Annotated in this window: 53 protein-coding genes and 1 tRNA gene; 23 read left to right on the forward strand and 31 right to left on the reverse strand. The window is 68.7% G+C overall.

The genetic code is table 11. The features are described from left to right. The first annotated feature begins 130 nt into the window (after nt 1-130). On the forward strand, nt 131-532 hold the full coding sequence (gene mscL / locus CXP56_RS07380; protein WP_028847551.1) for a large conductance mechanosensitive channel protein MscL: 402 nt from the start codon (nt 131-133) through the stop codon (nt 530-532). A gap of 631 nt (nt 533-1,163) precedes the next feature. Here mscL and CXP56_RS07385 read toward each other — a convergent pair. The 21 genes from CXP56_RS07385 to eccD form a co-directional block, all read right to left on the reverse strand. Then, a complete protein-coding gene (locus tag CXP56_RS07385; protein WP_038044998.1) occupies nt 1,164-1,505 on the reverse strand; it encodes a hypothetical protein in 342 nt (113 codons plus the stop codon). Nucleotides 1,506-1,626: 121 nt separating this feature from the next. Next, complete coding sequence (locus CXP56_RS07390) at nt 1,627-2,136, reverse strand: MogA/MoaB family molybdenum cofactor biosynthesis protein (protein WP_028847550.1); 510 nt, start codon at nt 2,134-2,136, stop codon at nt 1,627-1,629. Nucleotides 2,137-2,332: 196 nt separating this feature from the next. Then, nucleotides 2,333-3,445: a S1C family serine protease gene (locus tag CXP56_RS07395; RefSeq protein ID WP_051310244.1), complete on the reverse strand. Its 1,113-nt coding sequence runs from the start codon at nt 3,443-3,445 to the stop codon at nt 2,333-2,335. A 162-nt stretch (nt 3,446-3,607) separates the two neighbouring features. Beyond that, nucleotides 3,608-4,963 carry a sensor histidine kinase gene (locus CXP56_RS07400; protein ID WP_051310243.1) on the reverse strand — a complete coding sequence of 452 codons (1,356 nt, stop codon included), beginning with the start codon at nt 4,961-4,963 and terminating at the stop codon, nt 3,608-3,610. An 83-nt stretch (nt 4,964-5,046) separates the two neighbouring features. Then, a complete protein-coding gene (locus CXP56_RS07405; protein WP_028847547.1) occupies nt 5,047-5,739 on the reverse strand; it encodes a response regulator transcription factor in 693 nt (230 codons plus the stop codon). Between the two features lie 48 nt (nt 5,740-5,787). Beyond that, nucleotides 5,788-6,396 carry a trimeric intracellular cation channel family protein gene (locus tag CXP56_RS07410; protein WP_028847546.1) on the reverse strand — a complete coding sequence of 203 codons (609 nt, stop codon included), beginning with the start codon at nt 6,394-6,396 and terminating at the stop codon, nt 5,788-5,790. Beyond that, nucleotides 6,393-7,046: a response regulator gene (locus CXP56_RS07415; RefSeq protein ID WP_028847545.1), complete on the reverse strand. Its 654-nt coding sequence runs from the start codon at nt 7,044-7,046 to the stop codon at nt 6,393-6,395. The genes CXP56_RS07410 and CXP56_RS07415 overlap by 4 nt, the downstream gene beginning before the upstream one ends. Before the next feature lie 391 nt (nt 7,047-7,437). Beyond that, nucleotides 7,438-8,457: a type VII secretion system-associated protein gene (locus CXP56_RS07420; protein WP_051310143.1), complete on the reverse strand. Its 1,020-nt coding sequence runs from the start codon at nt 8,455-8,457 to the stop codon at nt 7,438-7,440. 20 nt (nt 8,458-8,477) lie between these two features. Beyond that, a complete protein-coding gene (locus tag CXP56_RS07425) occupies nt 8,478-9,878 on the reverse strand; it encodes a hypothetical protein (RefSeq protein ID WP_028847544.1) in 1,401 nt (466 codons plus the stop codon). 102 nt (nt 9,879-9,980) lie between these two features. Further along, entirely contained in the window at nt 9,981-11,375 is a 1,395-nt protein-coding gene (locus tag CXP56_RS07430; protein WP_286900539.1) for a YrhB domain-containing protein, read from the reverse strand. A gap of 234 nt (nt 11,376-11,609) precedes the next feature. Then, nucleotides 11,610-39,551: a WXG100-like domain-containing protein gene (locus CXP56_RS07435; protein WP_286900540.1), complete on the reverse strand. Its 27,942-nt coding sequence runs from the start codon at nt 39,549-39,551 to the stop codon at nt 11,610-11,612. A gap of 164 nt (nt 39,552-39,715) precedes the next feature. Next, nucleotides 39,716-41,569, reverse strand: coding sequence for a hypothetical protein (locus CXP56_RS07440; RefSeq protein ID WP_286900541.1), 1,854 nt, complete (start codon nt 41,567-41,569; stop codon nt 39,716-39,718). Continuing rightward, the gene (locus tag CXP56_RS07445; RefSeq protein WP_051310140.1) at nt 41,562-42,050 is read right to left on the reverse strand and encodes a YbaB/EbfC family nucleoid-associated protein; all 489 of its coding nucleotides are present in this window, start codon (nt 42,048-42,050) and stop codon (nt 41,562-41,564) included. The genes CXP56_RS07440 and CXP56_RS07445 overlap by 8 nt, the downstream gene beginning before the upstream one ends. Then, nucleotides 42,047-44,386 (reverse strand): WXG100 family type VII secretion target, encoded by a 2,340-nt coding sequence (locus tag CXP56_RS07450; protein WP_028847537.1) that lies wholly within the window; start codon nt 44,384-44,386, stop codon nt 42,047-42,049. Before CXP56_RS07450 ends, CXP56_RS07445 begins: the two co-directional genes overlap by 4 nt. Nucleotides 44,387-44,389: 3 nt before the next feature. Then, the gene (locus CXP56_RS07455; RefSeq protein ID WP_286900542.1) at nt 44,390-46,930 is read right to left on the reverse strand and encodes a hypothetical protein; all 2,541 of its coding nucleotides are present in this window, start codon (nt 46,928-46,930) and stop codon (nt 44,390-44,392) included. A 345-nt stretch (nt 46,931-47,275) separates the two neighbouring features. Next, nucleotides 47,276-47,848 (reverse strand): hypothetical protein, encoded by a 573-nt coding sequence (locus CXP56_RS07460; RefSeq protein WP_286900543.1) that lies wholly within the window; start codon nt 47,846-47,848, stop codon nt 47,276-47,278. A gap of 13 nt (nt 47,849-47,861) precedes the next feature. Further along, nucleotides 47,862-48,239: a hypothetical protein gene (locus CXP56_RS07465; protein ID WP_286900544.1), complete on the reverse strand. Its 378-nt coding sequence runs from the start codon at nt 48,237-48,239 to the stop codon at nt 47,862-47,864. 94 nt (nt 48,240-48,333) lie between these two features. Then, nucleotides 48,334-48,627 carry a WXG100 family type VII secretion target gene (locus tag CXP56_RS07470; RefSeq protein ID WP_286900545.1) on the reverse strand — a complete coding sequence of 98 codons (294 nt, stop codon included), beginning with the start codon at nt 48,625-48,627 and terminating at the stop codon, nt 48,334-48,336. 39 nt (nt 48,628-48,666) lie between these two features. Further along, a complete protein-coding gene (locus tag CXP56_RS07475; protein WP_286900546.1) occupies nt 48,667-48,990 on the reverse strand; it encodes a hypothetical protein in 324 nt (107 codons plus the stop codon). A 180-nt stretch (nt 48,991-49,170) separates the two neighbouring features. Beyond that, on the reverse strand, nt 49,171-50,598 hold the full coding sequence (eccB, locus tag CXP56_RS07480) for a type VII secretion protein EccB (protein WP_286900547.1): 1,428 nt from the start codon (nt 50,596-50,598) through the stop codon (nt 49,171-49,173). Beyond that, nucleotides 50,598-51,995 (reverse strand): type VII secretion integral membrane protein EccD, encoded by a 1,398-nt coding sequence (gene eccD / locus CXP56_RS07485; protein ID WP_286900548.1) that lies wholly within the window; start codon nt 51,993-51,995, stop codon nt 50,598-50,600. The genes eccB and eccD overlap by 1 nt, the downstream gene beginning before the upstream one ends. A gap of 368 nt (nt 51,996-52,363) precedes the next feature. Here eccD and eccCa point away from each other — a divergent pair, with 368 nt between their 5' ends. After that, complete coding sequence (eccCa, locus tag CXP56_RS07490; protein WP_286900549.1) at nt 52,364-56,317, forward strand: type VII secretion protein EccCa; 3,954 nt, start codon at nt 52,364-52,366, stop codon at nt 56,315-56,317. Nucleotides 56,318-57,134: 817 nt separating this feature from the next. Here eccCa and mycP read toward each other — a convergent pair. Genes mycP through CXP56_RS07510 form a run of 4 tightly spaced genes read right to left on the reverse strand, consistent with a single transcriptional unit; the run spans nt 57,135 to nt 65,818 of the window. Continuing rightward, entirely contained in the window at nt 57,135-58,610 is a 1,476-nt protein-coding gene (mycP, locus tag CXP56_RS07495; RefSeq protein ID WP_245566630.1) for a type VII secretion-associated serine protease mycosin, read from the reverse strand. Next, nucleotides 58,607-61,027: a hypothetical protein gene (locus tag CXP56_RS07500; RefSeq protein ID WP_286900550.1), complete on the reverse strand. Its 2,421-nt coding sequence runs from the start codon at nt 61,025-61,027 to the stop codon at nt 58,607-58,609. Before CXP56_RS07500 ends, mycP begins: the two co-directional genes overlap by 4 nt. Before the next feature lie 3 nt (nt 61,028-61,030). Then, nucleotides 61,031-63,445, reverse strand: a complete 2,415-nt coding sequence (locus CXP56_RS07505; protein WP_286900551.1) for a right-handed parallel beta-helix repeat-containing protein — start codon at nt 63,443-63,445, stop codon at nt 61,031-61,033. 51 nt (nt 63,446-63,496) lie between these two features. After that, a complete protein-coding gene (locus CXP56_RS07510; protein ID WP_028847487.1) occupies nt 63,497-65,818 on the reverse strand; it encodes a helix-turn-helix transcriptional regulator in 2,322 nt (773 codons plus the stop codon). A 298-nt stretch (nt 65,819-66,116) separates the two neighbouring features. On the opposite strand from CXP56_RS07510, the gene CXP56_RS07515 reads away from it, so the two are divergent. The 3 genes from CXP56_RS07515 (at nt 66,117) to CXP56_RS07525 (ending at nt 70,169) form a co-directional block, all read left to right on the forward strand. Then, nucleotides 66,117-68,768 carry an AAA family ATPase gene (locus CXP56_RS07515; RefSeq protein ID WP_286900552.1) on the forward strand — a complete coding sequence of 884 codons (2,652 nt, stop codon included), beginning with the start codon at nt 66,117-66,119 and terminating at the stop codon, nt 68,766-68,768. 110 nt (nt 68,769-68,878) lie between these two features. After that, a tRNA-Arg gene (locus tag CXP56_RS07520) sits at nt 68,879-68,951 on the forward strand. 813 nt (nt 68,952-69,764) lie between these two features. After that, on the forward strand, nt 69,765-70,169 hold the full coding sequence (locus CXP56_RS07525; protein WP_286900553.1) for an NUDIX hydrolase: 405 nt from the start codon (nt 69,765-69,767) through the stop codon (nt 70,167-70,169). Nucleotides 70,170-71,403: 1,234 nt separating this feature from the next. Here the strand turns inward: CXP56_RS07525 and CXP56_RS07530 are convergent. Further along, complete coding sequence (locus CXP56_RS07530; protein ID WP_286900555.1) at nt 71,404-72,438, reverse strand: alpha/beta hydrolase; 1,035 nt, start codon at nt 72,436-72,438, stop codon at nt 71,404-71,406. A 286-nt stretch (nt 72,439-72,724) separates the two neighbouring features. On the opposite strand from CXP56_RS07530, the gene CXP56_RS07535 reads away from it, so the two are divergent. The 5 genes from CXP56_RS07535 (at nt 72,725) to CXP56_RS07555 (ending at nt 79,830) form a co-directional block, all read left to right on the forward strand. Then, entirely contained in the window at nt 72,725-75,028 is a 2,304-nt protein-coding gene (locus tag CXP56_RS07535) for a xanthine dehydrogenase family protein molybdopterin-binding subunit (protein ID WP_286900556.1), read from the forward strand. Between the two features lie 9 nt (nt 75,029-75,037). Further along, on the forward strand, nt 75,038-75,496 hold the full coding sequence (locus CXP56_RS07540; RefSeq protein WP_286900557.1) for a (2Fe-2S)-binding protein: 459 nt from the start codon (nt 75,038-75,040) through the stop codon (nt 75,494-75,496). Between the two features lie 616 nt (nt 75,497-76,112). Continuing rightward, entirely contained in the window at nt 76,113-76,979 is an 867-nt protein-coding gene (locus CXP56_RS07545; protein WP_286900558.1) for an alpha/beta fold hydrolase, read from the forward strand. Nucleotides 76,980-76,996: 17 nt separating this feature from the next. After that, nucleotides 76,997-77,755: an SDR family oxidoreductase gene (locus CXP56_RS07550; protein WP_286900581.1), complete on the forward strand. Its 759-nt coding sequence runs from the start codon at nt 76,997-76,999 to the stop codon at nt 77,753-77,755. Between the two features lie 347 nt (nt 77,756-78,102). Continuing rightward, complete coding sequence (locus CXP56_RS07555) at nt 78,103-79,830, forward strand: AMP-binding protein (RefSeq protein ID WP_286900559.1); 1,728 nt, start codon at nt 78,103-78,105, stop codon at nt 79,828-79,830. Nucleotides 79,831-79,865: 35 nt separating this feature from the next. Here CXP56_RS07555 and CXP56_RS07560 read toward each other — a convergent pair whose 3' ends face one another. Continuing rightward, entirely contained in the window at nt 79,866-80,543 is a 678-nt protein-coding gene (locus tag CXP56_RS07560) for a TetR/AcrR family transcriptional regulator (RefSeq protein WP_286900560.1), read from the reverse strand. Between the two features lie 433 nt (nt 80,544-80,976). Between CXP56_RS07560 and CXP56_RS07565 the strand changes: the two genes are divergently transcribed. Genes CXP56_RS07565 through CXP56_RS07580 form a run of 4 tightly spaced genes read left to right on the forward strand, consistent with a single transcriptional unit; the run spans nt 80,977 to nt 84,734 of the window. Further along, nucleotides 80,977-81,750 carry an enoyl-CoA hydratase/isomerase family protein gene (locus tag CXP56_RS07565; RefSeq protein WP_286900561.1) on the forward strand — a complete coding sequence of 258 codons (774 nt, stop codon included), beginning with the start codon at nt 80,977-80,979 and terminating at the stop codon, nt 81,748-81,750. A gap of 4 nt (nt 81,751-81,754) precedes the next feature. Further along, nucleotides 81,755-83,305, forward strand: coding sequence for an acyl-CoA carboxylase subunit beta (locus CXP56_RS07570; protein WP_286900562.1), 1,551 nt, complete (start codon nt 81,755-81,757; stop codon nt 83,303-83,305). Then, nucleotides 83,302-83,904 (forward strand): TetR/AcrR family transcriptional regulator, encoded by a 603-nt coding sequence (locus tag CXP56_RS07575; RefSeq protein ID WP_286900563.1) that lies wholly within the window; start codon nt 83,302-83,304, stop codon nt 83,902-83,904. The genes CXP56_RS07570 and CXP56_RS07575 overlap by 4 nt, the downstream gene beginning before the upstream one ends. Next, entirely contained in the window at nt 83,901-84,734 is an 834-nt protein-coding gene (locus CXP56_RS07580) for an SDR family oxidoreductase (protein ID WP_286900564.1), read from the forward strand. Before CXP56_RS07575 ends, CXP56_RS07580 begins: the two co-directional genes overlap by 4 nt. A gap of 207 nt (nt 84,735-84,941) precedes the next feature. On the opposite strand, the gene CXP56_RS07585 is transcribed toward CXP56_RS07580, so the two are convergent. Beyond that, nucleotides 84,942-86,723, reverse strand: coding sequence for an acetyl/propionyl/methylcrotonyl-CoA carboxylase subunit alpha (locus tag CXP56_RS07585; protein WP_286900565.1), 1,782 nt, complete (start codon nt 86,721-86,723; stop codon nt 84,942-84,944). Between the two features lie 195 nt (nt 86,724-86,918). Here CXP56_RS07585 and CXP56_RS07590 point away from each other — a divergent pair, with 195 nt between their 5' ends. The 6 genes from CXP56_RS07590 to CXP56_RS07615 all read left to right on the forward strand — a co-directional run bounded on the left by CXP56_RS07590 (nt 86,919) and on the right by CXP56_RS07615 (nt 92,702). Continuing rightward, complete coding sequence (locus CXP56_RS07590) at nt 86,919-88,151, forward strand: cytochrome P450 (RefSeq protein ID WP_286900566.1); 1,233 nt, start codon at nt 86,919-86,921, stop codon at nt 88,149-88,151. A 5-nt stretch (nt 88,152-88,156) separates the two neighbouring features. After that, nucleotides 88,157-88,477, forward strand: a complete 321-nt coding sequence (locus tag CXP56_RS07595; protein ID WP_286900567.1) for a 2Fe-2S iron-sulfur cluster-binding protein — start codon at nt 88,157-88,159, stop codon at nt 88,475-88,477. Beyond that, complete coding sequence (locus tag CXP56_RS07600; RefSeq protein ID WP_286900568.1) at nt 88,474-89,724, forward strand: NAD(P)/FAD-dependent oxidoreductase; 1,251 nt, start codon at nt 88,474-88,476, stop codon at nt 89,722-89,724. The genes CXP56_RS07595 and CXP56_RS07600 overlap by 4 nt, the downstream gene beginning before the upstream one ends. Further along, complete coding sequence (locus CXP56_RS07605; protein WP_286900569.1) at nt 89,721-90,488, forward strand: SDR family NAD(P)-dependent oxidoreductase; 768 nt, start codon at nt 89,721-89,723, stop codon at nt 90,486-90,488. Before CXP56_RS07600 ends, CXP56_RS07605 begins: the two co-directional genes overlap by 4 nt. Nucleotide 90,489: 1 nt before the next feature. Then, nucleotides 90,490-91,632 (forward strand): acyl-CoA dehydrogenase family protein, encoded by a 1,143-nt coding sequence (locus CXP56_RS07610; protein ID WP_286900570.1) that lies wholly within the window; start codon nt 90,490-90,492, stop codon nt 91,630-91,632. 296 nt (nt 91,633-91,928) lie between these two features. Continuing rightward, nucleotides 91,929-92,702 (forward strand): SDR family NAD(P)-dependent oxidoreductase, encoded by a 774-nt coding sequence (locus tag CXP56_RS07615; protein WP_286900572.1) that lies wholly within the window; start codon nt 91,929-91,931, stop codon nt 92,700-92,702. Nucleotides 92,703-92,904: 202 nt separating this feature from the next. Here CXP56_RS07615 and CXP56_RS07620 read toward each other — a convergent pair whose 3' ends face one another. Next, nucleotides 92,905-93,708: a nuclear transport factor 2 family protein gene (locus CXP56_RS07620; RefSeq protein ID WP_286900573.1), complete on the reverse strand. Its 804-nt coding sequence runs from the start codon at nt 93,706-93,708 to the stop codon at nt 92,905-92,907. A gap of 47 nt (nt 93,709-93,755) precedes the next feature. Between CXP56_RS07620 and CXP56_RS07625 the strand changes: the two genes are divergently transcribed. Then, entirely contained in the window at nt 93,756-94,358 is a 603-nt protein-coding gene (locus CXP56_RS07625; RefSeq protein ID WP_286900574.1) for a LysR substrate-binding domain-containing protein, read from the forward strand. A gap of 33 nt (nt 94,359-94,391) precedes the next feature. On the opposite strand, the gene CXP56_RS07630 is transcribed toward CXP56_RS07625, so the two are convergent. Together CXP56_RS07630 and CXP56_RS07635 are read right to left on the reverse strand one after the other, a co-directional pair. Further along, on the reverse strand, nt 94,392-95,723 hold the full coding sequence (locus tag CXP56_RS07630) for a ferredoxin reductase family protein (protein ID WP_286900575.1): 1,332 nt from the start codon (nt 95,721-95,723) through the stop codon (nt 94,392-94,394). Between the two features lie 20 nt (nt 95,724-95,743). Then, nucleotides 95,744-96,460 carry an FkbM family methyltransferase gene (locus CXP56_RS07635; protein WP_286900577.1) on the reverse strand — a complete coding sequence of 239 codons (717 nt, stop codon included), beginning with the start codon at nt 96,458-96,460 and terminating at the stop codon, nt 95,744-95,746. A 134-nt stretch (nt 96,461-96,594) separates the two neighbouring features. On the opposite strand from CXP56_RS07635, the gene CXP56_RS07640 reads away from it, so the two are divergent. Both CXP56_RS07640 and CXP56_RS07645 read left to right on the forward strand, forming a co-directional pair. Next, nucleotides 96,595-97,704: a glycosyltransferase family 4 protein gene (locus CXP56_RS07640; protein ID WP_286900579.1), complete on the forward strand. Its 1,110-nt coding sequence runs from the start codon at nt 96,595-96,597 to the stop codon at nt 97,702-97,704. Further along, nucleotides 97,701-98,487 (forward strand): class I SAM-dependent methyltransferase (locus CXP56_RS07645; RefSeq protein ID WP_286900580.1); only part of this gene is annotated, 787 nt, incomplete at its 3' end. The genes CXP56_RS07640 and CXP56_RS07645, both read left to right, overlap by 4 nt.

Consider the following 98,487-nt stretch of genomic DNA (forward strand, 5'->3'; position numbering starts at 1 on the left):
CAGCCGTGTCGCTGAGTCGACCGGTGACCGTTACGCTTCGTTAGCCCCTGTCGCTGTGGCATCCATCACACGAACGAGTGCCAGGCGGGACGGAAGGGCCGTTCGCAGGAGCAGTCAAGGAGGGCACGTCATGCTCAAGGGGTTCAAAGAGTTCATCATGCGGGGGAACATCGTTGAACTCGCGGTCGCGGTCGTCGTGGGAACCGCGTTCGTCGACCTCGTGACGATCTTCACCAACAGCATCATCAACCCGCTGATCGCCTCCTTCGGTGGCAGCAGCAACGTGGGCCTGGCGATTCAGCTGGTCGACGGAAACCCGAAGTCCGTGCTGGACTTCGGCGCAGTGATCAACGGTGCGGTGACGTTCCTGCTGACCGCGGCGGTGGTGTACTTCCTGGTCGTGCTGCCGTTCAACAAGATCCAGGCGCGGATCAAGGCACGCCGCGGCATCCCGCAGCAGGAGGAGCCGCCGAGCGACAACGAACTGCTGATCGAGATCAGGGACTTGCTGAAAGCTCAGGCCAACCACTGACAGAGCGAGGTGACGCCGGGGCGCCGAGCCTGTTGCGAGGCCGTGGTGCGGCGCCCCGGCTGAGGGTGACGCTGGACGGGCAGGGCATACCTGGGCGCTCGACCCCGCATGGCGCTCGGCGCGCAGGCAACTCCATGAGCTTGCCAACGGCTCACCGCGCCCGGATGGGTTCACGGGTGTCCTTCGCCGCCGCGGACGGCCGCCAGCGACCATCGACGGCCGGCACGCACGTCACGACGAGACACATTCCGGAGATCGGCCGACGTTTCGTCGATCCGGCGTCCGGGTGCTGAGCGAAACCACCAACTACTGAGCGAGGCAACCAACCCGTAAGCGAAGCGACTCCATTGCTGAACAGAGCGTCCGGATGCCGAGCGAAACCGCCGGTTACTGAGCGAAGTGGCCAGCTGCTGAGGGAAGCAGCCTGCTTCTGAACGAACGCGAGTGCCGAGGCCTCCCCGTGGGACATAGCCAATCTCGGCGAACACCTGCGAGAGGCGGCGTGCCCGGGAATGAGCGGCCTCGGCGCGCCCCTGGGCCAATGCCGGTGAGGCAATGGACGCCGCAGTGTGGCCATGCCCGAAGCTCAGTGACGCGGCGGGCGATTGGCTGGTGGTGCAGGGGCGATTGGTCAGTGGTGCGGTGGGCGATTGGCCAAATACCACTCGTCCCGGTCACCCTCCCGCGGCGAGAAATCCCGCTCGTCGGAGGTGGTCTCCGGGAGGACATCGCCGAACACCTCGTGGATCCGCCGAGCGGAGACGGCCGCCCGCCGAGCGCTCTGCTTGCGGGGTGGCTCCGCCGCGCCGGTACCGGACTGATCCGACTCAGGACCGGTGGCGGACTGATCCGACGCAGGAGCGATGCCGGACTGACCCGCCCCGGAACCGCTGCCGAGGTGATCCGCGGCAGGCCGCGCGGGATCGCGCTGCTCACCACCGGTGTCGCCGTGGTCCCGGTCGAGCTCGGACATGGTGCCATCATGGCACGCCCGGCCGAGAGATCCGGCGGGGGAGCGTTGCCGCCGACCGGGAGCAGCATTACCCCCAGCGCAGCCTGCCACCAGCCGAGATCAGCATTACCTCCAGCCGGGATCAGGGCTCGGGCTCGAGGGCGCCGGACAATTCGGAGATGACGTGCGGCACGAGCGAGGCCAGCGTGGCCATGCCGTCACGCACCGCAGCCCGGGAGCCCGCCAGGTTGACCACCAGCGTGCTGCCCGAGATACCGACCAGGCCCCGGGAGATGCCGGCATCCACCGCACCCGCCGACAGCCCGGAGGAACGCAGTGCCTCGGCGATGCCCGGGATGGTCTGGTCGAGCACGCCCTGGGTCGCCTCCGGCGTCACGTCGCGCGGCGACACACCGGTGCCACCGACCGTGATCACCAGGTCCGCCCCGCCGATCACCGCGGTGTTCAAGGCATTGCGGATGGAGACCGTGTCGCCGGGGACGCTGACCGTGCCGTCGACGATGAAGCCGACCTCCTTCAACAGCTCGGTGACCAGCGGACCCGTGGTGTCCTCGACCTCGCCGTTGGCGACTCGATCGTCGACGACGACGACCAACGCTCTCCCCAACCGTTGCGCCGCACTGCGTTCCATGGCCGTTACGTTAGTCGGTGGCCGAGCCGCCACGCGCAGTGAGGTTCTCCCGACGCGATCCGTGTCGGCCTCCGCCCGCCGCCCAGCACCGCCATCCGTGGCTCCCCGCGCTCGTTACCAGGGTTCGGCGGAAGGAAGGCGATCGGTGCAGGTCGCTTGCGTCCGGTACGCACTCTGGACGTTGCGTCCGGTGTCGTCAGTTGCCCGGCACGGGCTCGGCCCCCAGCGTGACCTCGACCGTGCGGCCGCTCTGCAAGGTCAGGACGACCTTCTCCCCTGGCGCCCGGGTCCGCACCGCGGCCACCAGCTCGTCGGCGTCCTCGACCCGGCGGTCACCGATCTTCACCACCACGTCGCCCTCCTTGAGCCCAGCCTTCGCCGCCGGGGAGTCCTGCAGCACGCGGACGATCTGCGCCCCGCCGTTCGGGGCGTCGCCGACCATCGTGCCGATGTAGGTCTGCGTCGCCTTACCGGTCTCGATGATCTCGTCCGCGGTGCGGCGCGCCTGGTCGATCGGGATGGCGAAGCCGATGCCGATGTTGCCGACCCGGCCCCCGTCGCTGGAGCTCGACGGGCTGTAGATGGCCGAGTTGATGCCGATCACCCGGCCGTTCATGTCCACCAGCGGGCCGCCGGAGTTCCCCGGGTTGATGGCCGCGTCGGTCTGGATCGCGTCCATCGCGGTCGCCTGGTCACCACGGCCTCCCGCGGTCACCGGACGGTTCAGCGCGCTGATGATGCCCGCCGTCACCGTTCCGGACAGATCGTACGGGGAGCCGATGGCCACCACGGTCTGGCCGACCCGCAGATCGTCCGACCTGCCCAGCTCGACCGGCTGCAACCCCTTCACACCCTCGGCTTTGACCACCGCGATGTCGGTGGTCGGGTTGCGCCCGACCACCGACGCCTTGGCGTCCTGGCCGTCGTGGAACACCACCCGGATATGACCCCGCCCTTCGGCGGCGGCCTCGACCACGTGGTTGTTGGTCATGATGTAGCCGTCGTCGGTCAGGATGAAACCGGAGCCCTCCCCGACCGACCCGGGACCGCTGACCTCCAGCTGCACCACGCTGGGCGAGACCTTCTCGGCGACCGCCTCGATACTGCCCTTGGGCGCGCTGCCCGTCTGCCGCGCCGGCCGCTCCTGCTCCAGCGCGTTGATCGTCGGCCCGGGGTCGACACGCTCGGCCGCGAGGTACCCGCTCACCCCGCCTGCCCCGGCGCCGACCAGCAACGACAGCACCGCCACCCCGGCGATCAACCCGCCGCGCCGCTTGCGCTCTCCGGACGGCGCCTGGGGGTATCCCATCGGTGGATACGTCGGTGTCCCGGCATGGTGGGCCGCCCGCTGCATTTCCTCGATCGACCACACCCGGTTCGCTGACGTCGGCTCGTCGTTGTGCTGCATGTCTCCACCGTGCGCTGCGGTCCTGAGAAGGGGCTGAGGCCACCCTGTGGGCTCACTTCAAGACTAGCCGGGCTCGCCCGGCAGCCGGATGGTGAGCAACGCGCCGCCACGAGCCGACCGGCCGGCGTACACGGTGCCGCCGTGCCGCAACGCGGCCTGCTTGACGATGGCCAGACCCAGGCCGGAACCGGGCAGCCCGCGGGCACTCACCGAGCGGTAGAACCGGTCGAAGACGTGGGGAATGTCCTCGTCAGCGATGCCCGGTCCTTCGTCGGCGACCTCCACCACCGCGGTGCCGTCGCCGAGCGGACGCAGCCGCACCTCGACCGTACCGCCCTCCGGCGAGAACTTCACCGCGTTGTCCAGCAGGTTCAACACCGCACGCTCCAGCTCGGTGGAGTCCCCGTACAGTGTCCACGGCTGCAGCGACACGTCGAATTCCACACTTCCGGCCCGCCGGCGAGCACGTTCCAGCGCACGCTCGACGACGTCGACCATGTCGACCTGATCCGGCTCCGGGGGCGGAGCGTCACCGCGAGCCAGCAGCGACAGATCGCCGATCAACTGCGTGATCTCGTCGAGCTGCCCGGTGATGTCACGCGCGATCTCCGCGCGGTCCTGGTCGGACAGCCGCCGGGCACCGGGCTTGTCGGCCGCCAGGAGCAGCTCCAAGTTGGTCCGCATGGACGTCAACGGGGTGCGCAGTTCGTGCCCGGCGTCGGCGACCAGTTGGCGCTGCTTTTCCTGGGCGTCGGCCACCGCGGCCAGCATCCGGTTGAAGCTGAACGTCAGACGGGCCAGCTCGTCGTCACCGGAAACCGGAATCGGCCGCAGGTCGCCGGTGGCCGACACCCGCTCGGTCGCCGCCGTCAGGTTCTCCACCGGCCGCAGGCTCCCCCTGGCCACCGCGGTGCCCGCACCGGCGGCGACCACGACACCCGCACCGCCGATGACGAACAACACGACGGCCAGCCTGCGCAGGATGTTCTGGGTCGGCTCGAGCGGCTGAGCCAGCACCATCGCCTCACCCGGGCCGGACGGCAGCGCGATCACGCGCGAGTTCGATTTCGGCTCGGTCCGCAGCGAGAACGAGCTGTCACCGGTGGCCACCCGCAGCTCCGGCTCTCCCCACGGCGGAGCGTGGCCGACCGGGTTGCGCATCTGCGCCACCCCGGTCGCGGACAACGACAGCACACCGATCTCGATGTCGGTCGAGGCCAGGAAAGCCGCGGGAATCTGCTCCACGCGGTTGGTCACCGGCGGCGCCTGCACGGCGTTCTGCGCGCGTTCGATCAGCTGCTCGTCCAGCGTCTCGTACAGATTCGCCCGCATGGTGAAGTAGGCGCCGAGCGAGACCAACGCGACCGTGACCGCCACACAGCTGGCGGCCAGCAGCGACACCCGCTTGCGCAGCGACATCCGCCAGCGCGCCGGACCGGGGTCGACGTCCCCTCCGCCACCGTCGGACTCGGTCACCCAGGTGCTCCCGGGAGCAGGTCGGGTCACGGAGGGGTCTCCCGCAGCACGTACCCGACACCGCGCACGGTGTGGATCAAGCGGGGCTCGCCACCGGCCTCCGTCTTACGTCGCAGGTATCCGATGTAGACCTCGAGGGCGTTGCCGGACGTCGGGAAGTCGTAGCCCCACACCTCTTCCAGGATCCGGCTCCGCGTCAGCACGTGCTTCGGGTATGTCATCAGCAGCTCGAGCAGCGCGAACTCGGTACGCGTGAGGCTGATGCTCCGCTCCCCGCGGGTCACCTCCCTGGTCGCCGGATTCAACGTGAGGTCGGCGAACTGCAGCACGGATGCCTGCCCACCACCCGCCGGCTCGGCAGACGCACGGCGCAACAGCGCGCGCAACCGGGCAAGCAGCTCCTCCAACGCGAACGGCTTGGGCAGGTAGTCGTCGGCTCCCGCGTCCAACCCGGCCACCCGGTCCGACACCGCGTCCCGCGCGGTCAGCACCAGGATCGGCAGGTCGTCTCCCCTGCTGCGCAGCCTGCGAGCCACTTCGAGCCCGTCCACGCGCGGCATCATCACGTCGAGCACCATGGCGTCCGGCCGGTTGGCCTCGATGGCCTCGAGTGCCTGGGCACCGTCGCTGGCCAGGTCGACGGAATAGCCGTTGAACTCCAGTGATCGGCGCAGCGACTCCCGCACCGCCCGGTCGTCGTCGACGACAAGAATGCGCATGCGCACAGTCTTACTCCCCAGGCTGAGCCTCCGCTGAGAACGGCGGGGTCAGTCGGGCTTCCGTGGTACCGGTGCGTGCCATTTCCGCCACAGCGCCAGCAGCCGGACTGCGATCACCAGCGCGGCGGCGACGACCGTGACCGGCCCTTGCGGAAGCTGCAGCGCGTGCCCCACGCCGACCACCACGGCGCCGACCAAGGCAGCGAGCGCGTAGATCTCCCGCCGCAGCACCACCGGGATCTCCCGCAACAACAAGTCGCGCGCCGCACCACCGCCGATCCCGGTGGTCATCCCGATCAAACACGCCGTGTAGACGGGGGCTTGGGCATCGAGGGCGATCGCCGTGCCCGACGTCGCGAAGACACCGAGCCCGACCGCGTCGGCGACCAGCACGGGCCGCCGGAGCCGGGCGACCTGCGGATGGAAGAAGAACACCACCAGCGCGGTCACCGCACAGACGGTCAGGAACTGCCACGTCCGCAACGTCATCGGCGGATGGATCCCGAGCAGCACGTCACGCATGATCCCGCCGCCGAGTCCGGTGGTCGTGGCCAGCACGGCGACACCGAACAAGTCGAGCCGGGCGTGGACGGCCGCAAGAGCGCCGGACGCGGCGAAGGCCACCACGCCGATCAGCTCGAGCGCCAGGAGCATCAGTCGTCGAGCAGGCCGCCCCGATAGGCCAGCAGCGCCGCCTGTACCCGGTTGGCTGCGCCGATCTTGGCCAGCACCGACGACACGTAGCCCTTCACCGTGGCCTCGGAGAGGAACAACGTCGACCCGATCTCGGAATTGGACATTCCCTTGGCGATCAGGGTGACCACTTCGCGTTCCCGCTCCGACAGCGACGCCAGCAGCTCACGCGCCGGGGCCGCGGCACGCTGCTCGTCACGCTGTGCACGGATGATCCGCGCCGCCACGCCGGGGTCGAGCACCGCACCGCCGCGCGCCAGGTCACGAACCGCCTGCGCCAGCTGGGCGGGGCGGATGTCCTTGAGCAGGAACCCTTGTGCCCCGGCGCTCAACGCACGGGAGACGTAGCTGTCGATGTCGAACGTAGTCAGCATGGCCACCGCGGGCGGCTCGGCCAGCGCGAGGATGCCGTGCAACGCCTCCAGGCCGTCTTCCTCGCCTGCCATCTTGATGTCCAGCAGCGCGACGTCCGGATGGTGCCGACGAGCGACCTCCACCGCCGATCGTCCATCGGCTGCCTCGCCGACGACCTCCATGTCCTCGGCACCGGACAGCATCGTGCGCAAACTCGAGCGGACGATTTCCTCGTCGTCCGCGAACATCACCCTGATCACTGGCGTCCTCCGACCTGGCCTTCGACATGGAGAGGCTACTCACCTAGGTAGACGCACGAGACCGGCACAGGTGTACGCGCGGGCAGAAGATTCACGCTGCGGGTTGACGATCGATCGCCAGCCGCGCATGCGCCCGGTCGTCGAACCGGAACAAGCCGGCTTGGGCAACGAGCCATGCGCGGCGGCTTCAGCTACCCCGGCGACCGGCCGTGCCACCTCGGAGCACGGCGCGGACGACCTGGCGCAGCCGCTCACGTCACCGGGTTGCGATGGCCGTGCCCGGCCAGCGGCGGGGGATGTACGCAGCGTCCTGTCGTCGAGTCGCTTGCTCACCCGTGCCGCACCGTCGCTCGGCAGGCCGGGCGACACACTGCTGCTCGACGACGGTTGCTCATGCCTGCGCGGTGGCCAGCGCCGATTTGATCGCACCCCAGCTGACCCGCATGGACGCCTTCGCCCCAGGGTTGAGCAGCAGGTCGATCCCGCTGTCCGGCATCGCCTCGATCAGCTCCTCGATCGTCACGTCCCGCCAGTTCGGCACGTCGATGGTGTCCCGGACGCGGTACGACGACGCGATCAGCACCGACGGCACACCGTCCGGGGCGCGCCGGACAACCGCGACACCGCTGTCGTCCACGGCGATACCGACCAGCGTGTTGGCCAAAGCTCTGACCAACTCGTCGGGGTTGGCTTCGCCTCGCTGCAGCCTGGTCAGCGCGTCGTCGACCGGGTCGAGCGGGGAATCCGGTGAGCAGGGCTGGTAGATCGGGTTGGGCTCGAACTTGCCGTACGGCTCTCCCCGCCGCACCCGCCAGGCGCCGACGACGGCGGTCAACGGCGGCTTGGGCTGTTCCTCGGTCGGTCTCCAGGCCTTGTCGATGAGGAACATGACCCCGTCGTCGGGGCCGAACTCCTGTCCGCCCTCGCCAGCGGTGGACTGCGCGGACGCGTTTCCACCGGGGGCGGGCGAGGCTTCACCCGGCTGCTCGGATCCGGCCGAAGGGGTGGCAGGCTGCTCGGCGCCAGAACCGGCGGCATCGGTCTGCAGCTGCTTCGTCGATTCGGCCTGGTGGTCCTCGGCCGCGACCGCAGCGGCCTTCTTCGCCTTGCTCGTCTTCCTGGTGGTGGCTTTCCTGGTGGTCGCGGGCCCCGCAGCCTTCTTCGTGGCGGCCGGCTTCTTCGCTGCCGACGTCTTCGTGGCCGAGGTGGCCACTTCGGCATCGGCCGGTTTCGCGGTGGTCGCCGCCTTCTTGGTCGCCGCCGACTTCCGGGACGTCGACGCCTTCTTCGTCGGGGCATCCGCCTGGGTCTCGGACGATTGCCTGGTACGCCGAGCGGCCGCCCTGCTCGATGTCTTCTTGGTCGCCTTGCCCGACGTCTTCCGGGTCTCGTCAGCGGGTGATGTGGTCATGACGCACGCCCTGTCTCAAGTCACTCCACACGAGGGAGAGCAATGGTGTCGATCATGCGGGACAACCACGGCAGCTCGGTTCCGTCGCCGGCATCCGGCCCGGAGGCCTCCGCGGCTTCCGGCGGAACGCTCGGTCGGGCCATGACGTCGGTCTGCACCGGCTCCTCGGCCAGCGGATGGCCTGGCCGTCCGTCGGCCAGCTCGGCGCTCGACACCAGCCGCGCCGCGGACCGGGTCGCCACGTCCAGCCGCTCGGCAAGCTGCTCGGCGACGGCGCGCAGCAGATGGGCCGGGCCGTCGTCGCTTTCCTGGTAGACCAGCAGGCAACGCTCGGGATTCAGGGGCACGGTGCGCACGCCCGCCGGGTCGGCCGCGAAGTTCTCCGGGCGGATCCACAGCCCGGCCTGGATCACTTCCACCACGGTTCCCGGCCCCAGCGAATACACCCCCGGTCCGGTCTGGACGGCCCCCATCAGCGGCGCGCGCCACTTCCTGACCAGCGGCGCGGACCCGTCGGGGCGATGGGTGACGACTTGGACGAAAGGACGCCAGCCGGGGGAGCCGTCGGGCCGGAGCGTGATCACGTCCAAGGCCACCGGCGACCCCGCGGGAATGCCGGTGTAACAGGTGATCTCCGTGCCCAACGCCTCGGCGAGGGTCCGCCCGAAGAATTCGTCGCCGACCTGGTCCACCGCCCCGCAGCGCACGAACCGCGCCGCGGTCGCGATCGGCCGCGGCAACGTGCTCCAGTAGCCGACGACGTCCGTCAGCTGGATACCGGGCAGGCCAGCGGCGCCGAGCATGATCGTCGGAGACTGCGGCAGGCACGGCACCATGCCGGTCAGCATCGCGCGTGACGCGGCCAGCAAACGCTCGTCGACGTCCGGCCGCACCCAGGCCCCGGCCGGCACCGGTTCCGCCACGCAGCGCGGACCGACCAGCCTGCCCTGGGCGAGTTCCATCGTGTCCCACACGGGCCGCGGAAACCGTTTGCCGTCCCACATCGGCTGTCCGCCGGGTGGGAAGGCGACCCAGCCGCTTCGCGCGTCGGCGTGCACGAACAGCCAGCCGCGGCCGTAGTGCACCTTCCCGCACGGCGCGATGACCACCCGGCCGACTTCGTTGGCCAGCCACGGCCAGAGCTCACCGGAAGCCTCGAACGGCTCCTGCCCAGGAACGATCCGCATCGGACGGGGGCTGCGGGGCACCGCGCTGGCGAACCGCCGCCACACCTGCGTCGGCGAGCGCAGCGGGATGTCCGCCACGACCACGTCGGCCGTCGGGTCCGGGGGCAGCGACTCGGCGAGCACCCGGACACCCGTGCTGACCTGCGCATCGGCGTGGACCACCAGCGTGTGCCCGATCCGGGTGGCGGCATACCCCTTGCGGAGGCTCTTGGTGAGCGACCTCGGCAGCGACATCGGCCTCCTCTCCGTCCTGGTCATCGGCCGCTGCGCCACTGCCCGGGCTCCGCTGCCGGGGCCGGACCGTGCGGCGGAGGGCACCGCCCACCCGGGTCGCCTTCACGCGGCCGTTTCGACCTTCGGTGCGCCTTCCGTCCGGTCCTGCGCCGTGTCCGTCTCGTTCTCGGCGTCCTGTCCTGCCTCGTTCGCGTCTTCCTGCTCGTTCTCGTCGGTCGGCGCCGGAAGGTCGAATCTGATTACATGCACGGCCAGCGGCTCCGGCTCGTTCATCGGTTCGCCGGTTTCGGCATCGAGCAGCAACGCCTCCCCGTCCTCGTCGACGAACCCGATGAACACGTTGCCCACGGTTTCCCGGTCGCGGTGATCCCGCCGCCGCGCCCACACCACCACGCGCTGTCCCGCCGGTAGCTCGGCAATCTCCTCGAGCACGTCGTCCCAGCTGTGGTGGGTGCTCGCCTCGTACGGGACGTCGAGGTCCCTGGCCAGTTCTTCGAGCCAGTGCAGCTCCGCAGGGTCCGGTGGCGGCGGTTCCCGCAGGTTCTCCACACCGTGGTCCCACGCGTGCACCCAGCCCCACGGGTCGTCCAGCGGCAGGCCGAACGGCTCCTCACCGGGTTCCTTGGGGACCACCACCGCGGCGTGCAGCGTCTGGTGCCGCCAGTCGCCGCTGTCCAGGTACCGCTTCGTCGCGCAGGCGAACAACCAGCCCCGCTCCATCTCGTCGTCTTCGTGCGGATCGACCAGTTGCATCGCGTCGCCGTAGTGGACGGTGAGCCAGCTTTCCGCTTTCCGCACCGCCGACTCCAGGTCGGGCGCGGACACCAGGGTGGGCATCACCGGCTCCGCCCACAACGGTTCCTTGCCGGTGAAGCGGGCCAGCACCAGGCTGTCGACCACGTCGTCGTCGACCAGCGCGATGTCCCCGAGCTGCGGATCGAGCAGCATCGCCTCGCCGTTGTCGTAGCAGGCGTACAGCAGATGCCCAGTGAAGTCCATGCCGGCGAACCGCCTGCGCAGCCACACCACACCGCGGGTGTCCGGTCCGCCGTCCAGGACGGCGGACCGCACCTCGTCCCACGTCGCGCAGGTAGCGACTTCGGCGTCCGGGAAGTGCTGGTCGAGCAGCCGCTGCCACCAGCCGGGCGCCTCGTCCTCCGGGCGCCACCCCAGCGCAGAAGCCGGCCGGTTGCTCAGCTCCGCATGCGCGGCGACGAGGCTCCCGCGAGCGTTGAGCCCCCAGCGCCAGTTGACGACGTCGATGTCCTCGATGTCGCCGAACGGGCGAGCGTTCGGCAAGGGGAACGGCTCCGAGCCGTCCTTCGGGACCGCCAGCGTGACGGCAAGAAGCTTGTCGTCCGGCTTGGCATCGGCGTACGCACAGCTGAAGTACGTCGCCCAGGTGGACTCCACCGACGGCTGATCGCTCACCACGACAAGCCCGCCGTAGGTGCGGTCCAGCCATTCCCGGGCCCGCTTCACCGGTTCGTCGGCCATGCTCGCCCGCCTTTCTGCGATCTCGCTACGCACCTGGGTTCGCCGCGGCTGACGTCATGCACCTGGCCGGGCGGCCGCGTCGGACGATGCACCGTCGCCGCTCGTGCGCGGCTCCATCTCTCACCACGTCGAGCTGGCCCGTCGTGGTTCGTTCTCCCCGTCCGGGGCCGCCACGTGCCGGGTCCGGTGAAGCCCTTGCTCACTCGTGCGCCGTGGCACACGAAGCCGGCTGCGTCATCGGGCCCCGCCCTCGCTCGCCGGTGGCTGTTCGGCGATGGTGTCGGCGTACGAAGGTGGTGGCACGAGAAGCGCGCGGGGGATCTGGTTCCCTTCGGAGTCGACCGCGTACAGATAGAACCGGCCCGAGCCGAGATCGTGCGGGTTCGGCACCGGCTCGCCACGGGTCATGGTCAACACGTCGGCGCTGGCCGCCCATGGGTTGGTGGTGACGCGAGCGATCACCGCGAGAGCGAAACCGGTCCGCTGTTGGAAAGCCTCGTCGGCCAGGTGCTCCAGAACCTTGATCAGGGCGTAGCGATTGTTGGTGACGAAATCCAGCGTGTGATCGTCGTAGAAAGGTACCGCGTCCGGACCGTGAGAAATGCGGTTCAGAAGGTAGGTGGCCGTGTCGCCACCCGACGAACGGTCGAGCGCCCACGCGAGATCGATCGACGTCCCGATCCGCCGTAGCGATGCCGGATGGGCCGGCACCAGCGATCCGGCAAGGGTACGTCCGCCTCGTTCGGCGTACCAGTAGAGGTCGTTCGCATTGACGATCTCGGCGACGTCCGCTAGCTGCTGAACCTTGCGGGAGGTCCCGTGTGCGTCGCTGCCATCGGCGAAGAACACGTCGATGCCCCGGGAGAAGGGACGGCGCGTGAGGATCCACGCGCGGGTCTGACCGGTCACACTGAGCACGACGGCTCGGGTCGAGTGGAATTCCGGCAGGAACGACGAGCGTTCCCGACCGTTCAGCAGGAATTCGATCCGGTCCAGGTCGTACACCGGATCGAACCGGGCAGGCCACGACGACTGCTGCGCCCTCTCGGGCTCCTGCCACTGCCGTTTGACGAGCTCGAGATTGACGCGAGAGAACTCCCTCGGTGTGGTGGTCCGCTGCGCGGGGTCGAACTGCTTGTTGGCCGCATCCACCATCTCGGCGCTGATCGGGAACCGCCGCAACGGGACCGACCACGACCGCCCGTACGGCGGCGGATTCAGCAGTTCGATGGAAATGGGCTCCCCGCTGTGGTCTGCCGCGTACAGGTAGTACCCGCCCGGCCGGCTGAGATCGTGCAGCTGCGGCAATGTGCCCGAGGCGATGTCCTCCGACGTGACGGCCCACGCGTCGAGGTATCGGCGATTCCAATGGTCGATCCAATCGCGCACGACGACCGCGACAGCGGAGTCTTCCGCCAGGCCGCGTAAAACCTCGTGAACAGCGCTCGGGTCCACCGACACGAAGTCGGCTCGGAAGGCGTCGCTGTCCCGGATGGCCGAAAGATCCCCGTGCACGGCGGCCAGTGCCTCTTCGACCCTTTCCCGGTTGCTGCCGAACGCGAGCACATCGCGCAGCCCAAGCGAGAGACCGTCGCCATAGCGAGGTGGCGCATCCGGCGAATCGGGGTTGACGGTGAACAGATCAGGGCGCGGCTGCTGGGACTCGGCCCCACCCCAGCTGGTCTTGCCGCCGGTGTGCGCATACATGTAAAGCTGGTGCGGTTCCCCCATGTCGACTTCTGCCAGCGGGCGCGCGGTGCCGTCCGGGAAGTACACCTGCGGCTCCACCGTGTTGGCGTCGACCCGTGCGCCGACGAGCCACGCGCCGACGGTGTCCCCGTCGATGCTCACCACGATGGCGGTGGTCTCTTTCGCGACGCGCGGCCCTCCGCTCTCCAGGAAGCGGCTGATCGCCTCCTTGCCGTGGACCGGACCGAACTCCACCGGCCACGGCGCCCCGGTCAGCCGCCACCATGACTGGGCACGCTCCAGATTCCTGGCGCTGGCGGGGTTGGTGTCGGCCGCCCACTGCAGCATGTCGGCGGTGACCGGCCCCCGCATCACCACCTGCTGCTCATCGCCGCGCGCGCCGGCCACGGTTGCCGACGCACTGTGGTCCGCAGGCAACGTGAGGGCGTCGAGGGGTAACGGGTTCCCCCGGTCGTCGACCGCGAACGCGAAGAACGCGCCGTCCTCGGCGAGCTCTCGCAACCGCGGTCGATCCTGACCGGGTTCGATCAACCAGCTGTCGGCGAACCACCGGTTCCAATCGTCGACCCGCACCCGCGCGAGCAATGCGCCACCGAAGTCCTCCCGATCGACCAGATTCTGCAGCACAGCGTCGGCGTCGGCCCGCTCGGTGGCAAAGAGGTGTGCTTCGGTGGCCGCCAGGACCTCAGGCGTAGCGCGGTCGCCCAGCGTCCGGTGAATCCAGTGGGCCACCTCGGGGTGGGTGCCGTCATTGGCCACGGACATCACCCCCAGCGAGCGGATCGAGGGATGCCACGGTGGCAACCGATCATTCGCGCCGTGATTCATCGCCCCCACAGCGGTCACCCCGGCCACAGCTGCGTAAAGGTAGATCCCCTGTGGCTCACCGAAGTCGACCTCGCTGAGGCTCCGCTCGGTGCCGTCGGCGAAGATCACCGCCATCTCGAGGGAATCGCCGGCCGCCATGCCTTTGATCACCCACGTGCGCGTCACGCCGCCGCCGTAGACACCGACCGCGACTCCGGCAACCACCCCACCGGAGCTCTCGGTGAGCCCGGCGCGTATGGACCGTTCGATGGCCGTTCGGTCAACCGGCGAGGCGCCTTCACCCACTGGGGCGAATTCGCTGGGCCAGGGTCTGCCGCTAAGGGCCCAGACGCGCTGAGCTCGCTCAAGGCTCACCCGGCTGGCCTCGTCCGTGGTTGCGCGTTCGAGCGTCGCGTCGGTGATCGGCTCCCGCCAGCGAACCGGCGCCTGGCCGGTGGCGGTTGGTGCCGTTTCACCGTGGTCGATCTGCGCCGTGTAGTGCTCCATCGGGATGGATTCACCCGAGGAATCCAGCGCGAACACGTAGAACCACTCGGCTTCGCCACCGAGCTCGGTCGCCGTCGGCAGATCGTCGCCAGGCCGGATGGTCCAGGTGTCGACGAACGACCGGTCCCACACGTCGGTGCGCAACCCGGCGACCACAGCGACCTTGAAATCCCGTTCGTTCAGCTGGTGCAGGCTCGAGACCACGTCCGACGGAGCCACCGAAAGCAACGGCACCCGCTGTCCTTCCAGGGCGCGCACTGCGGATTCGCCGACGATCCGGGTCAACTGGCTGCGCAACGGACCACGGTTGTCCACGTCCTGATTCGTGCCGTAGTCGAGCACGTCCACCACACCGATGGAGTGATACTCCTCGCTCCACACGTCCGGCACCTGGTACGCATTCGCGTCACGTGAGCCGACAACGTCATCCCAATCGCGTACCACGTACGCGTAGAGGTCGCCGGGCCCCCCGAAATCGGGCCTGACGCCTTCAGGATGTGTCGTGATCTCCCCGAACGCGTTCTGGAACACCATCAACGCCCGCAGTTGGCCAGCCGGCTTGGCCGTCAGCACGATCGCTCCGCCGACTTTGTCCGGCTGCTGCCGCAGCACGCCGTAGACCTCCTCGATGTCACGGACCGGCGCGAACACCTGGGGTTCGGGGAACCTGACCAGCCGCCAGTCCGACATCACCCGGTTGAAGATCCGCGAGCTTTCCAGATCCCCCCATCGGATGCGCGCGTCCAGGATCTCGGACACGTCGTCCATCCACACGGGCAACCGGCGCCACGGCAGCTGAGGCGAGGTCTGCCCCACGGCCGGACCGTCTGCCGGATGCTGCGCGGGCGCAGCCTGCTCGGTGTCGTGCGCGCCGGCTGGCTCCTGGTTGCCGTGGTCGACTGCCGAGGCCCCGTCGCCCTGCTCCTCCGGCGACGGCTCGCCCGACCGCTCCCCACCAGAACCCGACCCGTCCGCCTCAGACCGATCCGCCGACGGCACCTCCACACCCGACACATCCCCACCCCGCTCCAAACCACCATCAACCACCGAGGCCCCGTCGCCCTGCTCCTCCGGCGACGGGTCGCCCGACCGCTCCCCACCAGAACCCGACCCGTCCGCCTCAGACCGATCCGCCGACGGCACCTCACCGGCCGAAGTGTTCTCGGCCGCTGAGGTGACGTCACCGGTCTGTGCGTCGACGACGTCGGCGGGCTGCGTGCCCGAGGTGTCTGCTCCGCCGCGGAGGTTGGGGGCGTCGACGGGATGCCCCGGTTGGCCGGTGGGTGGTGAAGGGTGCGTGGGTGGGGTGGCGGCATGCGGACCACCGAAGAAGTCGGGGTCGATGGGGGCATATCCGATGCGGCCGGACAACCAGTTCGCGGTGGTGTTGGCCGCGGTGTCGAGGGTGCCGATCTGCTGGTTGGCCACGTCCACGATCACCACCCGCCCCTGCGGGTCGCGGTGCGCCAGCACGAAATGCCCGACCTGGCCGGGATCGGCAGGCGCGTAGTAGGCGACCCCCATCGCCTGCTCACCCGGCTGGCGCTGCAGCTCGTCGACAATCACCCGAGCCGGGTCGTCACCCTCCACCCATCGCATCGTCTCGCCGAGCAGCTGATTGACGTCCCCCACCGCCTGGGCCACACCCTCACCACTGGCCAGATACGGCCTGCCCTCCCACAGCGCGAACGCCGCCTGCACCACCCTCTCCAGGCAGTCCTGCAGCGACTCGCCGACCCGCGACCGCAACCCAGCCAGCAGCTCGCCGTACACATCACTGAAGAACCGCTGCGCCGCCTCCCGCGAGGCAAACCGCTCCCACACCACCACCTCACCCGCACCCAGCCCACCTGCCCGCTCCGCCGACAGCACACCCGCCGGCTCCCCGTACTGCAACCCGGCGACCCCTCCCTGCAAACCGACACCGACCCCACCGCCCAAGCCCTGGGACGACGGCGCATCCGCACCGTCCCGGCCGGGCGCCTCGTCACCGGCTGCCGCGGACTCACCGAGATCCGGACGGACGCTGACGTCAGCGGTCTGCCCATCGGACGCTCGGCCGGAGACGCCCCCATGTCCGGCGCGGTCCTGCTCCACCTGCGTCGGCGTGCGAGCCAGGAATTCGACCCGCGAACTGAGGGGCAGCCGGCCGAAACCACCGGCCTCCGGGTCGATCACGTCGATGCGCCCGGAACGCTCTCGATGGAGGATCACGTAACCTTCGCCGTTCCGGACGATCACCGCACTCCGGGTGTCGGTCAAGTGCGGCCAGACGTCGGCCCACGGCCCATTGGTCATCGCCGCGAAACGGTCAGCGGCCAACGCCTCGTAGCGCTCGACCTCGCTCCTCTCCCGGAAGGCCGTGCGCCGGGCCAGCGAGTCCGCGATCCCCAACGCCCGCGCGGCACCTTCCAGCTGTGCGGCGGCATTCCCGTCGAACGCCCACCCGTAACGCAGATCGAAAGCCAACTCCGCGTGGCTGTCGCTCACGAACAAGTCCCTCGTCGTCAGCCAGCCGTCCACCGCACCCGACGCGGTCACCTGATGCGTGCTGAACCGCACGTTCTCCCCAGCAGGCAGCCGACCGAACCCAGGACCCTTCGGATCGATCACGTGAACCGGGCCACCGGCATCCTTGCGATGCAAGATCAGATAGTTCTTGCCCTGGGCGGCCACCACGGCGCGCGGTCCCGAACCACCCCGCAAGAACTCCCACACCTGGTCCCAAGTGCCCTCCCGCATGCGTTCCCGCCGCGCGTGGATCTCCGCCTTGCGGACCAGATGCGACAGCCCCTCCGGTGAGAGGGGCCGCTCCAGCAACAAGGAGTCCACGAGACCGAAGGCCCTGGCGACGTCCGGGTACAGCCTTGCGGCGACATTCGACTCTTCATCGAACGCCCACCCGTATCGCTCGTTGAACAGCTCCGCCCGGTCACCCTCCGGCACCGAATCCCACGACACCACCTCGATCCGCGGTGAGCCGCCTGCCGGCGAGGCATGCGCGTCTTCGACTCCCGAGCCGGGGACGGGGTCGGCCGCGTGGAACTGTTCGCCTCGTCGAACATCCGGGGCGGACGAGTCGGACGAGACCACCTCTGCGGGTGCCGGCCCACCGGTGTCCTCCGCCGACAACACGGCTGCGGGCTCAGCGTGCGTGGGCCCTCCAGCTCCACCCGGCAAGGACGCGCCGGGCCCACCACCGACACCTGATGCCCCGCGCTCGCCCCCGGCACTCGAACCCTCGGCCGCGGCGTACTTCGTCCAGCGCGAGAGGTCCGCTTGACGGTGCGGCCACTCGTGCTCAGGCGCAGACGCGAGTTCCCTCAGCAGCACGGCCGCCGACACATCCGTATCCGACATGATCATCGTGGTGATGTTCCTGGCCGCACGCCTGCCCGAAACGAAGTCCTCGAACGTGAACTCGACCGCACCGAACCTGAGCGCGGACGCTATTACTTTCGTGAGGCCTGCACGCCTCGGGTCGTCCTCAGGAATACGCGGAGCACCGCGCTCATCGATCGCCGCGGCAATTGCTTCTGAAGCTGGCCCCTCCACGATCCGCCGGGTCATTTCGCTGATCGCCTCGAGCTCGTCGACGGCGGCCTTCACCAGGAAGTCCCACGGAAGCACCGCAATAGGATCGGGCGCAATGTCGGGCCGGCGGGCCAGCTGGGCGGCCAACTCGACTGCTTCGTCACGTCCCTTCGACAGGTACTGATAAGCCACAAGATCGCGGAATTGCTGGAACTGCCACCAGGTGGCGACCGGGGCTGCGTATCCGATGCCCTCGAGGATACGCACAGCTTCTGCTTTCGCATCGGATACTTCCGGATGGGTCAGCTTCCCCGACCGGCCGTCCCGTCCTTGGTCGGCGTGGGAAGCGTCTTCGCCCCGGTACGCTTCGGCGTCGCTGTCGGAGTCGTATTCTCTCTTGCTCGCCCGCATTCGCCGGCCATGCCAGAAATCCGTGTGTTGCGCCTTCTCCAGCGCCTGCACCGTCTCACCGAGCGGCCGGCTACCGTCGAACAGTTCAACCAGGTCCTTCGCCGGCATCGGTCGGAAACCGTGCCCGACGAGCAACGCCGGCAGCATCAGGTGCAAGTTGAGCCGGCCGTTGGTGTCCTGGAAGGGATGAACGATGTGCGTGGCTCGCACCACCTGGGCGATCGCCCGCAACCGCTCGGAGTCCGATCGCGCGTCGTCGATCCCGCGGTTGAACTCGGCGAACAAGTCCTCGAGAATGGTTACGACCTCACGTTCGCCGTAGTTCACCTCGTACCAGATTTCTCCGGGCTGCTGCTCCCTTGCGACAACCAACGGAACCACGTTGGACGCGCCGCTTTTTTCCCACACCTCGGCGGGCAACACCAATGGCCGACCGGCAATGACTTCATCGAAGACGTCCGGCGCAATCTTCGTGCCGAAAACCGGGAATTCTCCACCAATCTCGTTCCACATCAATTGTTCGCCGGACTCACCGGTGACCAGACGGTGCGCATGCTTGTACCAGTCGACCGAGAGCTTGGTCACCCCGCCGGTGAGCAAGACCTCCTCGTAAGCGCGCTCCAACCGCGCTTGGAAACCACGCGACTTCTCGCGGTCGTACATCTCACCGGGGTTGTCGCGGTAATACCGCTCCGCATAGCGCACGTCGCGCGGCCACAGATACAGGCGATGCCACTTGTTCCGGTGTTCGGCGATCTCCTGGACGATCGCCGCAGTTCGTGACTCCCGACTGGTTGCCGAATCGCCGCCAAATTCGCTACGGAACCCGCGCTGCGGAGATGTCGCGGGCTGCGCAGCACGACTCGACGTGCCGGCAGGCGACTCTCCCCGGCTCCCGGCACCGGACCCTGCCGAGGTGCCGCCACCCCCGTGCGCAGAGTCGCGGCCGGTCGGGAGACCACCGGGTTCGTCGCCGGACGTGGTGCGGTAGCTGGTTCGATCGTGGTCGAACTGTGCCCGGTCACGGGTCAGGTAACGCACGCTCGGATCGACTGGCAAGCGGCCGAATGCGCCGGTTCCCGAGGGGTCGATCACGTTGATGTGTCCGGAACGGTCCTTGTGCAAGACCACGTATTGTTGACCGTTCTCGACGATCACCGCGCCCCGGTCGGTGCCCCGCAGGAAGTTCCAGACGTCACTCCACGGCCCATGGCTCATGCCCTGGAACCGGTGCTCGGCAGCGTCCTTGAGATAGCCGACGTCAGCCATCCCCGAGAACGACTTGCGTTGCACCAAGGAATCCGCGACCCCGAGGGCGCGCTGCTGCACATCCGAAATCCGAGTGATGGGGGTTTCGTCGAACACCCACTCGTAGCGGCTCGTGAATTCTTCCTTCGCGAATGCGGCGTCCAGGAACGAGTCCTGGGTCCTTATCAGGCCCTCCACGGCGCCCGACTCCGTCAGTTGCTGGGGCAGGAAGTGGACGGGCTCGCCTTCGGGCAGCCGGCCGAACCGGCGGCCGGTCGGATCGATCACATGGACCGGGTCACCAGCATCCTTACGATGCAAGAGCAGGAAGTCGTTCCGATCGGGAACCACCACGACACGTGGCCCGTGACCGCCCCGCAGGAAATCCCACACCTCGCCCCACGAACCTGTCCGCATGCGCTCGAACCGGGCGTCGTGTTCCACCGCTCGCAACAGATGCGCGACCGACTGCTCGGACGGGAATGGCCGGTTCAGCAGGAACGAGTCCACCAGACCCAAGATCCGTGCACGACCCAACGGCAAGTGCTTCGCCGCCGCGTTCGTCTCGGTATCGAACATCTGCTTGTAACGGGTGTCGAACACCGGCTTCCGCTCTTCCGGTGACAGCGAGTCCCACGCCACCAGCTCGACCGGCCCCTGATCACCGGTGGACCGCACCGGCTCGCCTGAGCCGGATCCAGCGGATTCCTGACCCGTCAGTGGTGTGGTCGTGTCGGTGTGCGTGACCGGCCCAGGGCGCGTCGTGCCGCCGGCCGACGCGGGCACTTCCGGCGCCGATCTCGCAACTGTCGCGTCGGCGCCGTCTCGGGCGGTGATGCCGCTACCGCCCGTTGGAGCCTCGCCGGGTGCACGCCCGGTACCCGGCTCCGTGGAGGTGGCGCCGTCGCCGTGCTCGGCGAGCTGTTCGCCCGTCATGACCCACACATCCGTGCGGTCAGGCAGGTTGCCCAACGTCCTGCCGGCCACATCGATGACGTCGATCATTCCGTTGCCGAGCCGGTGCAGGACGAGATGGGTTTCCTCCGCGCCCTCGCCATAACGGATGACGGCCAGCTCGTCGTTCCACTCGTTTCGGATGTCCTCCAATACCGAGGTCAACTGGCCCGGCCGCATGCGCGCGAACCACGCGTCGGCATTCGCCACCCGGCTCCGCACCCCGGACAGATCGACCCGGCTGCCGACCCCCGATCTCTGAGTCAGCAGCTCCGCCAGCGCGGCAACCTGAGTACGGCCGTCCCGGCTCCCAGCCACGACGTCCTCCAGCTGCTCCAACACCCGGCGGTAGCGGTCCTGGAAGTACGACGCCGCCTGCTGCGTCCCCAGCCGGTCCCGCGTGACGAACGGCGAATTCGCCAGCCCGGACTGGTCGTCGTCCGAGTCGGGCGATTCATCCGACGGCTCGCCCCGGCGCTCGCCCTCGGTCTCGGCCGTGGGAGCGTCCTGCCCCGCCGGGTCGGCCGGACGAGTGCCGGGCCTCGCGCCATCCTGAGCTTCCGCACCCGAGGGAGCAGCAGACGAACCGTCGGACTCCCATGCGATGCCGAGACCGGCCGCGGTGTCCTCCGGCTCTGGCGTGGGCTCGCCGGACGGTCCGGTACGGGTGTCGGTGCCCTGGCTCGCCGACGCCGGGGACAAGCGTTCCTGCGCGGGCGAAGCGGTGACGGGTTCCTCGGTGATGGCGGGTGTGCCGGTGAATGCCGACCGCAATCCGCGACGACCGCCCGTCGTACCCGCCTGCGCCGAGTCGGTCGAGAAGGACCGGCTCGGACTTCCGCTCACGCGCGGATCTTCGCCCGCGGCGGCGGGTTCCGGGAGGTCGAATCTCACGGCCTTCTTGGGACCGGCCGCCGGGCCCTGCCGCAGTGCCGGCCGGCGAGGCGCGGGGTCCTGAGCCCCGTGACCGGACGCGGGTTCGCGCGAACTCCCGGCGGCGCCCGCGCTTGACGATTCCTCCGGCCCGACCTGTGGACCAGCGACCTGACCGGAGCCCTCGTGCCCGTCACCGCCCGCTGAACGTGACCACACCGCCGCCGCTTCGAACGCCGATTCCGAGCCTTCCGGAGAACTCCACGAGTTCAGCGGCGTGGTTGTCGGCGCTTCCGTCGCCGCCTCCGAACCGCGGCTGCTGCCGACAGTGCCGGCCCGCCCCGACGCCGCCGATGTGGCATCGGACCGGCGCGCAGAACTGTCGAGAGGCTGCCGTGCCGATGCTTCTTCCGTCTCGGGTCCGACTGCCTCGCCCTGCTGACGAACGTCCTCGAATCCCTCGACGTCGGACACCGGGTCGAAGAGTTCGGTCCGGTGGGTGGTGCGCCCGTCGTGGGACATCGGCATGAACTTCACGACGCGGTCTCTCGGCACGGTGCCGAGCTCCCCGGTCACGACGTCGATGACGTTGATCAACCGGTCCTCGCCGTTGAAGTGTGCGATGGCGTAGTTCTGACCGTCCTCGATGATCACGCCCGTGACGTCGTCCGAGTTTTCGTACAGGTACCCCAGGATGTCCTCCAGGGTCCCCGAGCTGAGATTGGCGAACTTCGCGTCCACATTCCCAGCCCATTGCCGGACGTGATCGGTGTCGACCCATTCCCACATCGGCCTTCGCTGGGTCAATGCGTCCGCCATCGCCAGCGCTTTCGCCCGCCGGTCCGCCACGTTCGTCACGTCGACGTCCGCGAACGGGCGGAACATGTTGCCGTAGTGGAGCTGGAAATGATCGCGCGCTTCTTCGGCCGAATCGAACCAGTCCCGCGTCACGAACACATCGGCCGCTTGCTCGAACTCGGGCACCAGCTGGTCATCGGACGCCGGGTGGCGGGCGTCGCTCTCGTTCGTGGCAGCGACCTCAGCGTCCGAGCGCGCTTCGGTCCGCGAAGCGGGCTCAGCGGGCGGCGTGGTCTCGGCCGGGGGCACCGGTTCGGTCTGCGGTAGGGCCTGGTGGGACTCGGCAGGCCGCGCCGCCCGGTCATGTTCGACCTGCGCCAGGTCGCGAACCATGTACTCGACGGTCCTGTCGGCCGCGTCCGCAGGCAGCCGGTCGTAGCCTCCTCGGATCGGATCGATCACGCTGACCTGTCCGGCCTCGGTACGGTCGAGGAAGAAGTAGCGCTGACCGTCGCGAACGATCGCCAGCCGTGGTTGCGAGCCGCCACGCAATTGCCCCAGCACCTCGCTCCACGTGCCGGAGAGCATGTTCGCGAAACGGTTCTCGCTCACTCGCGCCAGATAGGCGAGGTCTTCCTCAGCGCGATACGGCTCGCGACGCAGCACGGAATCCGCCAGCCCGAGAATCCGTGCCCGCTCGTCGGACAGCCTTGCCGCCGGGGTTTCGCCGAGGACGTTGCCGTAATGCTCCGCGAACGCCAGATCCGCATCCTCGTGCCAGGTGTCGACCGTGGTGAGCCATCCGTCGATCCCGCCGGACTCGGTCCGCTCGTGTGTCAGGAACCGAACGTTCTGCCCGGTGGGCAGATTGCCGAACGTTCGATTCGCCACGTCGATGACGTGCACCGGGGAATCAGGACCGTTCCGGTGCAAAATCAGGTGATTGCCGTCATGCGGAACGATCACTGCCCGCGGGCGCGGAGCGTCGCGCAGCTGGTCCCACACCTGCTTCCAGGTTCCCTCCCGCATGCGCTCGAACCGCGCATCCACCTCTGCCTGCTGCAAAAGATGGCTGACTTGCTTCCTGGACAAGAACGGTTCGTTCAGCAGCAGCGAGTCCACCACACCGAGCACGCGCTGACGCTCGGAGGGCAAGCCGGCCACACCCGCGTTCGCCCTCTCATCGAAGGCCCACGCATAGTGGGAATCGAAGAGCTCCGCGCTTTCCCCCGGTCGCAGCGAATCCCCGGTGACGACCGAAACGCCCTCGATCGATCGCGTGCCGGACGCCGCGCCGCCCCGGTCGTTCGTAGTACCTGCCGCGGCCCCGTCCGAGGCCTGCGTGGTCTCTCGGGCAGCCTCCGCACCAGGAACGGAGGCCCGCTCGCTCTGCTGGGTCGAGGATCGTTCCCCGCTCGGCCCCGAACCCCCGTTGTCCGGCGGCTCGGCCGACGTCGGACGAGCCGGCTGCGTCGAACTCCGGCCCGGACCGACCAGTTCCACCTCGGTGAAGCGAACCGTCTGATCGGGATGCAGTCGAGCGAGCTCTTGCCGGTGCACGTCGAAGACGGCGAACTGACGTGAACCGTTGCCCCTGTGCGCGATGATGTGCTCGGTGCCGCGCTCGACGATCACCGCTCCACCGCGCGGCCTGGCACGCAGGTAGCTCTCCACATCCCGCCACGTGCCCACACGCATCTGTTCGAAGTCCGCGTCCGCGCGCCTGGCGAAGTGCCGCAGGTATTCGACGCCACGCTCGCTCGGGAACGCCCTGTTCAGCAGCACCGAGTAGGCAGCAGCGATGGCCCGCGCCCGGCGATCCTGCAGGCTCTCCACCGAAAGGTCCGCCAGCGGCCGCAACAGATCTCCGTATCGGTTCTGGAAGTACGACCGGGCGTCCTCCTCGCTGGAGAACCGATCCTGGGTGACGAACCGGGTCTCGGTCGCCGCTGCCGCGGGCCGCAGCACCGTGAACGGATACCCCACCTCGTGGGTCAGATCGCCGATCCGCCCGTTCACCGGGTCGATCACGGTCAGCTGCCCGGCGCCCGGTTGCCAGTGGGCGACCCGCATCTCACCGTTCCGGTCGGGACCGAGCTGGATGACGGCTACCGCGTCCCCGGGTCTGCTCCGCAGGCGATCCCATATTTCTTCCAGGTTCCTTGCGCGACCGCTGAACCGTGCGTCGCCGTATCGATGCTGCAGTTGGCGCACATCGTCGATCTCGTTCGCAATCGGCCTTTCCTGCAACAGCGATTCGGCAGCCATGCGAGCCCACACCCTGCGGCCCCACGCACTTTCCGGCACCAGGCCCGGCCGAACGTCCAGCAATTGGCCGTAGCGGAACTGGGCGTGCGATCGCGCTTCGTCGTCCGACTCGAAGGCCGCACGCGTCAGGATCTTCCGGCCCGGGTCGGGCCAGACGAAGGGCACCATGCGATATTCATTGGCGGGGTGCAACTGGGCATAACGTTGTCCCACCGGATCGATGACATGCATCCGCCCGGAGTCGTCCAATTCCGCGACGAAATAGTCCGCACCCCGGCGGTAGCGGACCTCCACGATTCCTGCAGCCCGCTTCCCGTATTTGACGTTCAGCTGCAGAACGTCCCTCATGGTGTCCGGCTTGATGCGCGGCGCGTCGCGGAATTTCGCCAGCAGATTCTCGCGCCCGTTCCGGTTCCAGCTCAGGCTGGCCACGTTCTCCGACGGCCCGCGCGACAGAACCAGGTCGACAACCTGTCGCGCGATGTCCAGGCGGCTGGCGGAGGTGCGGCTCGAAGGGCCGGCAACCAATTCGAACAAGCTGCCGTAGCGCGCCTCGAAGCGCGACCGCGCATGGTCGTCCGATGCGAAAGAATCCCGGATGACAAGCCGCGAGTCCTGGCCACCTGCGGGTTCGGACCGCGACGCCCCGGCCTCGGCCGGCCCGGCCTGTGCCCCTTCGCCTTGAGGGGCAGCGGCATGCCCGGCGTGACCAGCCGGTCCCCCTCTCAGCTGCACCACGCCGAACTGCTCGAGAGACGGCGTCGGCCCGGTACGTGCAGCCGTGTCGATCAGCCCCACAGGGCTCCAGTAGTGCACGAAGCGCGGCCCGGGCGTCGCGACCATGAAGCGAACGGCCTGTCCGCGAGGCACGCGGCCGATCGTCCCGTTGGCCACGTCGATGACGTTGATCGGGAACGTGAGGGCGACATTTCTGACGCCGACCGGATAATTGAGTGCGGGGCCGGGGTCCGGATGCGCGATCAGATAGCTTTCCCGACCGTCCCGGACGACTTCGATGATCGCCATCGGGCGATTCATCATGCCGAGGACGGGATCCCATACCAGAACGTTCCGAAGATGGCCCCAGATCTCGTCCGGAGTCGCGGCGATCATCTTCTCGAATTCGCCGACTCCTGGCTCGAAGTAGCTGCGTAGGTAGCTGATGTCGACGCCCTGATGGGGCCACCAGTTCATCAGCAAACTGGTGGTGGCTGCCAGCGCCTGAACTCGCCGATCGGTCACGCTGTCGACAGGAATGCGCGCCAGTCCGCCGAGCTGCTGGCCGTAGCGGTGCTGGAACATCTGTTCCGCCGGCATGCGGCCACCGAGCATGTCTGCGGTGATGACGAGGTCGCGGAATCGGCCGCTCGCCGACTCGAGGATCCGAGGAATCCAGCTCCCGATCCGTTCGTCACGGCCTTCGGGGGAAAGCTCGGGCCTCGATTCGAAGGGCGGGGCCTCTGGAATGGTCGGTTGACGGTCAGGTCCGGCGCCTCGACCGGCCGGCGATTCACCAGCTCGAGGCACCGAGGAGGAGTCGGGCGAGGGGACATGAATGCCGAGGCCGACCGCGGCCGGATCGGCGCTCGGCTCGAAGGGGGCAGCTTCCTGGCGGGTGGCCGGTTGCCCGGATGTCCGTGCGACGGTCCTGGAGTCAGTGGTGGGCAGGGCAGTGCGCGCAGGCTGGCCGGGCTGTTCACCGTGCCGTGCGGTCCCACTGGTGCGGGTGTCGTGCGGGGCCCGGGCCCTGCTGGTCCGAGTGTCCTGAGGCGCGACAGTCTCGTCCTGCCGCCCCGTCCCACTGGTCCGAGCGTCGTGGGGTGCGGTGGTCCTGTCGTGCTGTCCGGTCCCACTGGTTTGGGTGTCGTGCGGGGCCCGGGCCCTGCTGGTCTGGGTGTCCTGGGGTGCGGTGGTCTCGTCGTGCCGCGCGGTCCTGCTGGTGTGGGTGTCGTGGGGTGCGGTGGTCTCGTCGTGCTGTCCGGTCCTACTGGTGTGGGTGTCTTGTGTGTGCTGGACCGGTGTCTGCTCGGTCCGCCGAGTCGTGTCGGTGGTGTGGGTGTCGTGTTGGCTGGTTCTGGTGGTGTGGGTGGTGGTGGGTGGGGTGGTGTGGTGGGTGTTTCTGGCTTGGTCGAGTTGGTGGGTGTAGGTGTGCCAGGAGTCGAGCCAGTTGTGGTAGGCGGTGTCGCGGTTGTGGATGAGTTGTTGGTGGGTGTGGTGGAGGGTTTCGGGGGTTTTGCCTTTCGGGTCGTGGGGCCGGAGTTGTTGGTGGTGGAGAAGTTCGAAAGCGGCGAGTTCTTTTTGGGCTTTGGTGAAGGCTTTGGCGGCTTCGGCTTCGGCGCGGGCAGCGTCGACGAGGCCGGCGGGCAGGGGCCGATAGGGGTCGGGGGTGTGCCGGATGTCGATGGCGTCGTGGACGGTGAAGGTGGTGTGGGCGGTGCTTTCGGGGCGGACGGTGTGTTGGTGGTGGACGACGATGCGCCAGTCGAGGTGGTGGCGGGAGACAGGGGTGATGTCGTGCGGAACCGGCCCCGCCGCGGGGGTGGGCTGGCCGTTGGAGGTGTGACCGTTGCCGGTGCCGGGCACGGGCTGCCCGTCGGTGGTGGGGGCGGGCTCGGGGGTGGGGAGGTTGTGGTAGGTGATGCGGGGCCTGGGCCGGTCACGCGGGACGCGGGACTCCAAAGACGCGTGCGTGGCGCGGACGTCGTCGGTTTTCGCATAGGGCATGTTCGCTTTGAAGAACGTGCGGGGATCGTCACCCACCGGAGGATGTTCAGTGCCCGCGCGAACGAACAAGTGGTTGATCGCCCTGGACCGCACGTGAGGTTCGACGGTGCGCATGTAGTCGTCGAAGACCCGCCGGTCGTACTCGGTGTCCAGCTTGACCCGGGCAGACGCGGACACCAGCTGCGGATCGTCGTGCAACCGGGCATGCAACTGAACCTGAATATTCTCCGGCAAATTGACCTTGAACTGACCGGCCAACGCCAACCCGAACCCACCCCGAATCGACGCCGGATTGATCTCCGCCTCCAGATACGGAAGGATCTTCGACAAATCCGCCGACTCACCCAGCAGCTGCTTGATCCCCTGCACCACCGCATTACGAATGTCCTCGACATTGCCGTGGTAATCATTGACCCCGATCTCATCCAAGAAATAGCTCGGCCCCGCCGGACGCCGCACCGAAGACGACATCGCCCGCGGCGGCAAAACCGGCACGAACCCCGGCGCCATCCGCCACGCCGCCAACTCGTCCTCCATCGCCACCACAGCCAGAACCGACTTCCGCAACCTCCCCCCACCACCATCCCCCAACCCCTGACCAGCACCGGTACTGCTGCTGGTGGTGGTGGTGTTCTGCTGACCAGTGCTGGTGGTGGTGGTGTTCTGCTGACCAGTGCTGGTGGTGGTGTGTTGCTGGTGGGTGGTGTCGTGGGTGGTGGCTGGGTGGTGGGTGATGGTGGGGCCGTGGCGGGTGAGGAGGGGTTGGGCGGGGTCGGCTTGGCCGAGGCGGGTGCGGTTGTCGGTGGGTGTGAGGGGGAGGTCGTCGGGGAGTCGGTAGAAGGTGACGTCTTGGGGTGGTGGGGGGGTGAGGTGGATGGTGCTGGTGGTGGTGAGGTTTCCGTGCTGGTCGACGCCGTGGCCGCGTTCGAGGGTGATGTCGAAGGCGATGCGGGCCCGGTATTTGGCGACCGGGCCGTGGGTGGTCATGGTTTGGGTGAAGTTCTTTTTGTCGCCGTGCAGGATCTGGGTTTTGGTGTTGGCCAGGGAGATGTCCATCCCGCCACCGGAGGCGACCAGGCCTGAGGCGGGCTGGCTGCCGCCGTCGGGGCCTGTGGCGCCGTCGGGGTGTTTGGGTTCGTGACCGATCCGGGCACCGTGGCTGGTGTGCAGGACCGCGTCCTCTTTGCCGGTGGTGATGTAGACGTCGGTTTCCACGTTGTTTTTCACGGTGAGTTCGTCGACGTGTTCGATGCCGACGAATTCGGGAGTGTCGATCAGGCGTGGTTTGACCACCAGGTAGTGGGTCTGCCCGCTGAGCCGGCCGGCCTCCCACCGCAGCGGGGTGATCAGCTTGCCCTGCAGGAACGCGGTCACCCAGTCACGCACGTCCTGCAACACCATGTTGAAGGTGTCGAAGTTACCCAGCGGCGCATCATGCCGGGACGCCGGCAGCAGCTGCCCGGCCGCGTCCTGCGCACGCCTGCTCGCCGACTCCTGCGCACCCTCCCGCAGCCAGTGACCCAGCCCCTCGGGCATCACCTCACCGGCCTTGCCCTCCACCGTCCTGATCCGCCACGACCGCTCGTTGACCAGCCTGTCGATCTGCTCGGCCACGTCCTGCCGCCACTGCTGGAACTGCTGCTGCAACGCCTCGACCGGGCCGCGAGCGTCCACATTGGTCACCACCACCCCCAACCCCAGCGGCACCGTCCCCTCCTGCTGCCCGGTGACATCGATCGGCCGGAACCGGCCCGCCCACTGCTCAGACACCCCCACCTGCCGACGCTGATGCACCTGCATCAACTGCCGGGCCCACTCGGCCACCTGCTCCACCTGACCATCAACAGCCCGCCCCGACCCCGGATGCGGCTCCACCGGAATCGCCGCCGCCTGCCGCGGCGTCACCCACATCACCACCGAATCCGGATACCGCACCTGCAACGACGCACTCCGCACCCGCGGATCACGCCACTGCAACCGATTCGCCTCGTCCTTGGCCTCCGCCGCCACATCCGCCAACGCATCAGCCCGCACCAACATCACCGGATCCGGCTCGGCCATCTTCACCACCGTGCCGATCGTCCCGAACATGGCCACATAACGATCCCGCGACCACGTCCTCCGCCAAATCGGGCCATCAACCGAATACATCCACCGCCACTGATGCACAAACGCCTGATGCTGCTCAGCCACCGGCGTCTGCCAAATCGCCTGCGACACATCCACACCCGCCCACCTCGACCAACCACGCACCCCCTCCCCACCCAGCGACCCCTCCTTCACAAACCGCAACTCCACAAACTCATGCGGCACCACACCATCAGCCGTGACAAACGGACGCGGATTCACCGGCGTAATCACCACCGCCGTATCCACATCCATAATCGACACCCGCCGCCGCCACACCTCACTCCCCCGAACCGGATCCGCCACATGCGGATTACGCTCCACATAATCCGGCAACAACTGATCCAACTCCGCCCGACGACCACCCCGCGGCACCAACGGCCCCCCGTCCGGCCCCCGCCGGAACACCGGATCCCCACCCGTCACCTGCTCAACCAACTCATCCAACGCCCCCCGCACCGCATCAGAAACACCCCCTACAAACACCACCTGAACACCATCCAACTCCGGCGACGCCCGCCGCACCAACTCATTCGGCCGCCGCGGCAGCTCATCCCTCTGATAAAAAACCTGATCCACCCCCCGCGACGGCGGCGGCACCGTACTCGTCAACTTCTCCGGAACCCATATCCGCAACGGATACTCACGAGTCCACCCCGACCACCGATCCGGCTCCACCCACCGATCCTCAGCAAACCGCCCAAACCCCTCCACCCCACCCGGCATCACCGCAAACGTCCGCGGCGCCTGCCGACCCGGCAACCCCGGCAACATCCGACGACGAATCTGCGAATGCCGATGATACGACCGCACCTCCGGAGTAATCTCCAACCGCGCCACAAACGGCACCATCCGCCGCTTCCCCACCGCCCCCGACGACAACAAATCACCACGCCGATGATCAAACTGCTCCCGCGCCTCCACCAAAACCTTATGCCCCGACCGCCGAACACCACCCCCACTCACCCCCGCATTACCAAAATGCGCAGTAAACGGCCCCACCGGCCGCGCAAACATCACCGTCGCCCCAGAACCACCCCGCACCGCCCCCTCCCGACCCGCCATTACAGTCTCCTTCACCCTATCCGAATAAACAACAGAAAACTCCTCCACCCCCGCCCGCGACGGCTCCACACTCAACTTCCCCCGCAACCTCACCGACGGCACAAACTCATGCAACGCCGCATCCGGCGGACGCACCCGAACCTCAACCCCACGCCCCGACAACAACCCATCCAAAAACTGCACCAAATGCTCATCAGACAAATCAACCCGCAACCCCTCCCGCGCCTCCAACTGCTCCCGCACCCGCGCATTCAACCCAGGCCCCCGCCACAACACCCCCACCCGCACACCCTCCCACTCCACCAACAACTTACGCCGCGTCGTCAAATGCCACCAACGCAACCCCGGAACATCCCGCAACGCCCCAAACAAATCCCGAAAAACCTGATCCCGCACCTCCAACACATCAACCACCACATCCCGACCCACACCCCGACCCTCCACCACCCACGACGGCGCAAAACGAACAACACCATCGGTGGCATCACTCGACCGGCCCACCGAATCCGTTGAATCAGAAATACTCCGGGTCCCGTCCTCCGACGCCGATCCGTCCCGATCCTCTCTCGCCGTCTCCCACTCCGAACGCGTCGAGCTCTCCCAGTCCTCCCGCGCGGTCTCCCAATCCTCCGACCGCGACGACGACTCCTCCGTCCTCGACATCGCCGCATCCCTCGAAACCGCCGAATCCTCCCTAGAAGAAGCAGCGACATCAGCAGACTGCCGAGACGACCCCACCGAATCCGGGGCAGTAGTGCCATCGCCGGCACCCCGCGACGAACCAGCCGGATCCCGCCCCTGCCGGGTGGCCGGGTCGGATGCCGTACGGGTAGTAGCAGGGTCGCTGGTGCTGCGCGACGAACCATCCTCGTCGCGCGCCGGCCGAGTGGCTAGGTCACGAGTCTGGGTAGCGGCCTGGTCGGTGGTGGTACGAGACGTGCCAGCGCGGTCGGTGATGGTGGGGTCGCTGGTGTTCCGGGAAGTGCCAGCCTGGTCTTGCGCCGACCGAGACGCCGGATCGCGGCCGGCGCTGGTCGCCCGATCCGTCGTGCGGCCCGTGGCTTGGTCTGTGGTGCGGCCGGTAGTGGCCGGGTCCGTGGCGGCCGGGTCCGTGGCGCGACCGGTAGTGGTGGCGGGCGGATCTGTGGCGCGGCCGGTGGTGGCTTGGTCAGTGGCGCGGGTGCCAGCCTGATCAGTGCTGGTGGCTTGGTCGATGGTGCGGCTGGTGCTGCTGGCCGGATCCGGCGTGGTGGTGGTGTTCCGGGAGGTGCCGGCCTGGCTGGTGCTGGTGGCCGGATCCGTGGTGGGGGCTTGGTCGGTGGTGCGGCCGGTGGTGGCTTGGTTTGTGGTGGCCGGGTCCGTGGTGGTGGCCTGATCGGTGGTGGTGGCTTGGTCTGTGGTGTGGGTGGTGGTGGCTTGGCTGCTGGTGGTGGTGGTGTGGGTGGTGGTGGTGGGGTTGAGGTTGGTGGCCAGGTCGCGGGCCCAGTGGCCTTCGAGGGCGATGAGTTCGCCGTCGAGCCGGCGGGCGGGGTGGCCGAGCTTTTTGACTTCGATGTAGGCGTGGGCGCGTACGGGGTGGATGTCGGTGTCGGTGTTGAGGGTGCGGTGGGTCAGCTCACGCAGTTTGTAGCTGCTGCCGTGGCCTTCCCGGTAGCTGATGTCGAAGACAGGACCGGCACCCAGATACACCCCCGGCACCACGTCCGGCCCCCAGATGGACATGCCCTCGAGCTGGAATTCCCGGTCACTGCCCCGCATCTCCTGGGCGGTGAACTTGGTGAACTGATCGATCCCGAAACTGCCCGGAACCGCCTCGAACACCTCCCGCCGGGTGATCACCGCCCGCACATACAGCTTGTCCCCCTTGTTCCGCAACGCCGGCCCGTCACCCTTGGTCAAATCACCCGTGGCCACCCACCCCGCCTCCGGATTGGCCCTCGCCTCCTCCTCACTGACCGCCATCTCCGGCCACCGCTTCTGCAACTCCGCATCACTGAAGAACCGCTGCACCTCCCGGAAGGAAAACGACCGCACATCCCGCAACCCATGCCACAACCACCGCAACACCTGATCAGCGAAACTCCCCCGCCCCTCATCCGGCACCGAATACACCACCGCCGGTGCCGGCCGCGCCTCCGACAACCGCACCCCACCAGCACCCGCACCCGACTGCGGCTGCTCAGCCGCCCCCAACGCCCGCCCATCAAGCTCCGCCACCCGGCCCGGCAACCGCGGCGGAACATCGAACTCGACCTCACTACCCAGCACCCACGTCGCACCCGACCGCCGATCCGGCCACCCCGCACCAAACTTCGACCGCCCCCACCGGTGCAACCACGACTGCTCCCACCACCGAGCTACCGGATGCCGTCTCGGCGGCGGCTCCGTAATCAACCGCCCCGCCTCGTCATACAACGCAAACGCCACCCGCACCGGCGCCCGCACCGTCCGCATCTCCCCCATCTCCGCCGACGTCGTACTCGCCGACTTCCGCTGCCCCACCTTCTGCACCAACCACGTCGGCCTCACCGGAAAACGAGCCATAATCCTCGTCACCGTCGGCGGCTGCGACAACCACAAACCCCAAAAAGTAAACCGATGCGAACGACGATCAAGACCATTCTTGTCATTCGAAAACTTCTTCACATAACCCGACGCCTCCACCTTCCGCCCAGCACCCGACCCCTCACCCCCCACAAACCGCGCACCCTCCCAATCAACCTCCGTCCACACCTTCAACACAAAATGCCGACCATCATCCAACCGCAACGGCACCACAGGCTGCCGATCCCGCCCCACAAACTCCAACGGATTCACCATCACCTGACCCTGCACCACCTCCAAATCCCGATTCCCCACCAACTCCGGAACAAACCGCCCAACCCCACCCAACAAATCCACCGAACCCAACACCCGCCGAACAACCACCCCCGCACCCGAACGATTCTCCCCCAAAAAATCAACCACAAAACCACGCACACCAGAACCCACACCACCACCCCCAGAAACCGAACTCAGGTCACGCGGCACCCCGCTGGCATCCTCCGGCGTAGAGTCCTGAACGTCCCGCGAAAAACCTGACGATTCCGAATCCGAATCACGCGGCACCCCACGGGCATCACCAGGCGCCGATCCCTCACGACCCCTGCCGCTGTCCTGCGGCGGGACAGCCTCAGTAGCCCTGTCACCGTCCTGTGCAGAACCCTCGCGGCGCTGCCCGTTCTGCGCGGATTGACCGCCGGTGTCCTGCCGCCCCGTGCCAGTCGACCGCTCGCCTTCACCACCACCCCGCCGCTGCGCGACCGACTCACCACCGGAATCCCGACCCCCCGCATCAGACAACCGCTCACCATCACCACCACCCCGCCGCTGCGTTCCTTCGTGACCCGGCGTCGCGGTCGCCTGCGAACCATCACGTCCCTGCGGCGGTGTCTCTCCACTGCGTCCGGTGCCGGAGGCTTGCGTGCTGTCGGTGCGTGTTCCACCGGAATCCTCGGTGCCAGCCAGCCGGGAGCTACCATCCGGCGAGCGCGTTTGCTCGGAACTTGCGGCCGACGATGCATCTCGATGCGGCACGCCACCGGACACGTCGGCACCGGTCGACCTGGCCGGAACCGACCGTCTCTGGGACAACCCCTCCGGTGGTGGTTTCCGCAACTTGTTCGGCGTCCGGGCAGCCGCAGGCTCCGCGGCTCGGGCAGACCGCTCGCTGGGTGGCTCCCGCCGGAGCACGGTGTCGAAGAATTCGGCAATACGCGAGCGCCCCGGAGCCGGCCCCTCCGAGGGTTCCCGTCGCCGCGATCCCTCCACATCACGCGACCTGACATCCGGTCGTGGTTCCCGCGACTTGTTCGGGGTCCGGGTGACCGGCGCCTGCTCACCGGCCTGGGTTCGCGATCGCCCACCACCCTCCGCAGCGGCCTCACCCCGCTGCAGCACTCCACCAGAAGATCCGGCTTCCGTCGTCTTGGCCACCGACCTCCCGGCCTCCATGTCCACCGTCGGCCGTTTCCGCAACTTGTTCGGTCCCTGCCTGCCGACGTTCTGCGGTGAACCAGCAGGATGCCCAAGGGCCTCGCCCTGCAACATCCACGACGGAGCTTCTCCCTTTTTGCCGAACGACTCGACAAGCCGCAAAACACGGGGCGGCCTTTCCCCCGACCCTCCACGCCCGGAACTCTCACCGGACGACTGCGAAGACCGGGACGGGTCACCCTCCGATGACGGACCGTCTCCCCGCTGCAACGCCACGGGCTGCACATCTACCGGCGACGAACCCCCACCCTGGTGCGCCGGATCCTGCAGCCGCTCCCCACCCGGCTGCGATCCCCCACGCTGCCCAGCTGTCGAACCACCCTTCACCAACCGCTGGACTTCGTCGTCAGCGAAGACTTCCACGAACCGCGAAACACGGGCCGGCCCTTTCCGAAACTCACTCCGGCCCGAGTTCTCCCCCTGGTGCGCCGGCTCCTGCGGCGGCTGCCCGGTCGGCTGCAGATCGTCGGAACCAGTCCGCGGCCGGCCGCCCGTCTCTGTCGTCGAGTCCTCCCGGCCGAGCGTCTCACGGCCGCTTCGATCGGCCGCATCCTCTCGGCCCGTGCCTTGGCGACCACCTGTCTGCGCACCGTCACGCGGCAGGGACGTCGAATCCTCACCGCGCTGCGACGAGCCGGCGGGTGTCGGCTCCTCACGTTCCTCGCCCCGCCCGAACTCCGGCTCAGCCGACCTGGAGCCGGGCGATGCCAGGTCTCGGCCATCGACGCCCTGAGGCCCGGCCGAGTCGTCGCTGAGCGAATTGCGCCGGACGGCGACGAACTGGTCGGTGCCGTCCACGGTCGCCTTGGCGAGGTCGAAAGGCCCGAAGCGACCGTTCGTGTTCGTGTGCTCCTGCCAGGTCCCGTCCGGCTCCAGAATTCTCACCGTGGCCGAGAGCTGCTCGACGAACTCACCTATGTCGAAACGGGATGGCGTGCCGTTCTCGGCGAACTTGTCGAGCATGGAGCGGACCGTCGAGCTGATGGCAAGACGGGGCCCCTGCCTGCCCTCAGCCGCCTGCCGGACGGCGTCCAAGAAGTTCCACGCCGGATTCTCCGGCCGCTCGGCCAAGGTCACCCCGGCGCCGGGGTGTTGCCGCCGCAACTCATCGCGCTGAGCCGGACTGAGCACGTCGAGGGGAACAGGCAGCCCGGCCAATGGACGTGACTCGAGCCCGTCCAGGACCGTGGTGCGGTCGAGCAGTTCCCGCGACAAATGGTCGATGTGCCGAGGCTGGAAATCACGGTGCACCGACTCCATCACGCTGCCGCGGGCGACCTCCGGGTGCGGCCACACCCCGACGTCCCGGAACCCGACGAAGTGGAAGAATTCGTGCACCAGCGCCCTCGGGTCGGACCTGTCCCAGGTTCGCTGGTCCACCGGCGGCACGGCATCGGAGAAGATGCGCCAGTTGCTCCGGTCCCACACCTGGATGGGCACCGGATCCCGCATGTTGTTTCGCCAGTCCCGCGGTGGCTCGTCCGGGAACGCGGCGTCGATCCGGAAATGAAGCTGGCTCCCCTGGAACCGGGCCACGTCGCCGGTGTACTTCCACCGGAAGTTGAACCGTTCGTCCAGCTGCTGTTGGATGACCTCGGCGACTTCCCGTAGTTGTTCGCGGGACGGGTGCAGCGGCCCGGAATCCGCGGGCAGCAACGCCACCGGGACGCTGATCTCCAGCACCCACCCGCCGGGCACCTCGAAGTGCCGCGCATCGAAACGAATCAGCGTCCGTTCCAAGCCGCGGTCGCCGTGGTAGTCGATGCTGCCGTCGTATCGCACCGGCCGTGCGGCGTTCCGCGCCACATCCCACAAACCGGGGTTGCTCGGATCCCGGCGGATGCCCCCCTCGATGATCGGTACCTCGGCCGGCACCGCACCGTCCGCACCGGTGCGGTCCGCGGGGGCGCGCGGCGGCACCTCGGGCTTCTCACCATCGGGCTGGTCCGGACCCGCCAGCCGCGGCCGCTTGAACCTCGGCTCCTCCATCACGACGGGCACAGCGGTGATGTCGCCGTCATCGCCTCGGCGAGCGGTTTCCTCAGCTTGCGCAATGGAGCCGTCGGACAACGCGTCGGATGCGGATCGCTTCCCGTGCGACGACCCCGACGCTTCTGGCGACTCCACTCGTGGGAGGGGCCGGTCGGTACGTGATGGGGAAGCGCCATCGTTCGTCGAGTCCGGCGCGTGCGTGCGCGGGCCGGTGGACTGCGTGCGCGGGCCGGACGGATCCGTGCGCGGGGCGGACGACTCCGGACGATGCCCGGCCGATTCCGTGCGTGGTGTCGTTCCCTCACCACGTCCGGCCGATTGCGTCGTCCCGGAAGCGTCAGTGCGCGGCGTGCTCGAAGACTGCGTACCGGTCGACGAGGATGCGTCCCCGCGCACAGTCGACTGTGCGGGGGAGGACGTGGCGTCGCCTCGCGCTGCGCCCGGGGTTTGCGAGTTCGGGGTCGACGACGAGGCCGACGACGTCGAGGTCGACGAGCTGGCCGTGTTCGCCGAAGGCGTGCTGACGTCGGCCGGGATCACCAGCGGTGGTTCGGCATCGGACCGCGCGGGGGCGAGCGACTGCCAGCGGTCACGCAGGTCCGGTGAGGGTTCGTCGAGCAGCGAAGCACCGGCGCCGTCGCGCTCCGGAACCAACGGCTGCCACCGCTCGCCCAGATCCGGCGGCGGGCCGTCGAGCAACGACGGGCCGTCTCCTGCCCGCTCGGGTGCCAACGGCCGCCAGCGGTCGCCCAGGTCGGGTGACGGCTCGTCCAGCGGTGGCGGCGTCGGACCATCGTCCGGTCCAGGCCGCAAAGGCTCGCTCGACGTCGTTGCCGGCCGGCCGGTCGGCGGACCGCCTTGCGGTGGGGTCGAAGACGAACCGCTCTGCGGAGAAGGTGTCGACGGGCCGGCCTGCCCGGCCGTCGCGTGTGCGGTGCCAGTTCGACCGGTGGCCGGGGCACCTTGTTGCGAGCCACCCGCCGAAGACTGCTGCTGCGGACCGCTGGAGGTCGTCTGAGGCCCGGCCGCATCGGACCGGCCGGGCGCGGTGGATTGCGCGCTCTGGCCGCCGGCTTGGCTGGTCGTTCCTTGGCTGGTGGTGGACACCGGCCCGCCGGTCTGCCCAGCGCTGTGCGAAGAAGCCGGGCCGGAGGACGGCGTGGTGGCCGGGCCGGCGAAATGCGTGGTCGCAGGTCCGGAGGGTTGCGTCGTGGCCGGGCCGGAGGCGGTGGTCCCGGCCGGAGTCTGGGTTCCGATCGCACCACCCGGGGTCTGGGCCACGGCCGGACCGGCGGACTGGGTGGCCGGGGCTTCGCCCGGGGTGAACATCGTGCCGAAGGAGCCGAAGGACCGGCTGGTCGATGCGTCGCCGACGGCGCTGGGCTGGGAGGTTTCCCCGCCGTCCGGGATCTGCAGAGGAGCGCGAGCCGGTGTGTCACCCACCCGGTACTCGGTACCGCCACCCACGTCCCGACCGGATCCGCCGTCGACCAGGGTGGAACCGTCCAGGCCGTCTCCGCTGAGGAACGAGCCCAGATCGGTGCTGCTCGCGGCGGCACTTCCGTTGCCCGACGAGCCGAATCCGCCGCCTGCCGCGGAGCCGTTGCTGACACCTGCGCCGTTGCTGACGCCGTTGGTCGCCCCGATGCCGTTGCGTCCACCGACACCGGCTCCTGTGCCGTTCCCGGCGCCTGCACCGTTCCCGATCCCGTTGTAGGCACCTCCGGCCAACGGGGTTTTGCCGACGTCGCTGACGTCACTGTAGATCGAGTCCGTGTCCCGGACGGTCGCGGAATCGACCGAGAAACCGTCACCGCCTCGCGTGCCGCCGAGCAGCGGCGCAGTGGAACTGACGTCGCTGTACGAAGATTCGACGCTGGAGATCGAATCGGTGTCGCTGAACGAGTCCCTGCTCGAACCTGTGCTCGAGCCGGCATCCCGGCCGTATCCGGACAAGCCGACGACCTTGTCACCGCCGCCACCACCGCCACCGGATGCCGCGTCACTGCCGTGGGAGGGCCCCCCAGGGTCGACCTTCGGGGGCCCGTCGGGCCCGGCCCCGAGCAGTTCGTAGCGATCGGGCACGCGCAGGTCGATACCGATCTTGTCGAAGAACCTGAATGAGAAGTCGGCGACCTTCTGGTCGAAGCCCGGCATCATCGGCTTGGTGTAGGGCCCGAAAGCGGAGAACACGCCTTCCCAGAAGTCCCCCTTGTGCCCGGTCGCCGCAAAAATGAGCGGGTTGGACGCCATGACCAAACCGCTCTGGAAGCTGGCATACCCGAACTGACCCAGCCGCGTGAGATCCTTTCCGAAGAAGACACCTTGGTTGCGGAGTCCCCTGGCGGTGTCCACGACAGGTTTCGTGAAGGCCCGGCCAGCGCCGTAGAAGGCACCGCCGATGGCGGCCGCCCCGGCCATCATCCCGATCGACCCCCAGTCGATGTCCTGCCTGCCCGCCGTCACCGGCGGGCCGTTCCCGCGCCGACTGTTCGCGATCTTGTTGTGGGCCATCTGGCCGAGCTGAATCGTCAGATCCAGGCCACCCATGATGGCCGCGCCACCTGCCGCGTACTTGCCCGCCGTCCAGAGGAGAACTCCGATCTTCTGCAACATCAGCCGCGCCACGTCGGCCAGCTTCATCGCCATCAGCGACGCCAGCTTGGCCACCAAGGCCCTCAGCAGCGCCATCAAAGCACCACGGCCCGCCGCCAGCACCAGCGGCGCCAGAAAAGCTGTGAAAATCGACTTGAGCATCGCCAGGTACATGATCATGACCATGGTGGCCATGGCGACCAGCATGATCCTGCCCTTTTGAACGTCCGCTGCCGCGGTTTGACAGGCGCCGCCGAGATCGTTTGCCGCCGTCGCGGCGTCTTCCAGCGATTTGACGACCTCGTCCAGGTATTTCTTGGCCTCGTCCGCGGTTCGCCCGCGCATCGACCCCGACAATTCGTTGCGGGCCGCCTTCAATTTTTCCGCTATCGCCTGTGCCTTCTCGGCGTACGTGTAGTACGCACCGGCCATCTGCCGGAGCTGCGTCTCGTTTCCCTCCGGCCACTCCATGCCAACCATGACCTTCAAGAACTTCTGCAGGTCGTCCGGCAGCTCGGTGAGTTGCACCGCCGATCCCCGCACGCCCGCGGTGAATCCGCCGCCGTGCCGTGCACGCGATGCACCGGGAGGCATCTCGTCTCACCTCCTTTCCTGACTCGTCCGTTTTGTGCACTTGTGCCTGCGCCCTCCAACACGGCTGTGTCGGAGGGCGCAGTTCATGTCAGCTCGCGCTAGCCGCCGCGGACTGCCTCATCCTCGGAATCGCCGGCTGACCCTGCCGGATCATCGGCATCTGCCGCAGAGGTTCCCCGGCCACCGGGCGATCGCTTCCCGGCCCCGAAACCGCTCCTGCCTGCACCTGACGCCCCGACCGCGCCCTTCGGCATGCCGGAGCGACCGGAACCCCGTTCGTCCTCCTCGCCCTTGCCGTCGGCGTCGTCGGTGGACTCGCCGGTCTCGCCGCCGAACTCCGCGATGGCCGCCTCCTTGGCCTCCTGGAGGAGCTCGCGCACTTCCGGATCGGTGCTGTCGGCGATCAGCTTGTCCAGCTCTGCGCTCACCGCATCACGGGCATCGGCGAGTGCGTCGAGCGCGTCCGGACCGAGGTCTTGCCGATCAGCACCGTCCTGGAGCTGCTCCGGGTCGATCTCGGCCAGGGCTTCGTGCACCGCGGCCTTGGCTTCCTCGAGCGCCTGCTTGATCTCAGGATCTGTCGCGTGCGCAATCGCCTCGTCGAATGCCTTGTCCGCCGCCTCCTGCGCCGCCTGCAGCGTCTCCTGCGGTGTGGCTCCCTGCTCGACGGCATCGATGGCGTCCCTGATGGATTCCTTGACGTTGGCAAGCGCCTCGCGTACCTCCGGATCGGAGGCACTCTCGGCGAGGTCGTCGAGCTCGTCGGCCGCCACATCGCCTGCCCGGTCCACCAGGGCGTTCGCCGCATCGTCGCGGGCCGGACCCCAATCGGCGAGGTCGTCGATGGCGTCGCCGACGTCGTCCTTGACGTCCCGCAGCAACCGCTGAATCCCCGGGTCGTCGACACCGCCCGCCACCCGGTCGATAGCGTCGCTTGCGGCCTGCTTGGCGCGGTCGAGCGCATCGAGCTGGGCGGGAGACGCGTGCGAACCGGCTGGGTCGCTCGTCACCGGAACCGGCTCCCCGGAGCCGAAGCCACCGCCCGAGCCGGAGCCAGGCTGGGGTGAACCCACCAAGCCGGGCTCGCCGACGGAACTGCTGCCCGAACTCCCGACCGGCGCACCGGAGGCGCCGGAACCCGAGCCATTTGGCCCTGTCCCGGAGCCGAGATCGGGGCCGGGAACTCCGACGGGTCCACGGCCGGTGCCGTCGGCCGGGCCGACACCGGAGCCCGCGCCAGTGCCCGATCCGGTCAGTGAACCGAAACCGCCACCTGTCCCAGTGCCGCCGCCCGTCCCGGTGCCACCGCCTGTCCCGGTGCCACCGCCTGTCCCAGTGCCGCCGCCTGTCCCGGTGCCACCGCCACCGCCCAGGCCGCCGAGGTCGGGTACGGGCACCCGGCCTCCCTCGGACCCAGCACTGCCCCCGCTGCCACCGTCGGGGCCAGCACCGCCGGACAACCCCAGCTGGTCGAAAAAGTCGGCGGCGTCCAGGTCGCCGTAGACCTCCGAGGGGTCGCGAATCTCAAGTTTGTGCTTGCCGCTCCCGTCGTACCCGCCCCCGCTGTCCGTCCAGACGACGACCGGACCGTCGCCGGTCGTGGAGCTGTCGTTGTTCCACCACGGCGGTGGTGCATCGTGCTTGTCGATGTACGCGGCCGACTGGCGATCCAGGTCGCCGAAGGACTCGATGCTTTTCCGCAGGCTCTTGCCCGCCTCGGCGATGTTCTCCCCGGCGTCCGATATGCTTTCCGCGAACGTGACGGCATTCGGCCCGAAGTTCTGCTCGAACGTCTGTCCCATCGAGTCGGTGCCCCAGCAGCCCCACAGGGCGTCGAGCACCTCCTTCAGTTTGTCCCACGCGTCGGTCAGCTCGTTGCCGGCGTCGACGATCTTCTTCGCCGCCCGGTCCGCCTCTTCCTCGGCCAGGTAGAAATCGCCGCTGTCAGCCACGACGACGCTCCTTTCCGTCGCCGTCGGTGATCGGGAAATCCAGGTCGAGGCCGAAGCTGTCGAACATCTCCTTCATCGGCGCCATGAGCGAGCCGATCACCTCGTCCGGCTTCACCTTGCCGGTCAGCAAGCCGTCGAAGTCGACGCCGGGGATCTCCGAGCCGGCCATGACCTTCGAGGCCTCCTGCATGGCCTTGGCCCGTCCCGCGCGGTAGGTCTCCAGGATCACCGAGGCGAGCTGAGCCGGCGGCAGCTTCCGGTACTTCGACGAGTTGAAGGTCAAGCCGGTCAGCTCGCCGCGGCCGTCGAACGTCATCTCCAGCGAGTGGTCCTTGGCCCGGACCGTCGTCTCGCCTTCCTGCCACAGCTTGGTCAGCTCGCCCAGCTTCTTGGCCTCCTGCTGGAACGACGCCAAGGCTTCGTCGAGTGCCTTGCTCGGGTCCTGCACCCCGCCCGGCTCGGCAGCCTTCCAGTCGGTCATGATTTCCTCCCGCTCCTGTCCCGGTCCTTGAGCGCCTCGCCGAGCTCGCTGAGCCGCTCGGCCATCCGACCGGCCAGCGCGTCTTCCGCGAGCCTGCGTTTGGCTTCCTGGTCCTTCTTGTCCGGCTTGCCGAGCGCGCCGGACTCGTCGTCAGCCTTGCCCGACCAGACCTCCGGCCGGTCGTTGTTCAACCCGCTCACTCGGCCGACGGGGTTCGAGCCGCCCATTCCGCCGAACCACATCGGAGCCATCGGCATGTGCCCGCCGGACGGCCCGTAGGCGTCGGGACGCGCCGGGACATGCGGAACCCCCGTGCCCGACGGGATGTGCGGCACCGGGCCCCAGGGGTCGGGAGGCACCCCGGGCCCGACCGGGCCGCGCGGGTCCTGGTGCGGGGTGAAAGCGTGCACCACCCGGCCCTTGTCTCCCTGGTTCACCGCGGGCACGAACGGGGAGCCGTCTCCCGGGCCGGACGGCGTGTTCGACGACTGCAGCGAATTCGGCTTCGGCCCGTCAGCCGGCGGCCTCGGCGAGGAGGCGGGCAGCCGTGTCTCCTCGTCTTCGTCCGGCTGCCAGACGACGTCCCCGGCCACCGCGAACGCACTGGTCTTGTGCTGCTCCCGGTCGAAAGGCGTGGGCCCGGGCGGGGGTGGCGGCGCGAACGACGACGGCGGCGTGACCGTCGTCTTGATGGTCCGCGGCGGGCCGGACGGCCCCTGTGTGCTCGAACCCTGCGGCAATCCGTTGCCGGTGTTCCGGAGTTCGCCGATCTGGTCGCGTACCTTGTCCCGCACCTGGGGGTCGAGAATTTCCGTCGGCACCCGTTTCGTCGTGCGGGTCTGATCGGACGAGTTCCCTGCACTCCCGCTGAGCAGATCGATCTGCTCGAGATCGTCCTGACCGAACTCGAACGTCTCCGGAGTCTCGGTGTCGCGTCGTTCGGAGCTGTGCACGTCGCCGCCGTTCGGCCGAGCTCCACCGGTCCCTGGTGCATGCTTGGTCGACGTGCGCAGGTCGTCGGGCAGCCGGTCCGACGGGCCGCAGCCCTGGTTGCGTCCGAGCGCGTCGGTGATCGCGTACAGGCCGTCGAGATCGAGCCAGTCCGACTTGCCGGGGTCGGTCTGCCGACGGTCGTTCGTGCCGTGACCGTTCCCTGCTCCCAACGGCCCGCAGAACGGGCCGATCACACCGTGGACGTCCGACGGGTCGCTCTTGCCGAGCACGCCCGGTAGGTCGATCCCGGTGGTGACGTCGAACGAGCTCTTCGATCCGATCCCGTTCCGGTCCCCGTCGAGGCCGTCGATGCCACCCACGAAGTTCTGCGCGGCCGTGACGGGACCACGGCCGCCGAGGCCGTCCGGGAACCGGGGCATGGGGGCGAAAAAACCCGCCGGAACGTTCACCCCGGTGTCGTCGGCTGCGCTGCGTCCGAGCACGTCGCCGCTGCCGTTGCCGGAACGGCCGGCCGCACCGGTGCCGCTTCCGGTGCCGTTGGCGTCCGGGCCGGATCGGTCACCGCTGCCGTTGCCCCGGCCGAGCGCGTCGAGGCCCGAGCCGTTGTCCCCACGGCCTGCTCCATTGCCACCGAAGCCGGTGCGGGATCGGTCGCCCCCGGACAGCTCGTACAGATTGGGCACGTGCGGGACGAAGCTCCTGTTGTCGACCCCGGTGCCGCTCCCGTTTCCGCCGCCGACCACCCCATGCACATCCCCGCTGCCGTCGGGCTGACTGCTCAGGCGTCCACTCAGTCCGTTCGTCGACAGGTTGTTCGCGCCGTTCGCCCCGGGGTCGACGATGGTGGGGTCGAAACCAGGGGGCAGCTTGTAGTCGAACCCCGGCAGCGCATTCCCGATTTGCCAATAGGTGGTGCGCAGGCCGTCCATGATCTGCCGCGCGGCCTGGTTGGCGAACTCCTCGATCTGCTTGGCCACCTTCTCGTTGGCCTGGCTCAGCATCTCCGTCCGCTGTCTGGCGAGGTGGTCGTAGATCCGCCGGTACTCCGCGAGCAGGTCGCCCGCCGCACGCAGCGCCGTTCCGTAGTTGGACGACATCGCGAGTACGTAGTCGACCTTGCCGGTGACCCCGGAGACGATGTCCGTGAAGTCGTCCGCGGACAGGCCTTTCCATTCCGAACGCAGCACATTCATCTGGGCTCGGACGTCGTCCAATGCATCCTGCAGCCCGCCCCGTGCCCGCTCGAACGCCTCGGCCTGCTGGTAGAACGTGTCCGGCTGGGCCTGCTGGATCAGCTGACCGACCTGCTCGAACGACAGGGACTGCACCCAGGGATCGCCGGTGCTCGGCTGCGGGTTGTCCGGGGAAGTGTTGACCGCCATCTGTTACGTCTCCACCGTCCTTCCCACGACCGAAGAGGCGTCGTCGTCGCCGTCGGCCCAGGCCTCCTTGTCCGCCTTGAGCCAGATCTGCGGCTCACGCTCGCCGTTCTGCTGGCCCATGCCCATGCCGCCCATGCCCATCGGCATGCCGCCCATGGGCATGCCTCCGACCGGCATGTTGCCTGCCATGGCGCCCATCATGGAGGGCAGCGTCGGCGAGGCCGGGGTCATGGCCGAAGGCACGCTGCTCACCGTCTGCGGCGGGATGTAGCCGCGCTGCTGAGCGACGTCGGTGTCGAACTGGGCACGGCGACGACCGTCGCCACCGACCGGGTCCCCACCGCCGGCACCACCGGGCGAGTCGCCCTCGAGGAATCTCGCCAGGTCGGACCCGGCCCCGGTGCGCGGCACCTCGACGTTGTCGATGGCGTCGACGACTGCCTTCTTGGCCTCTTGCAGGGCCTGCTTCGCCTCCGGGTCGTCGGTCTGCTCGATGAGGTCCTCGAGCGCTTTGCTGACCTGGTCCTTGGCGTTCCGCAGCGCTTCCTTCGCCTCGGGATCCTCCGCAGGCCCGTCGGAGGAGGTCTGCACCACGTCGTCGTTCTTCAGCTCGACGTCCTCCAGCGCCTCCTCGAGCCGATCCTTGGCGTCCTCCAGCGCCTTGTCGATCTTCGGGTCGTCGCTGTCCTTGATCGCGTCCGCCAGCGCCTGCTGCGCCGCCTCGCGCACGTTCTCCAGCGTCTCCTGCGGCGTGTTGCCCAGCTCGGCGTTCTCGATGGCCTTCTTGACCTGCTCCTTGGCGTCTTCCAGCGCCTCCCGGACCTTCGGGTCGTCGGCCTTCTCGGCGAGCTCGTCGAGCACGTCGAGCGCCTCTTGCTTCGCCGCGTCCCGCATCCCGGTGAGGTCGGGGTCGAACTGGTTGAGGGCGTCCTGGGCGGCCTTCTTGGCGTTCTCCAGCGCCTCCTTGATCGCCGGGTTGTCGGTGGCCTCGGAGATCTTGTCCAGCGCGTCCTGGGTCGCCCGCCGTGCCCGGTCGAGCGCCTCCTTCTGCTCCGCATCTCCGCTGCCACGGCTGTGCAGGTTGCCGGGATCGGTTCCGCCGGTGAGCCCGTCGATCGCGTCCTGGGCCGCCTGCTTGGCTTCCTCGAGTGCGCGCTTCGCCTCCGGATCCTCGGTGTTGTTCGCCAGGTCGTCGAGGACATCCTGCGTGGCCTTCTTCGCGTCTTCCAGGGCGCGCCGCTTCTCTTCCTCCGGGTCGAAGGCGCTGCCCGGGCCGCTCCGCCCCGACGGGGATCGCGAGCCGCTGTCACCGCCGAGCCCGCCGAGGCCACCGAGCCCGCCGGGAGCGCCGCCGGAGCCCGCACCGCCAAGCCCGGACAGGTCGGGGCCGCCGCCCGTGTTCTTGAGCTGGTCGATCGCGTCGCCGACCTTCTGCCTGGCTTCGTCGAGCGCTTGCTGTGCCTCCGGGTCCCCGGTGTTGTTCCTGATGCTGTCGATGGCGTCCTGGGCGGCCTTCTTCGCTTCGTCCAGCGCCCCGTTGACCCCGCCGGCACCTCCGCCGGAGTCGGCGCCGCCCGAGGGACTCCTGCCGCCTCCGCCGCCACCGCCCGAGCTACCGCCCAGGTCGGGCCCCCCGCCTCCGGCCAGGCCGCTCAGGTCGGGCACCTCGATGTTGCCACCGCTTTCTTCGTTGTTGCCGCCGGTGCCCTTGTTGTTGCCGCCGGTGCCCTTGTTGTTACCGCCACCGCCGCCGGAGCCTTCGTTGGATCCTCCGCCCCTGGGCTGGTAGCCGCCGCTGCTGTCCTTGTTGTTGTCGTCGCTGCCCTTGTTGTTGCCGCCGGTGCCCTTGTTGTTGCCGCCGCTGCCGCTGCCGATCTTGTCCGACCTCAAGATGTCGAACGGCACCATGTCCTGGCCGCGCTCGGTGTACTGCCTGCCCAGCTCGTTGACCAGTCCCTGCAACCGCTGGATGTACTTCCACTCCAGCTCCTTGTCGACGACTTCGATCTCTTCGAGAAAGCTCTTGACGGCGCTGTCGATGTCGTCCTGCGTCTGGGCGAGCTCGATTTGCGCCATGTACTTGACGGCGATCCTGCTGCGCGCATTCTTGTCCTCTTTGTCCCACTCGTCCAGGGCTTTCCACCATTCGTTGGCGAACCACTGCATGGCGTGACCGACGTTGCCGATGGTCAGCGGGTACTGGTTCTCCTTGAGCGTGGTGTGCACCTGCTGGCTTGACCGCAGGACATCCTTGGCCCATTCATGAAAGGCATCCGCGGACACCCCGGAGAACTGGTCGCGCAAGGATTTGATGGCCTTTTCGAAACCATCGTTCATGTCGTTGAGCGCGGAGACGGCCTTGTTCATCTCGCTCTCCAAGCGGTACCACTGCTCGGCGAGCTTGTGACTGGACAAGTCCGGGATGCTGCCGTCGTCCTGCAGCACGATCCGGGCGACGAGCCTGGTCAGTTCCTCGAACGTGTCGTTCTCCCCAGCCGTCAGCTGAGGAGGCACTTCGTTCAACGATCCTGGGTCTCGCGCCATCGTTCTACCTCGGTCAGTCGGTCACCTTGCGCTGCCTTCCCACCCAGGTCACCAAGGGCCAGGGTTCACAGGCAAACACGTGCACTCATCACGTTTGGTTCATTCCGGTGCGTTCTTCCGGACGTTCGGTGGGTCTTGCCGGCAAGATCCACCGACAGGGGTTGAGAAAGACAAGAAGGAGCGATCCTCAGCGCATGACAAAGCGGACATATCGAATCACTACTTCGCACATCGGCAGTGCGATCATCTTACGATCGCGACCATCGCAGGAAACGGCCGGTTCACCGATTTGACGACATGACTTCGGGCCGCCAGAATACGGGTACGATCCATGCGCCGGCCGTGTCATGTGTTGTCGAATTCAAGGCAGTCGCGCCTTTCTCGCCTCCACCTGCACATGGCGTCCCGGGGGCCACCACAACAACACTCGATCAGTCCCTGACCATCACTCTCCTCGTCTTCGTCGTCATCCTCGTCGTCGTCGCTGTCGTCCTTCTTGTCGTCATCGTCTTTCTCGTCGTCTTCGTCGTCCTTCTTGTCGTCGTCCTTCTCGTCGTCAGGGTTTCTGACCAGGCTGGTCGGATACTTGTCCTCGGCCGTCGCCTTGATCTCGCCCAGCAGCTTGGCGACCTCCGCGGCATTCTCACCGTCGACCCGCTCGAACTCGTCGGCAATCAGACTCAGCCTGTCCGCCATCGCCGTCAGCGCCGCCTTGAACCGCTCCGCATGCAACGCACACCCGTCCGCCCGGTCAAGCACCCGCCGATCCAGCCAATTCGCCAGCGGAAAATCACCACACTCCGGAAACACCCGCTTCAAATTGTTGAACGGGCGCATCGCATCACCCTGAACCAACGCCCGGATCTCCTTCGCGACCTTCCGCAACCCCTCCGGGCTGTAAGACGTCTCCGACGACACGGCACCAACCCCCTCAGGTGGTCTGCGATCCCTCCGGCGACTCGATGTCGTCGTCGTTCACGTGTTTGCGCAGCTCGTCGAGCAGCCCTTCCAAAGCCCTGACCGACTCCGCGTTGTCCTCGTCGAGCGTTCTCATGGCTTCCGCGAGCTTCTCCAGCCCATCGGCGAGCTCGCCGATCGATTCACCGAAGTCGATCTTGGTCACCAGCATTCCGATGCGCCGATCGTTGACGATGCGCAGCAACTGCTGGCCCATGTCGAACGTGCCGACGCCGCCGCCGAACCCGTCCCCGCTCCGCAGCTGGGTGAAGTCGGAATCCTCACCCGCGATCTGGCGTAGGGCCTTGGCAACCGACCTCATCACTTCCGGGTTGAACTCGGTGACATGCATCGCCCATCCCTCCACGAATACCGATGCTCAGGACGAACAGGAAAGGGGTGGCATGCGCCGGACTCTCACCCCACGCACACCACCCCGGAAATCATCAGGCACCAGGCATGTTCCTGGCGCCCGCATGGTCCTGCTCGTACATTGCGTTCGCACGCTCTTTCAGAATCGTTGCCGCATGGTTCAGCCATTCCTTGTTGTTCTGCAGGTCTGCAACCAGGTCGTCGCTCAGCTTGTAATACATGTCGGCAGTATCACCAGTCCAGTCGGACATGGACGACTCGACGCTGCTACGCAGCCTGTTCGCTTCATCCATGATGTCCTGGGCGACTTGCTTCAGATAGGCGACAACCTGATCGATGTCTTCGTATGCATACCTGATGGCGTCCATGTGTTCCTTCCCCGAGATCGATATCCTGCCTGCCGCTGATCAGCCACCCAAGAACTGGGATGTAGGCAACGGAAGGTTGAGGATCTCCACGGAATTCTGCTTGTCCATTTCAAGAAGATCGTCTTTGGCTTTGCGAATGTACTTGGCCATGTCCTGCATGTGCATCAGCACGGTGTTCTTCGTGTTGTTGCACCACTGCTCGCAGACATCCTGAAGCGCGACCGTCAGGTCCGCCGGGCTATTGTCGACCAGGCTTTTCGCGTGACTATTCGCCCTCTCCAAGAAGCTGTCCAGCTCAGCCATGGAGGTCTCGTACTTGGATGCCTGCTGCTCGACTACCGCATCGCTGACTTGGGTAGACATATGCACTCCTTCGACGACAGTGACCAAAGAACCGGATATCCAACGTCAGACTCGACAACGAGACTAGCTACCGGACTTTCTGGCGTACGTGCTTTTCCTCCTGGCGAAAGCAAGAATCGGGACTCCCCCCATGAAGCGATCCACGCCACACCGAGACCGGGATCACGATCGGGGTTTCCCTCACGAAGTCTGCTGTGGCTGCACGGTCAAGGCCGCTTGCTGGCTCAGCGCAGGGCCGACAGGCAACAGATCCAGCAGTTCACCGGGCATCCTCATGGCGGTTTCCGCCGAATACCCCAGCGCGGCCGCCACATCGGCGGTCACCAACGGATATCGCACCCCCGTCTCGGTGATCAAATAGATCGTGTTGAGCACCGATTCCGGGGTGCTTTGGTGAACGGCCAGGACTCCACCGCCCGCCGGAACTGCCACTCGATCGGCCGTCTTGCCTGCGTAGTGCACCGAGGCCGGCATCGCCTGGCGGTGCACGTCGACCGGCAGCAGGCCCGGCCGGATCTTCACCCGGCCCCCGCCGATCATGGTGTACTCCAGGCAGGCCGTCTCGTTGGGTTGCGGATTCGCCAACGGCGGCGGCCGGTCCGGCAGCCCGTCGACGAATTCCGGTCCGCTGCCCGACGTCGGAACCCCGTTCATCGCGGCCGGGCCCACGTCGATCGGAGCCACCGCCCCGGCGTCGTAGACCTCCTTGGTGAACGGAGCGGCCAGGTAGAGAGCCGCGGCGGTGCGGGTCAACGGCAGCACCCCGTCGGACAGCACCAGGTAGAGCTGTTCACTGTCCAGCGCCGGGTTCTTCATGCGATACAACTGCCCGACCAGGCTCGGGTTGCCGTCGATCTCCGGCCCCGGCGTGCCCAGTCCCGGTGGCCGCTCGGCCTCGATGTCCGGTCCCTGCGGGATCGGATTGAGCCAGGCAGTGTCCACCTCGACCGGTTCGACCTGCCCGTAGCCGAGCGCCGCCACCTCGGTCCGGCTCGGCAGGCGATACCGCTTGCCGTGCCAGACCAAGTAGATCGTCTTGTCCGGGGCGCGCACCAGCAGTGCACGGTCGTCCGGCTGGTTCGCCGGAATGCTCCGGCCGATGAACAATGTGGTGGACGGCCGGGGCTGCTCCGCACCGTCCTGAGGAGGCTGCGCACACACCACCCAGGGCCCGGTGCTCAGGTCCTCGGCCTTGGGCAGCGCGTCCGGCGCTCCCGGGATGCCGATCGGCTGGCCGACCGGTGTTCCGTCCAGCGAAGCCTGCGACACCTCGTGAATGGCACCGTTGCCTCCGGAAGCCAGGCGCGCCGACGAGTAGTTGAGCACCGGCCGGAGCTCACCGTTCAAGAAGACGTACCGCGCACCGGTGTCCTCGTTCATCACGATCGCACCGGGCATCCGCCACGAGTTGTTGCCACCGGGGAGGAACAGCCCGACGACGCCACAGATACCCGCGATGATGAGGCCGATGATCACGCCGAACATGGTTCCGGTGTTCAGCCGCCGGTTCGGCTGCACCAGCACGTCGGGCTTGCCGTGCACCACGGCCGCGACCAGCCGGCCCACCACGTAGAAGTAGGCCTGTACCTGATCCTTCTTGGACTGCATCAGCCGGCCAATCCCCGCATCCAGCCGTACACGCCGAGCACCTGCAACAACAGCGGGACCACGGCGATCGCGGTGAGCGACTCCAGGATCTCCAGCGCCCGCCCCCAGTAGGGCCGGTGCCGTCTGCCCGGCATGACCTTGCTGAACAGCAACATCACCCCGGATACCAGCACCAGCGGCAGCGCGACAGCGACGAGCATTTCCACGTCGGTCAGCTCGGCGGCGTACTTCTCGACGTTCACCACGACCGCGACGACCGCAGGCACCACCACCGCCCAGCGCTGCACCACGCCGTTCGGATGCCGGGTGCGGATGCCCAGCAGCGCCCCGATCACCAGCGACAAGGCCGTCGCCCAGCCGTCACCGTTGCCGACGAGCTCGGGCAGCAGCAGCGACATCGCGGCGCCGAGCCCGACGTGCATGGCCATCGAGTACCCGAAGACCACCTTGCTGCGGTCGACCACCATCTGCGCGGGCACCGGGTCGATCTCCTCGCTCAGCTCCGGTGCGTCGGTCGGCAGCAGCGGCAAGGTCAACCCCGACAGGCGGAACGACGTCGCGGGCACGAAGACCGAGACCACCAGGCAGATGAACAAACCGATACCCGCGGCCTGGTGCGTCGACAGCGGAGCGACGGCCGCGACGAAACCGGTCACCAGCAACAGCGCGGTGAACAGGATCGCGCCCACGAACAGCAACGCGCCGTCGGCAACCGCGTACCTGCCGATGAACAGCACCAGCAGCGTGATGGCGAACCCGACCGTCGCCATGGTGTGTTTCTCGGCCAGCGGCGCCACGCTTTCGGTCAGCGCCAGACCGCCGACGAAGGCATAGCACGCCGCGACCCCGGTCAGGATCGTGGCGGAGATGGTGTCCGCGATGGTGCGCGCCAGCAACGCCGCGGCGATCAGCAGAACGACCGGAAACGTCAGCGCGACCACTGCGGTGATGGCCGGATCCTGCAAGTCCGCCAACGCCAGCAGGCCGTAGAGCAAGGCCGCCGCAGCGGCGAGCCGGAACAGCCACCGAGTGTGCGGCGGGCGCCAGGCCAACCGGTGATCGCGAACCTGCTCGCCGACACCCGCGACCAGGTCGTCGTAGTCGATCGGCGGCAGCTGATCCGACCGCGGGCGCAAGTAGAGCGATTCCCCGTCCAGCAGGTTCAGCTCGGCGAGCGTCTTGTCCTCGTCCAGTGGCGGTGAGCCGATGCGCTGCACGACCCAGCCCTCGTGGTCGGCGCCCTGCTCGATCCACTCCGCCCCGAACTGGGGCAGCACCGCGGGCAGCAGATCGGTCAGCGTCGCGTCGCTGGGCAACGCGACCTCGGTCGCCTTGGTGCCCAGCACGAACCGCAGCCGGGTCGTGGTCGAGTACCGATGCTGTGTCTGCGCTTCCATCTGACGTGCAGGTCCTTCCAAGCAGGGAACCTCGGACCGCCGGCGAAGCCGCACACGGCGGCTTCGTGGCGCACGAGTTCGTGGTCGAGGAACCGCACGAACACACGAAGGGGAGCACTCGCCGAATCGCCACCGGCGATCGCAGACCGCCGTGCGGCCGAACGTACGACCGGTCAGTTTCGCCGCGCCACGACGCGTCGCCGCTGGTGGAGCAAGTGGAGGGATTCCACTCACCAAGAGTCCGACGGAAGGGGGCAGATCACCGGCAAACCGAACCTATCGGCCGTCCTGACGCGTGTTCGGTGGCGAGGAACCTCCACGAGCACCGGAGGCACCCCACTCGCCGAATCGCCTCAGGGAGCATCGCCATGGCCACCGTGCTGTTCGCACGCAGGCAACGTCGCCCCAAACCAGAGGTCGAGTCCGAGGACCTCGAGCTGCAGGAACCGCCTGCCGTTCCGGAGGAGCAGCACGGCGGCGTCAGCTCGGTGCTCATCTACCTGCCGATGGGCCTGATGTCCGTGGCCTGGATGATGATGCTCATCCGGCCGGGCGCCGGGTGGCTGGCCTACATCGGCGGTGCGCTCATGCTGGTGGCCACCGTCGGGATGATGTTCACCCAGTACATCCGCAACCAGCTCAACCACAAGCAAAAGCTGCACGGCCACCGGCGCGACTACATCCGCTACCTCGCCCAGCTGCGCAGCCGGGTGCGGAATGCGCTCACCGCTCAGCAGAAGGCGGCCCGCTGGATCCACCCCGATCCGCGGGCGCTGTGGTCGATCGCGCTCGGCTATCGGCTGTGGGAACGGCGCCCGTCCCACGACGACTTCGGTGAGGTGCGCATCGGGGTCGGCTCCCAGCGTGCGGCGCTCAAGCTGGTCCCGCCCGACACCAAGCCGATCGAGGACCTGGAGCCGCTGGCAGCGCACGCGCTGCGCCGCTTCCTCCGCGCTTACTCCACGTTGCCGAACGCGCCGATCGCGGTGTATCTGCGCGGGTTCGGGCAGATCCAGTTCACCGGCGAGGACGAGGCCGTCATGGATCTGGTCCGCGCGCTGCTGGCGCAGCTGGCTACCGCACACGGACCCGGTGACGTCCGCATCGCGCTGTGCGCGAGCGAGAAGCAGCTGCACCGGTGGGACTGGCTCAAATGGCTCCCGCACCACCAGGACCTGGAAAGCCGCGACGCGGCGGGGTCACGCAGGCTGGCCGCGAGCGAGATCGACGAAGTCGAGCTGCTGCTCGGCGGCCCGAGCTTCACCGGCAGGCCGCGGTTCGAACCCAACACCCCGATCACCGCGTCGGAACCGTTCGTGGTGATCGTCCTGGACGGGGTGACCGCCCCGGCCGACCACCGGGTCGCCGAAGAGGGCTACCGCAACGCGGTGGTGCTGGACGTCTCCGGCTGCCTGCCGTGGCAGGACCGGCCGGGGACGCTGTTCCTCGAGGTCACCGAGGACAAGGTGAGCACGGTGACGTTCGACCGGCTCGGCAAGTCCAAGAGCAAACCGCTGTGCACACCGGACCGGTTGAGCGAGCGGGGTGCGGCGGCGCTGGCGCGCATCATGGCCCGCTTCCGGATGGGCGAGGCGAACGCGGAAGAGGAGCCGACGTCCGCCGACTACGACCTGGCCGGGCTGCTCGGCATCGGCGACGTCGCCACGTTCGACGTCGACCGGTATCGCAGGGAGCGGATGTCACCCAAGCGGCGGCTCCGGGTACCGATCGGGATCACCACCAACGGCGCGCCGCTGGAGCTGGACATCAAGGAATCCGCCGAGGACGGCATGGGCCCGCACGGGCTGTGCATCGGCGCCACCGGATCCGGCAAGAGCGAGCTGCTGCGCACGCTGGTGCTGGCGCTGGCGGTCACCCACTCGTCGGAGGAGCTCAACTTCGTGCTGGTCGACTTCAAGGGTGGTGCCGCCTTCCGCGGTTTCGACCAGCTGCCGCACACCTCGGCGGTGATCACCAACCTGGCCGACGAGATCGAGCTGGTCGACCGCATGCAGGACGCGTTGACCGGGGAGATGAACCGGCGGCAGGAGTTCCTGCGGGCGCACAACTACTCGTCGCGGCGCGACTACGAGGCCGCGCGGGCGAAGGGCGCACCGCTGGAGCCGATGCCCGCGCTGTTCATCGTGGTCGACGAGTTCTCCGAGATGCTGACCCAGAAGCCCGAGTTCATCGACGTCTTCGCGATGATCGGCCGACTGGGCCGAAGCCTCGGCGTGCACCTGCTGCTGGCGTCACAGCGGCTGGACGAGGGCCGGATCCACAAGGTCGAGACGCACTTGTCGTATCGCATCGGCCTGCGCACGTTCTCCGCGATGGAAAGCCGCAGCGTCATCGGCGTCCCCGACGCGTACGAGCTGCCCACCAGCCCGGGCAACGGCTTCCTGCGGCCGGACACCCAGACCCTGATCCGTTTCAAAGCCGCGTACTCCTCCGCCCCGTATCGGCAGAAGCGCCGAGCGCAGGTGGCCAAGGCCACGGAGAACCGGGTCGTGCCGTTCGGGCTGGAGTACATCGAGCCGCAGCAGGAGCAGCCGGAAGAGCCGGCCGAGGTCGAGGAAGAGGACGAGAACACCGAGACCGTGCTGGACGTCCTGCTGCGCAGGCTGCGTGGCATCGGACCGCGTGCCCACCAGGTCTGGCTGCCGCCGCTGAAGACGCCCGCGACGCTGGACCAGTTGCTGCCCCCGCTGGTCGAGGACGCGAACGGCGCGCCGCGGGCGGACGGCCCCATGTCCGGCAGCCTGGTGGTGCCGGTGGGCCTGATCGACCTGCCCGACCAGCAGAAACGGGACCTGCTGGTGGCCGACCTGGCGGGCAGCCAAGGCAACGTCGCGGTGGTGGGCGGCCCGCAGTCCGGCAAGAGCACGATGCTGCGCACCCTGCTGTGTGCGCTTGCGCTCACCCACAGCCCGGAGGAGGTGCAGTTCTACTGCCTGGACTTCGGTGGCACGCTCAGCGCGCTGTCGGTCATGCCGCACGTCGGCAGCATCGCGAACCGGCTGGACCGGGACCGGGTCAACCGCACCGTGACCGAGGTGACCAACCTGCTGACCAAGCGGGAGACGATCTTCGCCGAGCACAACATCGACTCGATGGCCACCTACCGCAGGGCGCGGCGGCAGGGCAAGTTCCGCGACGTCGACCCGTACGGGGACGTGTTCCTGGTGGTGGACGGCTGGTACACGGTCCGGGCGGACTTCGACGAGCTGGAGGAGAAGTTCACCGAGCTGGCCGCCCGTGGCCTCAGCTTCGGTATCCACCTGGTGGTCGCCACCAACCGCTGGTCGGAGATGCGGCCGTGGCTGCGTGACGTGCTGCAGACCAGGTTCGAGCTCAGGCTCGGTGACCCGGTGGACTCGGAGGTCGGCAGCCGGATCGCCCAGACCGTGCCCGCCATCCCCGGCCGGGGCATCACCCCGGACGGCCTGCACTTCCTGGCCGCGCTGCCACGCATCGACGGCGCAGCGCAAACCGACGACCTGGCGGAGGCGACGGCCGAGCTGGCCGAGTCGCTCGCGGTGCCGGGCGGGCCTGCCGCGCCGAAGGTGAAGCTGCTGCCGATGACGGTCACCGAGCGCGAGATGCCCGCCCCGACCGCACCGAACCCGGCCGCGGAGATGCGGCTGGCGCTGGGCATCGACGACGTGAACCTGGCGCCGATGATCCACGACTTCGACGTCAGCCCGCACCTGCTGATCTACGGCGACGCCGAGACCGGCAAGACCAACCTGCTGAGGTACATCGCCAGGGCGGTGGCCAGGCACCACTCCGACAAGGACGCCCGGGTGATGTTCGGCGACTTCCGACGCGAGCTGCACGACTCCATCCCGCAGAGCCACCAGATCGAGTACTCGGTCGATGGCGAGACGATGGCGAAGACCATCCAGGGCATCGCGCAGATGCTGAAGAAGCGGCTGCCGGGGCCGGAGATCCCGCCGAGCAGGTTGCCGAAACGGGACTGGTGGAAGGGCGGCAGGCTCTACATCGTGATCGACGCCTACGAGCTGGCCGAGTCGTCGAACCCGCTGGAGCCGTTGACGCCGCTGTTGCCGCAGGCGGCCGACATCGGCTTCCACGTGATCGTGGCGCGCAGCACGAGCGGTGCAGGACGGTCCATGATGAGCACAGCGATCCGGCGCATGTGGGAGCTCGGTACCCCGGCGTTGCTGATGTCCTGCCCGAAGGGCGAGGGCTCGTTCCTGGGCAACGTCAAGCCGCGGACGCTGCCGGTCGGCCGTGGTCAGTTCATCGACCGGCGACGGAACGTGCGGCTGCTGCAGACCCCGCTGGTCGAGGATTGAGGTCGAGTCGGCCGCGCCGACTGTCGGCACACTGAGCGCAGTGACGGCGCACATTTCCGGAGTGCGGCTCGCGCGAGTGCGGTAGGCGACGGGCACCTGAGCCCGTAACGCATGTACCGGCCACGATCGCGAGGCGGCGCAACTCCATCACCAGCGGTGTCGTGGCTCGACAACGGGCGTCACCGGCCGTGCAGGGCCCTGGCTTGAGACTGCGCGGCGGCCATGCCGATCGATGAGGCAGCGCAGGAACCGGTCGCCAACGGCAGGCAGTACCCGGCCTCCACGATCACCCGTCAGCACCGGTCAGCACGCCAGCCGGGAGACGCCTTCCCAGCCGCCAAGCCCGGTACTCGCGCCGCCCCCTCACAAAGCAACACAGCGCGACGGTGCGCCACCCCGGCGACATGGCACCCCACCGGCCAGCAGAAACGACAGCGGCACGCCACCCTGTCATCAGCAGGAAGCACGACCGCCCATCGGCTGGCGAAGCCACTCCACGTCTCGTCCCGCCTGGCGAGAAGGCAGCTCCGCGTCACCCGTCGGCGGACCCCACCACCCAGCCGACGAGCGCCGCGCAGTTGTCGAACGGACGTGCGGTGGGCACTCGCCACCTCGAACACGGCGCATCGATCTCACCGGCTCCGCGCCTGCATGACGGCCGCTCCACGTTCGGCCCGAGATACTCGGCGCGCCCCGGCTCCGCGCCTGCATGACAGCCGCCCTCCCAGTTCCGCCCAAGATGCTTGGCACGCCCCGCCTGCGCGGCTGGATGGCGGCCGCGGTCGTTCGGGCAGCCGGCCCTGGGCGTGGTTCGGATTCAGGAACTGGGGAACGCCTGCCGCAGCGGCATCGGATGCTGCGGCGCGACAACCGGCTGCTGCCAGCCTGACTGGTGCGCCGGGAAGCCCCACCCGGCAGGCGTGGGAGCCACCCCGCCCGGCTCGCCCGGCATCGCGTCATACCGCAACTGCGGCCCCGCAGGCACCACCCGCCGCCCCGGCCGCGGCCGCCGTGTGTCTCGGCCAGGCTTGGGACCTTCCCGCCGTTGCGGCGGACCGCTGGCGGGCGCCCGATGGGACTCGGTGTCCTTCACCCTGAGCACACGAGCGGGCCGGAACTTGCGCAGGCGGCCGACCCGGCACATCGCGACGAGCCCCACCGAGATCGTCGCCAGCACCACGACACCGATGGTCCCGCCGACGGCCAGCCACGGCCCGATCTCGTCCCGCTCCGGGATGTCCGGCGGCGCGGGGCTCGGCGGGTGCACCAGTTCCGGCTCCGGGTTCTCCTCCTCGAGCAGCACCGCGCTCACCGCGGCGTACGGGTCGACCATGCCCCAGCCGAGCGCCGGGTCGGGCGCCGTGGCCGGGCGGCTGGCCGTGGCCAGCAGCCGGTACTTGACCTGCTCCGCGGTCAGATGCGGGTGGTAGGCCCGTACCAGGGCGGCGACACCGGTGACGAACGGCGCCGAATAGCTCGTTCCGCTACCGGTCCAGTGGCCGTGCCCGCCCCGGCCCAGGCCGTGCACCTTCACCCCCGGCGCCACCAGGGCCACGAACGGCCCGGTCTGGGAGAAGTCCGCGGGCCGGCCGTTCTCGTCCACCGCGCCGACCGCGATCACCGGCGGATAGGCCGCCGGGTACGTGGCGGGGATGCCTCTGTCGGTGGTGTTCGCGGCCGACGCCACGATCACGACGTCCTTGCTCGCGGCATAGCGCACGGCGTCGGCAAGTTCTTCGTTCTGCTCGGTGGTACTCGCGGAGACGTTGATGACGTCGGCCCCCGCGTCGACGGCGGCCCGAATCCCGCGCGCCATCGATTCCGGCGTCAGCGAATCCGGCTTGCCCGGCTCGTCCGTCACGGCGCACCGCACCGGCAGGATCTTCACCCCAGGTGCGACACCGACGTAGCCGGTGCCGTCGACCGGTTTCGCCGCGATGATGCCCGCCACGAACGTGCCGTGGCCGAAGCAGTCGTCGTCGGCCCGGCCGCCGCTCCCGGACGTCGTCGCGTCGATGCCCGGCAGCACCTGGCCCTTCAGCTGCGGGATGCTGCCGTCCACGCCGGTGTCGACGACCCCGACCACGACCCCCTTGCCCTTGGTCAGCGGCCACACCCGTTCCGGCTGCAGTTGCCGCTGCGCCCACGGCACGGAGCGCTCGACCGTCGTCGGCGGCGGCAGGCACTCCTCCTGCTGCTGATCCTCCTGCTGCTGGTCCTCCTGCGCGTGTGCGGGGACGGCAGGGACGAACACGATCAGCGCGACGGCGATCAGCGCGAACAGCCGTTTCACGACGCCACCGCCGCCGTCTGCTGCTGCCACACGACCATCGACTGGGTGAGCCGCTCGACGACCTCGGGGTCCTCCACCAACCGCAGCCGGCTGCTGTGCCGCTGAGCCAGCACGTTGTCCAGCTTCGCCAGTACTGCGAGGTCCCGCTCGTCCAGCTCGGTGGACACCGGCTTCTCGTTGGGCGCCAGCTCCCGGTACATCACCGCGACCTTGGGCGCGGGCGGCCCTTCGCGCTCCTCGTCGTCCTCCTCGTTCTCCTCGGCGGTCCGCACCGCCAGCGCCTTGAACCGTGCGCCTGCCAGGAACACCGCTTCGTCGACCGGCCGATTCGCCACCAGCTCCGAGGTGCGCCGGGCCGAGCACGGCCAGATCAGCACGTCCAGGTCGGCGTCGGGCAAGGTGACGTCGAGTTCGGTGCTTGCCGTCAGAAAACCGGGTTCGGTGAGGATCGTGCCGGGCTTGGCCAGGTGTTCCAGGGAGGCGTTCATCTTGCCCTGGCGCAGCACCGCCCTGCGGTGCGTGGGCAGCCGGCGCAGCCCGGACATCAGGCACGAGACATGGCCGTCGATGATGCCCGGCCGCCCGACGCGGATGGCGGAGTTGACCGCGCTGGCGTTCCCGGCGCCCGACCCGAGGAACACGCACACCGCGGCGAAGTCCGCCTTGGCCCCGGGCGAGGTGTCCAGGCGGAGCGACGGCCAGGTCGCCATCGCCGCGTTCACCGTCGCCAGCGCGATCGGGTAGTCCTCCCCGAGGGCCGCGGTGAACCGGGCCTGCTCCGCGGACGTGCTGACCCTGGCCGGAAGACGCAGAGCACCGGCGTCGGTGGGCTGCGAACTGATGTCGATCTGGGGCGTCGCCTGAACGTGCGGTACACGCTCAGGGCGCGGAACGTCGACACGCGGTGTTTCCGTGGCGTACTCGGGCGGTGGCGCCGGCTCGGCCTCTTCCGCCTGCTCCTCGTACTCCTCGGCCTCGGCTTCGTCTTCCGCCAGCTCGTCGCCGTCGTCGTCCTGACCGTCGACGGCAGGCATTCCGGAAACGGTGGCGACCGGAGGACCGGACACCGTGACGATCGGCGGCATCCCACCGACGTTCGTCGCCGCGGCGGGCTCGGACTGCTCGGCGACGGGCTCGGGCCCGGCCTGCCCGGCGGGCGATTCGGCGGCCGACCGCGCCGGCGTCCCGTTCCGTGTCCCGGCGCGAGCGGCCGCAGCCGCTCTGCTGCGGGCACCGGCGAACCGATCGAGGGCGTGTGCCGCCTCGTCGTCCATGTCGCCGACCATGCGCACCTGCACCGCGTCCCGCTGCTGGTCGGACAGCCCGGCGAGCAGGTTCTCGGCGGCGACGAGCACCGGCAGCCCGACCACGCGTCCCGGCGTGCCCAGCCGCATGGTCCATCCCGACGGGTCGAACGGATCGGTGACCGCCGGGTCGTCCGGGTCGAGCTCGCCGTCGTGCGCGCTGCGCACCACCAGGCCCGAGGGCACGACGTCGGCCACGACCTCGCCGGGCCCGCTGTATCGGTAGGACCACGGCCCGTTCTCGTGCCATCCTTCCGGTGGCGCGGCGACCTGCAGCACTTCCTGGCCGTCGCTGCCCGCCTGCTGCCGCACCAGCAACGGGAAGGGATGGAACAGCGCCTCGCCGTCGCCGCCCGGCACGTACGTCGAGGGGGTGCCGGACCCCGTCATGACCTGCACGCCCGGGCTGAAGAGCACGTCCCGGCCCAGCGTGTCGGCCACCGCGGTGAGCCATTCCGGGCTCAGGACGTCCGGTGACCGCGGCACGACCACGATCGGCTCGTCGGGCAGCTCGCCGAGCAACGCCGCGACACCTTCCGGGGACACCGACGAATCCACCACCAGCTTCGGGAAACGCGGATCGGCGGGCACGGTCAGGTCCGTGGTCTCACCGACGACCAGCCCGCACGGCGCCGGTGTGGCGACGACCCCGTCGACCTCCAGCGACGAATCCGGGAACCACGACTCCCATTCCATCGCCGGGAACCGCACCCCGCAGAACCCGCCGATCGACGAGTACCAGCCGGTGCCGTAGATCCCCTGCCCCGCGTACAGGGCAGCGCCCGGCAGCGCCGCGACACCACCGTCCGGCGCGACGACGTCGGTGCCCAGCCTACCGGCCAGGTACTGGATGTCCTGGCTGGACATGGCAAGACCGCCGACGGCGACCAGAACCGACTCGACCCCGTCCAGGTGGCCGGCCAGCAACGTGGGCAGGGCGGCCACCAGCCTCGGCACCTCGTGCGCGGCCGGGGTGGCCACCACCAGCAGCTCACCGGGGCCGAGTGCGGCGAGACCGACGAGGGCAGGGTCGATCGGTCCCTCGTCGCGCCGCCGGATCACCACGTGGCGCTCGTGCACCGGTTCGGCCATCAGCAGGTCGAGCTCGTTCATGTGTCACTTCCCGCCGACGTCAGCGCAGATCGAGACCAAGTCCTCTTTGGTCAGCGTGGTCAGGTCTTCCATGTTCGCGTTCGGCATCGAGGCCAACCGGGACGCGTGGTTGTCCGCCATCTGCTCGAACACCCGCCGCGCCGCCCGGCCGTTGCCGAACGTGCCGTCCTTGGGGATTTCCGCGAAGTACTTCCGCAGCGCCTCGGCCGCGTCGTCGGTGAGCCGGTAGTCGTGCTTGTCGCACTGCTGCTGCACGATCGTCACCAGCTCGTCCGATGTGTAGTTGGCGAACTCGATGGTGCGGCTGAACCGGGACTCCATGCCGGGGTTGGCGGCCAGGAACTCCTTCATCTCCTTGGAGTAACCGGCCGCGATCACCACCACGTCGTCGCGGTGGTCCTCCATCAGCTTGACCAGCGTGTCGATGGCCTCCTGGCCGAAGTCCGGCCCGGTGCCGCCCTTGCTGCTGGACAGCGTGTACGCCTCGTCGATGAAGAAGACCCCGCCGAGCGCGGACTCGAACGCCTCGGTGGTCTTGATGGCCGTGCCGCCGATGATCTGCGCGACCAGGTCGGCGCGGGCCACCTCGACCAGGTGCCCTTTGCGCAGCACCCCCAGCTCGGCGAGGATCTGCCCGTACAGGCGGGCCACCGTCGTCTTGCCGGTGCCCGGGGATCCTGCGAACACCAGGTGCCGGGCCATCGGCGGCGCCGAGAGCCCGGCGTCCTTGCGGCGCTTGGCCATCTTGTTCAAGTTGATCAGCGACTTGACGTCCGCTTTCACGCTGGCCAGGCCGACCAGGTTGTTCAGCTCCTCGAGCGGGTCGGAGCCACGCTTGGCCCGCTCCTGCCGCTCCTCGGCCCTGGTTGGGGCCGGTGCGGCAGCCGCCGCGGACGTCCCGTACGCGTCGGGCACCCCGTTGTCGCTGCTGATCAGGTCCAACACCTGGATGGACGTGCCGGGTTTGGTCTGGCGCAGGCCGCTGCCCCGGTTCTCCCGGACCGTGCAGCTTTGCAGCCGGACCGACTCGTCGGTGTCGATCCGGATGCCGTCGGCCGAACCGGCGGAGAACTCGCAGTCGGTGATCGACGCGGAAGCGCCCTCACCGAGCAGGCAGCCCGGGCCGGCGCTGCCGATCACCCGCGAGCGGGACAACGACAGGTCGGCACCCTGGCCGGCGAGGACACCCTCCGCGCCCGCCGAGTCGATCGTCGCGTCGGACAGCGCCAGCGTCGCGTCGAGCACACTGACCGCCGCACCGTCGGTGCCGCGAACGGTCAGGCCGCTCACCGTCGGGCGCGCCTCGTCGCTCACCGCGACGCCGACGTTGCCCTCGTCGATCTCGATGCTTTCGAAGGTGCCGCGGGACCGTTCGCACATCTGCACGGCCTCGCCGCCGCAGCCGAACACCCGAAGCCTGCGGAAGAGCGGTTCGGCGCCGCCCGCCACGCGCACCCCACCCTTGGTGCAGCTGGACACGGTGACCCGGTCCAGTTCGGTGAGGCTGCGCTCGGTCACCTCGACCCCGACACCGTCGACGTCGGCCACGTCGGCACCGGACACCGTGCCGCCGGCCCGGCCCGTGAAGTGCATTCCCCGGCCCCTGGCGTTGCGGATGGTGATGCCGCTCAGCGTCGGCTTGCACCCTTCGGCGACGTAGACCGCCTCCGCGCCGGACCCCTGCACCGCGCACTCGTCCAGGGACACGTTCTGCGTCGTGGCGAGGTAGAAGCCGATGGCGTTCGCGTCGCTGACCGTGAGTCGGACCGCGGAGATGCTGGCGTTCTGCTCGACCGCCACGGCGGGCTTGTCGGTGCCGGTCACCTCGGTGTCTTCCACGGTGAGCTGGCCGCGGCCGTTGAGGCAGATGCCGTTGCCCGACGCCTTGCGCACCGCGCTCTTGCGCACCGTCAGGCTCCCGCCCTCGGCGACGACGATCCCGGACGTGCCGAGCTCGTCCAGCCGGCAGCCCTCCAGCTGACCGCCGTCCGGTGAGGTGGTGACCACGCCCGCGCCGACGGTGTTGCGCACCTCGCAGTCCCGCATCAGCACGGTGCCCTTGTCCTGCGAGAAGATCGTCGCCCACGCGGCCGCCCGAATCGCGCACTCGGTGAGCGACAGCTGGCCCTGCATCACCACGATCGCCGGGTTGTCCCGGTCGTCACAGGTGATCTGGATGCCGGACACCGCGGCTGAGTCGGTGGCCAGCGACACCACCGGCCCACGCCTGCTGACCACCTCGACGGTCCCGGGGCCGTCCTCGGCGGTGATGGTGACCGGCTTGTCCACCACCAGCGTTTCGCGGTAGCGGCCGGGGCCCACCACGATCAGCGTCCCGACCGACGCGGCGGCCAGGGCCTCGGCGATGGTCGACCTCCCTTTACCGGCTTGGGAGACGACGATGACGTCCTTGCTCACTGTCCAGCCTCTCCAGACTCCGCGACACCAGACACACGACTCCCCCTTGTTTCACGCACCGACGAGCTCGGGTTGCTCACCGAAACTGGAAACAGCCAGGCCGTGCCGGGTCCGGCAGCCCACCTTCGCGAACAGCCGGGTGAGGTGCTTCTCCACCGTCTTGGTGCTCACCTGCAAGGCCAGCGCGATCTGCCGGTTCGTCTTGCCCAACCGGATCAACTCGACGATGCGCCGTTCCATCTCGGTAACCCCCGCATTGCGGCCGCGGCGGGCCCGGACGGTCACACCGCAGTCCGCCATGACGCGCTTGGTGGTGGCGATCAGCCGGGCCGCGCCGGTCTCGCACACCAGTTCGTAGGCGATGTCCAGCCACCGGCGAGGTTCCTCGGACAGCACGCCAAGCCGCTGGCACACCTGGATCAGTTCGAATCGGGTGCCATGTGCCCGGATCACCCGCTCGGCGGCGCACAGACATCGCACGTCCCGCTCGACGATTCCCTTCACGAGCAGGCTCGTGCCGTGCGCAGGCCCGTAACGACCCCGGGTCCGCCACAACACGTTGCGCGCGGCCTCCCGGTCACCGAGGTCGGCAGCGATCGTCGCCAGCCGGAGCAGCAGCCGCGCCGCACCCGGTTCCTCCATGCGATCGGAGTTCGCCGCGAGCCATGCCCACCCCTCGGCCAAGGCACCTTCCGGGTCGCCGCCGTGCACCCGGAGGCCGGCCTGCACCCAAGCTCGGAGCGCGGGGAAGGCCGTGTTCTCGTCCACCGAGCTCAGCCACGCGGTCGCCTGGCGGTCTTCCGCGCGCCATCCGCAGATGTCCGCGGCCAGCAGGCGCGCGGCGTCGTGCAGAAGCTTTCCCGCGGCGGGCGTCAACTCCAGCTCGCGTGCCGCGCTGAGCGCTTCGCTCCATCGGCCGTCGACGTAGCCGGTGCGGACCCGGTGGAACAAGGTGACCGGCCCACCGGCCGGAGCCGAATAGTGCGATCCGAGCAGCGCGCGCAGCACCGGCACCAGGTCCGGGAAGGTGCTGCCGTCGACGACCCGCGTGGTCTGCTGCGCAAAGCAGGAGAAGCTGTCGGTGATCGCGTCGACGAGCTGGTGCACACCGCCGGTTTCCCCGGCGAACCAGCGGTCGGCCAGCCGGATGGCGGGACCGGCGAGCACCCTGCCGATCTGCTCGGGCACCGGGCACCCGGTGTGCAGGGCGGCCAAGGCCGCGGCTGCGGCCAGTTCGGTCCGCTTGTCCTGGTCGGCGATCTCGTGGCCGGCGGCGGCCACCTCCGCCGCGACGAGATCGCGCAGCTGCCCGTACTCGCCGTTGGCGATGTAGTGCGCAAGCGGCTTGACCGGCCGGGCTTTGCCCGCGGCCGATCCATCCGCGCAAGCCACCGCGGCACCGACGGCCGGGGCCACGCAGCGCAGCCTGCCGTCTTCGCCGTGCACCAGGATTCCGGCGCGGACCAGCCGGTCCGCCGCCCTGCCGTAGTCGTCCGCCGCGTGTCCCGCCTCGTCGGCGAGGTCCGGAATGCGGTCGACCCGCAGGCCCTGCTCGGTCGCAGCCACCGCAACCAGTCGCTTCCCGGTCGCGTCGAGGTGACCGACCAGACGATGGCCCGGTGGCAGCGGGATCGGCGCGTGCAGCTCGCGCAGCGCGAGCACGCCGTGCACTTTCGCCAGCCGTCCCTGATCCAGCAGATGGTGCACCGTGGAGACCAGGGCGGCGGCGTTCCCGTACAGCGGGCCGAGCGCTGCTTGCAGTGCTTTCGGCACCGCTTCGTCCAGCGGACCGGGTGCGAGCTTGGTCAACAGGCGGGCGATCTCGTCGTCGGTCAGCGGCCCGAGCTCCACCACGGCGTCGGCGAACCGGCACAGTTCGATCGAGGTCGCGGTGGCGCATGCGGCGACCACCGCGTGGCCCGCCCGGTGCATGGAAGCCAGGGCACTCACCGGAACCCGATCGGCGTCGTCGACGACGATGACGAGCTGCCGTTTGATCCGGCAGAGCAGCACGCTGATGGCGCCGAGCAGCCGGTGGCGGCGGCCAGGGGCGGCGTAGGACTCCGGCACGGCGAGCTTGCTCAAGCCCTCGATCGCCTCGGCGAGGCGGGTGCCTTCACCGAGCACTTCGAAGTCCGCGCGCACCGCGTCGAGCAGCGCACGGGCGCGGAACTCGTCCCACGCCGGGTCGTCGGAGACGCCGCCGAGATCCAGGACGGCCGCCTCGGTCTCGGCACAGAACCGGCGCAGCAGTGAGGTCTTGCCGCTGCCCGCGTCCCCGCGCACCACCACCAGCGCGGGCTTGCTCGTGTGCTGGTGCAGGGCGTCGAGTTCCGCACGTCGCCCGACGAAGTCGTGACTCGGTCGTTTCATCGAGCGACACCTCGCTTCCACGATCGCGCGAGGCCGGAAGGCGCTTTCGTGCCGTCGCGTGGTCTGGTCACGAAAGTGGGAAACCGGGCCTGGTGCCGGCTTCCGGCCACGGCTTCCGTCGGCGTTGCCTGGCGGTTCGTGGAGGCCGTCGGCACCGGGGCGGCGGCCTCCGGTTCTCGGGCGGCGGCCGCCTGCCCGGCGCACGTCAGACCACCGGCCACGTCGACTCCTTGAACCGTCCACACCCGGCACACGTGGGAAGAGCTGAAAGTGGTTCAGATCATTCCGAGGACGGCTCATGCTGGAGGAGATCCTCGCGGCGCGAGGTCCGCTCGTCGTCGTCACCGGCGCCACCGGCACCGGCAAGACGACCCTGCTCGCCCAGCTGAGCGACCGCTTGCGGGAGGAAGGGCACGAGGTCACCGCGGTCACCGTGACGGCCAGCGCGGACGTGCTGCCGATCCGGTTCGAGCCTGGCGAGCACACCGTGCGGCTGGAGTCGCCGGACCGCGCCGCGACCCTGTTCGGCCCGGTCCCGGGTGCCGCAGAGGACGCCGAGCTGGCGCGCCGGGCGGCGGCGATGATCGCCGGCCAGCTGTATCCGAAGGGTGTGCTGCTGATCGACGACGCGCACTGTCTGGACCCCGATTCGCTGGCGGTGCTGCGAGCCTTGATCCGCGCGCGGGTGCGCTGCGTGTGCACCGCGGAGCCGGGTCACGGTCCCCTGCCTGAGCTCAGCGAGCTGATCGCGAGCGAGATGGTCGATCGGTTCCGGCTGGCACCGTTGTCCCGTGGCGCCGTCGCGCACGAGATCACCAGGATGCTGACCGCGAAGCCGGAGCCGGCGCTCGTCGATCGGGTGCGGGAGATCTCGCGCGGCCTGCCTGCCGCGTTGCAGGACACCGTCGACGCGATGCGTGCGAACGGTTCGATCCAGGTGGTGGACCGGCGGGCGTACCTGATGCGCCCGCACACCCACTTCGCCCCGGCTGCGGAGACGCAGCTTCTTCGTGCGATCCGGGCGCTGGGAGACGACTGCTGGACGGCCGCGAAGGCGTTGTCCGTGCTGATCCCGCTCGGACCGAGGGTGCCGAACCTGCTCGCCACGAGCACGGGCATACCGCAGGACCAGGTGGCGGGGATTCTGGGACGGCTGCGCCGCGCCGGTGTGGTGCACCTCGGCCGGACGTGGCGCTTCGTCGTGCCGCTGGTTCGCGCGGCACTGCTGGCGTCACTCGGCCCGTTCGAGCGGCGGCGATTGTCCGCAGCGCTGGTCGAAGCCATCTGGGAACACGGTGTCCCGGCCAATTTCGATCCGGACGAGATGGCGGACCGGGTCGCCGATGCCGGCATTCTGGTCGATGCCGATCGGGCCCTTCGTGAGTTGCTGCATCAGGTGCAGGTGACGCATTACGAGCGGGCGGAGTCGGCGGTGCGCTGGTTGGCGGCGGCCGTGGACCTGGCTCCGGCCGGGATCGAGCGGGGCAAGGTCCTGCTCCAGTACACGGTGACCTGTTTCCTGCTCGGCGAGTACGACCAGACGCTGACCGGTGTGCAGCGGATCCTCGCCGAGCACGTCGCGCACCTGTCGCCGGACGCGCTGCAAGAGGTGCACGAGCTGGCCACCAGATCGCTGCGGGCGCTCGGGGAGCACGAGGCACTCCGGGAGATCGCGGCCGGGGACTGCCGCTGGCCGGGGACTCCGGCACAGTTGAGCGTGACCCGGGCATTGGCCATGGGGCATCTCGACCGCTGGCAGGAAGCAGCAGACCTGCTGCGGACCACCGAATCGGAGTGGCGGAGCGCCAGCCCGGCCACGGTCATGCTCGGCGAGCTGACCTGGGCGCTGGCCGAGCTGTGGACGGGGAAGCCGGAGCGGTTCGAACGGCGGCTGACGGCCGCGCAGCTGGAATTGTCGGGCAAGACCCAGATGAGCAGGCGTACGGAGTTCGAGGGGCTGCTGACCGCGCTGCTGACCATCGGGGACGTCGGGAGGGCCGAACGCCTGCTGGCTGCGCACGAGTTCACCGAGAATCAGCTGCCGCTGTACTGCCGGTCCATGCTGGCGGCCACCCGCGGTCACGCGACGGAAGCGGTGGACTTCGCCCGCCGGAGCATCGCGGGTACGGAGGAGCACGGCCGGGAGGCCCGCGCGGCGGGGATGTACGTGAGCGCGGTGTGGATGCTCGTCGCCCGCGGCGAGCTGATCACCGCGCAGCAACTGCTGGCCGCCGCCCGCGCCACCCCGCCGATACTCGGTCACTTGGTGGAGGTCGCGGAAGCTTTGGTCGAGCGGGCTTTCGGCGACGAGGAAGCCGCCCGCCTCCGCCTGTTCCGGTGCGCGTCAGAGACGTCGGAAGCGCAGCTCACGGTCGGTCTGGAGCTGGTGTGGAGCGAGCTGATCGACATGGCGCTGGCGCGCGGCGACCGCGCGGAGGCCGAACAGGGACTGGCCGCCCTGGAGCGCCTGCCCCAGACCGAGCGCACCAGGCTGCTGACACTGCTGGCCCGCGCCATGGTGGACAAGGACGAGGATGCCGCCCGGGAATGCGAGAAGCTGGCCAGGGAGCGGGCGCAGCCCTTGGAGCTTGCGCTGGTGCTGCAGCGACTCGTGCATCACGGCGGAGCCGAGCCGCGGCTGCTGTCGGACGCGTACGAGCTGCTCGGCAGCCTGGACGCGGTGCTGTACCGGGCCTGGGCCCGCAACCTGATGCGGGAGCACGGCGTGAAGGTGCCCGGCCGGAAGGAGACCGTGGCCGAGAACGAGCGGCTGCTTGCCATGCTGGCCGCCGCCGGGCTGACGAACAAGCAACTGGCCGCGGCCCTGCGGACCAGCGAGAAGAGCGTGGAGGGCCGGTTGTCCCGGCTGTTCCTGCACACCGGGTACCGGTCCCGCATCGAACTGTCGACGGCGATCCTCAACGGCGAGTACCTGAGCGAATGCGCGTAAGCGGGACTCGGCCGGCTCGGCTGCCGACGGCTCGGCGCGGCTGGCGCATCGCCGGGAATGACGGACGGCTGTGCAAGCGGGCGACTGCGGCCGCTACCCTAAGCAGGGAAGCCCTCGTAGCTCAGGGGATAGAGCACCGCTCTCCTAAAGCGGGTGTCGTAGGTTCGAATCCTACCGGGGGCGCGCAGGTCACAGGCCTTTTCGACCCCTCGCCGGACCTCCGGCGTGGTGCGCGTATGGCGCGAAACTTCGTTGCTGTGGTGCATGACTCGCACCACGAGCGCCGGTCCGAGTCGTCAGCGCAGCCGGATCGAGACCCTCCCCAGCGATGCGCTGCGGGTCGTCGTGTGCGCGGGGACCGACCGGGTGACGGGCAAGCGTCACTACCTCCGCGAGGTCATCCCTGCTGGTCCGAAAGCGGCCGACGAGGCCGAACGGGTGTGCGGCTTGTCAATCAGGCGAACGAGCACGCAATTCGCGAACCCGCGCCACGGTCAACGAGCTCGTAGACCGGTACCTCGAGCACCTGGACGTCGAACAAACGACCCACAAGCAGTGCGAAGAGGGACATGTCCCTATCCCTGGCCAGGATCCCTCTCGTTGCGGCTGCGTGTGATCACGTTCGGCTAGGGCGGCTCTAGGTCGGCGCGGACACCTTCACCCCATCGGACTTCACGACCGGAACACCTGCCTCGGCGAGAACTTTCGCGAGATCCCGAAGGCTCCATAGCTCGTACTCGTGCGGCATGGCTCGTAGTCGTGCGGCCGAAGCTCTACGAGCCGCGACAGCACCACCCGTGCGCGTACTCGCTTTCCGCCGCGTATCACCTTGGCGATGTCAGCCAAGTGATCGACCGGCGCGGCTTGGCGGCGAGGCGAAGAACGTCGACAACGTCGAGAACCTGAGTATCGCACGGGTCGACCGCAACAACTCACGCGATTCATCCCCGTCGAACGGATCTACCCTGCAATCCTCGAGGAAGTGGAGACCGCCGAGTGACCGATACAACCCCGCAGCCTGCCATAGCGGCCGCCGTCATCGTGCACGAAGGCCGTCTCCTGCTCGTCCGTCGGCGCATCAAGGAAGGCAGCCTGTCTTGGCAGTTCCCAGCTGGCGAACTCGAGCCGGGCGAAGACCCCGAAGACGCGGCGGTCCGCGAAACTAGAGAAGAAACCGGACTCGTCGTCAAGGCAACCAAGGTACTCGGCGAACGCGTCCACCCTGCCACCGGGCGCACGATGATCTATGTGGCCTGCTATGTGCTCAGTGGTAAAGCCACTGTTGCCGACGAGGATGAGCTCGACGACATTGCCTGGACCAACCGCGACTCCTTGAACAACTACATTCCTCATCCTCTTTTCCAGCGAATCAATGACCACCTTGCCAAGAAGCTCGAATAATCTGTTCCCACAGGCTGATTCAATTTACACCCGCAAACCAGCTACCCGTAGTCAATCTGTGAAGCACACCCAGTAGAGCACTTACTCGAATCACCATCCTTGCACCTGTACAATTTGGCCTTCAGGGCAGAACTCGTCCCAACTCCAAGACTTTCGTACTGTCGTCCAGCAGGAACTTCTGTCCATTTGTCCGGGTTCCTGTGAATGCTGCTCTCATGAGTGGTTCGGCGCGGCCGGGTGATGTCGACTCTCCTTCGGTCATTACCATCCGGTACGGGAGGTGATGATCGCTAGTGTGGTCACCCGTTGGCCGGCGCGGTGCGGCCTTTCTGCTCCTGGTGCAGGCGGTCGGTGCCCGGCATGAGCAAGGAAACGGAGGTGCCGTGAACCTGTTTCGGCGGATAGCTGCCTTGCTTGCAGCAGTCGTAGCAGCGGCGACACTCAATGCCGGCTCAGCGGCAGCGATCGACAATGTCCCCTGTGGCAACCGCGACGACTTGATGAAAATCTGGTTGCACATGAGTGGAGGCTCGCCGGAACCCTACTGTTTCGCCAACGGCGGCGAGTATCACCTGTGGGGGCTTGGCTGGTGGGTCACCAAGATTTGGACCGGCAACAATCGTGTCCAATGGTATGGCGACGGCCGGTGGCAGCCCGCTCAACCGATCGGAAAGTGGACTACGTTCAGGTGGCCCAATCACCCGGGCGGAGTAAGAGTCGAAGGATTTAGAATCCTGTAAGAGCGGTTCGTTCGGGGCCGGCGGGAGGGTGACCGTCACCGCCCGCCTACCGGCCCACCGATTCGATCGCACCTGATCACCGTCGGCAAACACTCACAATAGTTGATCTTTGTTGATGCTGCTCCACTCGAAATAGGTTGTGTCACACGCACGAGCGCGTTGCTTTCGCCACGGCCCTCGCCGATACCGGCACCCAGTCTCGAATCGGCCGACGCGCCCCACACCGCTCAGGGCTTCTTTGATGTTGGCGCGACCAGGCATCGGCCAACGCGTCCGACTGTCCTCTTGTCGCCGTACCTCTTGTCGCTGACCGCGGCGGCGGCTTCCCCGACGAATCGCCGTGACCGCGGCGGCTTCTCCGACGGATTGCTGCGAGCGCCGCGGCGAGCGATCTTCGGCGCGCGAGCACGGAGAAGAAAGGCCGCGCCTGAACTCCTACCGTGCTGCGCGCCGAAGCTCCACCGGAAACCGCCGGCGTCCCGCCGGAGACTTCGCTATGAAACCTGGTCGACCCACTCGACCGCTGCCTGGAAGAACTCGGTGCGGTTCAGGGCAAGATTCAGGTCGTGACCGCCGTTGGGAAGCAGGAAGAAGTCGATCGATTCCGCCTGCGGGAACCTGTGTCGTTCGGCCGCCCGCAACGTCGCCATGTCGTGGCACGGCTTGAGTCCGCAGAAGAAGACCGTGTCCTTCGTACCCATTGCGAGCATGACCGGCGCGGTGACGAGCTCCGAATGCGGGCCGAACGTCGGGAGCGGGAACGTGGCGAGCTCTCCTGCGGTGATCACCGTTCCGTGCCGGCAGTCCTCGGCGACAACGGCCGGATCGTAGTTGCCGGGAGCGTAGAAATTGCGTTCCCGCGAAGCGCAGTTCGCTCCGAAGTCCCCGAGGGGCTGGTCGGCCAGGTCCGGGGAGACCATCGGGGCGGGCTGAAGTACTTTGCCGGTCGCCAGATCGGCCATGAACTTCACGCTGGGCGTATGGGTGAAGCCGGTGAGCATGAGTCCGTCGACGTCACGGTATTGGGCGGCTTCCTGCAGCACGATGATCGACCCGAGGGAATGCCCGACCGTGATGACTTTCCGGAACTTCTTGCCGCCGATCTCGCCGCGACGGAGCTTGCCGGCCACCTGATGCACCGTGGCCGCATCGGCCAGCACGGTGACGACGGCGGACGGCAGGCGGTCACTGTTGCCCGTGTTGAAGCGGTCCAGGGCGAACGTTGTCTGACCGTGCTGCGCTGCGTACCGGGCGTAGGAGTAGCCGGAGATCGGGAAGTCCCAATAGGTGTGGTCGTAGGTCGAGCCGGGCACCAGGATCTGCACGGTGTCGCTGCCGACGCCGGATGACGGGCCACACAACGTGCCGGAAACCATGTGTGTGCCGACAGCACCGAGCGATATCGGCACGCGGTGCTCGGAACACGTGACGTCGGCGGCGCCAGCGGCTGGTGCGGCGGTCAGCGTTCCGCACAGCAGAGCCACACCGGCGATCACCGATCCGAGGGAGCGGAGGATCAGTCGTCTCATCGGGGTGCCTTTCTCGTGCGCGCCGGGATGAGCCATCAAGAGGCCGATCACGGCAGGGTCGGGGAGGAGCGGCCGAACGGCCGGACGGCAACCAAACATACGGTAGGTTGATTTGCTCCGAAAAGAGCACTAGGGCACCCCAGGGAGAGCATCACCCCTTCGGATGAATGGCCTGATACCCGCCTTGCCCAGTCCTGATGTGATCCGGTACACATCACCATTCAAACGGCCGGTAGGTACCGTCTGCGCGCCCAGCCGTGCAACGGCGCACGCGAAAGGATGGTCTATGAGCGCACCAGCAGGCAGGCAGTTGGAGCACGGTCCCGGCGCGGCTGCGAAATCGGTGGCAAGGCGACGTTTCCTGACCTACCTGGTCGCGGCGCCCGTGCTGACCGTCGCGGCAGAACGCTCCTTGAGCGCTTTGGCCACCCCGACTGCCGCGGCAGCGATCCCGTCACCACCGCAGCCTGCCAACATCATCGACATCGGCGAGATCGTCGTACTCGCCACGCGGCCCACCGCTGCCATCGGCTTCCAGATCCGCGTCAACGAGGACGGAACAGTCGACGTGTCGATGCCACGGGAGGAAGTGGGCCAGGGCCTGAGCACCGTGGCGGCCATGCTCGTCGCCGAGGAGATGGACGTCCCCCTCGGGAAAGTCCGGATCTCGCTCGCCGACGCGCGCCCCGAGCTGCTCTTCAACCAGCTCACCGGTGCGTCCAGTGGTGTTCGGTCGATCTACCACCCGGCGCGCGCCACCGCAGCGGCCGCACGCGCCAGGCTGCTTGAGGTGGCGGCCCGCCGATGGGGTGTCTCACGTGACGAGCTGACGGTCGCCGACGGCGTCATTCGGGCGCGGGACGGTCGTACGACGACATACGGCGACGTCACGAAGGAAGCCGCACGGGCCGACCTGCCGGAGCTGAAGGTCAAACCCAAGACGAAGAACCGCTCCCGCTACATCGGCAAGCCGGCCAAAAGGGTGGACGGGCGCAAGATCGTCACGGGCGCCAACACCTACACCCTCGACGTCGACGTTCCAGGGGCCAAGCCGTGCATCGTCCGCAGGCCGCCCACGATCAGCGGCACCGTGCGCTCGGTTCGCAACGTCGGTGCCGTCAAGCGGATGCCCGGTGTCGTCGCGGTGACCACGATCCCGTCGGGTGTGGCCGTGGTCGCTGACACGTTCGACTACGCGCTCAACGCCGTCAACGCTCTCGACGTCGACTGGGGCCCGGGAAGCATCGACAACCTCTCCGACGAGAACGTCCGCGCCAAGCTGCGCGCCATGGCCCCGAAACTCGACGTGCCCGAGGTCGGCGTGAAGTCGATCGTCGGCGAGTTCGACTTCGCGTTCGCCACCCACGGCGCAGTCGAAATGAATGCAGCGGTGGCCGATGTGCGGGACGGTCGCGCCGAGGTGTGGGCAGCCTTGCAGGCCCCGGTCGTCGCGCAGGAGGAGATCGCGCGCACGCTCGGCATTCCCATGAACAAGGTCGTGGTGCACGTGATGCCGAGCGGCGGGTCGTTCGGCCGTCGGCTGTTCCACGAACCGGCGGTGGAAGCGGCGCTGGTGTCGAAGGCCGTCGGCCGTCCGGTCCGGTTGCTGTGGCACCGCACCGACGACATCCGCCACGGTCGTGTTCACCCGGCCAAGCACCACCGCATTCAGATGACCTACGCCGCCGGCAATGTGGTCACCTACCAGCACCACGTCACGTCGGTGTCCACCGACATCGGCCACGGCTTCGGCGACGTGCTCACCGCGAAAGTCGCCGACATCCCCATCGCAGGCAACGCCTCGATCGCGCAGGTCGCTTTCCACACCATGATCCACTGCCCGTACAACTTCGGCGTGGTCACCGAGACCCTCTCCGAGTGGACGCTGCCGATGCACACCGGGAGCTGGCGTTCGGTGTGGTCGGTGACCACGCGGGGCGTGGAAGAGGTCATGGTCGACGAGGTGGCCGCCGCGCTCGGCAAGGACCCGGTGGAGTTCCGCCGCCGCTTCCTCAAGACGGCCCGGCAGCGCGCGGTGCTGGACAAGGTGGCCGAGGTCGGGCAGTGGGGCAAGCCGATGCCGAAAGGCTGCGCGCAAGGCGTGGCCGTGCACGACGAGTCGAAGTCCTGCACCGCCTGCCTGGTGGAGGTCGACGCCCGCGACCCTAAGCATCCCCGGGTGACGAAGGCCGTGATCGCCGTCGACCCCGGCCTGGCGGTCAACCCCAGCGGAGTCGAGGCGCAGATGCTCGGCGGCCTCACCGACGCCATCTCGCTGGCGTTCCGGGCTCGGCTGCATCTGGTCAAGGGCCGATTCCTGGAGGGCAGCTTCGCCAACTTCCACTACGCCCGGCAGAAGGACAGCCCGCGGGAGGTGCAGGTGATCGTGATGCCGCCGACTACCGGCGAGCCCGGCGGCGTCGGCGAGCTCGGCCTGGCTGCACCGTTCGGCGCCGTGGTCAACGCCTATGCCAGGGCGACCGGCACGAAGCCGCGCAGCTTCCCGATCTTCTCCGAGCTCGACTTCACCCCGTACCCGCCGAGCACGCTTCCCCGACCGCCTATGCAGGCGCCGCCTGCCAAGCCGTAAGGAGCCGCCATGCCGAAGCACACGTTCGTCCTCAACGGCAAGAAGGTCACCGTCGACGCGCCGGACGATCACTCGCTGCTGTGGGTCCTGCGGGACATGCTGGGGGTCACCGGACCCAAGTGCGGCTGCAACCTCAACGTCTGCAAGGCCTGCACGTGCCTGATCGACGGTGTCGAGTTCACTCCGTGTGCCACCCGCGTGGCCGACGTCGCCGGGCGCGAGATCACCACGATCGAAGGGCTTGCCGACGGCGACAAGCTGCACCCGGTGCAGGAGGCGTGGCTGGAGTACGACGTCTCGCAGTGCGGCTTCTGCCAACCCGGTCAGATCATGAAGGCGGTCGGCCTGCTGAACCGGAAGGCGACGATCACCGACGACGACATCGACGAGATCGAGAACGTCTGCCGGTGCGGGTCCTACGCCAGGATCCGGGAAGCCATCAAAGCTGCCGCAACCAAGATGCGGTGAACATGTCCGCCGGACGGAGCCGCGGCGCCTCGCCGCGGCTCCGCTGTTTTCCCATCCCGACGTGGCTCGTTGTCGGCTGCTGCGGCACACCCCGTCGCGCTGCCTCGGCCTTCTCCCCGGATCTCCGTTCGCCTCGCCCCCGTAATTCGCCGTCGCAACCCCGTGGCCCGGGCTTCGGTCACCGAGCGTCGGCGCACGGGTCGGCCAAGGGGCGACTCCGCCACGGGCATTTCCTGCGCACGGGTCGAACGGCGGCAAGGCCGCCTCCCCGGTGCACGATCCGCGCAGCTCGGCCAAGGGGCGACTCCACCACTGGCATCTCCTGCGCACAGCCGACCATGGGACAACTCCACCGCTGGCATTTCGACTTACCAGTCAGTTAGTCTCGGGCGAGCTGATCGCCGTCGCCCCGGGGGAGCCCGTTCAGTGTCGATCCCCCGCGGGCGATCGGCGCTTTCGAGCCACGAGAAATGAGGGCGTGGTGACGGAACCTGTGACACATCGACCGGGCAACCGGTGTGCGTCCGGCGGCGATGCCGTCGAGCAACGCACGGAAACGGGCTCAGGAGGATCGCCGTCGGGCGGGCTGCATGCCGACATACGACGGGCGCTCACGATGTCTCCGGAACACCGATCGACCGTCGTCGACGGCTGTGTCATCCGCTGGCTGGCGTGGGGCGAGCCGCGTGGTCCCGCGGTGCTTTTCGTGCACGGCGGCGCGGCGCACAGCTGGTGGTGGAGTTTCACCGCCCCACTGCTGGCCGACCGTCACCGGGTGCTGGCGATCGACCTGTCCGGGCACGGGGACAGCGACCGCCGTGAGCGGTACTCGTTCACGACATGGGCGGCCGAGATCAACGCGGTGCTCGACGTCGAGTCGAGTACCGACCCGGTGCTCGTCGGACACTCGATGGGCGGCATCGTCGCCACCGTCGCGGCCGTGCACCGGCAGGGCCCACTAGCCGGGTTGGTCCTTGTCGATGCGCCGCTGTCGAACGCGCACATCTCCAATTTCGACGGCGAGCACGGCACGCTCGGCCGGACCCGGACGTATCGGACCAAGGACGAGGCTGTCGCGCGATTCCGGCCGCTGCCTCCGCAGCCAGTGACGTCGGACGAGCTGGTCGCGCACATCGCCCGGCACAGCGTGCGGAGGACCCCAGACGGCCAGTGGACGTGGAAGTTCGACCCGAGCGCCTTCACCAGGATTCAGCCCGACCGCCCGGCGGAGCTGTGGAGCCTGATCCATCGGTTGACCTGCCCCGTCGGGGCCATCGTCGCCGAGCGCTCCACCGTGGTGATTCCGCAGGACCGCGCGCGCCTGACCGGACCGCAGGACGGCAGCCACCCGCGAATAGCCTGCCAGCTCCTCGACGGCAACCACCACGTGATGCTCGACCGGCCGGTGGAACTGGTCCAGGCGCTACGTGCGCTGCTCGACGAATGGTCTGACGGCGCGACGGACGAAGGAGGGACGGCGTGAGACGTCGGCGTTGTGTCGTGACGGGGGCTGGCTCGGGAATCGGAGCAGCCGTGGCCAGGTCGTTCCGCGAGGACGGTGAGGAAGTGCTCGGCGTCGACCTCGCCGGTGCGGACATCGACGCCGATCTCGCCGGGCAAAGCGGACGGGAAGCCGCAGTCGCCGAGATCGCCACCCGGTACGACGCTGTGGACGTGGTTGTGGCGTGTGCCGGGTCGGCGCGTCCGGTGCCCGAAACCGTCAGTGTCAACTTCTTCGGGGTCGTGCGCCTGCTGGAAGGCTTGCTGCCGCGGTTGTGGCGGGCAGAGCGTCCCCGTGTCGTCGTGATCACGTCCGTCGCAGCCGTGCACCGTGCCCTGCGGTCGGTCGTCGAGGCATGCCTGACGGGTGACGAACACGCGGCCGTGACGGAGGCCCGGCGCGCGGTAGACACCGGGAAAGCCGCCGGCATCTACACGTCGTCGAAGCAGGCGCTGGCCCGATGGGTACGCCGCAGCGCCCCGACATCACAATGGGCCGGCAACGGCGTGACCCTCAACGCGGTCGGCCCTGGCGTCGTGCTGACACCGATGATCGAAGACCAATGGCGTGACCCCGTCGGCAGGAAAGCTCTGACCGAGCAGGTGCCGATGCCACTGACCGGAGAGCCGGTCGACGTGGGACAAATCGTCCGCGCCGTACGCTTCCTGGCCGCTCCGGACAACGAAGCGATCACCGGCCAATGCCTGTATGTCGACGCGGGCGCCGACGCGACCTTGCGTACTGATTCCTGCTGGTGAGTGCGGCGGGCGACGACGAACGACCTGAGTCACCCGGCTGACACGGCAGGCGGCTCCACCTGCGCGTTCCCGCGGGTGCACATGCGGCCTTCGGCTCCGGCAAACGCGAATCCCGGCCCGAAGCCGGGCCAAGTGTGGACGCAGCCCGGCGCCGGCCCCACGGCGCACGCGCACCCGGCGCGACGAATCACGGTGACCGTGGTCCGACCCCGGGGGAACCGGGCAAATCACGTCGACGGGGCAGTTGACCTGGATCACATTGCTCCTATACTCCTTAACAACCAGACGGATGGTAGGTACTCCGGCGCCCGATCGCGGGCGCCGTACGCCTCAAAGGAGTGGCGAGCATGACGGGTCAGTACGACGGAGTGCGACCGGAGCCGAAGTGGGTGCGCGCCGAGACGATCGGCGACCTGCTGGACAGCAGGGCGGAAAAGCTGGGTGACAACGTCGCCCTGGCCTTCCCCAGCGAGAAGACGACCTACCGGGAGCTCGCCAAGCGGGCCGAGGAGTACGCACGCGGCCTGCTTGCCCTCGGGGTCGACCGCGGTGACCGGGTCGGCATCCTGCTTCCCGCCGGGCCAGAGCTGGTGGCCTTCCTGTTCGCCGCGGCCAAGATCGGCGCGATCGCCGTGCCGGTGAACTCCCGGTTCAAGACGGTGGAGCTGGAGCACATCGTCCGCCACTCCGGCATGAAAGTCCTGCTGACCACCGCCACCGAGATGAACTCGCCGCTCGAGCTGCTCAAGGCGACCTTCGCCGAGCTGGCCGGTGCCGCCGGACCCGATCTGGACCTGGAGTCGTTGCCCGAGCTGCGGCACGTCGTCGTGCTGTCCGGTGCCGGACCGGACGACCGGTTCGCGCGCGGCGTGGACGAGCTGATCGCCGCCGGCGAGTCGGTGCCGGTCGAGCGGGTCGCCGAACGCCAGCGTTCGGTGCGGCTGCGCGACACGATGATGCTGGTCTACACATCGGGCACCACGGCCGCCCCCAAGGGCGCCATGCTCAGCCACGAGGCGGTCAGCCGGCTGACCACGGGCATTGTCGAGCGGCTCGAGCTGACCGGCGACGACAAGGTGTGGACCGCGATCCCGCTGTTCCACGGCGGTGGCATCAGTTTCCTGATCAGCACGCTGAGCGCGGGCGCCACGTTCGTCCACCCGGGCTTCTTCAACCCGGACACCACGCTTCCGCTGCTGATCGAGAACAAGGTGACCGTGGCGCTGGCCGCGTTCGAGACCATCTGGCTGCCCGTGCTGTCGCGCTACCAGCCGGACGAACACGACCTGTCGTCGATCCGCGTCGTCATGGTGGTCGGCGTCGAGGAGCGGCTGCGGCAGATGTCGAAGGCACTGCCGTGGGCCACCCAGGTCTCGTGCGTGGCGATGACCGAGTCGTGCGCGTTCCTGTCGCTGCACCGGCTCGACGACCCGTACGAGGTGCGCATGACCACCGGCGGCCGGCCGATGCCCGGCATGGAGGTCCGCGTCATCGACATCGACACCGGCAAGGACGTTCAGCCTGGCAACCAGGGCGAGCTGCTGTTCCGCGGACCGAACATGTTCGACGGATACTTCCGCGACCCCGAGCTGACCGCCGAGGTCATCGACGAGGACGGCTGGTTCCACACCGGCGACATCGTGCGCTGGGACGCCGACGGGCAGATCACGTTCGTCAGCCGCGTGAAGGACATGCTCAAGGTGGGCGGCGAGAACGTCGCCGCGGCCGAGGTGGAAAGCCACCTCATCACCCATCCGGCGGTCAAACTCGCGCAGGTCGTGGCGGCGCCCGACGAGTACTACGTCGAGGTCCCCGCGGCGTTCATCGAGCTCAAGGAAGGTGCGCACGCGACAGAGCAGGAGATCATCGAGTACTGCATGGGCAAGCTGGCGACTTACCGGGTGCCGCGGTACGTCCGGTTCGTCACCGAGTGGCCGATGTCGGGTACGAAGATCAAGAAGGTCGTGCTGCGCGAGTGGATCGCCACCGAGCTGAAGGAGAAGGGCATCACATCCGCCCCCAAGCTGCCCGGCGGTGTGATCAGCCCCAAGGCCGAGGCCGCTTCTGCGTCCTGAGCGTGCTCGCCGGGCCGGCCCGGCGCGGAGGGGCGTCAGCCCTGAGCCGTGGCGGCTGTCCGCCAGCGCTCCCGGGCGGCCAGGCCGGCCTCACTCGCGATGCCGCGCACAGCCATGTCGGCGAAGTCGGTGGCAATCCTCTCCGGCGAGTACGGGCCGTCCGGCTTGAACCACCGGTAGAGCCAGTTCGTCGAGCCCAGGATGAACAGCGCAGCCAACTTCGGGTCGACGTCCTCGCGGACCTGACCGCGTTCGCGGGCTTCCTCCACCAGGCCGCGGAACACCGACTGGTACGTGTGCCCGCCGCCCAGCACCTCGGCGCGGCGTTCCTCCGGCAGGGAGGACAGCTCGTGCAGGAACACCGTCGTCGGAATGAGCGTGCGGCACGTGTGCACGACGTGCCCGTGAATGACGTTCTCGAGGCGTTCGAGCGGCTCGCCCGGGCGCTCGGCGAGCTGCCGCACGATCGACAGGCCGCGTTCGTGGACCGTGCTCACGACCTCGTACAGCAGGTCCTCTTTCGACTGGATGTAGTAGTAGAGGCTGCCTTTGAGCATGCCCACACGGTCGGCGATCTCCTGCAACGAGGCCTTCTCGTAACCCTTTTCGTAGAAGACCTGCGTGGCGACCTCGATGAGCTCCGCCCACCGTTCCTCACGCGGCTTTCGCTCGGCGGCGGTGCGCCTGAAGGTGCGTTCCGCCCTGTCGGGCATCGTGTGTCTCCTTGTCTTCGGCATCAGCACGTGCGTCCCGCGGGCCTGATCGTCCCCGATGAGCTGCGTGGAGCGCTGAGTCCGCACCGATGGTAGAGCCCTGCTGATCAGCTTGCCGGTCAGGTGGGAATCCGCGCTTCGAATAGGAAGGGAAGGACACTCGCACGAACGGACGGCCGAGGCAGACATCGCCGCGCAAGTCGCGCACGGCCGGTCCGGCCACCCGCCGCCTCGCCCGATGGCCGGGGGTCGGCGCGGCCACGTGCCGGGGTCTGCCGGGCTGCCGACGCGACGACGAGCGAACGCCACTGCGCCCGCCGCCGTGCCGATCCCCGATTTCTCGACATTCCACTAAACTACCAGACGGTAGATTGGTTTGCCCCGTCGAACCTGTTGACTTACCATTCAGTAAGCACTCAGTTGTGAGGACACCGTGCGCGAACGCTATGGAATGCTCAAAGTCGCCGTGGAGGACGGCATCGCCCTGGTCGGGCTCGACCGGGCCGACAAGCTCAACGCGCTGCCCTGCGAGTTCTGGACAGACATCCAGGATCTGCTGACGGACGCCGAGGCGGCCGAGGCTGTCCGGGTGCTCGTCCTCTACGGCGAAGGACGCTGCTTCTCGGTCGGCGGCGACATCAACGGGTTCGGCGAGCTCTCCGACATCCCCGCTCGCCGCCGCTATCAGGAGCTCGCGTTCGCCGCGTTCCGCGCACTGGAGAACTTCCCCAAGCCCACGATCGCCGCGGTGCACGGCTACGCGCTCGGCGGCGGTTGCGAACTGACGATGGTCAGCGACGTCGTGGTCGCCGACCGGACCGCCGAGTTCGGCACCCCCGAGGCGTCCGTCGGGCTCATGCCCGGGCTCGGCGTGGTGCGCGGCAGGGCCAACACCAACTTGCACTGGATGAAGTACCTGGTCTTCACCGGGGAACGGCTGTCGGCGGAGGACGCCCGGCTGGCCGGGCTGGTCAACTTCGTGGTCCCCGACGGGCAGCACGTCGAGGAGGCCAAGCGCCTCGCTCGGCTGATGGCAGCCAAACCCGCCACCGCGCTGCGCGTGGCCAAACGCATTCTCAGCCGCGGCAGCGACGAGGGGTACGACTACGCCGTCGAGGCCACCGCGCTGCTGCACAGCACCGAGGATCAGCACGAAGGCGTCGCGGCGTTCCAGCAGCGCCGGGCGCCCAAGTTCTCAGACAGGTAGGTCGATGGTGAACCCGAATCCCGTCAGCACGAAGGAACGGCTGGAGGAGCTGTACCGGCGCAAGGAGATCGCGCTGGGCATGGGCGGGCCGGACAAGATCGCCCGGCACCACGCCTCGGGCCGGCTGACCGCGCGGGAACGGCTGAACCTGCTGCTGGACGAGGGGTCGTTCTACGAGATCGGCCTGCTCGCCGAACCCGAGCTGCGGCACGAGCGCCCGATTCCCGCCGACGGCGCCATCACGGGATTCGGGCGCATCGACGGGCGCAAGGTGTGCGTGATCGCGATCGATGCGACCGTGCTGGCCGGCACCACCGCGCCGATCAGCATGAAGAAGCAGGGCCGGATCGCAGAGTTCGCCGCCCGCAAAGGGCTGCCGCTCGTCCTGCTGGTGGATGCCGACGGTGGCCGCATCCCCGACGTCATGGGCTGGCGATTCTCCGGCTTGCCGTTCGACTTCAGCACGTTCCTGCAGGTGCCGGAGGGATATCCGGAGATCCCGCGGCTGGCCGCGGTGCTCGGGCCCGGTTACGGCGACTCGGCGTTGCACGCGGGGACCGCGCGGATCGTGGTGATGACCGAACAGTCGTCCATCGCGCTGTCCGGGCCGTCGGTGGTGGCTTCGGCGATCGGCGAGCAAGTGACCGACCAGGACCTCGGCGGGCCGGAGCACGCGCAGGAGGTGGGTACGGCGCATCTGGTGGTGCCGACCGAGAAGGAGGCGTTCGACGCGCTGTCCGCCTACCTGTCGTACCTGCCGAGCAACGCGGCCCGTCCGGCTCCGCTGGCGCCGTCGGTGGCACCGGCTCGTTCCCCCGAGTCGCTGCGCGACGTCGTCCCGTCCAATCCGAAGCAGGCCTACGACATGTTCGAGGTCATCGAGGCCGTCGTGGACGCGGACACGATCCTGCCGTGGCGGCCGGAAGCCGGGAAGGCGGCGATCACCGCGTTCACCCGGATCGGCGGCCAACCGGTCGGGGTGGTCGCCAACCAGCCGCGGTACGGCGCGGGCGCCCTCGACGCCAAGGCGCTGGAGAAGGTGCACGACTTTGTCGACATGTGCGACACGTTCAACCTGCCGCTGCTGTTCCTGCAGGACGTGCCCGGGCTGATGATCGGGGTGCAGGCCGAACGGCAGGGGATCGTGCTGCGCTACGAGCGGCTGGTGGCGCGGCTTGCGCGGGCCACGGTCCCGAAGGTCGTGGTGGTCGTGCGCAAGGCCTACGGCGGCGGGCACTTCGCCATGGGCGGCCGCCCCACGAAGCCCGACCTGCTGGTGTGCTGGCCCACCGCCGAACTGGGGTTCATGGCCCCGGACACCGGGGTCAAGACGGTCAACCGGCGCAAGCTGGAGAAGGCCGAGGCCGAAGGAGGCATCGCCGCGCGACGCAAGCTGGAGGCGGAACTCACCGCGGAATGGATCGACGAGTCGGCACCGTGGGAAGCTGCTGCACATGTGTACGTCGACGACATCATCGATCCCGCGGACACGCGCCACGTCGTGCTCACAGGTATCGAATACGGCTGGGGCGACCGGGATCGGGTGAGCTCATGACCAGGACGGCGAACGGACCGCGGGCCGCGGCGGGCTCGCGGCGCAAAGAGGAGATCATCCGGATCGCCACCGAGCTGTTCCACGAGAAGGGCTACCACGAGACGTCGCTGGACGACATCGCCGAACGTGTGGGATTCAGCAAGCCGGCAATCTACTACTACTTCAACAGCAAGGACGACATCCTGTTCGAGATCGTCGACCGCATCGTGGCCGACGCGCTGGAACGGATCCGGGAGATCGCCAACCGGCCCGGGTCGGCCGCCGACCGGCTGCACGCGCTGCTGACCGAGAACACCAAGGTGATCCTGGAGAATCTCGAGGCCAATACGGTGTTCTACAACTCGCGCGGCCTGCTCACCCCGGAACGGGAACACGACGTCCGTGAACGGGAACGCGAGTACACCGCGGTGGTCCGCGACCTGTACGTGGAGGGCGTCCGCGCCGGCGAACTGCGGGACATCGACCCGTCGGTGGTCACCGCGACGCTGCTGGGCGCCTCGATCTGGACGTACCAGTGGTTCGACCCCAACGGGCGGCTGCCCAAGGACCAGGTCGCCCGGGAGGTCGCCGACCTGCTCATGAGCGGGGTGCGCGCGTGAGCACCGCCACCGAGCACCCCGCGCACTATCTCGCCGGGCCGTTCGCACCGGCAGCATCCCGTGCCGTGATCACCGGTGCCGGCAGCGGAATCGGGCGGGACATCGCGGTGCTGCTCGGCCGAGCTGGAGTGGAGGTGCACCTGGTCGGCCGCCGTCGTGAGCCGCTGGCGGAGACCGCGGCGGCCATCGGCGGCAACGCGCACGTGCATCCGGGCGACATCCGCCACGCGGACCGGATGGACGAGGTCTTCGCCGAGATCGAGGCGGCGGGCGACCCGGCGCCGATGCTGGTCAACGCCGCCAGCGGCGCGTTCCTGGCGGCCGCGGAGAACATCTCCCCGCGCGGCTTCGCGACGGTGGTGGACGCCAGCCTCAACGGGCCGTTCATCGTGCTGCGCCGCTGGGCGCGCCCTCTGCTCGAGCGGCAGATGCGGGGCGTCGCGTTGCTGGTGTCGAGCGCACTGGCGGCGCGCGAAGTGCCCGGGGCCGCGCACTCCAGCGCGGCGAAAGCGGGCCTGGAAGCCCTCGTGCGGTCGGTCGCGGTCGAGTGGGGACCGCGCGGCCTGCGGGTCAATGCGCTGGCTCCGGGTGCCTTCGCCACCGAAGGGGCCACGGAGGGCATGTGGAGCCACCCGGGCGTGGCGGCCGCGGCGCGGGCGGCCATCCCGCTCGGCCGGTTCGGCCGCCCCGACGAGCTGCGCTGGGCCGCAGCCTTTCTGCTCAGCCAAGCCGCGTCCTACATCACCGGGGCGACACTGGTCGTCGACGGCGGGTGGCGGCTGTCGCCGCACCCGTTCGGCACCGTGTTCCCGGAACGCAGGCGGGCGTGACCGCGGGTCGCCCCACCAGCAAGCCCGCCCCCGCTACGACGACTTGCGTTCACGACGTGCCCGGAATCGGCGTCACTGACCGGAAAGCACGGGGATGCCGGCATCCGAGACGCGCGGCCGGGGGCCAGTGTCCGACACTCGTCGCCGACCGTCGGCGACAAGGCCGCCAGCACCAGGCGTGGCCACGGCGCGGGAGGTGACGGACGGCTACTGCTCGATGCGTGCGACTGCGGCGCCCTGCTCGACCACGTCACCGGGTTCCCGCTCGATGCGCACCGTGCCCGCGCGGTGCGCGCGTAGCACGTTCTCCATCTTCATCGCCTCGACGATGCACACTTCGTCGCCGGCCTGCACCTCGGTGCCGTCCGCCACCAAGAACTTGACCAATGTTCCCTGCATCGGCGCCAGCAGTTCCGGGCCGTCATGGATGACGTCGCTGTCGCGGGCCGCTCCGCCACGGCGACGCGGGGGCACGGCGGCCGTCCGGTCGTCGGTGTACGTGCGACCGTAGACGGTCACGTACAGTGGCCTGCCCCCGATAGTCAGCTGGACATCGCGGACCGTTTGCGCCTCGGTGGCCGTTCCCGTCATGATCTGCAAGCTCTCCCCCTCCGCCGGATCCTCCTGTGGCGCGGCGAGCGCGGACAGGTCCCACTCCGACTCCACGGTGACTGTCCGGTGCCGCATCGCAGCGAAATCCGGGTGGTCGATCGCGAACTTGTGGAACGCGGCCGTCGTCGGGATGCCGCGGACGGTCAGCTCGTCGAGGGCGGAACGCAACCGCCTCCGCGCAGACTCGCGGTCGCGGTGCCACACGACGAGTTTGCCGATCATCGAGTCGTAGCACGGCGGAACCGTGGCGCCGCTGGTCACGCCGGTGTCGAACCGCACCCACGGGCCCTGCGGGATCACCAGCTCCTCGATCGTCCCTGGGGTGGGCACGAACCCGCGCGCGGGATCCTCGGCATTGATGCGGACCTCGATGGCGTGGCCGGTCAGTCGCACCTCGGACTGCGAGAAGCCGAGCGGTTCTCCGGCCGCGATGCGCAACTGATCCTGCACCAGGTCGACACCGGTGACCAGTTCCGTCACCGGGTGCTCGACCTGCAGGCGCGTGTTCATCTCGAGGAAGTAGAAGCTCTTGCCGTCGTCGCTGACGAGGAACTCGCACGTGCCCGCGTTCACGTAGCCGACGTGCTTGGCCAGATCAACCGCCGCACGCCGCAGCGCTTCCCGCACGTCGAGCGGCAGGTCAGGAGCCGGGGCCTCCTCGACGAGCTTCTGATGCCTGCGTTGTAGCGAGCAGTCCCGGTCGCCGAGGTGAACCACCGTGCCGTACCCGTCGGCGAGCACCTGGACCTCGACGTGCCGAGGTCGCTCCAGGTAGCGCTCCAGGTAGCACTCGGCGCGGCCGAACGCCGCCTTGGCCTCGCGCTGCGCTGCCTCCACCGCATCCCGGAGCTGAGCGGCATCGCGCACCACCTTCAGGCCACGGCCACCCCCGCCGAAGGCGGCCTTCACCGCGATCGGATAGCCGTACCGGCGGCCGAACTCCTCCGCCTCGGCCACGTCGGTCAACGGCTGGTCGGTGCCCGGCACCACCGGGACACCGGCGTTGCGCGCGGCCTGGCGCGCCGACACCTTGTCGCCCATGGTGGCGATCACGTCCGCCGGAGGGCCGACGAACACGAAGCCCGCGTCCGTCACCGCCTGCGCGAACTCGGCGTTCTCGGCGAGAAAGCCGTACCCGGGATGGATCGCGTCCACGGCGAACTTCCGCGCGACGTCCAGGATGGCCGCACCGTCGAGATAGCCGTCGGCGCTCGTCGCTCCCGGCAGCGAGGCGGCATCGTCGGCAAGCCGCACGTGGAGTGCGTCGCGGTCGATTTCCGAGTGCACGGCGACCGTTCGCACGCCGAGTTCACGGCATGCGCGGATGACCCGCACGGCGATCTCGCCGCGGTTGGCTACCAGAACGGCATCGAACACGGCAGTTCCTCATTTGTCGCTTTGCCGGCGTCTTGCCTGAGACTAGCATTCGACTTACCGTTCAGTAAAACGACGAGATCGTCGCGCTACCTCGCGAACCGGTCCTCGTACAGCCAGCGCGCTAGTCTAACAATCGTTTGGATGGTACGGTTGCCGATGGGTACGACATCGAGAACAGAAAGTGCACGAAGCACGATGAAGGGGCTGGATCTGCTGGGCCCGGAGATGACCGAACAGCCGCACCCTTACTGGGCGCAGCTGCGGCGGGAACAACCCGTCTGCTGGGACGGATCGCAGACAGCCTGGCTGATCACCCGGTACGAGGACGTCCGTACCGGGCTGACCGAGCCGCAACTGTTCTCGTCCAACCGGATCGCTCCCCTGCTGGAGAAGCTGGCGCCTGCCCGGCGGGCGAAACTGGAGCCGATCCTGTCGATCATGCGGGACTGGATGGTGGTCACCGACCCGCCCGCGCACACCCGCCTGCGGACGCTGGCCAACGCGGCATTCCGCGGCCAGCGGATCGCCGCGATGAAGAACTGGATCGCCGAGCTGGTCGACGGGCTGCTGGACGAGTTCGTGCGCAGCGGCAACACCGACTTCATGGCCGGGGTCGCCTACCCTCTGCCTGCGACGGTGATCGCCCGCATGCTCGGTGCGCCGCAAGAGGACCGCGACCGCTTCCAGCGCTGGTCGGACGAGCTCGCCCTGGTGGCGTTCGGTGCAGGCGGCGAGGCGCGCGAGGAACGTCACGAGCGGGCGCTGCGCGGCGTCACCGAACTGCAGGAGTATCTGCGCGAGTTGATCGCCACGCTGCGCAAGTCGCCGGGCGACGACATGATCTCGTTCCTGTTGGGTCAGCAGGAACGGCTCGACGACGACGAGCTGCTGTCGCTGTGCACGCTGATCTTGTTCGCCGGACACGAGACCACCACGAACCTGCTGTGCAACTCGCTGGTCTGCCTCACCCAGCACCCCGACCAGCTCGAGGAGCTGCGGGCCGACCCGAGCCTGGTGCCGAACGCGGTCGAGGAGGTGCTCCGCTACGAGGGGCCGATCAAGATCCTGGTCCGCTGGGTGACCGAGGACGTCGAGCTCCACGGACAGCGAATCCGCTCCGGTGACCGCGTCTACCTGGTGTTGCAGTCGGCCAATCGCGACGAGCGGGTGTTCGACGACCCCGAGACGTTCGACATCCGCAGACCGACCCAGCCGGTACACCTCGGGTTCGGCCGCGGTCCGCACACCTGCCTCGGTGCGCAACTGGCCCGGCTGGAGGTCCGCATCGCACTGCCTCGCATCCTCGAGCGACTGCCCGGACTGCGTCTGGCCGGGGACGTGACGTGGAAGTCCAGCGTCGCCACCCGGGTGGTCGAGGGACTGCAGGTGGACTACGACAGCCGGCGGGAACCAGCGCCAGCGAGGTGAACGCGATGGCCAAGGTGACCTACCGACAGCCGGACGGCAACGTCCACGTGCTCGATGTCGAACCGGGAACCAGTCTGATGCGTGCCGCCGTGGCGGCAGGGCTGCCCGGCATCGTGGCCGAGTGCGGTGGCCAGCTCATGTGCGCCACGTGCCACGTCCACGTCGTCGACGGCGGCGAAGGCCTGCCGGAGATGAGCGACGACGAACGCGACATGCTCGAGCTGGCCGCGGCGCCGGTCGACGAGCGCTCGCGACTGTCGTGCCAGCTCGTGGTCGGCGAGAACACCCCGGACGTCGTGGTCGAGATACCGGAGCGGCAACTGTGAGCGCACTGCCGATCGTCGTGATTGGCGGCGGGCAGGCCGGGTTCACCCTGGTGGACACCCTGCGTACCCGCGGCTACGACGGACCGATCATGCTGGTCGAGGCGACCAGCGAGCTGCCGTATCAGCGTCCGCCGCTGTCGAAGGCGTACTTGGCAGGCACGGCGGGTGACGAGGACCTGCCGTTCCGGCCCGCCAGCTACTACGCCCAACACGACATCGACCTGCGGCTCGGCCAACGGCTGATCGGCATCGACGAGCGCCGCGGCGTCGCCGAACTGTCCACCGGGGAAACGGTGGCCTACCGAGACCTGGTGCTGGCGACCGGCTCCGCACCGCGTCTGTGGCCCGGTTCCGGGGCGCCCCTGGTGCTGCAGCGCCGGGAGCACGCCGTGACGCTGCGCGAGTCACTGGCTGACGCGGACTCAGTGCTGATCATCGGCGCCGGGTTCATCGGCCTCGAAGTCGCCTCCTACACCGCCGGGCGTGGCATGCCGACCACGGTGCTCGAAGCCGCCGACCGGGTGCTGCCGCGGTCGGCCTCGGCCACCGTGTCGGCATGGCTGACCGCGACTCATCGGCAGCGGGGCGTCGACCTCCGCTGCGGGGTGACCGTGTCCGAGCTGATCGTCGACGGCGGCCGCACGCGGGGCGCCCGGCTGGACTCCGGTGAGGAGATCCGCGCCGACGTCGTACTGCTCGCGATCGGGTCCATGCCCGCGCCCGGCCCCTACAGCGCCTCCGGCGTCGCGGTCGACGAGTACTTGCGGGCGCGGTCGCCGCGCGTGTACGCGGTGGGCGACGTCGCGGTATTCCCGCGTGGCGGCGAGCGTATCCGTCTGGAGTCGGTGCAGAACGCGACCGACCAGGCCCGATGCGTGGCCAGCACGCTGATGGGCACCCCGGAGAAGTACACCGCCGTGCCGTGGTTCTGGACCGAGCAAGTGGGCACTCGCCTGCGCATCGCGGGACTGATCGCCGGCGCCGATCAGGAAGTGGTGCGCGGCGACATCGACAGCGGCAGGTTCAGCGTCTTCTCCTTCCGTAACGGCCGGCTGCTGGGCGCGGAGTCGGTCAACGCCGCAGCCGATCACATGGCGGTCCGGTCGCTGCTGGCCTGCGGCGGGGAGCTCACCGCCGACGAGGCGGCCGATGCGTCGTTCGACCTCAAGGCGCGGGCCGCCAGTGCCCGCGCCAGTGCCCGCGCCAGTGACCAGACGAACATGCAGCGAGCAAGGAGCGTGGGATGAAAGTTGCCGGATCAGTCGGTGTGATCACCGGTGGGGGCGGCGGCCTCGGCGGAGGCGTGGCCCGGATGCTGGTGGAAGGCGGCGGCAAAGCCGTCATCCTCGACCTGGAGTCCAGCGGAGGTGCCGAGCTCGCCGCGTCACTGGGGCCGAACGCGCTGTTCATTCCCACCGACGTAACCGACAGCACGCAGATCGAGCGGGCCATCGAACAGGCCGTCGAGCAAGCGGGTCGCATCGACCTGTGCGTCAACGCCGCGGGTATCTCGCCCGCCCATCGGGTGGTGGACCGCAAGGGCCGGGTGCACCCGCTCGAGGTGTTCGAGAAGACGATCGACGTCAACCTGATCGGCGCGTTCGACGTGCTCCGGCACGCCGCCAAGGCGATGACCCGCAACGAGCCGGGGCAGGACGGCGAGCGCGGTCTCATCGTGAACGTCTCGTCGGCAGCGGGCTTGGAGGGCCAGCCCGGGCAAGCGGCCTACACGGCCTCCAAAGGCGCCCTGGTCGCGCTGACGCTGCAACTGGCCAGGGACCTGGCGGTGTGGGGAATCCGGGTGATGACGATCGCGCCGGGGATCATGGACACCCCGATGCTCGCCGGTATCGACGAGAAACGCCGGTCCCAGCTGATCGACCTGCACGTGTTCCCCAAACGGCTGGGCACGCCCGAAGACTTCGCCGCGCTCGTGCGCTGCTTCATGGAAGTGACGCTGCTCAACGGCGAGTGCGTCCGGCTGGACGCGGCGACCCGATTGGGGCCGTGACATGCGCCGGACCCTCTACACCGACGAGCACGAACAGTTCCGGGCCGCGTTCCGCCAGTTCCTGGACGCCGAGGCGGTCCCGCACTGGGAGGAATGGGAGAAGGCCGGCACCGCGCCGCGGGAGTTCTGGCGCGCCGCGGGCAAGCTCGGCTTCCTGGGGTTCGAGGCGCCCGAACAATACGGCGGGCTGGGCATCCGCGACTTCCGGTACAACGCGGTGCTGCAGGAGGAGGTGGCCGACAGCGGCATCGCCACCGACGGCTTCGCGCTGCACAACGACATCGTCGCGCCGTACCTGCTGGACTGGACCACCGACGAGCAGAAGGCGCGGTGGCTGCCCGGCTTCACCTCCGGGGAGACGATCACCGCGATCGCGATGACCGAGCCGCACGCCGGCTCGGACCTGGCGTCGATCCGCACCACTGCCCGTATCGAGGGCTCGTCGGTCGTGCTCGACGGGGCCAAGACGTTCATCACCAACGGCTCGATCGCCGATCTCGTGCTGGTCCTCGCCCGCACCGGGGAGCGTGGGATGACGCTGGTGGCGGTCGAGGCAGGCACACCGGGACTGCGGCACGGCACGCCGCTGCGCAAGATCGGCCGCAAGGGCCAGGACACCGCCGAAGTGTTCCTCGACGGCTGCGTCGTGCCGGTGGAGAACGTGCTCGGCGAGCCCGGCGCGGGTCTCGAGCTGGTCAAGCACAACTTGGCGCGCGAGCGGCTGTCGATCGCGGTCCACGCGGTGGCCAGTGCCCACAAGGCGCTGCAGCTCGCGCTGGAGCACGCCACCACCCGCACCACGTTCGGCAAGCCGCTGGCCAGGCACCAGGCGATACTGCACGACCTCGCCCAGGCCCACATCGACATCCAGGTGGTGCGCAGCCATGTCGACGCGTGCGTGGCCGCGTTGGTCGACGGCGAGCTGAGCGGCGAGGACGCGGCAGGCGCCAAGCTGGCGGCCACCGAACTGGAGAGCAGGGTGCTCGACCGCGCCCTGCAGCTGTTCGGCGGCTACGGATTCATGGAGGAGTACCCGATCGCCCGCCGCTGGCGAGACGCGCGCGTGCAGCGGATCTACGGCGGGGCGAACGAGATCATGCGCGAGATCGTCGGCCGGGCTCTGCTGGCGAGTACCGCGCGCTGACCGGGGGCGGACCACGCTCCCGGCGCCGCTAGCGCCCGCTGGCCGGTCGCACCGTGCCGTCACTTCCGGGGCCGCGCCGGGGAGGAAGGGGAGGTCATCGTGCTGGTGCGCCGGCAAGGCCTGGTACCTGCCTCCGCCCGCACGCGGGTATGCCGAACCGAACGGGCGGACGGCGGGCGGCGCAGGGCGGGCGACACGAACCGCCGGTGGGCCGAAGAGGTGTTCGCGGTGGAAGCCGTCACCGGCAAAGGGAACGTCGTGCTGCGAGGACGAGCGAAACTGACAAAGGAGACGTCATGAGCAAACCGTTGGCCGTGGTCACCGGCGGGTCCCGCGGGCTGGGTCGGGGAATCGTCCGCCGGCTCGCCGCCGCGTACCGGGTTGCGTTCACCTATCGGCGCGACAAGGACGCCGCGGCCGAGCTGGTGTCGGCCCTGGAAGCCGACGGCGGGGAGGCGTTCGCGTACCAGGCCGATCTGGCGCAGGCCGGGGAGGCCAGGCGGGTTGCCGAGGAGATCACGGCCGCACACGGTCCGGTGACCGCCGTGGTGGGTAACGCGGGCGCGGCGTCCCGTGGCCTGTCGACGACCGACACACCGGACGTGGAGTACCTGCGGCTGTTCCAGCTCCACGCGCTGGCCAACGTGGAGCTGGTGCGGGCGCTCCTGCCGTCGTTGCGCCGGACCAAGGGCAGCGTGGTGTTCGTGTCGAGTGTCGTGGCGAACCTGCTGCCGGCGGGAACCGCTCCCTACGCTGCGTCGAAAGCGGCATTGGAGGCCATCGCGGTGGTAATGGCCCGCGAGGAACGTGAGCACCATGTGCGGGTGAATGTGGTGGCGCCCGGCCTCGTCGCCACCGAGATGGGCGGCCGTCTGGCCAAAGCCACCGTCGGCGAACGCGACCTGGAAGCGCTCGACCGGGCATCGCCGTTCGGCCGCGTGTGTCGACCGGAGGACGTGGCCGACGCAGTGGCGTACCTGCTGAGCTCCGCGGCGTCGTACGTGACGGGGCACCGACTCGTCGTCGACGGCGGCGGGTTCAACGCGCCTCTGGTGCCCGACCCGTCGTGAGCGTTGCGGTCGACCGAGGGACGGCTCGGGCCAAGTGGGCAATTCCTGCCGGTTCGACGTGGACGTGACGAGAGCCGACCGGTTCCGGGCGAGAGAGTGCCGTAGCGGCCATCCTCCGGTCGGCGGGCGGCTACGAAAGCCCGAGGGAGCCGATCGCGGCAGCTGCGGGCGCCGGAATCGTCCGGGGTGGCGGGATCCCGCGTCAGCTCTTGGTGAGCCGGCGCTCGGCAGCGAGGCGGTCGGTGACGGCGATGACCGAGATCGCCCCCGTCTCCTCGACTGTGGCGATCCCTGCGCTGTACAGCGTGAACGGTCTGCCACAGTGCTCGTCCAGGCCGGGCAGGCCGCCTGCGTACGTCCCGCGAGTCAACACGTGGAACGCCGCCCGGTGGTCGGCGGAGAACAGGTCGAGGACGGTCACCTCGGCGTCGGCGATGTGCGGTCGGCAGGTGGCCGCGCAATGCTCGTCGTCCAGTGAACCGTCCGGCGCCTGACCGAGACCGCCGGCGATGAGCCATTGACGCACCCGGCTTTCGGTCTCGGAGTCGGGCTGGGCCAGAGGCTCCGTCCACGGGTCGGCCGCCGGCAGCCGGACCGGGTGCACCTGCCCGCTGCGTTGTTGCTCCCGGCGCGCGTAGTAGTCCTGCTCGACGCGGCATTCGGTGAGCCGTTCGCCGTTCCAGCGGTACAGGCTCACCCCCAGCCACGCCGCGACGCCGCCGTAGAGGGTCGACCGCCCGTGCTCGGTGAACACGAGGGCAGCGCGCTCGTCGGTGAACAGGAAGTCGTGAACGGTGAATCCGAGTCCGGGGTACTGGCGGAACTGCTTGCGGGTAGCCGGGATGTAGTTCTCCTCGCGGCCGCGGATCTCGTGTTCGCCCATCCGCAGTACGTAGTCGTCGACCATGATCTCGCGGCACACCGAGAAGTCGTGGGCTGCGGTGTAGGCGAACGAGTACCGGCGGAGCAATGCCGCCAACGGGTGCAGGCCGTCGACTGTCTCCATGTCTATACCATACGGTTGGTAGGTAAGTGCGACAAGTAGCCGACCGCATGGTGGACGCTACTTCACGCCGGCGCCGCGCGGCGCACGAGCTGGTGCAGCGGCTGCTCGACGCCTTCGCCGGCGATCCCAGCGCCCCGCCGGTGGAAGTGCTGCTGTGCGAGCTGGGCGAGCAGGCCGGCCTGCTGCGCTCGGGCCGGGCGGACATCGCGATCATGCATCGGCCGGTCGACAACCTCGCGGGTTTCGCCACCGCCGACCTGTACACCGAGGGGCAGGTCGCGATCCTGCCCAAGCGGCATCGGCTCGCCGCGCGAAGCCAGCTCACCATGGCCGAGGTCAGCAACGTTCCCGACCTGCCGCTGGCCCGCTGGCCGCGGCTCGACGGGACCTACCCCGACGGGCCCGGTCCGGAGGTGCGCACTCAGTCGCAGGTGGCGCAGCTCGTCGCGCTCGGCAAGACGCTCCTGGTCATCCCGGCGTCCAGCCGCGCATGGCAGTGGCCGGAGCACGTCGCCGTACCGGTCGTCGACGCTCCGCCCATGACGACGCTGCTCGCCTGGCCACCGAGCGGCTCGGCTCAGATCGAACCCCTGGTACGGATCGCTACCGCGCTCTACGCCGAGGCACCGCCCACCGCGGCCGCCAGTTGATCGCGCCTGCCGCCCAGCGACCACACGCAGGAATCATGCAAGCCCGAAGCGCTCCGCATGGATCTGCGCGGCAGGCACGTCCAGCGAGCGCAGCGTTCGGATCACGGTCTTCGTCATGGCCGTCGGTCCACACACGTACACGTCCCGCTGGGTGACGTCAGGGACAAGTTCGCGCAAGCGTTCAGGCGTGAACGGCCGGTTTCCGTCGGTGGTGCGCCCGGTCAGCAGTTCCAGCCGTCCCCCCTTCCGCTGCACGAGGTCCCGCACTTCGCCGAGGAGCGGCGCGTCCTGCTCGGTCCGGACGCGGTAGAGGACGACGGCGTCGCCCATCTCCTCCTCCAACAGCGACCGGATCGGCGTGATGCCGATGCCCCCGGCGATCAGCAGCGACTTGTCGCGTATCCGGTGCAACGACGTGAACGCGCCGTACGGGCCTTCGAGAAAGGCCCGGTCACCGGGTTCCAGCCGGCGCAGCGCGGCGCTGCCGTCGCCGACCGATTTGGCGGTCAGCCGGAGATAGTGACCGTTGGGCGCTGCGGACAGCGAGAACGGATTCGCCAGCCACCAGTGCCGGCGCCCGGGGAACCGCCATATGGCGAATTGCCCGGCACGGGCAGGAAGCCGGTCCAGATGACGCCCGGTGACGTACACCGAGACGGCATTGCCCTGCTCCGGAACGACCTCGGCAACGCGGAACCGATGAAAGGCGTTGCGCCGCAACGGCCGTACCACACGTCCGACGACGAGCGAGCCGACGGCGAAGATCCACATGGCCCACCAGAACGCCATCGCCCACGCCGACGAAGCGAATGTCGTGGTCTCGAGCAGCTGGTGCACGAAGGCGAAGGAGAACGCCACATACGTGAGCAGATGCAGCCCGTGCCACACCTCGTAGCGGAGCCGCCTTCGCACACGACGCAGCGACAGGGCTCCGACGCTCACGATCAGCGCGGCGGCGATCATCCCGAACAACGAAGCAGGCACACCGGCCAGCGACAGGAAGGTGGCGCCGATCGACATGTCGTACAGCGCGGCATAGCCCATCAGGATCAGCAGCGCATGCGTCACGATCACCCAGAACAGGGCGAACCCGGTCCACCGGTGCCACACGGTCAGCCGGTCCATGCCGATCCGATGATCCAGCCACGGCAGCCGGGCAGCGAGCGTCAGCTGGACGATCAGCAGCAGGGCGGCATGCAGCCCGAAGAACTTCGCCACCGTGAGGATCGCGTTCTTGCCTGACCCGGCGGTGACGAAAAGGAACTCCACGACGGCGGCGGCACCGAGCACGCCTGCCAACACCACATGCCGCGCCCGCTGGCTGGGCGGCACCGCTTCCTCCGCCACTTCTTCTTTCGTCGCCACAGTCCCCACCCCACCCCGCATCACTCGCCGGTCAACCGAGCGTAGATGTCACCGGACCGCCCACCGGGCCGCACGCGGTCGAGCACCCGCAGCAGCTGCTCTGCGTCCAGCCAGTGTTCGCTGACCAGGCGCATCGTCTCCACCGGCGAGTAGTTGTAGCGGTATCCGCCCGCCGCCGCCCCCAGCTCGTCGACCAGCCGCAGCGCCTCCAGTGCCTGGTCGTGCGCTTGCGGCAGGTACTCGAACGACAGCGCGCGGAGCGGTCTGCTGAGCCCGGCGAGCACTTCGACCTCGAATCCTTCGACGTCGATCTTGCAGAAGGCCGGCTCGCCGTGCCGGGCGATGAGCGCATCGAGCGTAGTGACCTCGACGTCGATCGTCGCGTCCCATTCCACACCGGCGAACCGGCGGTCTCGCGAGACGGTCTCCGTCCATTCCGGCGACGCCGACGAGACCGTCGGTGTGGCGGTCGAGACGCGCAGCTGAACCCGGCCTGGCCGGGCGCCGACTGCGAGCGGCACGATCGTCACGCCTTCGTCGCGCCGGAACAGCCAGCGCAGCACGGCAAGGCAATCCGGCTGTGGTTCGACCGCGATCACCTCGGCACCGAGCTTCCGCCACGCCCTGGTCCGGCTGCCGACATGGGCGCCGATGTCGAACCCGAGCCGCCCGGGACCGAGGAATTCCCGGTAGAAGCGCTGCAGGCGACGGCTCCGCCCCGGAATCCCGTGGTACATCACGAGCGATCGAGCGATCCCGCGAACACGCCGCACCATGTCGTCCCCTACCGTCGTCCGGCCGTCGGATCCTGTGGTGAACGCTACAGTGTCGGAGGCCCTGTGGAAGGTGTCGTCGAGGGTGGTCGACGAACGTGTGGCAGGCCGTGGTGGAGGAGGATCGGCGCTTGGCGGCACACCTGGCATTCGTCGCACCGCCCGGCGCGGTTTCCGGTGCCGAGCCGACCGGCGGCAACATCTACGACCGCCGGATGGTGGAGGGCCTGCGTGCGGCGGGCCTGCAAGTCACGTTCACCGCTGCGGCGGGGAGCTGGCCGCGACCGTCCCGGGAGGATCGTGCCGGGCTCGCGCGAGTGCTGGACCAGATCAGCGACGATGCGCCCGTCGTGCTGGACGGCCTGATCGCCTGCTCGGCACCGGACGTCCTGGCTGGGCACGCCGAGCGGCTGCGGCTGGTCGTGCTGGTGCACATGCCGTTGGGCGATGACGTCGGGCTGCCCGCCCAGGTGGCGGCCGAGCTGGCCGACCGAGAGCGGCGCACACTTCGGATGGCCCGTGCCGTGGTGGCAACGAGCAACGCCACGGCGGACCGCCTTCGCCGGAGTCACGGACTGGATGTCCAGGTCGTCGAGCCCGGCGTGGACCCGGCTCCCGGGGCCAGGCCCAGCACCCGGGGCGATCGGCTGTTGTGCGTCGCTTCGGTCGCGCCGGTCAAGGGCCAGGACGTGCTCGTCGACGCCCTGGCCGCACTGACGGATCTGCCGTGGCATTGTCGCTGTGTCGGGGCCGAGCGCCACGCCGATTTCGCCGCATCCGTGCGCCGCCGGATCGCCGACCTCGGTCTGACGGACCGGATCGTGCTGGCAGGCGCACAGACGGACGATCAGCTCGAGGCCTCCTACGCCGAATCGGACCTGCTGGTCTTGCCGTCCCGCGCCGAGTCCTACGGGATGGTCGTCGTCGAGGCGTTGGCACGCGGCATTCCGGTCGTGGCGTCGGCGGTGGGTGGCCTGCTGGAGGCGGTTGGTACGACGAGCATCGGCCCGCCCGGAATCCTGGTCCCTCCGGACGATCCGCCCGCACTCGCCGCGGCGGTGCGCACATGGTTGACCAGCCGCGCCGAGCGAGACCGTCTCCGCGGTGCGGCGCACGAGCGTCGCACCGCACTCGAGCCGTGGTCGGCGGCGGCCCGCAGATTCGCCACGGTGCTTCGCCGGCTCACGCCCTCCGGGACGGCATCATGACGCCCGGATGGGTCACTGCCGATTGGCTCGCCCTGCGCGAACCCGCGGATGCGGCGGCACGCACCGCCGGGCTGGTCGACCTGCTTGCCGAACGGCTCTCCACACGGCCGTCGGTCGTGGTCGATCTGGGTAGCGGCAGCGGGGCGAACATGCGCTGGCTCGCACCCCGCATTTCCGGCGCCCAGGTCTGGTGGCTGATCGACCAGGACCGGCGTCTGCTCGAGCTGGCCGAGCAGACCGCTCTCACCGCAGCCGACGGCGCTCCGGTGACCGTGGAAACGCGATGTGCCGACCTCACCCGGTTGACCACGGACGACTTCACCGATGCGTCACTGGTGAGCGCGTCGGCGCTGCTCGACCTGCTGACTGCTGACGAAGTCCGGACCCTGGTGGACACCGTGGCAGCCGCAGGCACTCCGGCGTTGTTCGCCCTCTCGGTCACCGGCCGCGTCGAATGCGAGCCGTCCGATCCCGGCACGGCCGCCATCACTGCGGCGTTCAACGGCCATCAACAGCGCCCGATCCGCGGACGCGGCCGCTTGCTGGGTCCTTCGGCCCCAGCGGTCACCACCGACGCCTTCCGCAGACACGGCTGGACCGTGGTGGCCGAACCGAGCCCGTGGCGACTCGACGCCACCCATGCCGACCTGCAGATGCGTTGGCTGACCGAATGGTGCGCGGCCGCGGCCGAGCACGATCACCACCTCGTCCCCACGATCGAGGCAGCCATGACCCGGTGGCGGACGGCCTGGGAGGCGGGGACGCTCCGCATCGTGGTGCACC

The sequence above is a fragment of the Thermocrispum sp. genome (assembly GCF_002919275.1).
Taxonomy (GTDB): Bacteria; Actinomycetota; Actinomycetes; order Mycobacteriales; family Pseudonocardiaceae; genus Thermocrispum; species Thermocrispum agreste.

Excerpts from the sequence above, each read along its gene's own strand:
- mscL (WP_028847551.1), top strand. The coding sequence starts at position 131 with ATGCTCAAGGGGTTCAAAGAGTTCATCATGCGGGGGAACATCGTTGAA.
- CXP56_RS07385 (WP_038044998.1), bottom strand. The coding sequence starts at position 1,505 with ATGTCCGAGCTCGACCGGGACCACGGCGACACCGGTGGTGAGCAGCGC.
- CXP56_RS07390 (WP_028847550.1), bottom strand. The coding sequence starts at position 2,136 with ATGGAACGCAGTGCGGCGCAACGGTTGGGGAGAGCGTTGGTCGTCGTC.
- CXP56_RS07395 (WP_051310244.1), bottom strand. The coding sequence starts at position 3,445 with ATGGGATACCCCCAGGCGCCGTCCGGAGAGCGCAAGCGGCGCGGCGGG.
- CXP56_RS07400 (WP_051310243.1), bottom strand. The coding sequence starts at position 4,963 with ATGTCGCTGCGCAAGCGGGTGTCGCTGCTGGCCGCCAGCTGTGTGGCG.
- CXP56_RS07405 (WP_028847547.1), bottom strand. The coding sequence starts at position 5,739 with ATGCGCATTCTTGTCGTCGACGACGACCGGGCGGTGCGGGAGTCGCTG.
- CXP56_RS07420 (WP_051310143.1), bottom strand. The coding sequence starts at position 8,457 with ATGACCACATCACCCGCTGACGAGACCCGGAAGACGTCGGGCAAGGCG.
- CXP56_RS07425 (WP_028847544.1), bottom strand. The coding sequence starts at position 9,878 with ATGTCGCTGCCGAGGTCGCTCACCAAGAGCCTCCGCAAGGGGTATGCC.
- CXP56_RS07430 (WP_286900539.1), bottom strand. The coding sequence starts at position 11,375 with ATGGCCGACGAACCGGTGAAGCGGGCCCGGGAATGGCTGGACCGCACC.
- CXP56_RS07445 (WP_051310140.1), bottom strand. The coding sequence starts at position 42,050 with ATGACCGACTGGAAGGCTGCCGAGCCGGGCGGGGTGCAGGACCCGAGC.
- CXP56_RS07450 (WP_028847537.1), bottom strand. The coding sequence starts at position 44,386 with ATGGCGGTCAACACTTCCCCGGACAACCCGCAGCCGAGCACCGGCGAT.
- CXP56_RS07455 (WP_286900542.1), bottom strand. The coding sequence starts at position 46,930 with ATGGCGCGAGACCCAGGATCGTTGAACGAAGTGCCTCCTCAGCTGACG.
- CXP56_RS07465 (WP_286900544.1), bottom strand. The coding sequence starts at position 48,239 with ATGCATGTCACCGAGTTCAACCCGGAAGTGATGAGGTCGGTTGCCAAG.
- CXP56_RS07470 (WP_286900545.1), bottom strand. The coding sequence starts at position 48,627 with ATGGACGCCATCAGGTATGCATACGAAGACATCGATCAGGTTGTCGCC.
- CXP56_RS07475 (WP_286900546.1), bottom strand. The coding sequence starts at position 48,990 with ATGTCTACCCAAGTCAGCGATGCGGTAGTCGAGCAGCAGGCATCCAAG.
- eccB (WP_286900547.1), bottom strand. The coding sequence starts at position 50,598 with ATGCAGTCCAAGAAGGATCAGGTACAGGCCTACTTCTACGTGGTGGGC.
- eccD (WP_286900548.1), bottom strand. The coding sequence starts at position 51,995 with ATGGAAGCGCAGACACAGCATCGGTACTCGACCACGACCCGGCTGCGG.
- eccCa (WP_286900549.1), top strand. The coding sequence starts at position 52,364 with ATGGCCACCGTGCTGTTCGCACGCAGGCAACGTCGCCCCAAACCAGAG.
- CXP56_RS07500 (WP_286900550.1), bottom strand. The coding sequence starts at position 61,027 with ATGAACGAGCTCGACCTGCTGATGGCCGAACCGGTGCACGAGCGCCAC.
- CXP56_RS07510 (WP_028847487.1), bottom strand. The coding sequence starts at position 65,818 with ATGAAACGACCGAGTCACGACTTCGTCGGGCGACGTGCGGAACTCGAC.
- CXP56_RS07515 (WP_286900552.1), top strand. The coding sequence starts at position 66,117 with ATGCTGGAGGAGATCCTCGCGGCGCGAGGTCCGCTCGTCGTCGTCACC.
- CXP56_RS07530 (WP_286900555.1), bottom strand. The coding sequence starts at position 72,438 with ATGAGACGACTGATCCTCCGCTCCCTCGGATCGGTGATCGCCGGTGTG.
- CXP56_RS07535 (WP_286900556.1), top strand. The coding sequence starts at position 72,725 with ATGAGCGCACCAGCAGGCAGGCAGTTGGAGCACGGTCCCGGCGCGGCT.
- CXP56_RS07540 (WP_286900557.1), top strand. The coding sequence starts at position 75,038 with ATGCCGAAGCACACGTTCGTCCTCAACGGCAAGAAGGTCACCGTCGAC.
- CXP56_RS07545 (WP_286900558.1), top strand. The coding sequence starts at position 76,113 with ATGTCTCCGGAACACCGATCGACCGTCGTCGACGGCTGTGTCATCCGC.
- CXP56_RS07555 (WP_286900559.1), top strand. The coding sequence starts at position 78,103 with ATGACGGGTCAGTACGACGGAGTGCGACCGGAGCCGAAGTGGGTGCGC.
- CXP56_RS07560 (WP_286900560.1), bottom strand. The coding sequence starts at position 80,543 with ATGCCCGACAGGGCGGAACGCACCTTCAGGCGCACCGCCGCCGAGCGA.
- CXP56_RS07570 (WP_286900562.1), top strand. The coding sequence starts at position 81,755 with ATGGTGAACCCGAATCCCGTCAGCACGAAGGAACGGCTGGAGGAGCTG.
- CXP56_RS07575 (WP_286900563.1), top strand. The coding sequence starts at position 83,302 with ATGACCAGGACGGCGAACGGACCGCGGGCCGCGGCGGGCTCGCGGCGC.
- CXP56_RS07590 (WP_286900566.1), top strand. The coding sequence starts at position 86,919 with ATGAAGGGGCTGGATCTGCTGGGCCCGGAGATGACCGAACAGCCGCAC.
- CXP56_RS07595 (WP_286900567.1), top strand. The coding sequence starts at position 88,157 with ATGGCCAAGGTGACCTACCGACAGCCGGACGGCAACGTCCACGTGCTC.
- CXP56_RS07605 (WP_286900569.1), top strand. The coding sequence starts at position 89,721 with ATGAAAGTTGCCGGATCAGTCGGTGTGATCACCGGTGGGGGCGGCGGC.
- CXP56_RS07610 (WP_286900570.1), top strand. The coding sequence starts at position 90,490 with ATGCGCCGGACCCTCTACACCGACGAGCACGAACAGTTCCGGGCCGCG.
- CXP56_RS07615 (WP_286900572.1), top strand. The coding sequence starts at position 91,929 with ATGAGCAAACCGTTGGCCGTGGTCACCGGCGGGTCCCGCGGGCTGGGT.
- CXP56_RS07620 (WP_286900573.1), bottom strand. The coding sequence starts at position 93,708 with ATGGAGACAGTCGACGGCCTGCACCCGTTGGCGGCATTGCTCCGCCGG.
- CXP56_RS07625 (WP_286900574.1), top strand. The coding sequence starts at position 93,756 with ATGGTGGACGCTACTTCACGCCGGCGCCGCGCGGCGCACGAGCTGGTG.
- CXP56_RS07635 (WP_286900577.1), bottom strand. The coding sequence starts at position 96,460 with ATGTACCACGGGATTCCGGGGCGGAGCCGTCGCCTGCAGCGCTTCTAC.